Source organism: Brevundimonas sp. (assembly GCF_046299595.1).
In the GTDB taxonomy this organism is placed as follows: Bacteria; Pseudomonadota; Alphaproteobacteria; order Caulobacterales; family Caulobacteraceae; genus Brevundimonas.
Genome location: NZ_JBKBHQ010000001.1, coordinates 1,031,720 through 1,141,112 on the forward strand (window position 1 = coordinate 1,031,720; position 109,393 = coordinate 1,141,112).

Annotated in this window: 114 protein-coding genes (2 of these 114 cut by a window edge); 60 read left to right on the top strand and 54 right to left on the bottom strand. The window is 68.0% G+C overall.

Going from position 1 to position 109,393, the window contains the following annotated elements; genetic code table 11:
• From ACK4E3_RS05135 to ACK4E3_RS05145, 3 genes are all read right to left on the bottom strand, one after another.
• On the bottom strand, positions 1–572 hold the 5' portion of the coding sequence (locus ACK4E3_RS05135; protein ID WP_409697283.1) for a M48 family metallopeptidase. Its footprint begins 148 nt before the window's first position; 572 of the gene's 720 nt are visible here — the first part of the coding sequence; its start codon is at positions 570–572; its stop codon lies off the left edge, out of view.
• Complete coding sequence (locus ACK4E3_RS05140) at positions 538–1,833, bottom strand: polyhydroxyalkanoate depolymerase (RefSeq protein WP_409697286.1); 1,296 nt, start codon at positions 1,831–1,833, stop codon at positions 538–540. Before ACK4E3_RS05140 ends, ACK4E3_RS05135 begins: the two co-directional genes overlap by 35 nt.
• 134 nt (positions 1,834–1,967) lie before the next feature.
• Entirely contained in the window at positions 1,968–2,606 is a 639-nt protein-coding gene (locus ACK4E3_RS05145) for an SCO family protein (RefSeq protein WP_409697290.1), read from the bottom strand.
• A 75-nt stretch (positions 2,607–2,681) separates the two neighbouring features.
• Between ACK4E3_RS05145 and ACK4E3_RS05150 the strand changes: the two genes are divergently transcribed.
• Positions 2,682–4,124, top strand: a complete 1,443-nt coding sequence (locus ACK4E3_RS05150) for an ActS/PrrB/RegB family redox-sensitive histidine kinase (RefSeq protein ID WP_409697294.1) — start codon at positions 2,682–2,684, stop codon at positions 4,122–4,124.
• 87 nt (positions 4,125–4,211) lie between these two features.
• Positions 4,212–4,769, top strand: a complete 558-nt coding sequence (locus ACK4E3_RS05155; protein WP_409697297.1) for an ActR/PrrA/RegA family redox response regulator transcription factor — start codon at positions 4,212–4,214, stop codon at positions 4,767–4,769.
• Between the two features lie 9 nt (positions 4,770–4,778).
• Here ACK4E3_RS05155 and mmcB read toward each other — a convergent pair whose 3' ends face one another.
• The 4 genes from mmcB to thpR all read right to left on the bottom strand — a co-directional run bounded on the left by mmcB (position 4,779) and on the right by thpR (position 7,082).
• On the bottom strand, positions 4,779–5,288 hold the full coding sequence (mmcB, locus tag ACK4E3_RS05160; protein WP_409697300.1) for a DNA repair putative endonuclease MmcB: 510 nt from the start codon (positions 5,286–5,288) through the stop codon (positions 4,779–4,781).
• Positions 5,289–5,299: 11 nt separating this feature from the next.
• Positions 5,300–5,830 (bottom strand): lipocalin family protein, encoded by a 531-nt coding sequence (locus ACK4E3_RS05165; RefSeq protein WP_409697303.1) that lies wholly within the window; start codon positions 5,828–5,830, stop codon positions 5,300–5,302.
• A gap of 170 nt (positions 5,831–6,000) precedes the next feature.
• A complete protein-coding gene (locus tag ACK4E3_RS05170) occupies positions 6,001–6,534 on the bottom strand; it encodes a GNAT family N-acetyltransferase (protein WP_409697306.1) in 534 nt (177 codons plus the stop codon).
• Positions 6,531–7,082: an RNA 2',3'-cyclic phosphodiesterase gene (gene thpR, locus ACK4E3_RS05175; RefSeq protein ID WP_409697309.1), complete on the bottom strand. Its 552-nt coding sequence runs from the start codon at positions 7,080–7,082 to the stop codon at positions 6,531–6,533. Before thpR ends, ACK4E3_RS05170 begins: the two co-directional genes overlap by 4 nt.
• Before the next feature lie 183 nt (positions 7,083–7,265).
• Between thpR and ACK4E3_RS05180 the strand changes: the two genes are divergently transcribed.
• A complete protein-coding gene (locus tag ACK4E3_RS05180; protein WP_409697312.1) occupies positions 7,266–8,012 on the top strand; it encodes a Bax inhibitor-1/YccA family protein in 747 nt (248 codons plus the stop codon).
• A gap of 78 nt (positions 8,013–8,090) precedes the next feature.
• Here ACK4E3_RS05180 and ACK4E3_RS05185 read toward each other — a convergent pair whose 3' ends face one another.
• The 3 genes from ACK4E3_RS05185 to ACK4E3_RS05195 form a co-directional block, all read right to left on the bottom strand.
• Positions 8,091–8,432, bottom strand: a complete 342-nt coding sequence (locus tag ACK4E3_RS05185; RefSeq protein WP_409697315.1) for a DUF2794 domain-containing protein — start codon at positions 8,430–8,432, stop codon at positions 8,091–8,093.
• A gap of 477 nt (positions 8,433–8,909) precedes the next feature.
• Positions 8,910–10,289 (bottom strand): trypsin-like peptidase domain-containing protein, encoded by a 1,380-nt coding sequence (locus tag ACK4E3_RS05190; protein ID WP_409697318.1) that lies wholly within the window; start codon positions 10,287–10,289, stop codon positions 8,910–8,912.
• Positions 10,290–10,395: 106 nt separating this feature from the next.
• The gene (locus ACK4E3_RS05195; protein ID WP_409697321.1) at positions 10,396–11,595 is read right to left on the bottom strand and encodes an acyl-CoA dehydrogenase; all 1,200 of its coding nucleotides are present in this window, start codon (positions 11,593–11,595) and stop codon (positions 10,396–10,398) included.
• Between the two features lie 83 nt (positions 11,596–11,678).
• Between ACK4E3_RS05195 and ACK4E3_RS05200 the strand changes: the two genes are divergently transcribed.
• On the top strand, positions 11,679–11,939 hold the full coding sequence (locus ACK4E3_RS05200) for a DUF6356 family protein (RefSeq protein WP_409697324.1): 261 nt from the start codon (positions 11,679–11,681) through the stop codon (positions 11,937–11,939).
• Positions 11,940–11,960: 21 nt separating this feature from the next.
• Positions 11,961–12,809: a bifunctional DNA-formamidopyrimidine glycosylase/DNA-(apurinic or apyrimidinic site) lyase gene (gene mutM, locus ACK4E3_RS05205; RefSeq protein ID WP_409697327.1), complete on the top strand. Its 849-nt coding sequence runs from the start codon at positions 11,961–11,963 to the stop codon at positions 12,807–12,809.
• A 7-nt stretch (positions 12,810–12,816) separates the two neighbouring features.
• Here the strand turns inward: mutM and ACK4E3_RS05210 are convergent, their stop codons facing one another.
• The gene (locus tag ACK4E3_RS05210) at positions 12,817–14,892 is read right to left on the bottom strand and encodes an NAD(+) synthase (protein ID WP_409697330.1); all 2,076 of its coding nucleotides are present in this window, start codon (positions 14,890–14,892) and stop codon (positions 12,817–12,819) included.
• Between the two features lie 372 nt (positions 14,893–15,264).
• On the opposite strand from ACK4E3_RS05210, the gene ftsY reads away from it, so the two are divergent.
• The 3 genes from ftsY (at position 15,265) to ACK4E3_RS05225 (ending at position 17,661) form a co-directional block, all read left to right on the top strand.
• Positions 15,265–16,206, top strand: a complete 942-nt coding sequence (gene ftsY / locus ACK4E3_RS05215; protein WP_409697333.1) for a signal recognition particle-docking protein FtsY — start codon at positions 15,265–15,267, stop codon at positions 16,204–16,206.
• 42 nt (positions 16,207–16,248) lie between these two features.
• The gene (locus ACK4E3_RS05220) at positions 16,249–16,881 is read left to right on the top strand and encodes an inner membrane-spanning protein YciB (protein ID WP_409697336.1); all 633 of its coding nucleotides are present in this window, start codon (positions 16,249–16,251) and stop codon (positions 16,879–16,881) included.
• Positions 16,882–16,989: 108 nt separating this feature from the next.
• Positions 16,990–17,661, top strand: a complete 672-nt coding sequence (locus tag ACK4E3_RS05225; RefSeq protein WP_409697339.1) for a MarR family winged helix-turn-helix transcriptional regulator — start codon at positions 16,990–16,992, stop codon at positions 17,659–17,661.
• Positions 17,662–17,680: 19 nt separating this feature from the next.
• Here the strand turns inward: ACK4E3_RS05225 and ACK4E3_RS05230 are convergent, their stop codons facing one another.
• The gene (locus ACK4E3_RS05230; RefSeq protein ID WP_409697342.1) at positions 17,681–18,304 is read right to left on the bottom strand and encodes a TetR/AcrR family transcriptional regulator; all 624 of its coding nucleotides are present in this window, start codon (positions 18,302–18,304) and stop codon (positions 17,681–17,683) included.
• Between the two features lie 296 nt (positions 18,305–18,600).
• Between ACK4E3_RS05230 and ACK4E3_RS05235 the strand changes: the two genes are divergently transcribed.
• The 4 genes from ACK4E3_RS05235 (at position 18,601) to ACK4E3_RS05250 (ending at position 22,043) form a co-directional block, all read left to right on the top strand.
• Positions 18,601–19,146 carry a hypothetical protein gene (locus ACK4E3_RS05235; RefSeq protein WP_409697345.1) on the top strand — a complete coding sequence of 182 codons (546 nt, stop codon included), beginning with the start codon at positions 18,601–18,603 and terminating at the stop codon, positions 19,144–19,146.
• 110 nt (positions 19,147–19,256) lie between these two features.
• Complete coding sequence (locus ACK4E3_RS05240) at positions 19,257–20,024, top strand: BA14K family protein (RefSeq protein WP_409697348.1); 768 nt, start codon at positions 19,257–19,259, stop codon at positions 20,022–20,024.
• 123 nt (positions 20,025–20,147) lie between these two features.
• Positions 20,148–21,758: a response regulator gene (locus ACK4E3_RS05245; RefSeq protein WP_409697351.1), complete on the top strand. Its 1,611-nt coding sequence runs from the start codon at positions 20,148–20,150 to the stop codon at positions 21,756–21,758.
• Positions 21,759–21,842: 84 nt separating this feature from the next.
• Positions 21,843–22,043 carry a hypothetical protein gene (locus tag ACK4E3_RS05250; RefSeq protein WP_409697354.1) on the top strand — a complete coding sequence of 67 codons (201 nt, stop codon included), beginning with the start codon at positions 21,843–21,845 and terminating at the stop codon, positions 22,041–22,043.
• Here the strand turns inward: ACK4E3_RS05250 and hslV are convergent.
• The gene (gene hslV / locus ACK4E3_RS05255) at positions 22,040–22,609 is read right to left on the bottom strand and encodes an ATP-dependent protease subunit HslV (RefSeq protein ID WP_409697357.1); all 570 of its coding nucleotides are present in this window, start codon (positions 22,607–22,609) and stop codon (positions 22,040–22,042) included. The genes ACK4E3_RS05250 and hslV overlap by 4 nt on opposite strands.
• A 79-nt stretch (positions 22,610–22,688) precedes the next feature.
• Here hslV and ACK4E3_RS05260 point away from each other — a divergent pair, with 79 nt between their 5' ends.
• Complete coding sequence (locus ACK4E3_RS05260; protein WP_409697360.1) at positions 22,689–23,435, top strand: HesA/MoeB/ThiF family protein; 747 nt, start codon at positions 22,689–22,691, stop codon at positions 23,433–23,435.
• Positions 23,436–23,506: 71 nt separating this feature from the next.
• Here ACK4E3_RS05260 and ACK4E3_RS05265 read toward each other — a convergent pair whose 3' ends face one another.
• Positions 23,507–25,567 carry an alpha/beta hydrolase family protein gene (locus ACK4E3_RS05265; protein ID WP_409697363.1) on the bottom strand — a complete coding sequence of 687 codons (2,061 nt, stop codon included), beginning with the start codon at positions 25,565–25,567 and terminating at the stop codon, positions 23,507–23,509.
• A 259-nt stretch (positions 25,568–25,826) separates the two neighbouring features.
• Here ACK4E3_RS05265 and ACK4E3_RS05270 point away from each other — a divergent pair, with 259 nt between their 5' ends.
• Positions 25,827–26,549: a hypothetical protein gene (locus ACK4E3_RS05270; RefSeq protein WP_409697366.1), complete on the top strand. Its 723-nt coding sequence runs from the start codon at positions 25,827–25,829 to the stop codon at positions 26,547–26,549.
• 21 nt (positions 26,550–26,570) lie between these two features.
• On the opposite strand, the gene ACK4E3_RS05275 is transcribed toward ACK4E3_RS05270, so the two are convergent.
• On the bottom strand, positions 26,571–27,557 hold the full coding sequence (locus ACK4E3_RS05275) for a 2-hydroxyacid dehydrogenase (RefSeq protein ID WP_409697368.1): 987 nt from the start codon (positions 27,555–27,557) through the stop codon (positions 26,571–26,573).
• A 70-nt stretch (positions 27,558–27,627) separates the two neighbouring features.
• Here ACK4E3_RS05275 and ACK4E3_RS05280 point away from each other — a divergent pair, with 70 nt between their 5' ends.
• The 5 genes from ACK4E3_RS05280 to ACK4E3_RS05300 all read left to right on the top strand — a co-directional run bounded on the left by ACK4E3_RS05280 (position 27,628) and on the right by ACK4E3_RS05300 (position 31,838).
• Positions 27,628–28,191, top strand: coding sequence for an SH3 domain-containing protein (locus ACK4E3_RS05280; RefSeq protein WP_409697371.1), 564 nt, complete (start codon positions 27,628–27,630; stop codon positions 28,189–28,191).
• 108 nt (positions 28,192–28,299) lie between these two features.
• Positions 28,300–28,827, top strand: a complete 528-nt coding sequence (fabA, locus tag ACK4E3_RS05285) for a 3-hydroxyacyl-[acyl-carrier-protein] dehydratase FabA (RefSeq protein ID WP_409697374.1) — start codon at positions 28,300–28,302, stop codon at positions 28,825–28,827.
• A gap of 62 nt (positions 28,828–28,889) precedes the next feature.
• Entirely contained in the window at positions 28,890–30,107 is a 1,218-nt protein-coding gene (fabB, locus tag ACK4E3_RS05290) for a beta-ketoacyl-ACP synthase I (RefSeq protein WP_409697377.1), read from the top strand.
• A gap of 3 nt (positions 30,108–30,110) precedes the next feature.
• The gene (locus ACK4E3_RS05295; protein ID WP_409697380.1) at positions 30,111–30,953 is read left to right on the top strand and encodes an alpha/beta fold hydrolase; all 843 of its coding nucleotides are present in this window, start codon (positions 30,111–30,113) and stop codon (positions 30,951–30,953) included.
• Between the two features lie 87 nt (positions 30,954–31,040).
• Positions 31,041–31,838: an enoyl-ACP reductase gene (locus ACK4E3_RS05300; RefSeq protein WP_409701090.1), complete on the top strand. Its 798-nt coding sequence runs from the start codon at positions 31,041–31,043 to the stop codon at positions 31,836–31,838.
• A gap of 19 nt (positions 31,839–31,857) precedes the next feature.
• On the opposite strand, the gene ACK4E3_RS05305 is transcribed toward ACK4E3_RS05300, so the two are convergent.
• Complete coding sequence (locus ACK4E3_RS05305; RefSeq protein WP_409697383.1) at positions 31,858–32,394, bottom strand: S-type pyocin family protein; 537 nt, start codon at positions 32,392–32,394, stop codon at positions 31,858–31,860.
• A gap of 150 nt (positions 32,395–32,544) precedes the next feature.
• Between ACK4E3_RS05305 and coaBC the strand changes: the two genes are divergently transcribed.
• The 3 genes from coaBC (at position 32,545) to ACK4E3_RS05320 (ending at position 34,629) form a co-directional block, all read left to right on the top strand.
• Complete coding sequence (gene coaBC, locus ACK4E3_RS05310; RefSeq protein WP_409697386.1) at positions 32,545–33,744, top strand: bifunctional phosphopantothenoylcysteine decarboxylase/phosphopantothenate--cysteine ligase CoaBC; 1,200 nt, start codon at positions 32,545–32,547, stop codon at positions 33,742–33,744.
• A gap of 18 nt (positions 33,745–33,762) precedes the next feature.
• Positions 33,763–34,215: a dUTP diphosphatase gene (gene dut / locus ACK4E3_RS05315; RefSeq protein WP_409697389.1), complete on the top strand. Its 453-nt coding sequence runs from the start codon at positions 33,763–33,765 to the stop codon at positions 34,213–34,215.
• Positions 34,216–34,296: 81 nt separating this feature from the next.
• A complete protein-coding gene (locus ACK4E3_RS05320; protein WP_409697392.1) occupies positions 34,297–34,629 on the top strand; it encodes a hypothetical protein in 333 nt (110 codons plus the stop codon).
• A gap of 12 nt (positions 34,630–34,641) precedes the next feature.
• Here the strand turns inward: ACK4E3_RS05320 and ACK4E3_RS05325 are convergent, their stop codons facing one another.
• From ACK4E3_RS05325 to ACK4E3_RS05350, 6 genes are all read right to left on the bottom strand, one after another.
• Positions 34,642–35,403 (bottom strand): dienelactone hydrolase family protein, encoded by a 762-nt coding sequence (locus tag ACK4E3_RS05325; protein ID WP_409697395.1) that lies wholly within the window; start codon positions 35,401–35,403, stop codon positions 34,642–34,644.
• Complete coding sequence (purH, locus tag ACK4E3_RS05330) at positions 35,403–37,007, bottom strand: bifunctional phosphoribosylaminoimidazolecarboxamide formyltransferase/IMP cyclohydrolase (protein ID WP_409697398.1); 1,605 nt, start codon at positions 37,005–37,007, stop codon at positions 35,403–35,405. Before purH ends, ACK4E3_RS05325 begins: the two co-directional genes overlap by 1 nt.
• Positions 37,008–37,038: 31 nt before the next feature.
• Complete coding sequence (locus tag ACK4E3_RS05335; RefSeq protein WP_409697401.1) at positions 37,039–38,766, bottom strand: heparinase II/III family protein; 1,728 nt, start codon at positions 38,764–38,766, stop codon at positions 37,039–37,041.
• Positions 38,767–38,858: 92 nt separating this feature from the next.
• On the bottom strand, positions 38,859–39,521 hold the full coding sequence (gene rpe / locus ACK4E3_RS05340; protein WP_409697404.1) for a ribulose-phosphate 3-epimerase: 663 nt from the start codon (positions 39,519–39,521) through the stop codon (positions 38,859–38,861).
• Positions 39,522–39,602: 81 nt separating this feature from the next.
• The gene (locus ACK4E3_RS05345) at positions 39,603–40,886 is read right to left on the bottom strand and encodes an RsmB/NOP family class I SAM-dependent RNA methyltransferase (RefSeq protein WP_409697408.1); all 1,284 of its coding nucleotides are present in this window, start codon (positions 40,884–40,886) and stop codon (positions 39,603–39,605) included.
• Positions 40,887–40,918: 32 nt separating this feature from the next.
• Positions 40,919–42,919, bottom strand: a complete 2,001-nt coding sequence (locus ACK4E3_RS05350) for a potassium transporter Kup (protein ID WP_409697411.1) — start codon at positions 42,917–42,919, stop codon at positions 40,919–40,921.
• A gap of 146 nt (positions 42,920–43,065) precedes the next feature.
• On the opposite strand from ACK4E3_RS05350, the gene ACK4E3_RS05355 reads away from it, so the two are divergent.
• Both ACK4E3_RS05355 and ACK4E3_RS05360 read left to right on the top strand, forming a co-directional pair.
• Positions 43,066–43,497 (top strand): Rrf2 family transcriptional regulator, encoded by a 432-nt coding sequence (locus tag ACK4E3_RS05355; RefSeq protein WP_409697413.1) that lies wholly within the window; start codon positions 43,066–43,068, stop codon positions 43,495–43,497.
• Positions 43,497–44,297, top strand: coding sequence for an SDR family NAD(P)-dependent oxidoreductase (locus tag ACK4E3_RS05360; protein WP_409697416.1), 801 nt, complete (start codon positions 43,497–43,499; stop codon positions 44,295–44,297). The genes ACK4E3_RS05355 and ACK4E3_RS05360 overlap by 1 nt, the downstream gene beginning before the upstream one ends.
• Positions 44,298–44,320: 23 nt before the next feature.
• Here the strand turns inward: ACK4E3_RS05360 and ACK4E3_RS05365 are convergent, their stop codons facing one another.
• On the bottom strand, positions 44,321–45,025 hold the full coding sequence (locus tag ACK4E3_RS05365; protein WP_409697420.1) for a MarC family protein: 705 nt from the start codon (positions 45,023–45,025) through the stop codon (positions 44,321–44,323).
• 75 nt (positions 45,026–45,100) lie between these two features.
• Between ACK4E3_RS05365 and pyrF the strand changes: the two genes are divergently transcribed.
• The gene (gene pyrF, locus ACK4E3_RS05370) at positions 45,101–45,832 is read left to right on the top strand and encodes an orotidine-5'-phosphate decarboxylase (RefSeq protein WP_409697423.1); all 732 of its coding nucleotides are present in this window, start codon (positions 45,101–45,103) and stop codon (positions 45,830–45,832) included.
• An 8-nt stretch (positions 45,833–45,840) separates the two neighbouring features.
• On the opposite strand, the gene ACK4E3_RS05375 is transcribed toward pyrF, so the two are convergent.
• Together ACK4E3_RS05375 and ACK4E3_RS05380 are read right to left on the bottom strand one after the other, a co-directional pair.
• Positions 45,841–46,665 (bottom strand): hypothetical protein, encoded by an 825-nt coding sequence (locus tag ACK4E3_RS05375; protein ID WP_409697426.1) that lies wholly within the window; start codon positions 46,663–46,665, stop codon positions 45,841–45,843.
• 226 nt (positions 46,666–46,891) lie between these two features.
• Positions 46,892–47,125: a DUF1674 domain-containing protein gene (locus tag ACK4E3_RS05380; protein ID WP_409697429.1), complete on the bottom strand. Its 234-nt coding sequence runs from the start codon at positions 47,123–47,125 to the stop codon at positions 46,892–46,894.
• 203 nt (positions 47,126–47,328) lie between these two features.
• On the opposite strand from ACK4E3_RS05380, the gene htpX reads away from it, so the two are divergent.
• The 6 genes from htpX (at position 47,329) to ACK4E3_RS05410 (ending at position 52,131) form a co-directional block, all read left to right on the top strand.
• Positions 47,329–48,315 carry a zinc metalloprotease HtpX gene (gene htpX, locus ACK4E3_RS05385; protein WP_409701093.1) on the top strand — a complete coding sequence of 329 codons (987 nt, stop codon included), beginning with the start codon at positions 47,329–47,331 and terminating at the stop codon, positions 48,313–48,315.
• Positions 48,316–48,440: 125 nt separating this feature from the next.
• Positions 48,441–49,667: an argininosuccinate synthase gene (locus ACK4E3_RS05390; RefSeq protein ID WP_409697432.1), complete on the top strand. Its 1,227-nt coding sequence runs from the start codon at positions 48,441–48,443 to the stop codon at positions 49,665–49,667.
• A gap of 64 nt (positions 49,668–49,731) precedes the next feature.
• Positions 49,732–50,277 carry a hypothetical protein gene (locus ACK4E3_RS05395; protein WP_409697435.1) on the top strand — a complete coding sequence of 182 codons (546 nt, stop codon included), beginning with the start codon at positions 49,732–49,734 and terminating at the stop codon, positions 50,275–50,277.
• Between the two features lie 91 nt (positions 50,278–50,368).
• Positions 50,369–50,779 carry a hypothetical protein gene (locus tag ACK4E3_RS05400; protein WP_409697438.1) on the top strand — a complete coding sequence of 137 codons (411 nt, stop codon included), beginning with the start codon at positions 50,369–50,371 and terminating at the stop codon, positions 50,777–50,779.
• Positions 50,780–50,824: 45 nt separating this feature from the next.
• Complete coding sequence (locus tag ACK4E3_RS05405; protein ID WP_409701096.1) at positions 50,825–51,490, top strand: LysE family translocator; 666 nt, start codon at positions 50,825–50,827, stop codon at positions 51,488–51,490.
• Between the two features lie 71 nt (positions 51,491–51,561).
• Positions 51,562–52,131, top strand: a complete 570-nt coding sequence (locus ACK4E3_RS05410; protein ID WP_409697441.1) for a CC0125/CC1285 family lipoprotein — start codon at positions 51,562–51,564, stop codon at positions 52,129–52,131.
• A gap of 5 nt (positions 52,132–52,136) precedes the next feature.
• Here ACK4E3_RS05410 and ACK4E3_RS05415 read toward each other — a convergent pair whose 3' ends face one another.
• Complete coding sequence (locus ACK4E3_RS05415; protein ID WP_409697444.1) at positions 52,137–52,880, bottom strand: DUF6065 family protein; 744 nt, start codon at positions 52,878–52,880, stop codon at positions 52,137–52,139.
• Between the two features lie 57 nt (positions 52,881–52,937).
• On the opposite strand from ACK4E3_RS05415, the gene ACK4E3_RS05420 reads away from it, so the two are divergent.
• The 4 genes from ACK4E3_RS05420 to ACK4E3_RS05435 all read left to right on the top strand — a co-directional run bounded on the left by ACK4E3_RS05420 (position 52,938) and on the right by ACK4E3_RS05435 (position 55,410).
• On the top strand, positions 52,938–53,504 hold the full coding sequence (locus ACK4E3_RS05420; RefSeq protein WP_409697447.1) for a prolyl-tRNA synthetase associated domain-containing protein: 567 nt from the start codon (positions 52,938–52,940) through the stop codon (positions 53,502–53,504).
• A 95-nt stretch (positions 53,505–53,599) separates the two neighbouring features.
• The gene (gene trxA / locus ACK4E3_RS05425) at positions 53,600–54,499 is read left to right on the top strand and encodes a thioredoxin (protein ID WP_409697450.1); all 900 of its coding nucleotides are present in this window, start codon (positions 53,600–53,602) and stop codon (positions 54,497–54,499) included.
• 27 nt (positions 54,500–54,526) lie between these two features.
• A complete protein-coding gene (locus tag ACK4E3_RS05430) occupies positions 54,527–55,183 on the top strand; it encodes an LON peptidase substrate-binding domain-containing protein (RefSeq protein WP_409697453.1) in 657 nt (218 codons plus the stop codon).
• A 32-nt stretch (positions 55,184–55,215) separates the two neighbouring features.
• Positions 55,216–55,410, top strand: coding sequence for a Trm112 family protein (locus tag ACK4E3_RS05435; RefSeq protein ID WP_409697456.1), 195 nt, complete (start codon positions 55,216–55,218; stop codon positions 55,408–55,410).
• A 2-nt stretch (positions 55,411–55,412) separates the two neighbouring features.
• Here the strand turns inward: ACK4E3_RS05435 and lpdA are convergent, their stop codons facing one another.
• The 5 genes from lpdA to ACK4E3_RS05460 are packed head-to-tail and all read right to left on the bottom strand — an operon-like array spanning position 55,413 to position 61,431.
• Complete coding sequence (lpdA, locus tag ACK4E3_RS05440) at positions 55,413–56,852, bottom strand: dihydrolipoyl dehydrogenase (RefSeq protein WP_409697459.1); 1,440 nt, start codon at positions 56,850–56,852, stop codon at positions 55,413–55,415.
• Positions 56,853–56,875: 23 nt separating this feature from the next.
• Positions 56,876–57,370 carry a hypothetical protein gene (locus ACK4E3_RS05445; RefSeq protein ID WP_409697462.1) on the bottom strand — a complete coding sequence of 165 codons (495 nt, stop codon included), beginning with the start codon at positions 57,368–57,370 and terminating at the stop codon, positions 56,876–56,878.
• Between the two features lie 37 nt (positions 57,371–57,407).
• A complete protein-coding gene (locus tag ACK4E3_RS05450; protein ID WP_409697465.1) occupies positions 57,408–59,036 on the bottom strand; it encodes a 2-oxo acid dehydrogenase subunit E2 in 1,629 nt (542 codons plus the stop codon).
• A gap of 2 nt (positions 59,037–59,038) precedes the next feature.
• Positions 59,039–60,109, bottom strand: a complete 1,071-nt coding sequence (locus ACK4E3_RS05455) for an alpha-ketoacid dehydrogenase subunit beta (protein ID WP_409701099.1) — start codon at positions 60,107–60,109, stop codon at positions 59,039–59,041.
• 56 nt (positions 60,110–60,165) lie between these two features.
• Positions 60,166–61,431 carry a 3-methyl-2-oxobutanoate dehydrogenase (2-methylpropanoyl-transferring) subunit alpha gene (locus ACK4E3_RS05460; RefSeq protein WP_409697468.1) on the bottom strand — a complete coding sequence of 422 codons (1,266 nt, stop codon included), beginning with the start codon at positions 61,429–61,431 and terminating at the stop codon, positions 60,166–60,168.
• 259 nt (positions 61,432–61,690) lie between these two features.
• Here ACK4E3_RS05460 and ACK4E3_RS05465 point away from each other — a divergent pair, with 259 nt between their 5' ends.
• Together ACK4E3_RS05465 and ACK4E3_RS05470 are read left to right on the top strand one after the other, a co-directional pair.
• Positions 61,691–62,191: an Lrp/AsnC family transcriptional regulator gene (locus ACK4E3_RS05465; RefSeq protein WP_409697471.1), complete on the top strand. Its 501-nt coding sequence runs from the start codon at positions 61,691–61,693 to the stop codon at positions 62,189–62,191.
• Positions 62,192–62,214: 23 nt separating this feature from the next.
• Positions 62,215–63,162, top strand: coding sequence for a pirin family protein (locus ACK4E3_RS05470; protein ID WP_409697474.1), 948 nt, complete (start codon positions 62,215–62,217; stop codon positions 63,160–63,162).
• Between the two features lie 7 nt (positions 63,163–63,169).
• On the opposite strand, the gene ACK4E3_RS05475 is transcribed toward ACK4E3_RS05470, so the two are convergent.
• From ACK4E3_RS05475 to ACK4E3_RS05505, 7 genes are all read right to left on the bottom strand, one after another.
• The gene (locus tag ACK4E3_RS05475; RefSeq protein ID WP_409697477.1) at positions 63,170–63,544 is read right to left on the bottom strand and encodes a DUF6768 family protein; all 375 of its coding nucleotides are present in this window, start codon (positions 63,542–63,544) and stop codon (positions 63,170–63,172) included.
• Position 63,545: 1 nt separating this feature from the next.
• Positions 63,546–64,133 carry an RNA polymerase sigma factor gene (locus tag ACK4E3_RS05480; protein WP_409697480.1) on the bottom strand — a complete coding sequence of 196 codons (588 nt, stop codon included), beginning with the start codon at positions 64,131–64,133 and terminating at the stop codon, positions 63,546–63,548.
• A gap of 32 nt (positions 64,134–64,165) precedes the next feature.
• Positions 64,166–65,149 carry an alpha/beta fold hydrolase gene (locus ACK4E3_RS05485; RefSeq protein ID WP_409697483.1) on the bottom strand — a complete coding sequence of 328 codons (984 nt, stop codon included), beginning with the start codon at positions 65,147–65,149 and terminating at the stop codon, positions 64,166–64,168.
• A 27-nt stretch (positions 65,150–65,176) separates the two neighbouring features.
• A complete protein-coding gene (locus tag ACK4E3_RS05490) occupies positions 65,177–66,373 on the bottom strand; it encodes an AI-2E family transporter (protein ID WP_409697486.1) in 1,197 nt (398 codons plus the stop codon).
• A 515-nt stretch (positions 66,374–66,888) separates the two neighbouring features.
• Positions 66,889–67,431: a hypothetical protein gene (locus ACK4E3_RS05495; protein WP_409697489.1), complete on the bottom strand. Its 543-nt coding sequence runs from the start codon at positions 67,429–67,431 to the stop codon at positions 66,889–66,891.
• On the bottom strand, positions 67,428–68,183 hold the full coding sequence (locus tag ACK4E3_RS05500) for a hypothetical protein (protein ID WP_409697492.1): 756 nt from the start codon (positions 68,181–68,183) through the stop codon (positions 67,428–67,430). The genes ACK4E3_RS05495 and ACK4E3_RS05500 overlap by 4 nt, the downstream gene beginning before the upstream one ends.
• A 119-nt stretch (positions 68,184–68,302) precedes the next feature.
• A complete protein-coding gene (locus tag ACK4E3_RS05505; RefSeq protein WP_409697495.1) occupies positions 68,303–69,265 on the bottom strand; it encodes an IS1595 family transposase in 963 nt (320 codons plus the stop codon).
• Between the two features lie 123 nt (positions 69,266–69,388).
• On the opposite strand from ACK4E3_RS05505, the gene ACK4E3_RS05510 reads away from it, so the two are divergent.
• From ACK4E3_RS05510 to ACK4E3_RS05520, 3 genes are all read left to right on the top strand, one after another.
• A complete protein-coding gene (locus tag ACK4E3_RS05510; RefSeq protein WP_409697498.1) occupies positions 69,389–69,805 on the top strand; it encodes a hypothetical protein in 417 nt (138 codons plus the stop codon).
• Positions 69,806–69,807: 2 nt separating this feature from the next.
• Positions 69,808–70,005 (top strand): helix-turn-helix transcriptional regulator, encoded by a 198-nt coding sequence (locus tag ACK4E3_RS05515; RefSeq protein ID WP_409701102.1) that lies wholly within the window; start codon positions 69,808–69,810, stop codon positions 70,003–70,005.
• Between the two features lie 75 nt (positions 70,006–70,080).
• Positions 70,081–71,337, top strand: a complete 1,257-nt coding sequence (locus ACK4E3_RS05520) for a potassium/proton antiporter (RefSeq protein WP_409697500.1) — start codon at positions 70,081–70,083, stop codon at positions 71,335–71,337.
• Positions 71,338–71,343: 6 nt separating this feature from the next.
• On the opposite strand, the gene ACK4E3_RS05525 is transcribed toward ACK4E3_RS05520, so the two are convergent.
• The 4 genes from ACK4E3_RS05525 to zwf are packed head-to-tail and all read right to left on the bottom strand — an operon-like array spanning position 71,344 to position 76,230.
• Positions 71,344–72,249, bottom strand: a complete 906-nt coding sequence (locus ACK4E3_RS05525; protein WP_409697504.1) for a glucokinase — start codon at positions 72,247–72,249, stop codon at positions 71,344–71,346.
• Entirely contained in the window at positions 72,246–74,054 is a 1,809-nt protein-coding gene (gene edd / locus ACK4E3_RS05530) for a phosphogluconate dehydratase (RefSeq protein ID WP_409697507.1), read from the bottom strand. The genes ACK4E3_RS05525 and edd overlap by 4 nt, the downstream gene beginning before the upstream one ends.
• 9 nt (positions 74,055–74,063) lie before the next feature.
• Entirely contained in the window at positions 74,064–74,762 is a 699-nt protein-coding gene (locus ACK4E3_RS05535; protein WP_409697510.1) for a 6-phosphogluconolactonase, read from the bottom strand.
• On the bottom strand, positions 74,755–76,230 hold the full coding sequence (gene zwf, locus ACK4E3_RS05540) for a glucose-6-phosphate dehydrogenase (RefSeq protein ID WP_409701105.1): 1,476 nt from the start codon (positions 76,228–76,230) through the stop codon (positions 74,755–74,757). Before zwf ends, ACK4E3_RS05535 begins: the two co-directional genes overlap by 8 nt.
• A gap of 179 nt (positions 76,231–76,409) precedes the next feature.
• Here zwf and ACK4E3_RS05545 point away from each other — a divergent pair, with 179 nt between their 5' ends.
• Positions 76,410–76,844: an Hsp20 family protein gene (locus ACK4E3_RS05545; RefSeq protein ID WP_409697513.1), complete on the top strand. Its 435-nt coding sequence runs from the start codon at positions 76,410–76,412 to the stop codon at positions 76,842–76,844.
• Between the two features lie 115 nt (positions 76,845–76,959).
• Positions 76,960–77,214, top strand: coding sequence for a DUF1150 family protein (locus ACK4E3_RS05550; protein WP_409697516.1), 255 nt, complete (start codon positions 76,960–76,962; stop codon positions 77,212–77,214).
• A 45-nt stretch (positions 77,215–77,259) separates the two neighbouring features.
• On the opposite strand, the gene ACK4E3_RS05555 is transcribed toward ACK4E3_RS05550, so the two are convergent.
• From ACK4E3_RS05555 to ACK4E3_RS05565, 3 genes are read right to left on the bottom strand one after another with little or no spacing between them, the layout of a single operon-like run.
• Positions 77,260–77,856: a Smr/MutS family protein gene (locus ACK4E3_RS05555; protein ID WP_409697519.1), complete on the bottom strand. Its 597-nt coding sequence runs from the start codon at positions 77,854–77,856 to the stop codon at positions 77,260–77,262.
• 3 nt (positions 77,857–77,859) lie between these two features.
• Entirely contained in the window at positions 77,860–78,138 is a 279-nt protein-coding gene (locus tag ACK4E3_RS05560; RefSeq protein ID WP_409697521.1) for a helix-turn-helix domain-containing protein, read from the bottom strand.
• Between the two features lie 32 nt (positions 78,139–78,170).
• Positions 78,171–78,704, bottom strand: coding sequence for a DUF2975 domain-containing protein (locus tag ACK4E3_RS05565; RefSeq protein WP_409697524.1), 534 nt, complete (start codon positions 78,702–78,704; stop codon positions 78,171–78,173).
• Between the two features lie 720 nt (positions 78,705–79,424).
• Here ACK4E3_RS05565 and rdgB point away from each other — a divergent pair.
• The 8 genes from rdgB (at position 79,425) to ACK4E3_RS05605 (ending at position 87,242) form a co-directional block, all read left to right on the top strand.
• Positions 79,425–80,027, top strand: coding sequence for an RdgB/HAM1 family non-canonical purine NTP pyrophosphatase (gene rdgB, locus ACK4E3_RS05570; RefSeq protein ID WP_409697527.1), 603 nt, complete (start codon positions 79,425–79,427; stop codon positions 80,025–80,027).
• The gene (gene hemW / locus ACK4E3_RS05575) at positions 80,020–81,156 is read left to right on the top strand and encodes a radical SAM family heme chaperone HemW (RefSeq protein WP_409697530.1); all 1,137 of its coding nucleotides are present in this window, start codon (positions 80,020–80,022) and stop codon (positions 81,154–81,156) included. Before rdgB ends, hemW begins: the two co-directional genes overlap by 8 nt.
• 45 nt (positions 81,157–81,201) lie before the next feature.
• Positions 81,202–82,089, top strand: coding sequence for a 16S rRNA (cytidine(1402)-2'-O)-methyltransferase (gene rsmI, locus ACK4E3_RS05580; RefSeq protein ID WP_409697534.1), 888 nt, complete (start codon positions 81,202–81,204; stop codon positions 82,087–82,089).
• Positions 82,086–82,466 (top strand): YraN family protein, encoded by a 381-nt coding sequence (locus tag ACK4E3_RS05585; RefSeq protein WP_409697537.1) that lies wholly within the window; start codon positions 82,086–82,088, stop codon positions 82,464–82,466. Before rsmI ends, ACK4E3_RS05585 begins: the two co-directional genes overlap by 4 nt.
• Positions 82,466–83,278 (top strand): transglutaminase family protein, encoded by an 813-nt coding sequence (locus ACK4E3_RS05590; protein WP_409697540.1) that lies wholly within the window; start codon positions 82,466–82,468, stop codon positions 83,276–83,278. Before ACK4E3_RS05585 ends, ACK4E3_RS05590 begins: the two co-directional genes overlap by 1 nt.
• A 78-nt stretch (positions 83,279–83,356) precedes the next feature.
• Positions 83,357–84,304 (top strand): glutathione synthase, encoded by a 948-nt coding sequence (gene gshB / locus ACK4E3_RS05595; RefSeq protein WP_409697543.1) that lies wholly within the window; start codon positions 83,357–83,359, stop codon positions 84,302–84,304.
• A gap of 84 nt (positions 84,305–84,388) precedes the next feature.
• A complete protein-coding gene (locus tag ACK4E3_RS05600; protein ID WP_409701108.1) occupies positions 84,389–85,981 on the top strand; it encodes a YifB family Mg chelatase-like AAA ATPase in 1,593 nt (530 codons plus the stop codon).
• A 1-nt stretch (position 85,982) separates the two neighbouring features.
• Positions 85,983–87,242 (top strand): Y-family DNA polymerase, encoded by a 1,260-nt coding sequence (locus ACK4E3_RS05605; RefSeq protein WP_409697546.1) that lies wholly within the window; start codon positions 85,983–85,985, stop codon positions 87,240–87,242.
• Between the two features lie 31 nt (positions 87,243–87,273).
• On the opposite strand, the gene ACK4E3_RS05610 is transcribed toward ACK4E3_RS05605, so the two are convergent.
• Together ACK4E3_RS05610 and ACK4E3_RS05615 are read right to left on the bottom strand one after the other, a co-directional pair.
• Positions 87,274–87,834: an HNH endonuclease gene (locus ACK4E3_RS05610; protein ID WP_409697549.1), complete on the bottom strand. Its 561-nt coding sequence runs from the start codon at positions 87,832–87,834 to the stop codon at positions 87,274–87,276.
• A gap of 131 nt (positions 87,835–87,965) precedes the next feature.
• Positions 87,966–88,619 carry a trimeric intracellular cation channel family protein gene (locus ACK4E3_RS05615; RefSeq protein WP_409697552.1) on the bottom strand — a complete coding sequence of 218 codons (654 nt, stop codon included), beginning with the start codon at positions 88,617–88,619 and terminating at the stop codon, positions 87,966–87,968.
• A 79-nt stretch (positions 88,620–88,698) separates the two neighbouring features.
• Here ACK4E3_RS05615 and gluQRS point away from each other — a divergent pair, with 79 nt between their 5' ends.
• Positions 88,699–89,565, top strand: a complete 867-nt coding sequence (gene gluQRS / locus ACK4E3_RS05620; protein ID WP_409697555.1) for a tRNA glutamyl-Q(34) synthetase GluQRS — start codon at positions 88,699–88,701, stop codon at positions 89,563–89,565.
• Here gluQRS and ACK4E3_RS05625 read toward each other — a convergent pair.
• Positions 89,550–89,768, bottom strand: coding sequence for a hypothetical protein (locus ACK4E3_RS05625; RefSeq protein ID WP_409697558.1), 219 nt, complete (start codon positions 89,766–89,768; stop codon positions 89,550–89,552). The two genes, gluQRS and ACK4E3_RS05625, sit on opposite strands and share 16 nt — an antisense overlap.
• A gap of 145 nt (positions 89,769–89,913) precedes the next feature.
• Positions 89,914–92,388, bottom strand: a complete 2,475-nt coding sequence (locus ACK4E3_RS05630; RefSeq protein WP_409697561.1) for a S9 family peptidase — start codon at positions 92,386–92,388, stop codon at positions 89,914–89,916.
• A gap of 149 nt (positions 92,389–92,537) precedes the next feature.
• Between ACK4E3_RS05630 and ACK4E3_RS05635 the strand changes: the two genes are divergently transcribed.
• The 3 genes from ACK4E3_RS05635 to ACK4E3_RS05645 are packed head-to-tail and all read left to right on the top strand — an operon-like array spanning position 92,538 to position 95,300.
• Complete coding sequence (locus ACK4E3_RS05635; RefSeq protein ID WP_409697564.1) at positions 92,538–93,524, top strand: nucleoside hydrolase; 987 nt, start codon at positions 92,538–92,540, stop codon at positions 93,522–93,524.
• Positions 93,521–94,357: a ribokinase gene (locus ACK4E3_RS05640; protein WP_409697567.1), complete on the top strand. Its 837-nt coding sequence runs from the start codon at positions 93,521–93,523 to the stop codon at positions 94,355–94,357. Before ACK4E3_RS05635 ends, ACK4E3_RS05640 begins: the two co-directional genes overlap by 4 nt.
• A 13-nt stretch (positions 94,358–94,370) precedes the next feature.
• A complete protein-coding gene (locus ACK4E3_RS05645) occupies positions 94,371–95,300 on the top strand; it encodes an isopenicillin N synthase family dioxygenase (RefSeq protein ID WP_409697570.1) in 930 nt (309 codons plus the stop codon).
• Here the strand turns inward: ACK4E3_RS05645 and ACK4E3_RS05650 are convergent.
• The 3 genes from ACK4E3_RS05650 to ACK4E3_RS05660 form a co-directional block, all read right to left on the bottom strand.
• On the bottom strand, positions 95,293–95,829 hold the full coding sequence (locus ACK4E3_RS05650; protein WP_409697573.1) for a GNAT family N-acetyltransferase: 537 nt from the start codon (positions 95,827–95,829) through the stop codon (positions 95,293–95,295). The genes ACK4E3_RS05645 and ACK4E3_RS05650 overlap by 8 nt on opposite strands.
• A 73-nt stretch (positions 95,830–95,902) precedes the next feature.
• Positions 95,903–96,376, bottom strand: a complete 474-nt coding sequence (locus ACK4E3_RS05655) for a peptidase S1 (RefSeq protein WP_409697576.1) — start codon at positions 96,374–96,376, stop codon at positions 95,903–95,905.
• Positions 96,377–96,525: 149 nt separating this feature from the next.
• A complete protein-coding gene (locus tag ACK4E3_RS05660; RefSeq protein ID WP_409697579.1) occupies positions 96,526–96,999 on the bottom strand; it encodes a peptidase S1 in 474 nt (157 codons plus the stop codon).
• A 309-nt stretch (positions 97,000–97,308) separates the two neighbouring features.
• Between ACK4E3_RS05660 and ACK4E3_RS05665 the strand changes: the two genes are divergently transcribed.
• Positions 97,309–99,108, top strand: coding sequence for a long-chain-acyl-CoA synthetase (locus tag ACK4E3_RS05665; RefSeq protein ID WP_409697582.1), 1,800 nt, complete (start codon positions 97,309–97,311; stop codon positions 99,106–99,108).
• A gap of 313 nt (positions 99,109–99,421) precedes the next feature.
• Here ACK4E3_RS05665 and ACK4E3_RS05670 read toward each other — a convergent pair whose 3' ends face one another.
• Complete coding sequence (locus ACK4E3_RS05670; RefSeq protein ID WP_409697585.1) at positions 99,422–101,989, bottom strand: TonB-dependent receptor; 2,568 nt, start codon at positions 101,987–101,989, stop codon at positions 99,422–99,424.
• Between the two features lie 241 nt (positions 101,990–102,230).
• Positions 102,231–103,571: a Na+/H+ antiporter NhaA gene (gene nhaA, locus ACK4E3_RS05675; RefSeq protein WP_409697588.1), complete on the bottom strand. Its 1,341-nt coding sequence runs from the start codon at positions 103,569–103,571 to the stop codon at positions 102,231–102,233.
• A gap of 99 nt (positions 103,572–103,670) precedes the next feature.
• On the opposite strand from nhaA, the gene ACK4E3_RS05680 reads away from it, so the two are divergent.
• The 5 genes from ACK4E3_RS05680 to ACK4E3_RS05700 all read left to right on the top strand — a co-directional run.
• Positions 103,671–105,089, top strand: coding sequence for a protein adenylyltransferase SelO family protein (locus ACK4E3_RS05680; protein ID WP_409697591.1), 1,419 nt, complete (start codon positions 103,671–103,673; stop codon positions 105,087–105,089).
• Between the two features lie 69 nt (positions 105,090–105,158).
• Positions 105,159–105,638, top strand: a complete 480-nt coding sequence (locus ACK4E3_RS05685; RefSeq protein ID WP_409697594.1) for a MerR family transcriptional regulator — start codon at positions 105,159–105,161, stop codon at positions 105,636–105,638.
• A gap of 4 nt (positions 105,639–105,642) precedes the next feature.
• Entirely contained in the window at positions 105,643–107,427 is a 1,785-nt protein-coding gene (locus ACK4E3_RS05690; RefSeq protein ID WP_409697597.1) for an acyl-CoA dehydrogenase C-terminal domain-containing protein, read from the top strand.
• Between the two features lie 43 nt (positions 107,428–107,470).
• Positions 107,471–108,634 carry an acyl-CoA dehydrogenase family protein gene (locus ACK4E3_RS05695; RefSeq protein ID WP_409697600.1) on the top strand — a complete coding sequence of 388 codons (1,164 nt, stop codon included), beginning with the start codon at positions 107,471–107,473 and terminating at the stop codon, positions 108,632–108,634.
• A gap of 69 nt (positions 108,635–108,703) precedes the next feature.
• Positions 108,704–109,393: the 5' portion of a hypothetical protein gene (locus tag ACK4E3_RS05700; RefSeq protein WP_409697603.1), read on the top strand. It continues 114 nt past the right edge of the window; the window shows 690 of its 804 coding nt (coding positions 1–690); the start codon lies at positions 108,704–108,706; the stop codon falls past the right edge of the window.

A 109,393-nucleotide genomic window follows, 5' to 3' on the forward strand; every position in this document is an offset into this window, starting at 1 on the left:
GCGGCCACATAGTCAAGCACCTCGGGCGGGGCCATGATCAGGCGCCACGAATAGCGGATGGACGCGCGCTGCGGCGAGCATGAGCCCCAGCGCCCGCCCGCATCGCCCAGCGAGACTTTCGGCACCGGCTGGCCAAGACGTGCGGCATGGCGGGCCGTGCAGTCGCCGAGCCGCACCCGCGCTTTTGTTCTGAGAAAGGCCTCGATCCGGCGCGAGAAAGCCTCGCCCTCGCCGCCCGCAACGATCACGTCCGGTCCCGCAAGCCGCGCGGCCCGGCGTCCCGGCTCGCTCGTCAGGGTGACGGGGCGCCCCTCGAAGGGAATGACCGCGCCGGGCGCAAAGGCGATGGATGCGGCCTGCGCCTCGCCCAGATGTCTGCCGATCCATGCCGAGCGGCTGCGTGCAAAGGCCAGAGCCGCGCCAAGGTGCCGGGTATGGGGCGCGACCACAACCGCCTCGCGCCGACCCGCATCGATACGCACGCCATAGCGGCGCGCTCGCGGATTGACGCTCAGGCGATAGGCGATGCCCTCAAGCTCAAGCCGCTGCCCGTGGCGAAGGTCTTTCAGCATCGGTGCCGCTCTCGCCCGCCCCGTGGGCGCGGTTCATGAAATCGCGGGCCAGCGGATAGATTTCCTCCCGGAAGCGCCGCCCGTTGAAGACCCCGTAGTGCCCCACTTCCGCCTGGACGTGAAGCACGCGCATGGCCTCGGGGATGTTCGGGCACAGCCCGTGGGCGGCCTGGGTCTGGCCCACGCCCGAGATGTCGTCGTTCTCGCCCTCGACCGTCATCAGGGCGATGTCGGTGATGGCGGACAGGTCCACGCGCCGCCCGCGGTGCCACAGCTCGCCTTTGGCCAGCAGGTGCTTCTGGAACACGATGTCCACGGTCTGAAGATAGAACTCTTCGGTCAGGTCCAGCACCGAGAGATACTCGTCGTAAAAGGCCTCGTGACGCGCCGCGCTGTCGCCGTCGCCCGCCACCAGATCGTTGAAATAGGCCCAGTGCGCCTCGCGGTGGCGCGCCTCGTTCATGGACATGAAGCTGTAGAGCTGCACGAAGCCCGGATAGACGCGCCGCCCCACCCCGGCATAGGGCAGGGGGACGGTGTAGATCATGTTCGAGCGGAACCAGGCAAAGGGCTTCTGCTCGGCCAGCTCGTTGGTCAGCGTCGGCGACAGGCGCGCATCGATGGGCGAGCCCATGTAGGTCATGGACAGGGGCCGCTGCGGATGAGCGTCCTCGGCCATCAGGGCACAGGCTGCCAGAACGGGCGGTCCGGGCTGGCACACGGCGACCACGTGGGCGCGCTCGCCCAGGGCCTCGAGCATGGTGCGCACATGGTCGATATAGTCGTGAAAGCCGAAGCGCCCCTCCATCAGGGGCACGTTGCGCGCATTGACCCAGTCGGTGATGTAGACGTCAAAGTCCTGAAGCCACGCCTCGACCGTGCCGCGCAGCAAGGTGGCATAGTGCCCCGACAAAGGTGCCACGATCAGCACCTTGGGCGCATCCGCCGGGCGTCCGGCCTTTTTCAGCGCCGAGCCGTCCCGCCGAAAGCGGATCAGGTTGCACCAGGGCGACGACCACACGGTCTCGATACTGACGGGCACGTCGACACCGCTGATCTCGACCTGATCGAGACCCCACTCGGGCTTGCCATAGCGGCGCGTGACGCTTTCGAACACGTCGGACATGGCCACGATGTTGCGGGCCAGGGCCGTGTCGCTCCACGGATTCGCGGGCGATGACCACAGGGTTTTCAGCGAAAGCGCGCCGAAGCGCAGAGGCGTCGCGGCGTGATAGGCCGCTTCGTGAAGTGTGTAGAGCATGAACGCTTATGCATCCCCTTGAGGCGCGGCGCTTCTGACATGGCGCGTTCGGTGCGCGAAAGCTTGCCTGATGATGAGGAGGCTCGGCCCCTCACGCAAGAGCCTAGACTGAACCGCGTTCAGATATAATGAACTCAGCGTGATGCGGTTTCATGGCTGGCCATGGCGCGGCGGATCACGCCGGCCGCATCGCGCGGCGACAGGCCATGAGCCAGGGCGCTCTGGAAGCGGCCCTCGGGGTTCATCAGATAGACCGTCAGGGTGTGGTTCATCGTGTAGCCGCCGGGCGTCTCGGCGCGGCTGTAGACGGCGCGATAGGCCTGCGCCGCCGCCGCGATCTGCTCGTCCGAACCCGTCAGGCCGATCACATTGGGCGGAAAATCGGGGCTGGACAGATAGTCGGCCAGCGCCTGGGGCGTATCGCGCGCAGGATCGACGGTGATGAACAGGATCTGGATGTCGTCACCCGCCGCTCCCAGCTCGCGCCGCGTGGCATCGAGAAGCTGCAAGGTGCCGGGGCAGAAATCCGGGCAGTAGGTGAAGCCGAAGAACACCAGCGTCCAGCGACCCTCGAGAATGGACTGGTCCACGGCTGCGCCTGTCTGATCGATCAGGCTGAAAGGCCCTCCGATGGCCGCCTCGCCCGTGGAGGCGATCACGTCGCCGCTGCCGACCCGCTCGCGTCCGCCCATCGCGATCAGCGCCGTGACCAGCAGGGCAAGGGCGATACCTACGCAGGCGGCGGCAAAGATGACTGTGTTGCGGCTGGGCACCCGGGCGTCTCCTTCAGAGCGCGGCAATCAAGGCTCTTTCATCCGCGCGGAGGCTCTATAACCTGCCCGCCAGCCATGACCCAAGCGCACCATTCGTCACAGCCGCCTGCGGGCGACGCGCCTAAGAACGCCGGAGAGGGCGCCAGCCTGTTCCAGGCCGTGCTGCGCCCCAGCCTCGCGCCGTGGGACGACACATCGGCGCGTGCGCGCGGCGTGCCGCTCGACACCCTGATCCTGCTGCGCTGGCTGGCGGTGGCGGGCCAGAGCATCGCGGTGCTCTTGTGCGCCTTCGTGCTGCGCCTCGACATCGCCCTGGTGCCCTGTCTGGTGGCCATCATGGCCAGCGCTGCGCTCAACCTGTTTGCCCAGGCGCGCCTGAAGCGGCCGCACGCGCGCGCGTCCGAGCGCAGCACCGCCCTTCAGATCGGCTTCGACATCACCCAGCTTGGCGTGCTGCTGGGCCTGACCGGCGGGCTCGACAATCCCTTTGCCCTGCTGCTCATCGCGCCGGTGACGGTGGCGGCGGCCACACTGTCGGGGCGCAGTGCCTTCCTGCTGGGGGCGCTGGCCCTGCTGATCGGGCTGCTTCTGTTCTTCTTTTCCCTGCCGCTGCCGTGGGCGGCGGGGGTGCGCATCGAGATGCCCCCGCTCTATCGCTTCGGGATGCTGAGCGCGCTGTCAGTGGGCGTGATCTTTACCGGCGGCTATGCGTGGCGCGTGGCACTGGAGGCCGAGCGCACCGAGCGCGCCCTGGCCGCCATGCGCGCGGTGCTGGCACGCGAGCAGAAGCTGACGGCGCTGGGCGGGCTGGCGGCCTCGGCGGCGCACGAGCTGGGCACGCCGCTGGCCACCATGCAGGTGGTGGCGCGCGAGATGCTGAGAGAAGCGCGGCGCAACCCGCACGATTCCAGCGTGGCCGAGGACGCCGCCCTGCTGCTGCAACAGGCCGAGCGGTGCCGGGACATCCTGCGACGCCTCTCCAGCCGCCCCGAGGACGGCGACATGGTGCACGGGCGCATGAGCCTGGAGCAGATCCTGGAGGAGGTCACCCAGAGCCATCGCGGCCTCGATGTGGAGATCGTGACCCGCATCGAGGGCGAGGGCGAGGCCCCCGTGCTGATGCGCCAGCCCGAGATCATTCACAGCCTGTCCGCCCTGCTTGAGAACGCGGTCGGCTTTGCCAGGGAGCGGGTCGAGCTGATCGCGCGCTTCGACGAGCAGAGCCTGCGCCTCGATGTCCTCGACGACGGACCGGGCTTTGCGGTCGACATCCTGCCCCGGCTGGGCGAGCCCTATGTCTCGTCGCGGGCCAGAGGCGAGACGGGCTATGAGGGCATGGGGCTGGGCCTTTTCATCGCGCGAACCCTGCTGGAGCGCACGGGCGCGCGGCTGGACTTCCGCAATCGCGCGCGCGGCGGACTGGGCGACGGCGGCGGGGCCGAGGTTCGCGTCAGGTGGCGGCGCAGCGACATCGAGGCGCGCGAGGCGGACGTAGCTGACGACACCTTGCCGGGCTGAAACGCCCGCGAACCTGTCACCGCCCGCTTTAGCGTATATATATAACCCTCGAGACATCCCTGCCGCGAGCCTGCCCGAGAGCCCGAGATGCCCGATATCGAAGACCGTATCGCCGCCCTGCAAGACAAGAGCCTGCTGCTGCTCGACGACGATCAGGCCCTGCGCAACCGGCTGGGCCGGGCGCTGGAGTCGCGCGGCTTCGAGGTGCGCAGCGCCGCTTCGGTCGCCGAGGCCCTCAGCGCCCTGTCCAGCCAGCCTCCCGCCTTTGCGGTGCTCGACATGCGCCTCGAGGACGGCAACGGGCTGAAGGTGGTGGAGGCACTGCGCGCGCGCAGGCCCGAAGCGCGCACCATCATGCTGACCGGCTATGGGGCCATCGCCACCGCCGTGGCTGCCGTGAAGGCCGGAGCGGTCGATTACCTCTCCAAGCCCGCCGATGCCGACGACGTGGTCAAGGCGCTGCTGAGCGAGCCCGGCGACAGCCCCGAGCCGCCGGAAAATCCCATGTCGGCCGACCGTGTGCGCTGGGAGCACATCCAGCGGGTGTTCGAGCTGTGCAATCACAATGTCTCGGAGACCGCACGTCGCCTCGGCATGCACCGGCGCACCTTGCAGCGCATCCTGGCCAAGCGCGCGCCGCGATAGGCCTGCGGGCTATATCACCGGTCCCTCGCCGGGGGCGGGCTCTTCCAGCCCGCGGCTGCGCCAGTGCAGGCGCGCCGCCGCCAGCCGCCCGAAGCCGATGGTCAGCGCCTTGCGCCGCGCCGGGGCGAGCCTGTCACCGCCGAGTTCACGCAGAACCGCCCCGCCGAACTGGTCGGCCACGATCAGGCCGACATCGGGCGGCAATGCATCTTGGGGAAAGTCCACCGGCACGGCAAAGCCGAACATGTCGCACCAGGGACGATAGTCCTGCCACTTGGCATCAGAGCGATAGTCCTCGATGGACGACTTGACCTCGCAGATCACGAACCGCCCTGCCGCATCGAGCCCCATCAGGTCCGCGCGCCGCCCGCTGGGCAAGGCCACCTCGTGCAGCACCGAAAAGCCCAGATCACGCATCAGGCGCGCCGCACCGAGGCTGACGGCGCGCGTCAGCTCGGGGCGGGACGGGACAGGGGCCGCACCGGTCAGGGCGGTGAGCGTCAGATCGGTCTCGTCCAAGCGCGCCCTGCCTAGCCTCCGGTCACGACGGCGTTGGAGGTGTTGTAGCCGAGCGCCTGTACACGCGCGAGCATGGCCTGGCGCTGGCTGGCGCTGGGGCTGGCGTTGCGCGACCACAGCCAGAAATAATTACCGCCCGGCGTGGCCATGATCGCCCAGCTGTAGTCGCCGGCACGGTCCAGCACCCAGTATTCCTGGCTGCCCGCCACGGCGCGGATGCCGCGCGCGGTCATGCGCATCTTGGCATTGGTATTGCGGTCGGTGATGGTGGCGGTGGCCTGAACGCGGTCCGAGTTGCCGTTGGCGCGGGTGCAGGTGTTGGTCACGTCAAAGCCGCTGCTGGTGCGAGTGAAGTCGATGGCCAGGCGCTGGCAGGTCGGTTGCAAGCGGTTGGGCGTGCGCGCGATCTCGTACCAGCGGCCCGCGAAGCGCTCGGGATCGATGGGCTGGCGCGGCTGGGGCGCAGAGGCGTGGGCGAGCGTCGCCACGCTCATGGCGGCGATGGCACCGGCGATCAGCTTGCGGCGATGAGTGAGAGACATGGACATGATCCTATCGCTTTGACGCGCCGGATGCGATGGGCGTCCGGCACAGTGAAAAGGGCGGCGCGTCCTGACCCCCACCTGAACAGCGCGCCGGGAGGAAGGTTCCGCCTAGGCTTGCAGCTACGAGAACTCGCCATAGTGGACGCATGTCTTACGCCCCGAATGCGTCAGCGGTGCGCACGCCACGCCTCGCGGCTCTGGCCCCAGATGTTTACGGGCACATGGGCAAAGGGCGGGGGCATCCGGCCGGGGCCCTCAAGGCGCGAGCCGAGCCGCTCGGCCACCTTTTCGGATGGGCGGTTGTCCGGGTCGATGCAGTGGATCACCGCGTCCCAGCCCAGCACGTCGAAAGCGTAGTCCATGGCCGCGCGCGCGCCCTCGATCGCATAGCCCCTGCCCCAGGCATCGGGATGCAGGCCCCAGCCGATCTCGCAGCCCGGCCAGCCATGCGGCTGCCACGGCCCCAGCCGCCCCACCCACTGCCCGCTCGCCTTCTCGATCACCGAGAACATGGCCACCCCCGTCAGGGACCAGGCCCCGGCCATGCCCATCAGGCCGCGCCAGACTTCCGGCGGGCTCTGCACCCCGCCGACGAAGCGCGCCGCCGTCTCGTCGGCCATCATCTCGCACCAGCGCGGGAAGTCATCGAGGCTCGTGGGCCTGAGAACCAGCCGCTCGGTCTCGAGGATCGGTCCGTTCACAGCAGATACTCCCTCAGTAGCGTGTAGTGGCTGCCCGCGTGGGTGAGCTCGCTGGAGTAGAGGCCGAAGCGATCCACACGAAAACTGGGCGAATGCAGGCGGTTGTGGCCGGTGATCCAGGCGGCGAGGCGATCGTCGGGCGTGCCTTTCAGATAGGCCAGGGTGACATGGGGCACATAGCGCCGCGCCTCCATCCGCAGTCCTGCGCGCTGGCCTGCGGCCCTGGCACGCGATGCGAGAAGCACGAGAGGCTCGCTCGCCTCCAGCCCCGCCCAGACGGCCCGTGCCGACGACGACCGGGACTGGCCGCTGCCATCGTCGAAGGCACCCACTCCTGCCAGCTCCAGCGAAAAAGGGCTCTGATGGATGCGCGACAGCTCGGCGGCCAGATCCTCGGCGCGGTGCCGGTCCATCTCGCCATAGAAGGCCAGGGTGATGTGCAGGGCCTCCTCGGGCCGCCAGCGTGCGCCCACAAGGCCCGTCTGATGGCGCTTCAAACCCTCGCTGATGTCGGGGGGCAGGGCGAGGGCGGCGAACAGTCTGAGCATGGCGCACCATGAAAACAGCGAAGCGCCCCGCGCAACCCAAATCCCTTCCCGCCCATGACCATGGCACCGATTTAACGGACCGCAGTGTCCGGTTTTCCTTGCCTTGGCGCAGGGCGGACCCGATATTCAAGGCGAAGCGGACCATGCGTCCGCCCCATAATGCTTCAGGAGCCTCTACGCATCATGAGCGACTTCAACAACGGCTATTCCCGCCCGGTCGAGGCGAGCGCCGACACCTCCGTGGATGCGGGCCTGCGCGCCTTCATGCTGGGCGTCTACAACAAGCTGGCGCTGGGCCTGCTGCTGGCCGCCGCCCTCGCCTGGACCACGGGCAATGTGCCCGAGGTGAGCAGCCTGCTGTTCACGCGCACGGCCGAGGGCATTCTCACCTACACGACGCTGGGCATGATCGTGGCCTTCTCGCCGCTGGTGATGATCTTCGGCTCGATGTTCTTCATGCGCAACGCAGGGCCGGGCGCGGCGAACATCCTCTACTGGCTGGTGGTCATGACCATCGGTGCGGGCCTTGGCGTCATCTTCCTGATCTATACGGGCGCCTCGATCGTCTCGACCTTCCTGATCACGGCGGCGGCCTTTGGCGCGCTCAGCCTGTGGGGCTACACCACCAAGCGCAACATGACCGGCTGGGGCAGCTTCCTGATCATGGGCGTGATCGGCCTGCTGATCGCCATGGTGGTCAACATGTTCCTGCAAAGCCCGATGATGTATTTCGTCATCAATGCGGTGGGCGTGCTGCTTTTCTCTGGCCTGATCGCCTATGACACCCAGCGCCTGAAGCTGACCTACTACACCCTGGGCGGCAATCAGGCGGCCATGTCCTCGGCCACCAGCTGGGGCGCGCTGGCGCTGTTCATCAACTTCGTGAACCTTTTCCAGTTCCTGCTGTCGTTCCTCGGCAGCCGCGAATAGGTCTGCTCCCGTTCCGGCGAGCGATGACGGCCCCGTGCAGCGATGTGCGGGGCCGTTCTGCTGTCCGCTGCGCCCTGATCAGGGCACAAGCCTGAAGCGGCGGGTGTCGAACACCTTCAGCACCTGGGCCAGCTCGTGTCCGCGTTTCAGCACCACCCCGCCCTCGCCGCGCACCAGCCATGCGCCCTGGCGAGCGCTGAGACGGGGATGTTTCTCTATGCAGAAGGCCGGGGCGTCGCCCGTGCGGCGCATCACGGCAAAGACGGCGTGGTCAGCATCGCTGGCGATGGCATAGTCGCGCCACTCGCCCTGGGCGACCATGCGGCCATAGACGCCCAGAATCGCCGACAGCTCTGCGCGCGCGAAGAACACCGGCGCCCCACGCCGCGATACGGGAAGGGCGAGGATGTCGCTGCTCATGGCGCCCCGACATCAGGGTCGGGCGGGCGGGCAGGCCATGGCGGAGGATCGAAGCGAGCCTTCATCACCGGCTATGATGCGCAAAGAATCGCGCTGCGCACAACCGCGGCGCAAGGCCCGGCACAGCCTGTCGAAGCTGTTGCGCGCGAGTCACGAAATGGCCCCAAAGCCGCCCATCGCCCGCCCGCATCGCCCCTGATACCTGTGAGCGTCGGCTCTGTCGGTGATGCGGGTGGCCCCGGATCCTGAACAGCCCCCCCAGCCCCCCTGGGTCGCTTGCGATCCCGCCGGGCCGACATGACAACAGAAGCGCCCGTGCGACCACTCCCCCTCCCCCCTCCGGTCGTGCGGGCGTTTTTGCGTCCGGGCACAGGAATCCGGGCGGAGCGCGTCAGGGCAGTCGCCGGGATCAAGTCAGCCGCCGGTCGGGACGCGCGCAGAGCGGGGCGTCAGCCCAGATATCAGAGCGGCCAGATCTCAGAGCGGAAGCCGGATCGTCTCGCGCTGGCCTGCGCGCACCACGGTCAGCTCGCGCCCGGTGCCGCCCTGGCGCAGCAGGCGGGCCAGGGCGGCGGCATCCGCCACATCGTTGCGCCCGCTGCGCACGATGATGTCGCCCGCCACAAGACCGGCCTGGGCCGCATCCGAACCGCCCGCGACCGCCCCCACCAGAACCCCGGCGACGCCCGAGCTGGCGCGCTCTTCGCGGGTCTGGTCGCGCAGGCTGGCACCATAGGCCTGCAAGCGCCCCGCCCCAGCACTGATGTCCACATCCGTCGGCAGCTCGACGCTGACGGTGGTGGTGTATTCGCGCTCGCCGCGCAGATAGGTCAGGGGGAAGGTGGTGCCCGGATCGGCGATCCCGACGCTGGAGACCACCACGCCTGCGGCATTCACATTGCGCTCGCCAAAGCGGACGATGACGTCCGAGCGGCGCAGGCCCGCCCGGTCGGCCGGAGAGCCCGGCATGACGTCCTCGACTACCGCCCCGCGGCTGATGCCAAGGCCGAGGTCGCCTGCGCGCGAGGGCGAGAGCGAGGACACCACCGCGCCGGTCGTGCCCCGGATCACCTCGCCGTTGGAAAGCAGCTGATCGACCACGAAGCGCATGATCCGGGTCGGCACGGCAAAGGCCACGCCATCGTTGCCCCCGCCCGGAGAGCCCGACAGGATGGCGGTGTTGATGCCGATCAGGCGGCCGCGGCTGTCCAGCAGGGGACCGCCCGAGTTACCCGAGTTCACGGCCGCGTCGGTCTGGATGTAGTCCTGCACCCCGTCGCCGACGCCCGAGCGCCCCAGCCCCGAGATCACGCCCATGGTGAGCGTCTGGTCCAGCCCCAGCGGATAGCCCACGGCAAAGGCCAGATCGCCGGTGCGCAAGGTGTCGGAGTTGACGGTCTCGACCGCCATCAGGCCGCGCGCACTGATCTGGAGCAGGGCCACGTCCGTGGCCGCATCCGCGCCGATCAGGGTGGCATCGAAGCTGCGCCCGTCGGTCAGCTCGACGCGATAGACGCTGCCGGTGTCCACCACGTGCTGGTTGGTGACGATCAGGCCGCGCGCCGCATCGATGATGACACCCGAGCCGCCGCTGATCTCGCGCGGGCGGCTGGTTTCGGACGAGGGCCCTCGCGAGCCGCCGAGCGTCGTAATGCGCACCACCGCCGGCAGGGCGGCCTCCAGAGGCCCGGCAAAGGAATAGACGCCGCGGCTCTCATCGAAGGGGGCGGGAATGCTCATGCCCGCAGGCTGGGCCAGGACTGGCGACGCCAGCAGCAGCGCCGCCACGGACAGGGCACCGAGCGGCCCCGCGCCCATGGTCAGCGCAAACCTCGATGCTTTGCGATAGCGGCTCATGACAGTCTCCCCCGACGAGACAGGCCTCGCGCCTGTCACAGCTTCACCGTGGCGCATGGCGTGGATTTGTCCAGCCCCCCGATCGGGGGATAGAGATTTTCAGCGCCTAGAAAGCGGCCTCGCCCGTGATCGCACGGCCCAGGATCAGGGCATGGACATCGTGCGCGCCTTCATAGGTGTTGACCGTCTCAAGGTTCATGGCGTGGCGCATGACGTGCATCTCGCCGGTGATGCCTGCCCCGCCATGCATGTCGCGCGCCTCGCGGGCGATGGCCAGGGCCTTGCCGCAGTTGTTGCGCTTCATCATCGAGATGGCCTCGGGCACCCAGGCCCCGCGATCGAGCAGGCGGCCCAGCGCCAGCGCGCCTTCCAGGCCGAGGAAGATTTCGGTCTGCATGTCGGCCAGCTTCTTCTGCACCAGCTGGCGCGCCGACAGGGGACGGCCGAACAGGATGCGCTCGCCCACATAGTCGCGCGTGGCGTGGAAACAGAATTCGGCCGCGCCCATGGCGCCCCAGGCGATGCCGTAGCGGGCCTTGTTCAGGCACGAGAACGGGCCGCGCAGGCCCTTCACGCCCGGCAGCAGATTGGCCTCTGGCACGAACACGTCGTTCAGGCCGATGTCGCCGGTGATGGAGGCGCGCAGGCTGAGCTTGTCGCCGATCTTGCCGGTGGTGAAGCCCTCGAAGTCGCGCTCGACAATGAAGCCGCGAATGGCCGATTCGCCCGAGGGCTCGACCAGCCTTGCCCACACGATGGCCAGGTCGGCGATGGGGCTGTTGGTGATCCAGTACTTGCCGCCATTGAGGCGATAGCCCCCATCCACCCTGTCGGCGCGGGTCTTCATCGAGGCGGGATCAGAACCGCCGTCGGCCTCGGTCAGACCAAAACAGCCCACCAGCTCGCCCGCCGCCATCTTGGGCAGGAACTTCATCTTCTGCTCGTCCGAGCCGAAGGCGTAGATAGGATACATGGCCAGGGACGACTGCACGCTCATGGCCGAGCGGTAGCCGGAGTCCACCGCCTCGATCTCGCGGGCCAGCAGGCCATAGGCGACGTGGCTGGCCTCGGCCCCGCCGTAGCGCTCGGGCAGCATGGCACCCAGAAAGCCCATCTCGCCCATCTCGCTCATGATGGCCCGGTCAAAGCTCTCCTCGGCGAACGCCCTGACCACGCGCGGCAGCAGTGCCCCGCGCGCATAGTCGTGCCCCGCATCGCGGATCATGCGCTCGTCACTGGTCAGACGGTGATCGAGATCGAGCGGATCGTCCCAGCGGAAGGTCTGTTGATCGGTGGGAGCAGGCATGGTCGTGGCGGGCCTCGCGGCTGTGGGGTCGGATGTGGCACAGGCTCTAGGCCAAAACGCGCGATGACGGTAGGGTGTGCGACATGGTGCTGCGACGACTGTTTCTCGATCATCCGCGCGAGGTGGGCGAAAGCTACGGCCTGCACGCCAGGCACGCTGGTGCCTATGGGTTCCGGCTGATCGGTGCCGGGCTGGCGGCGCTGGTCCATGCCCTCATCCCCGGCCTGCACAAGCACACGGCCTCGCGGGCCATATGCCAGATGGCGCGCGAGCTGGACGGTCGCGCCACAAGCGCGCGCGAGAGCCGCATGCGCGATGCGGGCGCCTACGATCCCGGCCTGTGAGCATCGCCGTGATGGCTTCTCGTGCCTGAACTTCCCGAGGTCGAAACGGTCCGCAGAGGCCTTGAGCCCGTTCTGGCAGGCGTGCGGCTTGAAGCGGTCGTGCAGCATCGCCCTGACCTGCGCCTTGCCTTTCCCGAAGCATTCGCGCGGCGGCTGGAGGGTGCCGAGGTGCTGGCCCTGCAAAGACGGGCCAAATATCTGCTGATGCCGCTGTCGACCGGCGAGACCTGGGTGACACATCTGGGCATGACGGGCCGCTTCGTGCTTGCGGGCGAGGTGATGGGCCGGCACGTCACCCAGGTGGGCGCGGAGCGCCACCGCCATCTGAGCCTCAGGGCAGGGGCCACCGAGGTCGCTTACGTCGATCCACGCCGCTTCGGCTTCATGGGGCTGATCTCCAGCGAGGCCATCGAGACGCACCCATGGTTCAGCGGTCTTGGGCCGGAGCCGCTCGGCAACGGCTTTTCGGCGGATTATCTTCAGCGCGCGCTGCATGGACGGCGCCAGCCCGTCAAGCTCGCCCTGCTGGACCAGCGCATCGTGGCGGGTCTGGGCAACATCTATGTCTGCGAGGCCCTGCACCGCAGCCGCATCTCGCCACTGCGGGCCAGCGGTGCGCTGTCCGATGGCGAGGCCGCCACTGTGGTCGCCCATGTGCGCGACGTGCTCGACGAGGCGATCCGGGCGGGCGGCTCCACCTTGCGCGACTTTGCCAATGCCGAGGGCGGCCAGGGCTATTTCCAGCACGACTTCGCCGCCTATGGCCGCGAGGGCGAGCCCTGCCGCAGCAGTGGGTGCAGCGGCACCATCGCGCGCATGGTGCAGGGCGGGCGCTCGACCTTCTTCTGCCCCGACTGTCAGAGAGCCTGAACGGCGCTCAGTGCCGCGCCACCGCCTCGGGCAGGTTGCGATCCAGCTCCTTCAGCCATGTGCTCGCGCGGATGTCCGAAGGCGCGCGCCAGTCGCCGCGCGGCGAGAGCGAGCCGCCGCTGATCACCTTGGGGCCATTGGGCAGGGCCGAGCGCTTGAACTGGGCCGTGGCAAAGAAGCGGTGCAGGAAGCGCGTCAGCCAGTGGCGGATGGTGGCCAGGTCGTAGGCGGTGCGCCGCGCAGGCGGGATTGCCGATGGCCACAGCCCCGCGTCCGCATCGCGCCACGCCTGCCAGGCCAGAAACGCGACCTTGGACGGCGCAAGGCCGTAGCGGCTGATGTGAAACAGGAAGAAGTCGTTGAGCGCATAGGGGCCGATGGCACTTTCCGTGGACTGAATGGCACCGTCCGCACCCGCAGGCACCAGCTCGGGCGAAATCTCCGTGTCCAGAATGGCGTGCAGGATCGGGACCGCCTCGCTGCCTGCCAGTTCGCGCGCCGCGACCCAGCGGATCAGGTGCTGGATCAGCGTCTTGGCCACGCCGACATTGACGTTGTAGTGGCTCATGTGGTCGCCCACGCCATAGGTCGCCCAGCCCAGCGCCAGCTCGGACAGGTCGCCCGTGCCCACCACCAGTCCCTGATGATGATTGGCCAGCCGGAACAGGTAGTCGGTGCGCAGGCCCGCCTGCACGTTCTCGAAGGTGATGTCGTGGAGCGCCTCGCCTTTGGCATAAGGGTGGTCGATGTCGTCCAGAATCTGCGTGGCGGCGGGGCGGATGTCGATCTCGCCTGCCGTGACGCCCAGCGCGTTCATCAGGGCCAGGGCATTAGCGCGGGTTGCCTCCGAGGTGGCGAAGCCCGGCAGGGTGAAGGCGCGGATGTCGGAGCGCGGGCGGCCCATGGCATCGAAGGCCCGGCAGGCGACCAGCAGGGCATGGGTCGAATCGAGCCCGCCGGAGACTCCGATCACCACGCTGCGCGATCCGGTGGCCTCCAGCCTTCGTCTCAGGCCCTGAACCTGGATGCTGAAGGCCTCGAAGCAGTCGCGATCCAGTCTCGCCTCATCGTCCGGCACGAAGGGGAAGCGGTCGGGCACGCGCGCAAGGCTGGTGACGGGTCTGGGCTCGGGGGCGTCGAACACCACCACCGCATGGCCCTCGCCCAGCTCGGCGCGCGCGCAGTCATGGAAGGTGCCGTTGCGAAGCCGCTCCAGCCCCAGCCTGTCCACGTCCACGTCGGCCACGGTGAGGGCGGGCTGATCGCTGAAGCGCGCGCCGCACGCGATCTCGTGTCCCAGTTCGTGAATGAGCGACTGCCCGTCCCAGGCCAGGTCCGTGGTGCTCTCGCCGTGGCCTGCCGCACTGAACACATAGGCCGACAGCGTGCGTGCCGACTGGCTGGCACACAGCATGGCGCGCTCGTCCGCCTTGCCGATCAGCACATTGGAAGCCGACAGATTGCAGAGGATGCGTGCGCCCGCCAGCGCCAGCCGCGTCGAGGGCGGCACGGGTGCCCAGAAGTCCTCGCAGATCTCGACGCCGAAGGTGAACCCGGGCCGGTTTGCCGCCTCGAACACCAGAGCTGTGCCAAAGGCGACCTCATCGCCGCCCAGCACGATCACGCCCTCGCCCGCCGCCGCATCCGAACCGGCACCCGAGACGAACCAGCGCTTCTCATAATACTCTCGATAGTTCGGCAGATAGGTCTTGGGCACCACGCCCAGCACCGCTCCGCCCGCCATGACCACCGCACAGTTGTAAAGCCCCTCGCCCGCGCGAAGCGCCGCGCCCGCCACCACGACCGTGGACACCTTCGCGCTCGCCTGCGCCAGGGCGAGCACGGCATCCTCGACCGCTCTTATCATGGTGCCTTGCAGGTGCAGGTCGTCGATGGCGTAACCGCTGAGCGAAAGCTCGGGAAACACCAGCAGGTCCACGCCCTGCTCGTCGGCGGCTTTCAGAAGGGCGACGTGGGCGTCCAGATTGGCGGCCGGCTCGGCGGCGCGCACGGGCACGCTGGCGGCAGCCACGCGCACGAAGCCGTGCGTCTTGGCATCGAAAAAGCTGTGGGTCTGGGCCACGTCGGGGTCTCCTGATGTCGCCGCGCGGGCGGTTGCGGCGCCTGGCGTGCCTTCACTTAACGCGAGACGCGCCGGTTCGCCATGAGGGTGCGCTTGCCGCACCCGTCGCAAAGATGAGGGTGCGCTTGCCGCACCCGTCGCAAAAGATGAGGGTGCGCTTGCCGCACCGGTCGCAAAAGATGAGGGTGCGCTTGCCGCACCCGTCGCAAAAGATGAGGGTGCGCTTGCCGCACCCGTCGCAAAAGATGAGGGTGCGCTTGCCGCACCCGTCGCAAAACACCTGCGCTTGCCGCCCCGGTGGCCGGGGCAGGATCGCCCCGCCGTGTGCGGAACACGGTGACGGGAGGGACCGGGCGCGCTAAAGCCCCCTGCATGAACGATACTCCCAAGAAGGGCTGGCTGGCCCGCCTGAGCGAAGGGCTGTCGCGCTCGTCGCGCCAGATGACCGATCAGGTCGTCAGCACCTTTGCCCGCAAACCCCTCGACGCCGAGGCGCTGGAGCGTCTGGAGGAGGAGCTGATCGAGGCCGACCTCGGCCCCGCCGCCGCCGCGCGCATCACCGGCCGCTTTGCCGAGCACCGCTTCGGGCCCAGCCCCGAGGAGCGCGAAATCCGCGAGGCTCTGGCGCTGGCCATCGCCGCCGAGCTGGAGCCGCGACAGGACCGCTTCGATCCCCTCTCCGGCCCGCGCCCCTATGTGGTGCTGTTCGTCGGCGTCAACGGCTCGGGCAAGACCACGACGCTGGGCAAGATCGCCGCGCGCCTGACCGCTCAGGGGGCCAAGGTCATGGTGGTGGCCTGTGACACCTTCCGCGCCGCCGCGCGCGATCAGCTTCGCGTCTGGGCCGAGCGGGCGGGCGCCCTGTTCGAAAGCCGCCGCGACGGGGCCGACCCGGCGGGGCTGGCCTTCGACGCCTATGTCAAGGCGCGCGAGGAAGGCGTGGATGTGCTGCTGATCGACACCGCCGGGCGCCTGCAGAACAAGCAGGCCCTGATGGACGAGCTGCTCAAGATCGTGCGGGTGCTCAAGAAGCATGATGCGGACGCCCCGCACGAGACGCTGCTGGTGCTGGATGCCACAGTGGGGCGCAATGCGCTGGCGCAGGAGCAAATCTTTGGCCGCACGGCTTACGTATCTGGCATCGTGATGACCAAGCTGGACGGAACCGCGCGCGGCGGCGTTCTGGTGCCCGTGGCCCAGGCGTCGGATGCGCCGATCAAGCTGATCGGCGTGGGCGAAGGCATCGAAGACCTGCAGGATTTCGATGCCGTGGCCTTCTCGCGCTCACTCGTCGGGCTGGAACCACAAGACTGACCCGACCAGAACCCTGACCCGACAGACGCCCTGAAGGATGCCATGACCGAAACCCAGTCGCCCGTGCCCGCTCCGCCCCCCAACAGCTGGGTGCGCCCCCTGGTGGATTTCGGTGCCCTGATCGCCTTTGTGGGTGCCTTCATCTATGCGCGCGTGCAGGGCATGGAGAGCAACGATTCCATGGTGCTGGCCACCTGGGCGCTCACCATCGCCAGCGCCATCGCGCTCAGTGTCGGCTTCATCGTCGAGCGGCGTCTGGCCCCCCTGCCCCTGATCACCGGCAGCTTCGCCCTGGTCTTCGGTATCCTGACCATCGTCCTGCACGACGGCGACGTCATCAAGATCAAGATCACGGTGCTGAACGGTCTTCTGGCGCTGGTGCTGCTGGGCGGGGTCATGCTGGGCAAGAGCCCGGCCAAGATGCTGCTGGGCGATTCCATCCGCCTGCCCGATGCGGCGTGGCGGACCCTGACGATCCGCTATGGCCTCTATTTCGCCGCCTGCGCCATCGCCAACGAGATCGTCTGGCGCACGCAGAGCGATGATGTCTGGATCACCGTGTTCCGCCCGGCCCTGTGGGTGGCGGCGATCGCGTTCGGGCTCGCCCAGCTTCCCTTCATCATGAAGCACCTGATCCGCGACGAGCCGGAAACGCCGCAGGAGCGCACATCCTGACGCCGCACTGTCTTCTCGATGCGGAATATCTGTCGTCAAATCGAAATGCGCAGATGCTAGCTCTGGCCCACGGCGCCTCGCCGGTGCACGACAGGGGATCATCGGGTCATGGCCAAGGAACGCAAGGGCGCGAGATCGTCGCCCGGATCGTTGCCCGGATCGGGGCAGGCTGACGGCATCGAGGCGCTGGATGCCTCGCCCATCCACCTGCTGCACCGGGCCTTGCAGGTGGCGCTTGACCTCTATGCCGAGGAAACCGCGCGCGAGCCGGCACTGGAGCCGCAACTCACCCAGCGCCAGTACGCGGTTTTGGTCGCCGCAGGCTCTGCCGACGGGCTCAACCAGACCGACCTCGTGCGCCTGACCGGTATCGACCGCTCGACCCTGGCCGATCTGGTCGCACGCCTGATCAGCCGCGACCTGCTCGCGCGCGAGCGCTCCAACGTGGATGCGCGCGCCAATACAGTCCGCCTGACCGAAAGCGGTCGCGCTGCGCTCGAAAGCACGAAGGCACGCATCAGCACCGTGGACGAGCGCCTGCTGGCGCTGCTGCCCAAATCCCGGCGCGAGGGCTTCACGGCCACCTTGCTGGCCCTGGCGGCAGGCTCAGGCAAGGCCGACAAGGCCCGCGAGGAAAAGGCGCGGCGCAAGGCCGAGAAACAGGCACTCAAGGCTGCGCGCAAGGCAGGTGAGAAATCGGGCGAGAAATCCGGCGAGAAAACTGGGGGCAAGCCGGGCGGCAAGGCCCGCAAGGCCAAGGGCAAGAAGGTTCAGGCATAGGCCGAGGCCCCACGGCCGCTCAGGCGGCCGATCGCTCGGGTGCAGCCGCGAATGAAGCCAGGGCCTGGTCGAGCGCGGCCTCGATGCGCGGCAGGCTGGCCGCATCGATGGACAGCCCGGCCAGCGGCACCCGCAGGGCTGCATGGATGGCCAGGTGATGAATGGCACCGGTCAGCAGGGCATTGAGGGCAAGAACATCGCCGCCCGGCGGCGTCCTCAGGCGCGGCCTGCGCGCGCGCAGCCACTCCTGAACGGCCTCATTGGCGCGCGCCAGCCGCAGCGAGGCTGCGCCGGAGCCATCGGCCAGAGCCCAGCCGTGAAGCAGGGCGATCTCGGGCACCGCGATCAGGGCGCGGGCATAGGCAGGCAGGCTGGCGCGCATGAAGGCAGCGAAATCGGCACCGTCATCGAGGGCAGGTGCCGCGTCCAGCGCCGTGCCGAAGCGCGACAGGGCCTCGTCCATCAGGGCGTCGATTACCCCGTCAAGGCCGCCGAAATAGCGATAGACCAGCTTGCGGTCGCACCGCGCGCCCTCGGCCACGGCCTGAACGCTCAAGCCCTGCCAGCCCTGCGACATAAGGATGCCTTGCCCCGCCGCCAGCAGGGCCGCCTCGGTGGCGCTGCGATCTCTTTGCCGGGTCATGCCCTCTTCCGCGTCATGGTGTGTCTTCGCTCGATGTCCCGCCCGCGGGATTTGGCAGCGAGTGTTGGCCTGTTCGCGCCACGTGGCAAGGCATGGAGCGGGCCGAAGTCGCACCTGCGGGACACGCTGGCCGGGCGCTCAGGGCTATCCACCCGGAAATCTTCATTCCTGCGAGCAACGCCTCACGGGTCGCCAGCGTTGTGAAGGCGTGGCTGGCACGGTTGGCTCGCTTCAGGCTATACCGCTGCCGGTGTGATCCCGCTGTCAGCCGTTCATGCCGTCTTCGGAGGTGCCCCATGAGCCCACGCCCCCTTCTTACGCCCGCCCGCGGTCTGCGCCTCTCGGCCCTGGCCACTGTTGCCGCCCTCGCCGTGGCGGCCTGTGCGCCGGTGCAGGGTCCGGGTGTCTACGGTCCCGCAGGGGCGGTGGTGTTCAACACCTCCGATTTCGAGTGGTCGCGCCTGTCGGGCAACGGCGGTGTCGATGGCCAGGTCAGCTATCGCGAGGGGGGCCAGAGCTATGGCTGTGTCGGCGCGGTCGCCCTGACGCCTGACACCCCCTACACCCGCCAGCGCATGCAGGCGCTCTATGGCTCGAGCGAGCGCGCCGCCATTCCCGCCGCCGTGGTGCGCGCGCGCGCCGTTCAGGAAGCACGCGACGACTACAGCGCCTATGTGCGCGAGACGAACTGTGACGGGGCCGGGCGCTTCCGCTTCGCCAATCTGCCGGGCGGGAGCTGGTTCGTGATCACGCCGGTGCGTGCAGGCTCCGGCGAGCCGGTGGTGCTGATGCGCCGCGTGCAGACCCGCCCTGACCGCTCCACCCAGGTCATCCTCGACTGAGACCTGCGCGCGATTTCGCCTTGACGCCCTTCGCCTGTCGCGGGAGCCATTAACCATCCCGCGCGTTAGCCCGCCGGGTGGAAGGCATTCTGCGTGGAGGGTTTGAGGCGATGAGCGTTCGGATCACTGTTGGCACCATCATCGGCACGCTGGCGGCTGCCTCTGCGAGCCTGCTGGCCGCGACTGCTGCATCGCAGGCTTATGGGCAGGCTTATGGGCAGGCTTATGGGCAGGCTTATGGGCAGGCTTATGGAGTGCCCGGATACGGCGCGCCGGGCCATAGCAGCACGCCTTACGGTCACGGCGGCCATTACGCTCCGCCCCACGCAAGCCATGGCTACACCGGCTATGGCTACACCGGCTATGGCCACGGCCAGCGCCACGCCCGCACGCCTTCGTGGTGGGACCAGCGCGACCGCCCCGGCGACTATCGCTGCGATGCCTTCTGGAACGCCAACCGCACCGACTGTCACGAGCCGTGGCGCGACCAGAGGCACCTGACCTCGCGCAGCAGAGATTACGGCTATGGCCAGGCTTACGGCTGGCGCGGCCATGGCACCGGATACGCGGGCAGCCATTACCGCAGCACTCATCATGGCAGCGCCTACCACGGCGGTTACGGCTACAGCCCCGGCTATGGCTACAGCCCCGGCTATGGCTACAGCCCGCTTCACGGCGGACACACGTCGGTTTCCGGCGCGCAGGTTCACCACGGTGCCTATGGCCGCCCCGATCTGGTCTATGGCGGAGGTGGCGGCTGGGCAGCGCCCGGACGCGACCCCGGACGCGTGGCCTGGTGCCAGAGCCGCTATCGCTCCTACAATCCGCACACGGGATATTATCTGGCCTACAGCGGGCGCTACGTCTTCTGCGGCTAGATCGGCCTTCAAAATTCTGTCGTAAAATCTTGATGATGGCCTTCAGAGACGCTTAAGAGCCATCGCGGCAACCCTCTGCGCGCATCGGGCCGACGCCCGCCAGCTGTCGAGGGGGAATTCACCATGGCCGTTCTGGCCAGCTTCATGGAAGCCATAGAGCCCGTCGGGCCGTGCACCCTTGGCGAGCACGTGTTCCAGCGCTTCGAGCGCGAGCCTAATACTCTGGCACTGGCAGTGGTGGACAGTGAGGGCCGCCCGGTCGGCCTGGTCGAGCGCAACGGCTTCTTCCTGAAGATGGCCTCGCACTACGGACGCGCGCTCTATGCCCGCCGGCGCGTCGAGACCTTCATGGACAGCGCGCCGCTGGTCGCCGAGGCGGAAACAACAGCCGAGAGCTTTTTCCGCAAGGTCATGGCTGCCGAAGTCCAGAGCCTGCTGCACGGCTTCATCGTTACGCGCAACGGGCTCTATGCCGGAGTTGGAACCGCACTGGCCGTGCTTCAGGCTGGCTTCGCCCTGCACCGCCAGCGTGCGGAAGAGATGACGCGGCTGGCCGAGAACCTGGCCTGGGCCGAGACCGAGGCCAAGGCCGCGCTGCGCGCCAAGAACCAGTTCCTCGCCGTGATGAGCCACGAGATCCGCACGCCCCTCAACGGTGTGCTGGGCGTGGCCGAGCTGATCCGCACGCGCCTCAGCCAGGAGGAGCTGCGGCCCTATGTCGAGACCATTTCGCGCTCGGGCGAGAGTCTGCTGCGGCTGCTGACCGATGCGATCGATATGTCGCGGGCCGAAACCGGCGCGCTCGAGCTGAAGCAGGAGCCCGTGCGCGCAGGCGAGCTGGCCGAAGCGATCGAGGCCCTGTGGCGTCCGCGCGCCGAACAGGCGGGTCTTGATTTCCGTGTGATCATGGATGCGGGCAGGGAGACATGGGTGCTGGCCGATGCGGTCCGCCTCAAGCAGATCCTGAACAATCTGGTCGGCAATGCGCTGAAGTTCACCGCCAGCGGCCATGTCACGGTCCTCCTCAATGTGACGTGCGACGACGAACTTCACGCACGTCTGCGTGCCGAGGTCGAGGACAGCGGCCCAGGGGTAAGCGATGAGCACAAGACCCGCATCTTCGAGCCCTTCCAGACCGGGGCGGCCCACTCGGGCAGCGGTGCCGGAGCGGGACTGGGGCTGGCCATCTGTCGCGATCTGGCCCGCCAGATGGACGGAGACATCGGGGTCAGTGACCGGGACGGGGGCGGTGCGGTGTTCAGCTTTACCTGCGTCCTGTTCCAGGTGCCCGCTGCCACAGAGGCGGATGAGGTGACTCTTCAGGAAACCGAGCAGCCGCCCCTGCCCTCTCGTGTGCTGGTGGTCGATGACAATGCCACCAACCGCTTCGTGGCGACCAAGATGCTGGAGGCGCTGGGCATCAGCACCGCCGTGGCAGAGAACGGTCAGCAGGCTCTGGACGCCGCCGAGTGCGAGGTTTTCGATGCCATCCTCATGGACATCAAGATGCCCGTCATGGACGGACTCGCCGCCACGCACGCCCTGCGTGCCAGAGGCAATCCGGTGCCCATCATTGCCCTGACGGCCAATGCCGACCCCAGCGATGCCATGCAGTATCGCGGTGCAGGCATGGTCGCGGTTGTAGAAAAGCCAATCCGTCCCGAGCGGCTGATCGAGGCTCTGGTAATGGCTGCGAGTGATCGGAAACCCGTGGAGGGCGCGCGGGCGGCCTGATAACCGCGTTCGCCATCTTATGGCCCCACCGCCTCGTTTGTAAGGACATGGTTCCGCACACAGCGCCGGGGAGCGTACCTGTCCATGTCCCAGCACAACATCGTCGGTTCGGAAGCCTTCGAGAAGCGTCCTCACGTCTATATCCGCACCCTGCGCGCAGGCACCTTGCGCAAGCGCAAGGCGCGCATGGCCGTGGCCTTCATCGCCGGGATGGGCGTGGCGGTGGTTGCAGGCATAGTCGCCGCCGTGGCCGCCTTCGGACCCGGCCTTGCAGCAGGCGGCTAGTCGAGGCTCTCCACCGTCAGGTTGCCGTTGGTATAGACGCAGATGTCCGCCGCAATCGCCATGGCCTTGCGCGCCACGGCCTCGGCATCAAGCTCGGTGTGATCAAGCAGCGCCCGCGCCGCCGCCAGGGCGAAGTTGCCGCCCGAGCCCACCGCCGCGACCCCGTGCTCGGGCTCAAGCACATCGCCCACGCCCGTGACGGTGAAGATCGAACTGCGGTCCGCCACCAGAAGCATGGCCTCAAGACGCCGCAGATAGCGATCGGTGCGCCAGTCCTTGGCCAGATCGACACAGGCGCGCGCGAGCTGCTCGGGATACTGCTCCAGCTTGGCCTCCAGCCGCTCGATCAGGGTGAAGGCATCGGCCGTGGCTCCGGCAAAACCCGCCAGCACCCGCCCGTCGGCCAGCCGACGCACCTTGCGCGCCGCGCCCTTGACCACCGTCGGCCCCAGCGAGACCTGCCCGTCGCCGGCAATCACCGTGCGCGTGCCGCGACGCACCGCGATGATGGTGGTCCCGTGCCAGCCGGGAAAACTTGCGTCGTGATGAGAGATGGGGTTGTTCATCGGCCCAAGGTGGCGCTGCGAGCCGGAGAGCGCAAGCGTGCGTCTGCCAAGGTGGCACATCCCGTCGAAAGGCCGCGCCGTGTTCAGTGACGATGAGGTCGCCCGCTATGCCCGCCATCTGGTGCTGAAAGAGGTCGGCGGGCCAGGCCAGCAGGCCCTGAAGCGCGCCACCGTCGCCCTGGTCGGCATGGGCGGCATCGGTGCCCCCGCCGCGCTCTATCTGGCGGCAGCGGGCGTGGGGTGCCTGATCCTGATTGACCCCGACACCGTGGATCTCAGCAATCTGCAACGCCAGGTCATCTACGACACCTCTGATGCCGGATCGCCCAAGGTCGAGCGCGCCGCCGCGCGCCTGTCGGCCCTCAACCCGCATGTCCGCATTGCCCGGCGCGCCTCGCGTCTCGACGAAGGAAATGTGGAGGCCCTGCTGGAAGGGGCGGACCTGGTCATCGACGGCACCGATGATTTCGCCACCCGCCTGATCGTGTCGGACGCCTGTGTGCGCAGCGCCCGCACCCTCGTCAGCGCGGCGCTTGGCCCCTGGCAGGGCCAGATCGGCGTGTTCACCGGCCAGCCCTGCTATCGCTGTCTGATGCCCGAAGTGCCCCCCGATGCCGAAACCTGCGAGCGCGCAGGCGTGATCGGTGCCCTGGCGGGAATGATGGGGGCGCTGGCGGCGCTGGAAGCCATCAAGCTGATCACCGGAGCGGGCGAGCCCCTGCGCGCGCGCCTGCTGATCCATGATGCGCTGTCCGGCACAAGCCGCACCGTGGTCGTGAGCGCCGATCCGCACTGCCGCGCCTGCGCGCAGGGCCGCCTGGACTAAGCATCATGCCTGGAGCATCACGCCTGAGGCATCAGACCTGAGGCATCACGCCGAGGGTCGGCGGCCCGGCTTCAGGCGAACGCCTCGCGGAACAGGGCAATGTATCGCTCGACAAGGTCGTGCTCGATGTGAGCAGGCCAGTCGCCGTGGCCGTGATCTTCGATCTCGACCAGCTCGACCCGTTTTCCGGCGTCGCGCATGGCGCGCTCCATCCGTCGCGACTGATCCACCGGAACGACCTTGTCCTCCACACCGTGAACCAGCAGGACAGGGCACTGGATTTCCCTGACCCTTCGCCGCGGCGACGCCTGTTCGATCATGGCCCGGTCGGTGCGCGGGTCGCCGATGCGCTCAACCCAGAAACGATAGATCAGCTGATCGGTCGTGTCGTCATCACGGCGCTCGGAAGCGAGCAGGTCGATCAGGTCACTGTCGCCGCAGATCGAGATGGCGGCCTTGTACAGATCGGGTCTTCGCACCGCGCCCATCAGGGCCGCATAGCCGCCATAGCTCGCGCCCATGATCCCGACGCGCTCGCGATCGAGCCCATAGGTTTCGATGGCATGGGCGAGCGTGTCTTCCACATCCTCCTGCATGCGCGTGCCCCAGCGCCTCCAGCCCGCCTCGTTGAAGGCGCGGCCATAGCCGGAAGATCCACGGAAATTGGGCTGGATGACCCACCAGCCCTGCGCGGCCAGCACCTGCGCCTGGGTGTTCCATCCGAAATAGTCCCGCGCATCCGGCCCGCCGTGCACAAGGGCGATGATGGGGCCGGGCGCGCCCGATGCCGGTCGCGTCAGGAACGCCTCGATGCTGGCGCCGTCACGCGTGGGAGCACGAATGCTCTCCTGTGGAGCGAGCCTGTTGCCTTCCAGCAAAGTGCGCGACCCGATGTACTCGAAATGGCGCTGCTCGGCGTCATAGATGTACCAGGAACCGGGTTCTCTTGGCCCCTCGACCGAGACGATGAACCGGGTCTGTTCGGGATTGGCCTGGCGCATGTAGACGTTGCATTCGTTGCCGAAGAACGCGTTCATGGCGCGGTGATGTGGAGCGATGGCGGGTGATACGAAGTCGTACTCCAGCCGCGGGTTGAAATAGGCCACGCCCATCAGCCGCTTGCGCTCATCCAGCAGGTAGTGCTGAGCCTCCATGTCCTCCCGGCTCATGATCGGCGGACCGAACTGGATCGTTTCCAGGTCAAGCTCGCGCGCGCTCATGAAGTCTTCATTCTCACGGCGCGCCAGCACCAGCGCCACCCCCGGACGCACCATGACGCCCGTCCAGATGAAGTCATGGGCCTGCCTGACGCGGTGCTGCCATGCCCTTTGCCAGCGCCCGCGCGGACCCGAGCGGACAAAGGTGCGGATCAGGGAGCCGGCCATGTTCTGGTCCTGCCGCACCACCGCCTGTCCGTTCAGGGTCATCCAGTCCAGCGTGACCATCTGGCCGCGCTCGATCTCTTCGGACTGACCGGTGTAGACGTTCACCCTGTGCAGGTTCAGGGCATAGCCGAGATCACGCACCGCCATCAGGATGTGGTCGGGATCGTCGGGCAGGGTGTCGACAACCCGGCCCAGATTGATCTGCGAGATGCGCGGACGGCGCTCGCCGCCCTGCAACAGGGCCACGGCGGACCCGTCATTGGCATCGATGGAGACGATGCGCACGGCTGTCGTCTGGATGGTTTCCTGACTGCCGTTGCTGCGGCGCACGACGACATCGGCCGGGATCAGGAGCGTGAGCAGCACCCGGTCCTCGTTGGCCCAGCGCACGCCGCGCACCTCGAAATTGCCGATCGCGTGGCGCAGGCGCGGCTGATCCAGATCGATGCTCGATCCCACATCCAGAACGATGTCGCGTGCGGGAGACGTGCCGATGTTTCTGACAACGGCCAGCCTGTTGCCCGAGGGGGACATGGCCACACCGAACATGGGCGAGCCAAAATAGTAATCGCGGACAGGGTGCGGGGTGATCTCGTCGATGGCCGACCCGGCAAGGGCCTCGGGCACGTTCAGGGTGAGAGCACCAAGGCCCAGCGTTGCCGCCAGAATGGCACGGCGCGTGGGCGCAGGGTCGACTTCATGCACGGACGCGCCGCGGCGCTGGCCAGCGGCCTTCAGATAAATCACGGAAATCCCCCCAAACTTGCAATACCGAACGCGCCGGGAGCCCCTCTGACCTCGTGCGGACGAAGCCTCGCCCGGATGCGCCGCGATCACCCACTCCCAACCTTGAAAAGGCTAGCTCAACCCTGACGGGTCGTAAAGGTGCGGCTTTTGAAAAGCTTCAGCCCTGCGCCATGGCATCTTCAGGACGCGAGCCGTGCATCATGGGACCTGTCCGACACCACCTCCGCAATCGGCAGGGAACAGGCAGAGGAAGACACCCATGAAAAGTCCCGCGACAACCGACTGTGCGAACACGCCTGCCATCTTCTCGATGCGCCGCTCGCTGTGCGCGGCGCTCATGCTCATGGCTTCACTCGGTGCGTGCGAGGCTCAGGGCAACGAGGGCGCATCAGGGACCGAAAGCAACGCGACTGGCGCATCCGGCACCGTCGATGAAGCGTCGGCAGGCACTCAGGTCGAAAGCGCTCAGGCCGGCGTCGGCGGGGGCATGGTCGAGGTGGGGGAAGTCTCCCTGCCCGAGCGCGCGCGCTCAGTGTTCCGCACGACCATGCGCGAGCGATGCGGCGCCTATGGCGCGCGCTATTATCAGGGGGATGAAGCCGAGATGTTCGCACGGGTCACGGCGCTAGATTTTAATGGCGACAGCCGCGCGGACTACATCATCATGGCCGGAGAGCTGTGTCTGATGGCGGGTGAGACGCCCGGCCCTATCGGCAATGCCGGACCTGAGAACAAGTTTCTTGTCTCGACGTCCGATGGCAGCTGGACACTGGTCGATGGTTTTGCCGGGTGGATCGCTCCCGAACACATCCAGCGACGTGGCGAGCGGCATGTGCTCGTGTTGCCGGGACCGGCTGGAATGCGCGACTGCGGCCCTTACGAGCGCACCGAGTGGTCCTGGTCTGGAAATGAGGTTGTCGCCGTGAACTACAACAGCGCCGGCCAGCAGGTGGACTCGGAAGGCTGCCCCGTCCGGCGCTGAGGCCGTGGTCTCGCGCTGGCCCTAGAGCATGGCGGCCACGACCCGGTCGGGCGGGCGGTGGCCGTTGTGCAGGGTCTGGATGTTCAGGATCACCCGCTCGCCCATGGCATGGCGCGTCTCGACGGTGGCAGAGCCCAGATGGGGCATCAGCACCACGTTGCGCTGGCCGATCAGGCCCGGATGGACCCTGGGCTCATGCTCGAACACATCGAGGCCGACGCCGCCCAGCGCGCCCGCCTGCATCACCTCGGCCAGCGCGGCCTCGTCGATGATCTCGCCGCGCGCGGTATTGATCAGATAGGCGTGCGGCGCCATGCGCTCCAGCCGCTCGCGCGACATCAGGTGATGGGTGGCGGGCGTGTGCGGGCAGTTCAGCGACACCACGTCCATGCGCGGCAGCATCTGGTCGATGTCGTCCCAGTAGGTCGCCGACAGCTCGTCCTCGATCAGCGGGCTGACGGGCTTGCGGTTGTGATAGTGCACCTGCATGCCGAACGCGCGCGCGCGCCGCGCCAGGGCCTGACCGATGCGGCCCATGCCGATGATGCCCAGCCGCTTGCCCCACAGGCCGCGCCCGCACATCCATGTGGGGGTCCAGCCCTCGAAGCGGCCCTCGGCCATGACCTCGGCCCCCTCCAGCAGACGGCGCGAGACGGCCAGCAGCAGGGCCATGGCCATGTCGGCGGTGTCCTCGGTCAGCACGCCGGGCGTGTTGGTGACGATGATGTTGCGCGCGCTCGCGGCCGCCAGGTCGATGTGATCGACCCCGGCCCCGAAATTGGCGATCAGCCGCAGCCCCTCGCCCGCCTGTGCGATCACCCCGGCAGACAGGTCGTCGGTAATGGTCGGCACCAGCACATCGGCCTGCTGCATGGCGCGCACCAGCGCCTCGCGGCTCATGGGTGCGTCGTCGAGATTCAGCTCGGTGTCGAAAAGCTCGCGCAGGCGCGTCTCGATCGCGTCCGGCAGGCGCCTGGTTAACACCACCTTTAGCTTGCGCGAGGACATTGGGCCTGCCGGTCGAAGTGAAGCGGATGCGGGATTCGTCGTGAAGGGCGATGAGCTGTTTAGCAGGGCCATGGCCCGGGTCAAAAGGATGCGCGCCTCGCGGGCGCTGGCGCTCGCCTGCGCGGGCCTGATGCTGGCCGCCTCCAACACCACCCCGGACGGGCGCCCCACGCCCACGGGACTCGAGGTGCCGCGCTGGCTGTCGATCAAGTCCGAGCCCGTGCGGGCGCGCTCAGGCCCCGGGCGCGAATATCAGGCGCTGTGGGACTATCGCGCCGCCTCCCTGCCCGTTCAGGTGGTGGCCGAGACGGTGGAGTGGCGCAAGGTCTGCGACCCCGAGGGCAATCTCGTCTGGCTGCACCGCAGCACCGTCTCGTCCCAGCGCACCGTGTTCAATCGCCAGGCCGCACCGGTCAGCGTTCACGCGCGGCGCAGCGAATCATCACCCGTGCGTGCGCGCATGGCCCCGCGGGCCACCTTGTCGCTTGATCGCTGCGAGGACGGCTGGTGCCGCGTGAGAGCCCGGCGCCTGCGCGGCTGGGTGCGCGAGAGCGCCCTGTTCGGCACGGCCAGTGCGCCGCTTTGCGATGCCCTCGCCCCCGCAGGGGCCGCGCGCGGGGCCGCGCGTCGCTGACAGGCGCCTCGTCCAGAGCACGGTTGAGGCGCGCGCGCCTTTCCTATAACCCGGACCCTTCTTCCGGCTCCGCTGACGTGTGGGGCGGTCCCCTGCGGTGTCGAAATCATGTCCGTCTACCCCTCCTCCTTTGATCTTGAAGGTCTGCTGGCCTCGGGCCGCGGCGAGCTGTTCGGGCCGGGCAATGCCCAGCTTCCCGCGCCGCCCATGCTGATGTTCGACCGCATCATCACCATCAACGCCGATGGCGGCGACCATGGCCGCGGCTATGTCGAGGCGGAACTCGATATTCACCCCGACCTGTGGTTCTTCCGCTGCCACTTCATCAACGATCCGGTCATGCCCGGCTGCCTGGGCCTCGATGCCATGTGGCAATTGGTGGGCTTCTTTCTCGGCTGGACCGGTGCGCCGGGCCGGGGGCGGGCGCTGGGCGTGGGCGAGGTGCGCTTCACCGGGCAGGTCACGCCCGATGTGAAGAAGGTCGTCTACAAGGTGCATCTGAAGCGCGTCATCAACCGCCGCCTCGTCATGGGCATCGCCGACGGGGTGCTGGAGGCGGACGGCGTGCCTATCTACAGCGCCACGGACATGCGCGTGGGCCTGTTCGGCGGTGCAGCGGCGCAAGAGCAGAGCTGACACGCCCTTTCACCGAGGCCTGCGGGCCGGACGAGCAAAGCGTAAGGACGAGAGGTTTGAACATGCGGCGGGTCGTGGTCACGGGCATCGGGATTGTCTCGTCCATCGGCAATGGGGCCGAAGAGGTTGTCCGCTCGCTGCGGGAGGCGCGCTCGGGCACGGTGGCCGCACCTGAGTACGCCGAGCTGGGCTTTCGCTGTCAGGTCCATGCCCCGCCGAAGATCGGCGACTGGACCGAGCTGGTCGACCGCCGCGCCAGCCGCTTTCTGGCCCCCGGCACGGCCTGGGCGCACATCGCTTTCGAACAGGCTGCGCGCGATGCAGGCCTGGAGGACAGCGAAATCAGCCATGAGCGCACCGGCCTGATCGTCGGCGAGGGCGGGCCGTCCACCCGCACCATCGTGGAGGCCGCAGCCATCACCCGCGAAAAAGGCCCCAAGCGCATCGGGCCGTTCGCGGTGCCCAAGGCCATGGCGTCAGGCCCTTCGGCCACCCTGGCCACCTGGTTCAGGATCAGGGGCATCAACTATTCGATCAGCTCGGCGTGCGCGACCTCGGCCCACTGCATCGGCGCGGCGGCCGAACAGATCGCTTTCGGCAGGCAGGACGTGATGTTCGCGGGCGGCTGCGAGGATCTGGAATGGTCCATGTCCAACCTGTTCGACGCCATGGGCGCCATGTCCTCGAACTTCAACGACCGCCCCGCCGTGGCCAGCCGCGCCTATGACAAGGACCGCGACGGCTTCGTCATCGCGGGAGGTGCGGGCATCCTGGTGCTGGAGGAATACGAGCGGGCCAAGGCACGGGGTGCCAACATCCTCGCCGAGCTTGTGGGCTATGGTGCCAACTCCGACGGCCATGACATGGTCGCGCCTTCGGGCGAGGGGGCCGAGCGGTGCATGAAGCTGGCGCTGGACATGGCTGGCGGGCGGCGCATCGACTATCTCAACCCCCATGGCACCTCCACGCCCGTGGGCGATGCGCGCGAGACCGACGCCATCCGCCGCGTGTTCGGGGCGGACAAGGCCCCGATGATCAGCTCGACCAAGTCCCTGACCGGCCACTCGCTCGGCGCGGCAGGGGCACAGGAGGCCATCTACAGCCTGCTGATGATGCGCGAGGGCTTTGCCTGCGAAAGCGCCAACATCGAGACCCTAGACCCCGACTTCGCCGACCTGCCGATCCTGCGCGCGCGCCACGACGGCGAGATCGAGACGGCCATGTCCAACTCGTTCGGCTTTGGCGGCACCAACGGCTGTCTGATCTTCTCGAAGGTCTGAGCCATGACCGAGCGGATCGTCGCAGACGGTGCGCTGGAGCTGTGCGCAGAGACCTTTGGCGATTCCACCCACCCGAGCCTGCTGCTGATCATGGGAGCCCAGGCCTCCATGCTGTGGTGGCCGCGCCCCTTCTGCGAGGCTCTGGCCGCGCGCGGGTTTCACGTCATCCGCTACGACCACCGCGACGTGGGCCGCTCGACCACCTACGGGCAGGGTCAGGCGACTTACACCATTCACGACCTGATCGGCGACGTGTTCAGGGTGCTCGACGGCCTGAAGATCGACAGGGCGCATCTGGTAGGCTTTTCTATGGGCGGCTATCTGGCCCAGGGCGCGGCCATTGCCGAGCCCCAGCGCGTGGCCAGCCTGACCATCTGGGGCGCAGGGCCTCTGGATGCGGGCGACGATCTGCCCGGCATGGACCCTGCCCTGCTGGATTTCCTCATGTCCGCCTTTCCGCACGACTGGTCCGACGAGGCGGCCGTGATCGACTTTCACGTCGAGGTCCAGCGGCGCATGGCCGGGCCGCGCCACGGCTTTGACGAGGACGCCCAGCGGGCCCTCGCCGAGGCAGAGTTCAGGCGCGCCCGCGACCGTGCCAGCGCGCTGAACCATGCGGCCTACGACACCACCCATCCGGGCGGCGCGCGCGCCATAGCCGCGCCGACCCTGATCGTTCACGGCGCGGCCGATCCGGTCACGCCTGTCGCCCACGCCCATGCCCTGGCCGATCAGATCGACGGCGCGCGCCTGCTGGTGCTGGATGGCGTGGGCCACGAGCTGCATCCCGCCACATGGCCCGAGGTGATCAAGGCGGTCGTGGAAAACGCCCGGCGCGCAGCCTGAGGCTTCCGGTCGCGGGCGTGGCCTGCTAACCCTCCTGCCTGTTTCGATCCGAGGAGAGCGCACATGGCCGCCGAAAGCGTCTGGGATATGCCCAAGGGCGATCTGATGAAGGGCAAGAAGGGCCTGATTCTGGGCGTCGCCAACGCCAACTCCATCGCCTGGGGCATTGCGGTGCAGCTGGCCGCCCAGGGCGCGGAACTGGCCTTCACCTATCTGGGCGAGGGTCTGGAGCGGCGCGTGCGCCCGCTGGCCGAAAGCGTGGGGGCTAAGCTGATCGTTCCGGCGGACGTCACCGACGATGCCAGCATGGACGCCGCCTTCGCCGAGATCGAAAAGACCTTCGGCACGCTGGACTTCGTGGTCCACTCGGTCGCCTTCGCCAACAAGGACGAGCTTAAGGGCTCCTTCGTCGAGAACACCAGCCGCGACAGCTTCCTGCTGGCCATGAACATCTCGGCCTTCAGCTTCGTGGACGTGGCCCGGCGTGCCGCGCGCCTGATGCCCGATGGCGGCTCCATGATCACCATGACCTATCTGGGCTCGGAACGCGCCATTCCGAACTACAACACCATGGGTGTGGCCAAGGCTGCGCTGGAGGCAGCGACCCGCTACATCGCCCGCGACCTCGGGCCCAAGGGCATCCGCGTCAATGCGATCTCGGCAGGGGCCATGCGCACCTTGTCACTGGCGGGCATCTCGGGCGGGCGGGGCATGCTGGCCCAGGGCCGCGCCATGTCCGCCATGAAGGAGGACACCCGCATGGAAGGGGTGGCCGGCTGTGCCCTGTGGCTGCTGTCGGACCTCGGCCACTCGACCACCGGCGAGGTGATCCACGTCGACGCGGGCTTCCACATGATGGGCGTGGGCACCGACGAGGAGGCCTGAGCCCCCTCGCCCTGCACGATCAGCCCTCGCCGCCGCGACGGCTGCCGCCTTGCGGATTGTCGCGCTGGCGCTGCCAGTAGCCCGGCCCGTCGTCGGGCTTGAACATGGTGCGCGGCACCCCGTCGGCATTGGCGACCAGGAAGGTGTTGGTGCCCGCGTGGTAATAGAGCGTGTCGCCATTGGCGCGGCGCAGGGTCTCGGTGCCGGCGGGCGGGCGGGCGATGAATCGATGGGCCGCAGCCACATAGTCATCCGCACTCGACACGCCAAAAGCCTGGCCGTTGCGCTCGAACAGGCGCTGGATGTTCTCCTCGGCCGAATAGCGCCGGTTCGAGGTCCAGCGCGCCCGCGTCGCCGCAGGCATCTCTGCCGGAGCCGCGACCAGCTCCGCGCTCGTTACCTCGGCCACCGCGCTCGAACGATCGGCCGCAGCCTCGGCCCGCTCGCGCGTGTCGACCGCTGATGGCCCGTTGTCGCAACCGGCCAGCAGGCCCACCACCATCACAGACACCCCCAGCAGCGACGCCGTCGCCGCGATCTTCAACACCCTCATCATGCTCAACCTCCCCATGTGAAGCGGGGCGACGCTAGCGCAGGCTGCACGTTCGCGCAATGTTCCATTTTCCACACCCTCGACGCCGCCCCTTCAAGCCGCTAAGCCCCTGCGCAGAGGCGGGCACCGCTGCCCGGGACCGGAACCAAGAGCGTGAACGCATCCTTTCGCATACTGCTGATCATCGGCGGGGGCATAGCGGCCTACAAGTCGCTGGAGCTGGTGCGCCTGATCTCCAGGGCCGGGGGCGAGACCCGCACCGTGCTGACGCGCGCAGGCGCCGAGTTCGTCACGCCCATGAGCCTTGCGGCCCTCAGCGGCAACCGCGTGCATGAAAGCCTGTTCTCAGCCGATGACGAGGTGAGCATGGGCCACATCGAGCTGTCGCGCTGGGCCGATCTGGTCGTGGTCGCGCCCGCCACGGCGGGACTGATCGCCAAGATGGCCTCAGGTCTGGCCGACGATCTGGCCTCCACGGCCCTGCTGGCCACGGACAAGCCGGTGCTGCTGGCCCCGGCCATGAACGTGCGGATGTGGGAGCATCCGGCGGTGCAGCGCAATGTGGCCTGGCTGCGCGATCAGGGTGTGCATCTGGTCGGCCCTGACGTGGGCGAGATGGCCTGCGGCGAGACCGGGCCGGGACGCATGAGCGAGCCCGAGGCGATCCTTGCGGCCATCCATGCCCTGATTGCGCCGGGCCAGCAGCCGCTTGCGGGTCGCAGGGCGCTGGTCACGGCAGGCCCGACCTTCGAGGCGCTGGACCCGGTGCGGGGCCTGACCAACCGCTCCAGCGGACGCCAGGGCTATGCCATCGCCGAGGCCCTGCGCGATCTGGGTGCCGAGGTGACGCTGGTGTCCGGGCCTGTCAGCCTCGAAGCGCCCGCGCGTGTTGATCGCGTGATGGTCGAGAGCGCCGAGCAGATGCTGCAAGCGTGCCGCTCTGCCCTGCCCGTCGATGTGGCCGTGCTCACCGCCGCCGTCTCGGACTGGCGTGCCGCAGAGCCTGCCGCGCACAAGATCAAGAAGGGCGAGAGCGCGCCACAGCTGGCTCTGGCCCAGACGCCCGACATACTGGCCAGCCTAGCGGCACCGGGGTCGCAGCGCCCGGCACTGGTCATAGGCTTTGCCGCCGAAACCGAGGCTGTGCTCGACAACGCCCGCATCAAGCTGGCGCGCAAGGGCTGCGACTGGATCTTGGCCAACGATGTCTCGGGCGGAAAGGTGTTCGGCGCCGAGGACACCCATGTCTCTCTCGTGGGGCCAGAATCGTGCGAGGACTGGGGCGCATCCAGCAAGGTCGAGGTCGCCCGGCGCCTTGCCCGCCGCATCCGTGATCATCTCAACGGGGGCTGAGCGCCCCGAAGGCCCGACATGAGCGCCACCGTCCGCCTTGTGCCCCTGCCCCACTTCGAGGGCCTAAGCCTGCCGGCCTACCAGAGCGATCAGGCCGCAGGGCTCGACCTGTGCGCCGCCGTGCCCGAAGGTGCCCCCGTGACCCTGCTGCCCGGTCAGCGCGCCCTCATCCCCACCGGCCTGAGAATGGCTTTGCCCGAAGGCTTCGAGGCCCAGGTGCGCCCGCGCTCAGGTCTGGCGCTCAAGGCCGGTGTCACCTGCCTCAACAGCCCCGGCACCATCGATGCCGACTATCGCGGCGAGGTCGGGGTGATCCTGATCAATCACGGCCAGGAACCCTTCACCGTCACGCGCGGAGAGCGGATCGCACAGATGGTGATCGCCCGCTTCGAGCGCGCCAGTCTGGTCATCGCCGAGCGCCTCGACGAGACGGCACGCGGCAGCGGCGGCTTCGGCTCCACGGGCCGCTGATCCGGCCTTCACCCCGGACAAGACAAGCGCGGGCGCGTCTGTTAACCCTGTGCGCGGGGAAACATTGAGAGGGGAGTTCTCATGATCGACCAGATCGTCGCCTTCTTCGAAGGCGTGCTCGAGCTTGCGCGCGGCGGCTTTGATACCGTCAACCAGATCATGGGGCTGGTGATCGCCCTGATCGCAGCCATACTGATGAAAAGCTGGAACCGCCTCGTGGCCGTCGCGGCGGGTGCCACCCTGGTGCATCTCCTGATCCAGACGCTGATGCCGCTGATCAATGGCGGCAGCCTCAGCCTGCCCGACGTGCTGTCGCTGGCCTTCTGGCAGACCTTTGTGGCCCTGCTGCTGGGCTATCTGGTGGTGATCGCGATATTCTTTGCCATCAAGCGCTACGTGCTGCGCGCCAACTGACGACGGCGGGCTTCACAGCCCGCCAAGAAAGCGGCGGAAATGGCCGATGGCCTCGGCCATCAACACCGGGTCGTGACGCATGGGCAAGGTGGCCTCGGGCTCGTCGAAGGCGTGAGTGGCCGCGAGGGCCACCTGCTCCACCTCGACACCGCATCCGGTGATCCTGTCGAACACCGCGCGGGTGTGGCGCGGCGTGGTGAGGTGGTCGTGCTCCGGCAGGAGGGCCATCACCTTCGGACAGCGGCTCCAGCGCCGACCGGCGTGCGCGCCCGGCCCCAGATAGGCGTAGGCGAGAAAGACGCCGCGCACCCTGTCCAGCAGGGTCTCGTCGGCCTCGCGCAGTCCGACGTTGGACGGGCGCGACAGCTCGGCAGACATCAGCTCCATGATCGACCAGCCGCCGTGGCTCCAGCCCGCCAGGGCGATCTGGTCCGAACGGACATCCGCGCGCGCGCTGATGCCGTGCAGGGCCGCCAGCACATCGCCCGCGCGCTCGCTGCCTCTCAGGAACACCCCCGTGCACACGAAGCTCAGCGCAAAGCTGCGCGACCAGCCACGAGGCGCATAGGAATCAATGACGAACGCGCGCCAGCCCTGTTCGACCGCAGCGCGGGCATAGGCATCGAGGTGCGCGCGCAGGCCCCCGCAGCCATGGAACAGCAGCACCGCCGGGCGCGGCTCCCCATTATCTGGCACGTCATCTGGCCCGTCATCCGGCCCGTATTCGGCGACATGGGGCGACAGACGCTCCCAGCGCTGATCGAGGCTTTCCATCAGTGACGGAACACGCGCTGGCCGGTGAACGCCATGACCAGCCCGCGCTCGTCGGCCGCCGCGATCACTTCCTCGTCGCGGATCGAGCCGCCGGGCTGGATGATCGCCGTGGCCCCGGCCGAAGCCGCCTCGATCAGCCCGTCAGCAAAGGGAAAGAAGGCTTCGGATGCGCAGGCCGAGCCCACCGTCAGCGGCTCGGGCAGGCCCGCTGCCTCGGCCGCCTCACGCGCGCGGATGGCCGCGATGCGCGCCGAATCGCGCCGGTTCATCTGGCCTGCGCCGATGCCGACGCTCTGGCCGTCCTTCGCATAGACGATGGCATTGGACTTGACGTGCTTGGCGATGGTGTAGGCGAACATCATGTCGCGCACCTGATCATCGGTGGGCTCGCGCCGGGTGACGATGCGCAGGTCATCGGGCGACAGGCGGGTCAGGTCGCGCGACTGGACCAGAAATCCGCCCGAGACCGAGCGGAACACCTCGGCCTTGCCGGCCGGGTCTGGCATGGCCTCGATCAGCAGCAGGCGCAGGTTGGGCTTGGCCGCGAAAATGGCGCGCGCCTCGTCGTCGGCGCCGGGGGCGATGACCACCTCGGTGAAGATGTCCGTGATCTGGCGGGCCTCGCGCGCGCCGATGGGCCGGTTCAGGGCGACCACGCCGCCGAAGGCCGACACGCTGTCGCATTGCAGGGCGCGGGCATAGGCCTCCTCAATGGTCTGGGCCATGGCTACGCCGCAGGGATTGGCGTGCTTGATGATCGCACAGGCGGGCGCGCCGAACTCGGCCACCAGCTCCAGCGCCGCATCGGCATCGGCGATGTTGTTGTAGCCCAGCGCCTTGCCCTGCACCTGCACCGCCGTGGCGATGCCGGGGCGCGCGGGCTCCATGCGATAGAAGGCGGCACTCTGGTGCGGGTTCTCGCCATAGCGCAGGGCAACGCCCGAGTGGCCCGCGATCACCTTGCGCTCGGGCGTCGCCACGCCTGCCTCCTCGGCAAACCACCCGGCCACGGCGGCGTCATAGGATGCGGTCCGGGCAAAAGCACGCGCAGCCAGGCGGCGGCGCAGGGCCAGATCCGTGCTGCCGCTGTCCTCGAGTGCCGCCAGCACCTCGGCCATGGAGGCGTGATCGACGCACACGCAGACAAAGCCATGGTTCTTGGCTGCCGAGCGGATCATGGCCGGGCCGCCGATGTCGATGTTCTCGATCACCGTGTCCGCGCCCGCGCCCGAGGCCACGGTGGCCTCGAAGGGGTAGAGGTCGATGTAGACCAGATCGATCGGGAGGATGTCGTGGGCCTGCATGGCCGACAGGTGGCTCTCGGCATTGCGCACCGCCAGAAGACCACCGTGCACCGCCGGATGCAGGGTCTTGACCCGCCCGTCCATCATCTCGGGATAGCCCGTCAGATCGGCCACGTCGCGCACATCAATGCCCAGCGCCGCGATGGCCGCGCGCGTGCCGCCGGTCGAGACCAGCTCGACGCCCAGAGCCGCGAGACGGCGCGCGGTCGTCTCGAGGGCGGACTTGTCGGACAGGGAAATCAGCGCCCGGCGAACGGGATGCTGGTCGGGCGGCGGGGCAAAATCGGGAGCGGCTGGCATGGCCCGGCTCTAGCAGCATCCGCCCGCCCGGTCAGCCCGATTCGGAAGCGCCTGCGGGACTGAGCTTCCAGCGGATGCGCGTCTCGCCATCGGCCCGTGCGGTGCCGCGCACCACGATCTGAAGGGCGCGGCGCGTCAGGCCCGAGACCACATGAACCGAGGGCTCGATGGCAATGTCCGGCCCGTCCGAGCGGAACCACCAGCCCCGCCCGCTGTGACCGCGCAGAAGGATGCTCTGGCGGTCGCGCGCGACCGAGGCCTGCACGCCGGGCTCAAGGTGAAAGCGCAGCGCATAGGGATAGGCCAGCGGGCCGCCATCGCGCCGGGCACCCTCGCGCGGGCGCAGGCGGTCCTCGGCGCGCAGTTCGTCCAGCTTCTGATCGAGATAGAGCCGCCTCTGGTGCAACAGTCCGAACCCGGCCACCCAGCCGTCGTGGCTGGCTTCCAGCAGGACCGCACCCTCGCTCTCGCGCCGCTCCACCTCGACGCTCACGGCCGGTCCGTCGAGGCGCGGGCCAAGAATGCCCGCCAGCCGGCCTGTCAGCGGCCCGCCGGGCGAGCGCTCGCCCAGCGTCAGCGTCGAGCCGCCCGCACTCAGGCGCAGGGCCTGACGCTCGGGCGCGGCGGGCGTCCAGCCGGAGTTGGTGATGAGCCGGTCGCGGCCGCACAGCACCTCTATGGCGAGCGGCTGGGCGCAGGCGCCCTCCGACCAGACGCCGCGCGCAGGCGCTCCGGTATCGACCATGACCTGCACCAACGGCGCGTCCAGCCGCTCGAAGCGGCCATCGGCCAGGCTGGCGGCAAAGGCCTGCGGGGCCTCGTCATGGGCGCGGGCCGCCTCGACATGGGCCGCATCCAGCCGCGCTCCGCCCTGAAAGGCCGCCAGGCATCCATCGGCCAGCGTCAGGGTCCGCAGCGCCAGGGTCAGCCGGTCCATGGCGGCGCTGAGGGACGCGGGCAGGGGCACGTCCCGCTGGAGCAGGGCGTCTTCGAGAGTGAGAAGATCAAGCAGAAGCTCAAGGCCCGCCTCGGGGCTGCGGCTTCTGTGCACCCCATCGGGCAGGACGCTGTCGTCAAGGGCCGGACCGAGCTTTCTGAGGCCGCGCGCGATCAGGCGCTCACCGGCGCGCCCGCCCAGAGCGCAGCCTGCCACCACCGCCGCCGTGATCGCCACAGCGCGCGTGGCGCGATGGGTCGGCGGCCTGAGAAGCTGGCGGGCCTGGGCCGACAGGGTGCGGGCAAGACGCTCGCGGTCATCCTCGCTGGCCACGGCCGCCATGCGCCGCGCCGAACAGGCCAGGTTGAACACGCGCCGCGCCAGCACCTCTGGCCCCCACGCGAACGGCGTCCAGCGCCCGAACACCGCTTCCCAGCCCAGCGTCAGGCGCAGGGCCTCGCGCGCACCGCGCTCCCCCGAAGCCATGACCGAAGCCAGCCAGTCGAAGCGATGCAGGCTGACGGCGAAGCTGCGCGTGGGGCTCGGCCGGTTCCACGGATCGTTGGGCGGCTGGATGTCGAGCACCGAGCCCGCAAGCTGGAAGCGTCCCGCGAGGATGGAGCGCCCCATCGCATCGTTCACCGGGCGAAAGTCGCGCGGCGCGGCCACGAAGCCCGACACCTTGCTGCGCAGCGTCAGCCCATAGCCGGGCAGGCCATAGGCCTCGATCAGCGCCTGTCGCCGGATCAGGCGTGCCAGGGCGAGGCTCCACAGGCGGGCCTTCTCGCCGCGGCCAAGGGTGGCCCGCGCGATTCGGGTCACCTGCGCGCCGGGCGGCTCGTGCGCGGGCGGCGCGCTGCCGGGCGAGGGGTTCAGGGGAGGCAGACTCGAGGCGGAATGCGGCACGGGCTCGCCTAGCTCCGGGACTTGAGGGCCGCGATATTGGCCGCATACTGCTCGCGCCCGCCCCGGAACACCGCCGTGCCCGCCACCAGGGCGGTGGCACCCGCGCTGGCGCAGGCAGAGGCATTGGCGGCCGTCACCCCGCCGTCCACCTGCAAGATGGCGGGCGATCCGGCGTGGTCGAGAATGGCGCGGGTGTCCTCGATCTTGCGCAGGGTCTGGTCGATGAAGCTCTGGCCGCCAAAGCCCGGATTGACCGACATCAGCAGCACCAGATCGACACTGTCCACCAGCCACTCCAGCGCCGACAGGGGCGTGCCGGGATTGAGCACCAGCCCGGCCTTTGCGCCAAGCTCGCGGATGCGCGCCAGGGTGCGATGCACATGGGGCCCGGACTCGGGATGTACCGACAGCACTTCGGCACCGGCCTGGCGATAGGCCTCAAGCCACGGATCGACAGGGGCGACCATCAGGTGCACATCGAACGGCAGGGATGTGTGCGGGCGCAGGGCCTTCACCACGTCGGGACCGATGGTCAGATTGGGCACGAAATGCCCGTCCATGACATCGATATGGACCCAGTCCGCGCCCGCCGCCTCCAGCGCCGCGACCTCCTCGCCCAGGCGGGCAAAATCGCTGGCAAGGATCGACGGACAGATCAGGGGCGCGCTCATGGCCTCGTGTTACGGCGCATTGGCCGGGCTCGCAAGCGCGCGCGCTGCCCCGCGGGCTCTCGGGCGCGACTTGTACAGGCCTCAGCCCGGATCGCGCACCAGCAGGGCCGCGAAGAAGCCGTCCATGCCGCCCTCAATCTGGCTGGGCAGGATGCGCAGCCAGCCCTCGGTGCACAGCGCCGCCTCGGGTGCGCCGACGGCGGCAGGCTCGGCCCGCTCCAGCCTGAAGGCGGGGTTGCGGCGCAGGAAGGCCAGCACCTGGGTCTCGCCCTCCTCGCGCTCAAGCGAGCAGACGCAATAGACCAGCCGCCCGCCGGGCCTGACGCGCGCGGCCGCCACATCCAGCAGGCGGTGCTGCACATCGGCCAGCTTGGCGATGTCGCCGGGGCGCGTGGCCCACAGCACTTCGGGGTTGCGCCGATAGGTGCCCGTGGCCGAGCACGGCGCATCGAGCAGCACGGCATCGAAGCGGCGCTCATCGCTCCAGTCCTCGGCGGGCACGGCAATCACCTCGGCCTGAAGGCGCGTGCGGGCCAGATTTTCGCGCAGGCGGCGCAGGCGCGCCTCCGAGCGGTCCAGCGCCACGACCCGCCCGCCCGCTGCGGCAAGCTGCAGCGTCTTGCCGCCCGGTGCCGCGCACAGGTCCAGCACGTCCTCGCCTGCCTGAACCGCCAGCAGGCGCGCAGGAATGGCGGCGGCGGCGTCCTGCACCCACCACAGCCCCTCGCCAAAGCCCGGCCAGTCGGTGATCTCGCCCGACAGACCCGCCCTGACACTGCCGCCGGGCAGCAAGGTGCCTTCCAGCGCACTCACCGATGCATCGTCCGGCGGCTCTCTAAAGCTGAGATCGGTGGGCGGCTCGTCCTGCCCTGCGCGGGCCAGGGCCTCGACCTGACCGGGATAGGCCTGCTCCCAGCGCGCGCGCAGCCAGTCGGGCAGATTCAGCCCTGGATCGCCCGGCTTGATGCCCTCGCGGTCGATGCGCCTCAGCACCGCATTGACCAGCCCCTTGAAGGGGCGCGTGTCGTTGGCACGCTCGCACTGGCGCACGGCGGTGGACACCACGGCGAACACGGGCACATCCATGGCCATCATCTGGGCGACGGCGATGCGCAGGATGTCCATCACCGCCTCGTTGGGGCGGCGATCGAGGCGGGCATCGAGCAGGGCATCGATCTCGCCGCGCCGTCTCAGCACGATCATGGCCAGGGCGCGCGCAAAGCCCCGGTCACGCGGTGCCAGCGCCTGCATTTGCGGGCCGGACATGGCTTCATCGAGCCCTGAGCGGCGCGCCTCGGCAGCGCGCACCAGGGCGATGGCCGCCTGACGTGCAGCAATGCCGTTGGCCGCATCTGCGCTCGCCACGGATGATGCAGCCGGGGGGCGCTCGCGCCCTCTCACACCGTCACCTGCGCGCCCAGCTCGACCACGCGGCCCGGCGGGATGTGGAAGAAGTCGGTCGGATTGGCCGCATTGCGCATCAGGAAGATGAACAGGCGGTCCTGCCACAGGGGCATGCCCTGCTGGGCCGTGGGCACCACCGAGCGCCGCCCGAGGAAGAAGCTGGTGGCCATGATGTCGAACTTCAGCCCCTTCTTGCGGCAGATGCCCAGCGCCTTGGGCACATTGGGAATCTCCATGAAGCCGAACGACAGGATCACCTTCTGGAAGTCGTCGTTGATCGGCTCGATCCGCACCCGATCGGCCTCGCCCACGCGCGGCGCATCGGCGGTGCGCACGGTCAGTATGACGTTCTTCTCGTGCAGCACCTTGTTGTGCTTGAGGTTGTGCATCAGGGCCACGGGCGCGACCTCGGGGTCGGAGGTCAGGAAGATGGCCGTGCCCGGCGCGCGGTGCGGCGGTCGCGCCTGAAGCATCTCGACCAGATCGCTCAACGACACGGAATCGCGGCGGGTCTTGGCATTGAGGATCTGCACGCCGCGCGTCCAGGTCCACATGATCAGCACGATGGACGCTCCCATCAGCAGCGGGGCCCAGCCGCCCTGGGGCACCTTCAGCAGGTTCGAGCCGAAGAAGGCCAGGTCCACGATCAGGAACGGCGTCATGGCCAGCACCGTCCACGGCCACGACAGCCTGAAGCGATGACGGATGATGTAGAGCGCCAGCAGCGCGTCAACCAGCATGGCTCCGGTCACCGCCACGCCATAGGCACCGGCCAGCTGGCTCGATGTCGGAAAGATGGCCAGCAGCAGCAGCACACCCGTCAGCATCAGCATATTGACACTGGGCACATAGATCTGGCCGGCCTGGGTCTCGGAGGTGCGCAGGATGTTGATGCGCGGCAGCAGGCCCAGTTGCACAGCCTGCTGGGTGATCGAGAAGGCGCCCGTGATCACGGCCTGGCTGGCGATGATGGTGGCCAGGGTCGCCATGACCAGAATGGGCCAGTAGATAACCTCGGGCACCATGCCCCAGAAGGGGTTGAGGCGCGCATCGGGATTGTCGAGCACTAGCGCGCCCTGGCCCAGATAGTTCAGCATCAGGCACGGCAGCACGAACACCAGCCAGCCTGCACGGATCGGCGCCTTTCCGAAGTGGCCCATATCCGTATAGAGCGCCTCGGCACCCGTGACGGCCAGAAAGACAGCCCCTAGAATCACAAACCCCAGAAAGCCGTTTTCGATCAGGAAGATGGCTGCATAGTGCGGCGACAGGGCGCGCAGGATCGAGATGTCTGCGGCGATGTTCATCACCCCCAGCCCCGCCAGCAGCAGGAACCAGACGGTGGTGATCGGCCCGAAGGCTCTGGCCACGCTGGCCGTGCCGCGCGACTGCACCATGAACAGGGCGATCAGAATGCCCGCCGTGATCGGCAGCACATAGGGGGACAGCGCATGGCCGATGTTGGGTGCCGAGCGCAGGCCCTCCACGGCCGAGAGCACCGACACCGCAGGCGTCAGCACCCCGTCGCCATAGAACAGCGCCGCGCCGATCACACCCAGAAAGAACACCACCGTCGAGCGCCGCCCGATGGCCTGCTGCGTCAGGGCCATGAGCGACAGCGTGCCGCCCTCGCCCTTGTTGTCGAAGCGCATCAGGAAGAAGACGTACTTGACCGTCACCACCAGAATGAGCGCCCAGAACACCAGCGACACGGTGCCCAGCACGGCCAGCTCGGCCGTGCCCCCGCTTCGCGACTGGCCCAGGGCCTCGCGCATGGCATAGAGCGGACTGGTGCCGATATCGCCGAACACCACGCCGATGGCGCCAACCATCAGGGCCGTGAAGGCGCTGCGACTCTTGGGACCGGAACCATGGGCACCGTGCTGGCCCTCGCCCTCGGAGGAGGGAGTCACAGCAGAGCCATCATGTCCTGAACCTGGATTGTGCGGCGGGGCGGGGGGAGCGCCATCACCGCCGGGGCGGTCCCCAGCCATCATGATCCTCCGGACGCCGCAGAAAGCGCGGCACCGTCAAAGCGGCGTGGCCCTTACGCCCTTTCCGCCACCCTTTCAATCGTGGCGCTCATTGAGCGGTTGCATTTTGCGAAAAATCCGCGACACCTTGGGCAAAGGTTACAAAAATGTCAGACAGCCAGCGATTCCCTGTTGCCGCCCACGCGCTTGCCTATCTGGCGCATCGCAACGCCTATTCCCGAAACGAGGCTGTCCCGAGCGCGGCGCTGGCGGCCTCGGTGCCGACCAATCCGGTCGTGGTGAGGCGCGTGACCGCCATGCTGGCGCGCGCGGGCATGATCGGCACGCGCCCCGGTGCCCACGGCGGAGCCTGGCTTCTGGAGCCCGCCGAGGGCATCACGCTCGATCGCGTGCTCAAGGCCGTGAACGGCTCGGCCCATCTGGGTTGCCCGCCTCTGGGGGCCAAGGGCTGTCCGGTGGGCGAGCGCATCCCGCGTCAGCTCACCCAGGTGCTCAAGGCCGTGGACGAGGCTGCCGTGAAACGCCTGTCGGCCGTGACCGTGGCGGACCTGCTGGTCGAGCAGCCGATCCCCGCCTGATGCGCACGGCCCTGATCACCGGCGCATCCGCCGGGCTGGGTGCCGCCTTTGCACGCCAGATGGCCGCGCGCGGCTGGGCTCTGGCGCTGACGGCGCGCCGGGCCGATCGCCTCGACCAGCTGCGCGCCGAGATCGAGGCAGGCTATGGCGTGCCCGTTTCGACCTTTCCCCTTGATCTGTCCGCCCCCGGCGCAGCGCAAGACCTGTTCGATCAGGTCGGCGCGGCGGGCCTGCGTCCGGCGGCGCTCATCAACAACGCGGGTTTCTCGCGCACCGAGGGCTTTGCCCGAACACCCTGGCCCCGGCACGAGGCCATGGTGCGCCTCATGCTGGAGGCACCGCTGGCCCTCAGCCACCTGTGCCTGCCGGCCATGAAGGCCGAGGGCTTCGGGCGCATCCTCAATGTCTGTTCGCTGGCCGGCTTCATGCCCGCAACGGGCGGCGACACGCTCTATGGGCCGATCAAGAGCTTTCTCATCAAGGCCAGCATGGGCCTGCACATGGAGGTGCGCGAGCACGGCATCCATGTCAGCGCGCTGTGCCCCGGCTATGTCCTGACCGAGTTCCACGACGCCAACGGCTCACGCGAGCAGGTCTCTGCGGCCTATCCCGCCTTCATGTGGATGAGCGCCGAGGACGTGGTGCGTCAGGGGCTGGAGGCGCTGGAGGCCAATCGCCCGGTCCAGATTCCGGGGCGCATCAACAGCGCCATAGCAGGGATCGTGCGCGCCCTGCCCGACAGCTGGGGCCTGGCCCTCGCCGCGCGCCACGCCCGCAGGCTGGGCCGCGCCCAAAGCTGAGTGCGCTTAGCCCCTTCTGGCGATCACCCCCCGTGGCCACCGGCGGGATAGGGCGTGGTGACACCGGCGGCAAACATCCCCGGCAGGGCCTCGGACAGGCCCATCAGGATGAACTGGATGGCGAGCGCGCACAGGATCAGGCCCAGCACGCGCACGATGATGGCCATGCCCACATCGCCCAGAACCTTGGTGATCGGACCGGTCAGCCAGAAGCAGAACATGGTCAGAAGACCCACGCCCGCGATGGCCGCCAGGCCCGCCGCCGTGCCCGCCGGGCCGATGCGTGCCGCCTCGCCCGCCTGGATGATCACCGCCGAGATCGCACCGGGACCGATCAGCAGAGGCATGGCAAAGGGCACGACCAGCCGCTGGAACCTTCGCCGCGCATAGCCGCGCACGTCGCCCGTGTCGGTCGTGGGATCCACATCGGCGAACATCTTGAGGAAGTCCTCGCGCGCCATGTCGAGGCCCAGCAGCAGCAGAAGGATGCCGCCCGCGATGCGGAACGCCGCCAGCGAGATGCCGAAGAACTCCAGCAGCGCCAGGCCGGTAAAGAAGAAGAAGGCGAGGAAGGCGACGATGAACAGGGCGATATAGACGCTGACGCCGCGCCGCTGGGCCGCCGTCGCACCGATGGTGGCCGCCGCAAAGATCGGGATGTTGCCGATGGGATCGACCAGGGCGAACAGCGCCACGAACAGGTTGACCCCAAGCTCAAGCGCGTTCATCACCAGCTCCCAGCCGCAAAAAGTCCTTCACTCGTGCGCCTAGGCCGGAACCGGGCCCTGCGCAAGGAGCAAGTCATGTCCGCTGAAAACCCCGCCGTGCCGTCGTGTGATCCGCGCCTCATCGTGGCCCTCGACCATGCAGGCGTGGACGAGGCGCGCGCGCTCGTGCAGCTGCTGGGCGATCGGGTCTCGTTCTACAAGGTGGGTCTCACCCTGCTGGCGGCGGGCGGCGTGTCGTTCGCGCGCGAGCTGGGCCTTTTGGGCAAGCAGGTCTTTCAGGACTGGAAGCTGCACGACATCGGTGCCCAGGTCGAAGGCGCGGCCATGGCCATTGCATCAGGCGGCTGTGATCTGCTCACGGTTCACGCCGAGCCGCAGGTCATGCGCGCGGCGGTGCGCGGCCGCGATCAGGGCGGCCCTGGCACGCGCATCCTTGCGGTGACGGTGCTGACCTCGCTGTCGCACGACGATCTGCGCGAGATCGGCTATGGCGAGAGCCCCGAGTCTCTTGTCGAGCGCCGCGTGGCCCAGGCCATCGACTGCGGCGTGGACGGGGTGGTGGCAAGCCCTCTGGAGGCCGCCAGGGTGCGCCAGGTCGCTCTGGACAGAGGCCGCGCGGACTTTCTCGTCGTGACGCCGGGCGTGCGCCCCGAAGGCTCCGATGCCGACGATCAGCGCCGCATCGCCACGCCCCAGTCCGCGCTGGGCTCTGGTGCGACACATCTGGTGGTGGGCCGCCCGATCACGGCCGCGCGCGATCCTCGCGCCGCCGCCGCCGCCGTCATCGAGGACATGAGCGCCGCCTGATCGCCCGCTCAGCGGTCGACCAGATAGACATCCTCGCAGTAGCAGTCCCGGCCATAGCCATGGCGGTAGCTCTGGCGGTATCTCACGCCATGTCCGCTGTAGGACGGCGGGCGATCGTCATTGTAGCCATAGACGTCGCGATAGCCGGGGCCGGGGCGCGGCGAGGCGTGGCCGCGCTGGATGTGGCTGCGCTGGCCATAGCGGCTGTAGCCCTGATAGCCATAGGGCTGATAGCCGTAGCCGGTGGTCCGGGCATGATGATAGGGCACCGCCCCGTGGTAGCCGCCAACGTGATAGCCCCCCACGTGATAGCCCCCCACGTGATAGCCGCCCACTGGCACCGAATAGCCCGTCGCATTGTGGCCGGTGGCCGAATAGGCCCGCACGCGCGTCTCGTCCACGCGCACACTGGCATAGCCATAGGCATTGGGATGACCATAGGCCGGGTGGCCCGGATGGATCGGAGGGGCGGGAGGCGGCGGTGCGCTGTACTCGGGGCTCCAGCTTCTCTGGCGGGCCTGATAGGGCTGGCCATAGCTCGCGTGCCCATAGCCCGAATACCCGTAGCCATGGCCGGGCTGGCCATAGTGACCCTGACCATAGCCCGGTTGCCCGTAGCCGGAATGCCCGTAGCCGGGCTGGCCGTAGTGACTCTGGCCATAGTGACTCTGGCCATAGTGACTCTGGCCATAGGTGATGCTGCCGCTGAGGCCCTGATGATAGCGCGGCTGGGCCTCGCTGACGCTGGCCGCCATCATGAGCACGGCCAGAACGCCCACGCCTGTGATGATCCGCTGCGCTTTCAGCCGCGAACGCGCCTCAGGCGGTCCCATCGCGCCCCTCGGCTGGCTTAGGATCGGCTCCCATGCGCTGACGCCGCGCGTCATGCCTGTGTGAAACGCCCTGCCGGCGTATGTCCCGCCCAGTCTGCCGTGTCCTGCCCTTTGCATGACCCTGCCCTCGCCCGTGCCTGCGTGCCTCTTGCACCCGTGAACGAGGCGTTAACGCGCCAGCATGGCCCGCGGTTCGCTTTCCCCTTTCAGGCGAGGGGAGCCACGATCAGAAATCGACGGCGAGACCCTTCTTTTCCCAGTCGCCATAGCGGGTCGGCTCGGGGCCGCGACGCCCGCCCTGCTCGGGGGCCAAGGTGGCGGCCTGCGCCTTCGCCTGCCGCTGCATCGCTTCTTCGAGCGCACGGCGCGCAGGCGCGCTCAGCACCTTGTCCTGGGCCGCATCGGGCAGGTCGGGATTGAGGCGGGGGGCATCGGACGGGGCGCTTTGGGTCTCGCTCATCGGCTCACCTCGGGTCGGCAGGGCCGGGCGCGCGGGGCGCCCCGGTTGCGGGCCGGAAAATCTTGAGTCCGGCCCTCAGACACCCCAGATAGGGGCAACGGAGCTCGTGCGCCAGCGCGCAGGGGCGCCCCTGTTCTTTGTGCTCGTGCCCGCTGCTTGTCAGCAACCCCAGTTCTCGCGTCTGTTCGGATGTCAGCCCCATGATGAACCACCTTCGCACCTTCATCCTGCTCGCGGCCCTGACCGCGCTTTTTGTCGGCGTCGGCTATCTGCTGGGCGGGGCGACCGGCATGATCGTGGCCCTGGCCTTTGCGCTGGTGATGAACGTCGTCAGCTACTGGAACGCCGACAAGATCGTGCTGCGCCTCTACAAGGCCGAGCTGGTGGATGAGCGCCACCCCGATCCGGTGGTGCGCGCCTATGTCGCCGACACGCTTCAGATGGCGCGCGATGCCGGCCTGCCCGCCCCGCGCGTGGCCATCATTCCCAACGATCAGCCCAATGCCTTTGCCACGGGTCGCAATCCCCAGAACGCCGCGGTCGCCGCCACCACGGGCCTGCTGCGGATGCTGGACCGGCGCGAGGTGCGCGGCGTCATGGCCCACGAGCTGGCCCATGTGAAGAACCGCGACACCCTGACCATGACCGTCACGGCCACCGTGGCCGGGGCCATATCGGCACTGGCGAACTTTGCCCTGATCTTTGGCGGCGGGCGCGAGCGGCCCGGCGGCATCATCGGTGTGCTGGCCATTGCCCTGCTGGCCCCCATGGCCGCAGCCCTGGTGCAGATGGCCATTTCCCGCGCCCGCGAATACGAGGCCGACCGCATCGGTGCCGAGATCGCCCGCGATCCCGAAGCCCTCGCCTCTGCCCTGCAAAAGATTGAGGCATACGCCAAGCGCGCCGTGAACCTGCCCGCCGAGCGCAACCCGGCCACCGCGCACATGTTCATCATCAATCCGCTCAACGGCAAGGGCGCGGACAACCTGTTCTCGACCCATCCGGCGACGGGCAACCGCGTCAAGGCCCTGATGGAGATGGCACGCAAGCTGGGCGGCGCGCGCCCGCTCAGCGGCGACTACCGCTCCGCGCAATATGGTCACGACGCGGGCGCCTATGCGCCTTCCGCCACCGCCGTGCCCGCCAGCGAGAACACGAGCCCGACACGACCGCGCGGTCCCTGGGGCTGACGCCGCAAAAAGGCCGCTTGCATCTCGCCGCCCATGGTTCTTTAAGCGCGCCCTAGTCAGGCGGCGTCTCGCACGCCGCCGCCCCTGCCACCTGCGGGTCCGCCCGCACAGACAAGGCCGCTGCCATGACCACCGCCCCGCGCAAGGTCGTCCTCGCCTATTCCGGCGGGCTGGACACCTCCATCATCCTCAAGTGGCTGCAGAGCGAATATGGTGCGGAGGTCATCACCTTCACCGCCGATCTGGGCCAGGGCGAGGAGCTGGAGCCCGCGCGCGAGAAGGCGCTCAAGCTCGGCATCAAGCCCGAGAACATCTTCATCGACGATCTGCGCGAGGAGTTCGTGCGCGATTACGTGTTCCCCATGTTCCGCGCCAATGCGGTCTATGAGGGGCTGTACCTGCTGGGCACCTCCATCGCCCGCCCGCTGATCGCCAAGCGCCAGATCGAGATCGCCCGCCAGCTCGGCGCGGACGCCGTCTGTCATGGGGCCACGGGCAAGGGCAACGATCAGGTGCGCTTCGAGCTGGGCTACTATGCGCTGGAGCCCGACATCCGCGTCATCGCCCCCTGGCGCGAGTGGGAATACAAGTCCCGCGAAGCCCTGCTGGCCTTTGCCGAAAGCCACCAAATCCCGATCTCGAAGGACAAGCGCGGCGAGGCCCCCTTCTCGGTCGATGCCAACCTTCTGCACTCGTCATCCGAGGGCAAGGTGCTGGAAGACCCCGCCGTGGAGGCGCCCGAGTTCGTCCACCAGCGCACCATCTCGCCGGAAGACGCGCCCGACCAGCCCACCATCATCACCATCGCCTTCGAGAAGGGCGATCCGGTCGCCATCGACGGCGAGGCCATGAGCCCGGCCACCTTGCTCACGCGGCTCAACCAGCTGGGCCACGACAACGGCATCGGCCGGCTCGATCTGGTCGAGAACCGCTTTGTCGGCATGAAGTCGCGCGGCGTCTACGAGACGCCCGGCGGCACCATCCTGCTGGCCGCGCACCGGGGCATGGAGTCCATCACCCTGGACCGCGGCGCCATGCACCTGAAGGACGAGCTGATGCCGAAATACGCATCGCTCATCTACAACGGCTTCTGGTTCAGCCCCGAGCGCGAGATGCTCCAGGCCGCCATCGACCACAGCCAGCAGAAGGTCTCGGGCAGCGTGCGCGTCAAGCTCTACAAGGGCAATGTCACGGTCATCGGCCGCGAGAGCCCGCACAGCCTCTACGATCAGGAGCTGGTCACCTTCGAGGAGGGCGCGGTCGCCTACGATCACCGCGACGCCGAGGGCTTCATCAAGCTGAACGCCCTGCGCCTGCGCGTGCTGGCCAAGCGCGAGAACCGCGAGGGCTGAGCGCCGTATGGCATCCGCTCGCTTCAGGGGTATGATCGCCCCTGAAGCCTGAGGAGTTCCGGCCATGCTGATCCGCATTCTCGTCGCCAGCGTTCTCGTCTTTTCCCTCACGCTCGCAGCCCATGGCGCCCAGCCCTCGGGCTCAATCATGGATGAGGCCTATCGAGAGGCGCGGGTCGAGCATTACGAGGAACAGATCAGGCAGATGCGCGGCGAGATTGATGTCGCCATCGACGCGGGCGGCGGTCCCGTCGTGATCATGGCGGCTGTCGACGAGATTCTGGCCCGCTACCAGCCGGAGTTCGAAAGCTTCGCTGCCCTCTACGACGCGGTGATGGAAGTCTGGATCGCCGAGGAAGAGGACGCCGAGGTTCTCGCCTATCTCATCGCCGCGAGAGCAGAGATCATTCCTGCCATTCTGGCCGTTCCGGGCCAGGTCAGGGCTGAGATCGAGGCTGAAGTGGCACCGCCGGTTCGGTCCAAGGGCCATGCGTCCCCGGTTGCGATGGAGCCCCTGAACCCGGCCTCCTTTCTGGAGCGACTCGATCGGCTGGCCCACAACAACGCAATCGGGCGGCTCGATCTGACCGGGAACCACGAGCGCGGCTGAGGCCGGGCGCTGTCGCAGTCCATCGGGCCAGTTGCCATGCCCGCCGGGATGGTCCACGCTTGAGCCGCATCATCGGAGTTTCAGAAAAACCATGCGTATCCTTCCCGCTCTCGCCGCCGCCTGCCTTCTGGCGGCACCCCTCGCCCTGCCCGCCAGCGCACACGCCACCGTCGCCACCCAGAGCGCGGACCCTCAGGCCGAGGCGCGCATTCAGGCTGCCGCCGACCGCTTCAGCACCCTGATTGCCGATCTGGACACCCAGGCCGCAGTGATCCGCGAGGACGAGAGCCTGACCCCCGAGCAGCGCGAGAGCCGCATCCTTGCACTGATCGCGCCCCATCAGGCCGAGATCGACACCTTCATCGCCGCTCTGGTCCAGTACACCATCGACACCGCCGAGCCGGACGAGCGCGAAGAGATCGAGGCCAGCGCCGACATGGTGAGCATGATCCTGCAATCGACCATCATCCGCGCCCTGGTCGAGGGGCCTGACGCGCAGTAACCTTCCGGCCCTTTGGCCGCCCTGTCGCTCACCTCCCCGCGCGCCATGATCCTGCCGGTCGATCCCAAGCTCTACGCCGCCTTTCTGGGCGTGATGGCGGTCATGGCTGTGACGCCGGGACCGGCCAATCTGTTTGCCGTGGCCACGGGGGCCTCGCGGGGCAAGAGCGCGGCCCTGCTGGGCGTGCTGGGCATGAATGTGGCCACCCTCGTGTGGTTCGCGGCTGCGGCGCTGGGGCTCGGCGCCATGATCACGGCCTTTCCCGAGGCTTTCGCGGTCATTGCCGTGCTGGGCGGGCTCTATGTGGCGTGGCTGGGCGTGAGAACGATCCGCGCGGCGCTGGCACCCCGGCCGGGCGTCCCGCCTTCGGGCCATGACGAGCAGATGAGCGCGCGCATCTCGCGGCGGCGCAGCGCGCTCATCGACGGTTTCATGGTCCAGATCGCCAACCCGAAGGCCGTGCTGTTCTTCACCGCCGTGCTGCCGCCTTTCCTCGATGCAGCAAGACCCGTGGTCGCCCAGCTTTCCCTGTTCGCCGCCGCGACCATCGGCATGGATGTGATCGCCATGAGTGCCTATGGCCTGGGCGGCGCGGCCCTGTCGGCGCGCATGACCCGCCCGGCCTTTCGCAAGGGTTTCGACCTGATGGTGGGGGCTCTGCTGCTCGCCGCATCGGCCCTGATCCTGCTGCGCGGTCAGGGCGTGATCTAGCGGAACGCAACCGCAAGGTCGGGCATTTCACCTGCCTAGGCTGCACAACCCTTTTCGCGGGAGAAACCGCCATGCGTCGCCTGAACACCAGCTTGTCCACCCCCCTGCGTCTGTCGCTTATCGCCGCAGCCACGCTCGCTCTTGGCGCCTGCGCCACCGCCACGCCCTATCAGGCGGCAGGCACGGGCTCGGCGGGCGGGGGCTATTCCGAGGTGCGGCTGGAGCAGAACCGCTATCGCGTCGTGTTCGCGGGCAACTCGCTCACCTCGCGCGACATGGTCGAGATGAGCCTGCTCTATCGCGCTGCCGAGCTGACCACCCAGAACGGCTATGACTGGTTCACCACCGTGGGCCGCGCCACCGATCGCGACACCCGCTATGTGGGCACGCCCGATCCGTTCTTTTCCAGCCGCTACGGCCCCTACTGGTCGCCCTACTGGCGTTTCCACCGCCGCAACGCCTGGTCGCGCTGGGATCCCTTCTGGGGGCCGAGCTTCGATGTGCGCGAGGTCAACCGCTACGAGGCGTCGACCGAGATCGTCATGGGTCGAGGGCCGGTGCCCCGCCAAGACCCCAACGCCTTCGATGCGCGCGAGGTCATCAGCAATATCGGCCCGCGCCTGGCGCGCCCGGCGGGCTGAGGGCCTCAGACCCCCATGCGCATGGCCTTGAGCCGGCGCTTGTTGACGTGTTCGGCAGGCGCCGGCCCCATTTCCTCGGGCAGCTCGCCCTTGAAGTAGTAACGCTGCCAGCTCTCGCGCACCGCGTCGGGATCGCCCAGGCTGAGGCGCTTGTTGAAGTCGGTGCGCTGGCGGTTCCACGCGTCGAACTGGCCCTGCATGACCGGGTTCGAGCTGAGCTGCTTCATCACAGGCTGCACCTGATCGAGCTTACGGTGCTCGATCAGGGTGATGAAGCAGTAGGGTTCGCCCCGCTCGAAGCGGATGCGGCCCTTGCGCGTGAATATCCAGTTCATGGTGAAGGGAAACGGCAGCCAGTCCGTCTCGATCAGGCCCACCAACGGCTGAATGCCGTCCTTGACGTGGTTGGGCGGCCCTGAGGCCAGCATCCCCCAGCCCGGCGGCGTGCGGAACAGGTACTGGGGATGCATGGTCAGCACCCCGCCCGAAAAGTGCGACGACACCAGATGCGCGAAGTCGGGATAGGGCTGGTCGGGCGTGATGTGGATGTCGGCCTGATGCGGCCCGCCGTTCCACTCGGCCGTGAAGCCGACCGGGCACAGGATTTCCCAACCCGTGGTATTGGCCATGTTCAGCGGCAGGCAGCGATAGGGATGCCGGTTCGAAAAGCGGTCCATCCAGGCGCGCTGCTGGCGCCCCGGCACCATGTCCGGCGGGCGCGGGCTCATGGGGTAGCACTCGAGTTCCATCAATGATCGGTCCCGGTTAGTGTCTCTCGACACCTAACCGATTTTGACGCCCCTGCAATGGCACCTGACGATCCAGCCGCATCCGGCGCATCAGCCCCCGATCCTGCCCGGCATACGCCCCAGACCCTGATCGAGGCGATGCACGAACTGGGCCTCGCTCCCGTCACCCACTGGCACGCCCCGGTGTTCCGCGTCGAGGAGGGTCACGCCATCAAGGCGGCCATGGCCGGGGTGCACACCAAGAACCTGTTTCTCAAGGACAGGAAGGGGCGGCTCTGGCTGGTCTCTGCGGCGCAGGATACCGCCATCGACCTGAAGCGCCTGCCCGGCGTGATCGGATCGGAGCGCCTGTCGTTCGGGCCGGAGGCCCTGATGATCGAGACGCTGGGCGTGCGCCCCGGCGCCGTCACCGCGCTGGGCCTGATCAACGATGTGCACCGGCGGGTGACCTTTGTGCTCGATGCGCGCCTGCACGAAGCCGGGATCGTCAACTTTCACCCGCTGACCAACGAAGCGACCACGGGCCTTTCGCGCGAGGCCTTCGCCCGGTTTCTGGATCATGTGGGCGCACGGGGCGTGGTGGTCGACTTCGAGCGCCTCGAAGTGGTCGGTCGATTGAACTGAGGGCCTGATGCCACCATCTTGCGCCTGTGGGCGTTGAGCTATCGGGACGCCCCTCTTCTATCGTGTCACGAACAGCGAGCTTTCGCGGAGCCTTCATGTCCTTTGCCGACCCGACCTCGAGCCTGCCCGACGATCTGATCCTCGACGGCACCGACGCCAGCTTCATGAAGGATGTGGTCGAGGCCTCGCGCAGCCAGCCCGTCCTGGTCGATTTCTGGGCCTCGTGGTGCGGGCCGTGCCGCCAGCTGACCCCTGCGCTGGAGAAGGCGGTGCGCGCGGCCAAGGGCAAGGTGAAGCTGGTCAAGATCGACGTGGACGCCAACCCCGCCTACGCCCAGCAGCTGCGCGTGCAGTCCATCCCCACCGTCTATGCCTTCAGGAACGGCCAGCCGGTCGACGGTTTTCAGGGTGCCATTCCCGACAGCCAGCTCAAGGCCTTCATCGAGCGCCTGACCGGCGAGGCCACGGGTCCGTCCGATGTGGACCAGCTATTGTCGCTGGGCGCGGAGTCCATGCAGCTCGGCGATCTGGGCGGCGCGGCCCAGGCCTATGCCCAGGCCATGCAGCTGGAGCCCGACAACCCGCGCGCCATCGCGGGTATGGCGCGGGTTTATCTGGCTGACGGCGATACCGAACAGGCGCGCCAGACCATCGCCATCGCCCCGCCCGACTCCAAAGACCCCGAGGTGCTGAGCGTGCGCGCCGCCCTCGCCCTGGGCGCTGCCGAAGCGCCTTCGGACACGGCGGCGCTGGAAGCGCGCGTCAGCGCCAGCCCCGACGATCATCAGGCCCGCTTCGATCTGGCCGAGGCTCTGGCCGCCGGCGGCCAGCTTGAGGGCGCCGTCGATCACCTGCTGGAGATCGTGCGTCGTGACCGCGAGTGGAACGATCAGGCCGCGCGCAAGAAGCTGCTGGTCGTGTTCGATGCGGCGGGTGCCAACTCCGAGATCGCCCGCTCGGGGCGGCGTCGCCTGTCGTCAATCCTGTTTGCCTGACGCGCGAAGGAGCGAGCCGAGCCGATCATGGGACACAGCTACATCAAGGCTTCCGATCTGCCCTCGATCCTGCCGCTGTTCCCGCTGAACGGCGCGCTACTGCTGCCGCGCGGCCAGCTTCCGCTCAATATCTTCGAGCCGCGCTATCTCAACATGATCGACGATGTGATGGCGGGCGAGCGGCTGGTGGGCATGATCCAGACGCGCGGCGAGAACCTGCTGTTGCCCGAACTGGCGCGTGTGGGCTGTGCGGGGCGCATCACCGCCTATGCCGAGACGTCCGATGGCCGCTATGTCGTGACCCTGACCGGCATCTGCCGCTTTCGCCTCGGCCCCGAGCTGCCTGCGGGCTCGCCCTATCGACAGGCGCGGGTGGACTGGCAGCCCTACGAGTCCGATCTCAAGGCCGAGAGCACCATCACCGGCTTTTCGCGCGAAGCCTTTCTAGCCTCCCTGCGCCGCTATCTGCACGGGCGTGCGCTCGATCTGGACTGGGAGACCGCCGAGGCGGCCCCGCCCGAGGCCCTGGTCAACTCGCTCGCCATGGCCCTGCCCTTCGATCCGGCCGAGAAGCAGGCCCTGCTGGAAGCTGACACCCTGGAGGCGCGCTGCCGCTGCCTGACCGCCATCTTGCAGATCGATGCGGTCGACCCCGGCGACGAAGGCCCGCCCCCCGTCCAGTAGCGCCAGCCCTGCGCCCATGCCATAGCAGCCTGATGAGCGAGAGATTCAATACGCCCCCCCGCATGGACCCGCGCCTGCTTGAGGTGCTGGTCTGCCCCGTCACCCATGCGCCGCTGAAGTGGGATGCCAAGGCCGGCGAGCTGGTCTCGACCGCGGCCCGCCTCGCCTTTCCGGTGCGCGATGGCGTGCCGATACTGATCGTCGACGGGGCACGCCCGCTGGACTGAACTCAGATGTGAATGGCGTGACCCAGCGCGCGCAGGCTCGCCTCATGGAAGGCCTCGCCCAGCGTCGGGTGGACGTGGATGACCCCGGCCACATCCTCCAGCACCGCGCCCATCTCCAGCATCTGGGCAAAGCTGTTCGACAGCTCCGAGACGTGCTGGCCCACGGCCTGGATGCCGAGAATGCGGTGGTCGGCCTTGGATGCGATCACCCGCACGAAGCCTCCGTCCTCGCCCGCCTCGATGGCCAGCGCCCGCCCGATGGCGGCGAAGGGGAACACCGAGGTGATCACGTCGTCACGGCCCTTCACATCGTCGGGACCAAGCCCGGCCGAGACGATCTCGGGCTCGGTGAAGCACACGGCGGCGATGGTCACGGGATCAAAACGCCTTTCCCCGGCGCTACCGCCCGCTGCCTGAGCGCGACCTGCGATGATCTCGGCCACCATCTCGCCCTGGGCCGAGCCCTTGTGCGCCAGCATGGGCTCGCCGGTCAGGTCGCCGACCGCCCAGACGTTCTTCATCGAGGTGGCGCAGCGGTCGTCGATCTTCACGAACGGACCGTCCATGGCGATGCCCATGGTCTCAAGGCCCCAGCCCTTAGTGCGCGGGCGACGGCCCACGGTCACGAGCACCTTGTCGGCCTTGAGTCTGAGCGCCTTGCCGTCCTTGTCGGTGACATTCAGGGCGCCCTTTTCAAACGATCCGGCCCTGGCGCCCAGCAGCAGCTCAACGCCGTGCTTCTGCATCCACTTCGCCACCGGATCGGTCAGGGCCCTGTCATAGAGCGGCAGGATGCGCTCGGCCATTTCCACAACCGTGACCTCGGCGCCCAGCTTGCGATAGGCGATGCCCAGCTCAAGCCCGATGTAGCCGCCGCCGACCACCACCAGCCTGCCCGGCACCTTGTCCAGCGACAGGGCCTCGGTGGACGAGATCACGTCGCCGCCGAACGGCAGGAACGGCAGCTCGACCGGCTCGGATCCGGTGGCCAGTATGACGTGCTCGGCGCTGATGGTGATGTCGCCGTCGGTGGTCTTCACCGTGCAGGTCTTGGCATCCGAGAAGGTCGCCCAGCCATGGATCACCTTCACCTTGGCTTTCTTCAGCAGGGCCGCGACGCCGCCGTTCAGCTTTTTGACGATGCCGTCCTTCCACGCCACCGTGGCCTTCAGGTCGATGGCGGGCCTTGCCGCCGTGATGCCCAGCGTGCCACCGTCCGCCGCCCTCGCCACGGTCTCGAACTTCGAGGCCGCATGGATGATCGCCTTGGACGGAATGCAGCCGACGTTCAGACACGTTCCGCCCAGCGCCGCCTGACCCTCTGCGTTGCCGCCATCGACCAGCACGGTGTCGAGGCCCAGCTGGCCACAGCGGATCGCCGCGACATAGCCGCCCGTCCCTGCGCCGATGATGAGAACCTTGGGGGTGATGGTCTGGGTCATGGTCTAGCCGTTGCGGGAGGAAATCAGGGCTGAATCTCTGCGACCAGCTCAAGGATTATGCGGAACAGCGGATCGCTCTGGTGAGCGCCTTCGACCGTGGCCGAGACGCCCTCTCTCAGGGTTGCGGCATCCTGGGGGATCATGGCGATGGCCAGGGCGCCGACCTCGGGGGTCCAGCCCACGCTGCAAAAGCCGAGCTGGTTCCAGGAAAAGCGGTAGGTGCCGCGCACCACCTCCTCGCCCTTGATGATCCAGGCGGGCTCCAGCGTCGCAAAGCCGAACGCCTCACAGGCACGCTCGCCGGGATCACCGGGCAGGTTCATGCTGGCGCGGTTACGCGCTGCGGCAATGCACTCGGCAGGGTCGGTCCGCTCCACCGCCGTGACGCGGCCCACGAAAACAGCGCCCGCGTTCTCGGTATCGTTCGACGCATTGGTCGTCGTCGACACACAGGCCATGGCCGGCGCGGCGAGTGCAAGTCCGGCGGCAGCAAGGCCAAGGATACGCATTTTCACCATGACGTCCTCCAGGTTGAAACGCAGATGCAGTCTTGACTCACCCCATCCACAGCGTTGCGGGATGCTCCAGCAGGCCCTTGATGCGCTGCACGAACACCGCCGCGTCATGCCCGTCGACGATGCGGTGATCGAAGCTGGACGACAGGTTCATCATCTTGCGCACGACCATCTGGCCATCGCGCACCACGACCCGCTCCTGAATCTTGTTGGGGCCGACGATGGCCACTTCGGGGTGGTTGATGATGGGGGTGTGTACCACCCCGCCCAGCGTGCCCAGCGAGGTGATGGTGATGGTCGAGCCGGTCAGCTCCTCGCGCTTGGCCGTGCCGGATTTGGCCGCTTCGGCCAGCCGCGCGATCTCGGCGGCGGTGTCATAGGGGTCGCGCGCCTCGGCATGGCGGACCACCGGCACCATCAGCCCGCTGGGCGTCTGGGCGGCGATGCCCAGATGCACCGCTGCGTGCTGGGTCAGTATGCCCGCCTCGTCGTCATAGTGGGCATTGATCTGGGGCTGGTCGCGCAGGGCCACCACGATGGCGCGGGCGATGAAGGGCAGCACGTTCAGCTTGGCCCTGCCGGTCTTCTTCGCCTCGGCGTTCAGATGGGCGCGCAGCTCCTCCAGCGCCGTGACGTCGATTTCCTCGACATAGGTGATGTGCGGAATGCGCCGTACGCTCTCGGCCATTTTCTCCGCGATCTTGCGGCGCAGGCCGATGATGCGCACCTCGCTGGTGCCCTGCGCCTGCTGATAGCCGGACGGCGAGGATGCGGGTGCCGAAATCCCCTGACCGCGCGTGGCCAGATAGGCGTCGAGATCGCCGTGGTCGATGCGCCCCGCCGGTCCCGATCCGGGCACGAATTGCAGGGCAATGCCCATGTCATGGGCGCGCGCGCGCACCGCAGGAGAGGCGAGCGGACGCACGCCGGGCGTCTGGGGCTGGCGCGCCCTCTCTTGAACCTCTTGGGCCGGGCGCGAAGCTGACGGCGCGGGGGGCGACGCCTTTGCAGGCGAAGGCGTCTCCCGACCAGTCTCAGCCTTGGCGGCAGGCGCAGCGCCATCGCCCGCAAAGCTGACCAGAGGCCCACCCACGGCCAGCGCCTGTCCGGGCGTACCGTGCAGCACCGCGATGGTGCCATCGAAGGGGCTGGTGATCTCGACGGTGGCCTTGTCGGTCATGACCTCGGCGAGGATCTGATCCTCATGCACCTGATCGCCGATCTTGACGTGCCAGGCGACCAGCTCGGCCTCGGCCGTGCCCTCGCCCACGTCAGGCAGCTTGAACACCTTGCCGATGCCCGCGTGCACCCCTGCGGGCGCGGGCGCAGGCTCAGACTCACGCGCAGACTTGGCTGCAGTCTCGGGGGCCGCAGTCTCGGGGGCCTCAGGCTCGGGGGCTTGCGCCTCGGCAGAGGCATTGCCCGCGCCCTCGACCTCGAACTCGGCCAGGGGCCCGCGCACCGCGATCATCTGGCCGGGCTCACCATGCAGGCGGGTCACGCGCCCGCTCACCGGCGAGGTGATCTCGACGGTGGCCTTGTCGGTCATGACATCGGCGATCAGCTGATCTTCGCTGACCTCGTCGCCCGCCTTGACGTGCCAGCCCACCAGCTCGGCCTCGGCGGTGCCTTCGCCCACGTCGGGCAGCTTGAACACATAGCGACCCATTCTCAGCGGCCTCCCGTCATGACACTCTTGAGCGCCTCGGCCACGCGCGCCGGGCCGGGGAAGTATTCCCACTCGAAGGCGTGCGGATAGGGCGTGTCCCATCCGGTCACGCGCATGATGGGCGCCTCCAGATGATAGAAGCAGCGCTCCTGCACCAGGGCGCTCAGCTCGGCGCCATAGCCGCTGGTCCTGGGGGCCTCGTGCACGATCACGCAGCGACCGGTCTTCTTCACGCTCTGCTCGATGGCCTCGATGTCCAGCGGCACGAGGCTGCGCAGGTCGATGACCTCGGCGTCGACGCCCGCGTGCTCGGCCCCGGCCAGCGCCACCCAGACCATGGTGCCATAGGCGAGGATGGTCACGTCCGCGCCCTCGCGCATGATGCGCGCCTTGCCCAGCGGCTCGACGTAGTGGCCGGTCGGCACCTGGGCCAGTTCCTGCGCCTTCCAGGGCGACACCGGCTTTTCGTGCCAGCCGTCGAAGGGGCCGTTGTAGAGGCGCTTGGGCTCGAACACGATGACCGGATCGTCGTCCTCGATGGCGGCGGTCAGCAGGCCCTTGGCATCATAGGGGTTGGAGGGGATGACCACCTTCAGCCCGGCGATGTGGGTGAACAGGCTCTCGGGGCTCTGGCTGTGGGTCTGGCCGCCGAAGATGCCCCCGCCATAGGGGCTGCGGATGGTGATGGGGGCGGTGAACATGCCCGCCGAGCGATAGCGCAGCTTGGCCGCTTCCGAGACGATCTGGTCGTAGGCCGGATAGATGTAGTCGGCGAACTGGATCTCGACCACCGGACGCAGGCCATAGGTGCCCATGCCGATGGCGGTGGCGACGATGCCGCACTCCGAGATCGGCGCATCGAAGCTGCGCGTCAGCCCGTGCTTTTCCTGCAGCTTGTCGGTGACGCGGAACACGCCGCCGAAATAGCCCGCGTCCTGACCATAGCTGAGCACATCGGGATCGCGGGCCATGGCCACGTCGAGCGCCGAGTTGAGCGCCTGGATCATGTTCATGGGCTGCACGACCCCGTCTGCGGGGGCCTCGGAGGGGGGCGCATGGCCCGCATCGACCATGTCCGGCTCGATGCCGTCGTTCTGGTCGGCCCTGGTGAAGGTCTCGTTGTCCATGCTCACACCCCCACCTCGCGGCGCTGTTCGATCAGGCGCCAGTCCGGTTCCTTGAACACGTCCTCGAACATGGTCTTAACGCTGGGGCGCGACTGGCCCAGCGTGCCGGTGGCGTCGGCGATGCGGCCTGCTTCGCGCACCTCCTGCTCGGCGGCCTTGACGGCCGCCTCATGCGCCTCGTCGCTCCAGACGCCCAGCGCGATCAGATGGGCCTTGAGCCGCGCGACCGGATCGCCCAGCGGCCAGTGGTCGTATTCGTCGCCGGGGCGATAGCGGCTGGGATCGTCCGAGGTCGAGTGCTGGGCCGCGCGATAGGTGAACAGCTCGATCACCGTGGCCCCGAGGTTGGCCCTGGCGCGCTCATAGGCCCACTCGGTCGCGGCCCAGACGGCGAGGAAGTCGTTGCCGTCCACCCGCAGGCACGGCAGGCCATAGCCGATGGCCTTGGAGGCAAAGGTGGTCTCCAGACCGCCCGCAATGCCCTGGAAGGAGCTGATGGCCCACTGGTTGTTGACGATGTTCAGGATCACCGGCGCGCGATAGACGGCGGCAAAGGTCAGGGCGTTGTGGAAGTCGCCTTCCGCCGTGGCCCCGTCACCGATCCAGCTGATCGCCACCTTGTCGTCGCCGCGATAGGCGCTGGCCATGGCCCAGCCGACCGCCTGGGGCACCTGGGTGCCGAGATTGCCCGAGATGGTGAAAAAGCCGTAGTCCTTCGAGGAATACATGATGGGCAGCTGGCGGCCCTTCACCGGATCGTCCGTGTTCGAATAGATCTGGTTCATCATGTCGACCAGCGGATAGCCGCGCGCGATCAGCAGGCCCTGCTGGCGATAGGTCGGAAAGCCCATGTCCTGAGGCGACAGCAGCATCCCTTGCGCGACCGCGATGGCCTCCTCGCCCGTGCACTTCATGTAGAAGCTGGTCTTGCCCTGGCGGTGGGCGCGATGCATCCGGTCGTCGAAGGCGCGCGTCAACAGCATGGCCTTCATGGCCCGCACCAGGGTCTCGGGCGCGACCTTCGGTGCCCACGGCCCCACGGCCTCGCCCGCATCGTTCAGCACGCGGATCAGGCGAAAGGCGTGCTCGCGCGTGTCGGCGGGCGCGCAGTCCACCGGCGGGCGCTGCACCGCCCCGGCCTCGTCGAGCACGATGTGCGAGAAGTCGGGCGCATCGCCGGGACGCGCGGGCGGCTCGGGCACCCTCAGCGAGAGGCTCGGCGCGTTGCGGCCCTTTTGCGGACCGTCTCGGGACGTGGTCTTGCTCATGTCCGTTCCTGTGTGGCGCAAACGTCGGTGACAAGGCCGGAAGCCGCAGCGCCGGCGCGGGCTCACCTCGCGGACCCTTCAGGGCCTCCTATCAGGTGCGCGCAGGGCGGTCACGGTCCAGCCCGGCGTCTGCGGGGGCGGTGTCGTTCCTCATGATGCTCATACCATGCGAGCCCCTGATGGTCTTGCCAAAGTTAAGCCCCTTATGGCAAGGTTATCAGCATGATTGTTTCACGAAACTGCCAATTCGGGGCACGATTTGACCGATCCTCTCGATCCCGTTGACGCCCGCATCCTGGACATCCTCCAGTACGATGCCGGGCTCTCGGTGGCCGAGGTCGCCGAGCAGGTCGGGCTGTCGGCCTCGCCATGCTGGCGCCGCATCAAGAGACTGGAGGATGGCGGGCTGATACGCAAGCGCGTCACCCTGCTCGATCCCGGGAAACTGGGCCTGAACTTCGAGGTCTATGCCATCGTCAAGCTGACCCTGCCCTCGCGCGAGAACCTTGAGGCGTTCGAAAGCGCGGTCGGCGCATGGCCCGAGGTGATGCAGTGTGCCACCATCACCGGGCGCGAGGACTATGTGCTGCGCATCGTCACCTCGGACATGCACGCCTTCGACCGCTTCCTGCGCGAGAAGCTGCTGTCGCTGGGGCTTGTGTCGGACTGCGAGAGTCATATCGTGACGCGGGGGGTCAAGAACGTCACCGCCCTTCCGCTGGAGCGCATCACCCCCCATCTGGTCCGGGAGTCGGGCTGAGGATCGAACCGAGGAGCACACCCATGATCGAAATGGTGATCGACGCCCGCAAGAAGGATCTGGGAGGTTTCGAGGTCGGCCGCGTCCTGCCGTTCGCGCGCCGGCGCATGGTCGGGCCGTTCATCTTTCTCGACCAGATGGGGCCCGCCGAGTTCGCCCCCGGCGCCGATGCGGTCAATGTGCGCCCGCACCCGCACATCGGGCTTTCCACCCTGACCTATCTGTTCGAGGGTGAAATCCTGCACCGCGACAGCCTCGGCTACACCCAGCCCATCCGCCCCGGCGAGGTGAACTGGATGACGGCCGGGCGCGGGATCGTGCACTCCGAGCGCACCGACCCGGTCCGCATCCGCACGGGCGGCAAACTGCACGGCATGCAGGCCTGGATCGCCCTGCCCGACGACAAGGAAGAGGTCGAGCCCTCCTTTGCCCACCATCACGGCAGCGACGACCTGCCGGCCTATGAACAGGGCGGGCTGTTCGCGCGTCTGGTCGCGGGCGAGGCCTATGGCGCAAAAGCCGCGGTCGAGACCGCCTCGCCGCTGTTCTATGTGCACTGGGAAATGGCCGAGGGCGTGCGCACCGCGCCGCCGCCCGGCCGCGGCGCAGGCGGCATGAGCGAGCGGGCGCTCTATGTGGCGCGCGGCGAGGTCGAGATCGGCGATCACACCTTCTCCGAAGGCCAGATGGTGGTGCTGGAGCCCCACGCCGAGCCGACCGTGAAGGCCCTGCGGCCCTCCAGCGTCATGGTGCTGGGCGGCGAGCCGGTGGGCGAGCGCATCATCTGGTGGAACTTCGTCTCCTCCAGCCAGGCCCGCATGGATCAGGCCAAGGCGGACTGGGCCGCCGGGCGCATGAAGCTGCCCCACGAGGACGATCTGGAGTTCATTCCCCTGCCCGACGAGCCCTCGGTAAAGTCTGCGCCAGAGCCCGCCCCCCAGCCGAAGCCCGAGCCGACGCACCCGGTCTGAATGTGCCCTAGCGGCGGCTCACCAGCAGGGCTTCGAGACGGCGGATCTCATTGCGAAGCTGGTTGATGTGGATCACGGGCCACAGCGACAGCTTGATGATCAGCGACATCAGCACCAGCACGCCCGCGCTCAGCCCCCAGCGCAGCGCGCCCAGCACCTCGACCTCGCCAAAGAAGCGCCAGGCGCAATAGGCACCGGCCACGAACAGCAGCGTCTGGGCCACCATCATCAGCATGCTGACCGCCCCGGTCCGACCCCTGAACAGGGCCAGCGTCTGATCGATATAGCCGGGCTCCTCGCCCAGGCGCGCCAGCAGCGCGCGCTCCTCGGCATCGAGGGCCGTGCGGATGGCTTCATCCTCGTCGGATCGGTCATGAGTCATGTCAGTCTCCTTGCAGGGCAAGCCTCAGCCTCGCTCTGGCGTGCAACAGGCGGGTCTTGACGGTCCCCGCCGGGGTATCGAGCGCGACGGCGATCTCGGCCACGCTCATGTCCTCGAAATAATGAAGGGTGATGGCCGCGCGCTGGTCGGGCGGCAGGGCGCGGATCGCGCGATGTAGGGCATCGGTCTCGGCGGCCCGCTCGGGGCTGTCGGCGCTGGCGCACGCCTTGTCGCTGCCGCCCTCGTCGGCCCGCAGCGCGCTGTGCAGGGCGCGCTGGCGCACCTTGGCCCCCACCATGGCCGCGCACTGGCGGGTCACCATGCGATAGGCGAAGGCAGGAAAGGCATGGGCATCGCGCAGGGCGGGCAGGGCTTCGATGATGCGCGCCCATGAGCCCGAGACAGCCTCGCGCGCCTCGTCCGCATCCCCCAGCAGGCGCCAGGCGTGGGCACCCAGCTTGGGAGTCCATGTGCGCACCAGAAGCGAGAGGGCGGCCCGCTCGCCCCTGCGGGCATCATCGACCAGGCGGGCGGCCTGCACGCGCCTCAGCCAGATCTGCCTGTCTTGTCTCGGATCGTCGCCCAGCATGATCCCTAGGTGCGCCGATGTACCGATCCGGTTCAATTTTCGCGTTCGATTGCCGCGATGAAATCATGCAGCAGGGCGCTGACCTCGGCCGCTCGCTCCTGCTGGATCCAGTGTCCGGCGCCCTCGATGACGTGGCGCGCGCGCAGGTCCGCGAGGCTCTCGCCAAGGCGCGCCTCGTCCGCACCGGCATAGTGGCGCACCGGATCGTGACTGCCGGTGATGAACTGGGCGGGCGGCGCGGGCCGCACATCCTGCCACGGCGCGGTGGTGCGCCAGTTGTCGTCCATGGCGCGATACCAGTTGAGCGGGGCCTCGAACCCGCCCTTGGTGAAGGCGCGCACATAAAGATCGAAGTGCGCCTCGCTCATCCACGCAGGCAGGCGCGCCGCGTCGCTGATCGAGCCCGTCATGTCCACGCCCGGCGCCAGAAAGCCCGTGTGGCGCTCGCTCCCGGGCGTGGCCCCGTCATAGGCGTAAAACATCTTGCGCAGCGCCGTGGCCGGATCGGCCTCCAGGGCCACATGGGCACCCCCGTCCTGAAAGCGCGAGATGTAGAGATCACCCCGCCCGAGGCGCTGGGCCATGGCCTGCATGGCGCGCGTGGGCGGACCATGGCTGCGGCGCGGCTGGAAGGGCACGCTGAGGCCCGTGACCGAGCGGGTCATGTCGGCGCGCAGCAGGGCACAGTGCCAGGCCACCGCCGCGCCCCAGTCGTGCCCGACGATGTGGGCGCTGCTTTCGCCCTCGCCGCGGATCAGGGCCCAGATGTCGCCGACCAGAGCGTGAATGCCATAGGCCTCGACCCCTTCGGGCCGGCCCGATTCTCCATAGCCGCGCATGTCCGGTGCCAGAACCCGCAGGCCCGCCGCCGCCAGCGCCTCGATCTGGGCGCTCCAGCTGATCGCCAGTTCGGGAAAGCCGTGGATCAGCACCACCAGGGGCGCACCGGGCGCGCCCGCCTCCAGAACGCTCAGGCGCACGCCCTCGCCATCGCGCTCGGTTCTGGTGATGATCATGTGCTCTCCCCGGCCCCTGGCAAGGGATCAGGCGCCTTTCGGGCTGCCGTCCTCGCCGAACACGTCCTCTTCCAGATACACGCCCTTGAGGATGACGAACACGCAAACCGCCATGGGCGCGGCCAGCACCACCCCCAGAGGGCCGAACAGCGCCGCCGAGATGATGATGGCGAACAGGGCGATCACGGGCGGCAGGGCCACCATGCGCTTCTGCATCAGGGGGATGAGAATGTTCCCCTCGGCCTGCTGGATGACGACATAGAGCACGATCGTCCACAGCATCATCTCCGGCCCGATGGTGGCGGCCAGCAGTATGGCGGGAATGAAGGCGAGGATCGGCCCCACCAGGGTCACGAACTCCAGCGCCCCGGCGATGATGCCCAGAGCCAGCGGCGAGGGCAGTCCGATGGCCCATGCTCCCAGCCCCGTCACCACGCCGATGATCACCATGGTGATGAGCTGGGCCAGAATCCAGCGCTTCAGCCCCGTGCCCGCCAGCTCTATGGCCCGTCCGGTCTTTTCGGCGGCGCGCTTGTTGATGCGCTCGACCAGGGCCACGGCGCCCGAGCGATAGGACTGCGGATTGAGCGCAAGGAACAGGCCCGCGAACACCACGAGACCCAGCTGGCTCAGCACCGTGACCACCAGGGCCGCGAAGGCTCCGACATTGGCGAAGATGTCGACCGGCAGGCGCGGTGCCGAGCCGCCGGCAGCGGTTTCCGGCGTCGGCACGGCAAGGTCCGCCTCGCTGCCCTCGCCCTCACCGGCATCAGGCGTCAGCCCCATCTGTTCGATCATGGCATCGAGCCGCTCGACGACCTCGGCCCCGAAGGGCAGACGGGTCAGCTGCTCCCGAAGCGCCGCCCAGGCACCGGGCAGCTGCTCGGTCAGGGCGCTGAGCTGGCTTTCGATCTCGCGTCCGAACGCCCATGCGCCCACGCTGATCAGGACCAGCAGGCTGACCAGCGCGGCCAGCACCGCCAGCCTCTGGGGCAGCTTCAGATAGCGCTCGAACGGCTCGGCGATGGTGCGCAGCAGCACCGCCAGCAGAATCGCTCCGAACAGCAGCAGCAGGATGTGGTTCAGCTTCCACACCAGCAGGCCCGCCACCACCAGCATCGCCGCCAGCCAGACCTGCTGGCGGCGGGCGCGCGTCTCGCTGCTGCCCGGCGGCGACGGGGGCGTGGGTGCGGCGTCTTTCAGCTTGCGGAACAGTGAGGCCATGGGCCGCTAACGCCCTGAATGACCATGCGTTGCCCCGGCAGGGCCACGGCAGGGGCAATGTCAGGCATTTTGTGCAAAATGTCGTGTTTACAGGCGTATGTATATTTGACAAACCCTGCCTTTGTGGGAAGCTGCCCCTCTATCGGAGGGAGGGTCGGAATGCTGAACCCCACACAGGACGCGTGTAAGCGGGCTGCAGATTTGCAGCGAGGCTCATTCAGCGAGGGCTATGAAAGCGGAACTGTGGCGGACGAGCGGGCCGTGGCGGTCGCCACCGTCCATGCTCGCCAAGACATCGTTCTGATCTATTCGATGCTCACGTCGTGCCACGAGCAGAGCGTCATAATCTCCCGGGGAGTCTGGGCGCTGGTAGCTATCGGCCTTCTGATTCTTTGGCGTCTGGCTTAGGCGCACCCGCCACCTTCCGCACCTTTTCCTCAAAGGCGGCTTCGTCCTCGTCGCACTCTAGCTCGCGGGCTAGGTCGCGGAACTTGTTGGGCTGTGGCTTCGGGGCGTCATTCACCAGGGTTCCTCCACAAATCCCCCTGCGCCGCTTCTGTGGGCACTAGGCAGTCAGATAGCCCGCGCACCTTCATTCCAAGCCGCTCCGCCAATCTTCCTTGGTTGCCGTCATCCGTGAAGAACGTTGAGGCGCCCTCTGTATGAGCGATAGCGACAATCTGCCTGTCGTATTTAACCTTGGCCTTTGTGCCGACCATAAGGTCGTTCTCGGCTGCTCCGACTGTGGAATGACCAGCCATGATGGCTACCTCAATCGCGGCCTTCTCATCAAAGGGTACGATCCGAAATGCCTTCGACGCGCGCATAATCTTGACGTAGCTTTGACCTGCGACGACGCCCGTGCGGACCATTATTTCGCTCAAGGCGGGGGTGCCCACGATGACCTTCGCGGAGGCTTTTTCTAGCTCCGCAATGAGGCCCTGAACTCTCTCCTTAGCGAAACTGATTTGCTCGCCGTTCTCGTCAAGCGGCGTCAATACAGTTCCAGCAGGGGCGAAAAAGTAGAGCAAGAACGTGGAGTCGACGCCAACGATCAATGCGGCTCTCCTTCGTCGCGGCGATCCGCCATGAGATCACCCCAAGGGTCGCGGATAGCACTCAGCCCGGAGGGGATCTCACGGAGGCGTTCGATGACCTCAGAAAGGCTAGATCCGTCTACCGGCTCATGGGTCTGGATAGTGAATTTCTTCATCACCCACGCCCCAGATTCCTCGCGCTGCCAAACCGCGACCCCATCAAGTTTGCGCTCCTCACCCCAATAAGGGGCCAGCTGCTTGGCCAGCGCTTTGGATGCGGTGCAGGCATACACAACATCGCCAGTATCGACGTGAACTGGAACGTTCGAGTCGGCAAACGACTTGCCGCCCAAACCTTGCAAGGTTCCAACAATCGATCCGGGCTGCTCGACTGCCGCTATCTCTATCGGTTTTGGCGCTCGCACACCGGGGAACTTAAGTATTTGAGCGCCGGTGCGGTCGTCACCCCAAGAGGCAAAGGTGTTATCCAACACCAGTTTCTTATTGATCGACCGATATGCGTTTAGCGCCTCCGCTGGAGCAGTGCCGTCTAGGATGCTGGAGGTGCGTTGCAGGACTTTCGGAAACGCACTGTGCTCCACCTCATGGATTAGCTGAACGCAGCCGTCTTCGAGCGCCACGAAATGGACGTGCGCTTTTTCTCCTAACATGGTGGCCAGCTCGGCCATGTATTCCGCCAGTCGGCCCATCGGAAGGCTGTCAGGCTGGAAGCCGTCGATCTTAAATCTCAGCCGAATGGAGTCATGTGGCATGGGCCGTCCTCCCTCCTGAGCGTGATACGACGGGACTTCCTAAATTTTAGGCGCCAGCGACTCGCCCGTAAAGCGATCATTTCCACCGCGCACCACGCCACTTCCCCAAGCGCGGCGATTTAGGCCCTGACACCAGTCGTTTCGTAGGTGAGGCGCTTGCCGACGATACCCCTAAGCGCGCGTTCGGCCCGTTCCACGTCCTCACAGCCTAGAGCCGAGCGGTTGGAATAGCGGAAATCAAACTCGGCCATGTAGCGGTGCAGATGCTTCTTGGAGCAGTGCTGATAGACGCCGCGCATACCGCGCTTGAAGATGCTGTAGTAGCCCTCGACGGTGTTGGTGTGGATGGTCGGCGCGCCGGGGCGCACATACTCGTCCTTGCCGTGCTTGACGCTTTCATGCCCCGCGAAGGCGCGACCGGGCTGCTTGTAGTGGTGGGCCTCGTCGGTCATCAGCACGGCCTCACGCGCGATGTTGGCCTCAAGGATCGGGACGATGGTTTCGACCTTGAAGTTGTCCACCACGAAGGAGCGGGCGCGGCCAGTTTCGCGGTCGATAAGGGACAGGACGCGGTTCTTCTTGTGAGCGTCCTTGCGGCCCGGCCTCGCACCCGGCTCACGACCGATGAAGGTTTCGTCCGCCTCGACCATGCCGCCGCCTTGGCCGAAGGGCGCCAGATCGCCCGAACGCATGGCCTCGCGGATGCGATGGGCCAGGAACCACGCGGTCTTGTAGGTGACCTCCAGAGTGCGCTCCAGCTGCTTGGCGCTGATGCCCTTCTTGGACGAGCACATCAGGTAGATGGCCTGAAGCCACTTGTGCAGGGGAAGGTGGCTTTCCTCAAAGATGGTGCCGACGCGCACGGTGAACTGCTTGCGGCAAGAGGCGCACTTTTTCAGGCCGTGGCGCTCCACGCCTTCCGGGTTCTTCTTGCTGGCCTTCGAGCGAACGCCCTTCAGGTCATAGACCTTACCGACCACGCCACAGTGAGGGCAGGACGGCTCGCCTCCCCAGATGATGCCCTCAACGAACGCGAAGGCGGCGGCTTCATCATGGAAGTAGGGCTTGGACAGAACGGACACGGCGCAATCTCCTTATGCGCCTAGGATATCAGGCCCTGTGGGTTTGTCAAATACATATATGCCTGTTTACATGACATCATGCATATGTCATATGAACCTTACATTTGGTCAGGAGAACTCGACATGCCCCACACCTCGCACGCCAGCGCCCACGGCGCGGACACCCACGCCGCGCACCGGCGCTACATCCTTCGCACCTTTGCCTTCATGGGCGGCTATGTGGCCCTGATGATGCTGGTGATCACCGGCGCCGTCGAGATCACGGGCACGCCGTTCGCCTGGGCCTTTGCCCTGGCCGTGGCCGCGCCGGTCGCGGGCCAGATCTGGGCCACCTTGATGCTGATGCGCGATTCGGACGAGTTCGTGCGCGCCGTGACGGCCAAGCGCTTCATCCTGGCGGCGGGCGGTGCCATCGCCCTGTTCTCGGCCTGGGGTTTTCTCGAAACCTTTGCCTCGGTCCAGCACGCACCGGGCTGGCTGGTCTATCCCCTGTTCTGGGCGCTCTATGCCGCAGCCACGCCTCTGGTGCGCAGTTCGTGATGATGAAGAACCGTCTCAGGGTGCTGCGGGCCGAACACGCCATGACCCAGGCTGATCTGGCCGATCGCATCGGTGTCTCGCGTCAGGCGGTCAATGCGCTGGAAGTGGGCAAGCACGCGCCCTCCCTCGATCTGGCCTATCGCATTGCCGCCGCCTTCAAGGTGCGCGTCGACGAGGTGTTCGAGAACCCCTACGCCTGACGCATACCCCCGCCACATGAGCGGCAGGTCCAGACGCCGCTTGCCATAAGCCATGGCTTTAACGCACATGAGGCCATGGCTGCCTTCCCCACATCCGATCTGGCGATTCTGGCCCTGGCCATGCTGCTGGTGGCCACGGTCATGGCGGGCACCCTGTCGAGCCGCTTTGGCCTGCCCGCCCTGCTCGGCTTTCTGGCGCTGGGCATGTTCGCAGGCTCGGAAGGTCCGATCGGCATCGAGTTCGCGAACTATGGCGCAGCCCAGTTCATCGGCGTCATCTGTCTGATCTTCATCCTGTTTTCGGGCGGCATAGATACCAAGTGGTCGCTGGTCCGGCCCATGGTCTGGCCTGCCCTGCTGCTGGCGACGGTGGGCGTGGCCGTCAGTGCGGGCGTGGTGGCGCTCGCCTCCATGCTGCTGCTGGGCTTCAGCCCCCTTCAGGGCTTCCTGCTGGGTGCCGTCGTCGCCTCGACCGATGCGGCCGCCGTCTTCGCCGTGCTGCGCGGCAGCGGTCACGGCATCCGCTCGGACCTGACCGCCCTGATCGAGCTGGAGTCCGGCTCGAACGATCCCATGGCGATCTTTCTGGTCGGGGCGGCGCTGATGCTGATCATCACGCCCACCCTCAGCCCGGCGGCGCTGATGCCTGCATTTGTCTGGCAGATGGCAGCGGGCGCGCTGGTCGGCTTCGTGATCGGCTGGGCCCTGCCCGAGCTGCTGCGCCGCTCAGAGTTGCGCTTTGGCGGCCTTGCGCTGGTGGTGTCGATCGCAGCGGCGCTGCTGGCCTATGGGCTGGCGGCCAATCTGGGCGGCAACGGCTTTCTGGCGGCCTATGTGGCGGGGCTGGTGGCCGGGAACCGCCGCCATCCGCAGAAGAAGAACATCAGCCAGTTTCAGGACGGCGTGGCGTGGCTGGCGCAGGTTGTCATGTTCCTGGCGCTGGGCCTGCTGGTCTTTCCGGCCGAGCTGGTCGCCGTGGCCGGGCCGGGGCTGGCGGTCACCGTGATCCTGATGTTCCTGGCGCGCCCGCTGAGCGTGTTCATCTCTCTGGCACCGTTTCGCCAGTTCGACTGGCGCGCCAAGGCGTTCGTGTCCTGGGCGGGGCTGCGCGGGGCGGTGCCGATCGTGCTGGCGACCTTTCCGATCGTGGCCGGCGTTCCGGGCGCGCGGACCATCTTCAACATCGTGTTCTTCGTCGTGCTGATCTCGAGCATCATCCAGGGGCCGAGCCTGCGCTACGTGGCGCGCAAGCTGGGCGTGGCCACCCGCGAGATCAGGGACGGGCCTGAGGATCAGCCCGACGGCGATGTCCGGCTGGAAGGGCACTCCTGACGCCGCCTAGCCGCCCTCTCGTCGCGACAGAATGGCCGCGCCGCGCAGCGCCGCATCATCCGCCGTGACCAGCCACAGCGGCACCTCGCGCACATAGTCGCCAAGGCTTTGCCGATCCTCGAAGCCGCGCCGGATCGCACCGATGGCCTCCAGCCTCACGATCCGGGGCAGGACACCACCGCACAGCCACACGCCGCCGCGCGCGCCCGTCACGAGCGCAAGGTCGCCGCAGGTGCGCCCCAGGCTCTCGCACCATTCGCTCAGACTGCGCGTGCTCTCGCCCTCTCCCGCCAGGGCGGAGTCGATCAGCGCGCGCGCGCCGAGCCTCCGGCCCGTGCGCACCCGGTGCCACAGGCCGAGGCCATCGCCCGAAAAGACATCCTCGATGGTGGACGCGCGGCCCAGCACATCGACAAGCCCCCTCAGGGTGTCGGCACCCAGCGCCGCATGGGCGTGGCCGGGCTCCAGGGCGATGATGGCCTGCGCCGTCACCAGAGCACCGCCAAAGCCGGTGCCGATCCCCAGTGCCAGACGCGGACCCTGGGCCGCCTGCGGCCCGCCAAGGTGGCACAGGTCATCCGCCGACAGGGCATCGAGCCCGGCCGCCTGGGCCACCAGATCGTTGACGAGGCGCGCCCGCCCAAAGCCTGCCACCTCAAGGTCCGCCTCGCGCCATACCCAGTCGCGGTTGGTCATGCTGACCTCACCCTCGCGCACCGGACCGGCCACGGCGATGACCGCATCGAGCGCGCGCGCCTGCTGTCCGTGGTCCGAGAGCCAGCGCAAAAGGACGTCTTCGGGCGAGGCGAAATCGTCGGCGCGATAGCGGGCTGCGTGACGCAAGCCACCCGCCTCATCGGCCAGGGCGAGGCGCACATGGGTGCCGCCCACATCGCCGACCAGCGCCGTCATGGGGCGAACAGCACGCTCGCGCCCTTTTCGGCTGCGCTGACGGTGCTGCGCATGGAGGCGAAAAGCTCGCGCCCGAGGCCGGGGCTGAAACGCGGCGCGCGGACAGGCTCGCGGCTCATGAGGTCGGGCACTTCCAGTTCCAGCACCCCGGCCTCGGCATCGAGGCGGGCGATGTCGCCATCGCGAATCCGTGCCAGAGGGCCTCCGTCCAGCGCCTCGGGCGAGAGGTGGATGGCGGCGGCGGTCCGCCCCGATGCGCCCGACATGCGCCCGTCGGTGACGAGGGCCACCTTGAAGCCGCGCTCCTGCAAGACAGCCATGGGCGGCGACAGGCTGTGCAACTCGGGCATGCCGTTGGCCTTCGGCCCCTGGAAGCGCACCACGATGACCACATCCATGTCGAGCCGGCCTTCGCGAAATGCGTTCAGGAAGCTCTCCTGATCGTCGAACACCCGCACCGGTGCGCGCACGCTGCGGTGCTCTGGCCGGACCGCCGAGGTCTTGATGACGGCCCGGCCCAGATTGCCCTCGACCAGCCGCAGGCCCCCCGTGGCCGAGAAGGCATGATCGACACCGCTGACGATCTCGGGGGCCAGAGAGCGCGCCGTGCCCTCGCGCCATTGCAGTTCGCCGCCCTGCAGCCAGGGCTCGCGGGTGTAGGCCGACAGATCGCCGTCGGCCACCGTGGTCACATCCCGGTGCAGCAGGCCCGCCTGCAACAGCTCGCGCGTGATGAAGGGCAGGCCGCCGGCGGCAGCAAAGGCGTTCACGTCCGCCTCGCCGTTGGGATAGACCCGCGCCATCAGGGGGGTGACGCGCGAGAGCGCATCCATGTCCGACCAGTCGACGATCAGGCCGATGGCGCGCGCCATGGCGATCAGGTGCAGCGTGTGGTTGGTCGAGCCGCCCGTGGCCAGCAGGCCGACGATGCCATTGACCAGCGCGCGCGCGCTCATGACCTCGCCCATGGCCGCCGTGCCCTCGCGCGCCAGTGCCACGGCCCGCCGCGCCGCTGCCCGCGTCAGGGCTTCGCGCAGGGGCGTGCCCGGATTGACGAAGGCGGTGCCCGGCAGATGCAGCCCCATCAGCTCCATGAGCATCTGGTTCGAGTTGGCCGTGCCATAGAAGGTGCAGGTGCCGGGGCTGTGATAGCTGGCGATCTCGCTCTCCAGCAGCTCATCGCGGCTGACCTTGCCCTCGGCATAGAGGGCGCGCACCTTCGCCTTCTGGGCGTTGGGAATGCCCGAGGGCATCGGGCCTGCGGGAGCGAAGATCACCGGCAGGTGTCCGAACGCGGCCGCCCCCATGAACAGGCCCGGCACGATCTTGTCGCACACGCCAAGGCACAGGGCGCCATCGAAGGCATCGTGCGACAGGGCGATGGCCGTGGACATGGCGATCACGTCGCGGCTGAACAGCGACAGCTCCATGCCGGCGCGGCCTTGGGTGACGCCATCGCACATGGCCGCGACGCCCCCCGCCACCTGGGCCGTCGCCCCTTCGCGCCGGGCCTCGTCCCGGATCAGGGTCGGATAGGTCTCCAGCGGCTGATGGGCCGAGAGCATGTCGTTATAGGCGGTAATGATGCCGATATTGGGCGCATCGGTGGCGCGCGCGCGCAGGCGGTCGCCCACCTCGACACCGGCAAAGGCGTGGGCCCAGTTGGCACAGCTGAGCCGGGCGCGGCCCGGCCCCTCGCGGCGCGCGGCGGCCATGTTCTCCTCGTAGGCGCGGCGGGAATCGCGGCTGCGCGCCTCGATGCGTGCAGTGACCTCGGCGAGGGTGTCGTTCAGCGAAGCGGCCATGGCAGGCTCTTACTCCTCGTCCAGATGAAGGCAGATCAGCGGCGCACCCGTGCGCTTCAGCCCCGCCCTCAGTGCCGCCAGCGGGCGCGAGGCGGGCTTGCCCGCAAGCTCGGCCTCCAGCACCCGTCGCTTGGTGCGGCCGCGCGTGATCAGCACCACGCGGCCCGCGCGCATCATCCAGCCCATGTTCAGCGACAGGCGCGCCACATCAGGCATGGGCGTGGCCACCTCTACCCCGGCACAGCCGGGCGGGGCCTCGGCGTCGATCAGGGCGGGAAGGTCCGGGTGGCCGGGAAACATCGACAGGATGTGGCCATCCTCGCCCATGCCTATCAGGGCCACATCGAGCCGCCCGCCAAGGGCCGACAGGCGCGCATCGGCCCGCGCGGCTGCGTCCTCCAGCGTGCCTTCCGACCACAGGCCGATGAGATCGCTGCCCGCCAACGCGCCATCGATCAGGGTTGCGCGCACCATGGCCTCATTGCTGCGCGCGTCCGATGGCGGCACGAAGCGCTCGTCGGTCAGGGTGATCACGGCGCGGTCCCCGCCCAGGCCCTCGCGCGCAAGGGCCTGGAACACGGGCTTCGGCGTCGAGCCACCGCACACCGCCAGGTGCGTAGGGCCGCCTCCCGCCAAGCCATCGCGAATCCGGTTGCAGGCGGCCCGCACCCAGTCGCTCTCGCTGTCCAGCAGCGTAATGTCAGTCATGCCACTCACGGCCGTCGCGCTCCATCAGGGCAAAGGCCTGGGGCGGACCGGAAGTTCCCGCGGCATAGGGCACGGGCTCCAGCCCCGCCTCGGCCCAGGCGCGCGCCACCGCATCGATCCAGCCCCAGGCCGCCTCGGCCTCGTCGGCGCGCACGAACAAGGTGGAATCGCCGTTGATGGCATCGAGCAGCAGTCGCTCGTAGGCGATACGGCGGCGGCCTCCGGCCTCGGCCAGCAGGGTGCGGGTCAGGGACAGCTCGACGCGGCTGAGGCGCATGCGGCGCTCCAGGCTGGGCGCCTTGTTCATCATGGTGAGCGAGATGTCCTCATCGGGCTGCAGGGCGATCACCAGACGATTGGCCGCCATGTCGCCGCGACCGCGTGCCTCGAAGATCGAGTGGGGCACGGGTCGGAACTGGATCACGATCTCGGTGCGCTTGCCGCCCAGCCGCTTGCCGGTGCGAAGATAGAAGGGCACGCCCGCCCAGCGCCAGTTGTCGACATGGGCCTTGAGCGCCACGAAGGTCTCGGTGCCGCTGGCCTGACCGCGCTCGCTCTCGTAGCTGGGGGCCCGTTCGTCGCCGACCAGGCCCTCGACATACTGCCCGCGCACGCTGCACGCGCGCGCCTCGACCGCCTGCAAGCCACGCAGGCAGCGCAGCACCTTGACCTTCTCGTTTCGCACCGCGTCCGGTTCGAGACTGGAGGGCGGCTCCATGGCCACGAGGCACAGCAGCTGGAGCATATGGTTCTGCACCATGTCGCGCAGGGCGCCATACTCGTCATAGTAGGGCCAGCGCTCGCCCACGCCCTGGGTCTCGGCCACGGTGATCTGCACATGGTCGATGCTTACGCTGTTCCACAGCGGCTCGAAGATCGCATTGGCGAAGCGCAGGGCGATCAGGTTCTGCACCGTCTCCTTGCCCAGATAGTGATCGATGCGAAACACCGCCGCCTCGCCGAACACCCGCGTCACGCGCGCGTCGATCTGGCGGAAGGTGTCGAGATCGCGGCCCACCGGCTTTTCGATCACCAGGCGCGCGCCCTCGCCGTTCAGCCCCGCCGCGCCGATGGCCTCGGTGATGGGGGCGAACAGCGAAGGCGATGTGGCCAGAAAGTGCAACGGCCGCGCGCCCTCGCCCAGACGCTCGCCCAGCAGGGCCAGCGCCTCAGGATCGGTGGCGTCGCACGCCAGATAATCCAGACGCGCGGCAAAGCGGGCGAAGGCGTCCCGATCGAAGCTGTCGCCGTGGCGCTGCTCGATCGCTTCGCGCACGCGCCCGGCAAAGGCCTCGCGGCTCTCGCTGGAGCGGGCCAGCGCAATGACCCCGAAGCCCTCGGGCAGCAGGCCGTCCCGGCACAGGTGATAGAGCGCGGGCAGCAGCATGCGCATGGACAGATCGCCGCCGCCGCCAAACAGCACCGCATGGGTGGCGGCCGGAGAGTGCACGTCATCATTTCGGGTCATCGCCCTCACCATGCCCGTCGCCCGCGCACCGTCAAGCGCGCGCAGGGGCACTGAAAGACAGTGTGAAGACGCAGCCGTGCCCTTGATCCGCAGGCCCGGCCATCCCAGATCAGGCTCGTGCGGCGCAGCCATGACGGTGCGCTGCACATCTCCGGTCGCTTTTTCCAAGGGCCCGCACCATGACCAATCGCCCCGTGCTGTTCGACAGCCCCTTTCTGCTCGGGTTCGAGCAGACCCGCGCTCTGATCGACCGCGCCGCCAAGGCCGCAGCCGAGAGCTATCCGCCCTACAATGTCGAGAGCCTGACCGGTGCCGACGGCGGGCCTGGGCGCGTGCGCATCACGCTCGCCGTCGCCGGGTTCTCGCCGGACGATCTGTCCGTGACCATCGAGGGCCGCCAGCTCGTCATCAGCGGCAGGCGCGAGGGCGGCAGCGAGGGCGCGGGTGCCTATCTGCATCGGGGCATAGCCGCGCGCGGCTTCGTGCGCACCTTCGTGCTGGCCGATGGGCTAGAGGTCGATCAGGCCCGACTGGAGCATGGCCTGCTGCACGTCGATCTCAGCCAGCCCGAGCCCGTCTCGCGCCAGCGCTCCATTCCGATCACCACGGGCTGATCGGTAAAATAGCCTTTGCAAACATTGATCTGGCGCAAAAGAGGCCTCGCCGCAGCGGCGCGGGGCGAAACTCTATGGCCTGCGCACACGTTCCTTCTCGTGAGGAGATGACATCATGACGGCCACCATCAGCCGCGAAGACCTGGCCGAGCTCGGCGCGCCCGAGCTGGTCTATGTGCGAGAGATCAAGGCGAGCGAGCTACTGGGCAGCCACGAGATCCGCAACACGCGCGGGATCGACCTCGATCCCGAACAGACACTCTATGCCGTGCACAGCGCCGATGGCGAGTGTCTGGCGGTCATGCTCGACCGCGACACCGCCTTTGCCACGGCCATCGCCCACGAGCTGGCTCCGGTTTCGGTACACTGAACAGGCGCACCGGGCAGGCGTATCGGGCAGGCGCACGATGCGCCGCTACTTTTTCCGCTTCAAAGTGACATAGGTGGCACCCTCACCGCCATGGCGGCGATGGGCAGGGCCATGGCCCGCCACGATGGGGCGCAGGCGCTCTGACGAAAGCCACTCGGGCAGGGAGGCGCGGATGATGCCGCCTCCCGCGCGCCCATGGCCAGTAATGATCAGCACCGTGCGATGCCCGCGCGCATAGCTGCTGCTGAGAAACGCCACCACCGCATCCTCGGCCTGAAAGCGTCCATAGCCATGCAGGTCGATGCGCGCCTCGATGGGATCGCGCTCGCGTTGCACGCGGCGGGCGCGGTTGGGCTCGATCACCTGCGACGGCGGCTCGCGGGCTGGCGCGCTGTTTGCCAAAGTTTTGGCCGTGGTTTTGGCCGAAGTCCTGGCGGGCGTCCCTGACAGGCCCATGCCCGGCGCTGGCGGTGCGCTCCCGGCCCGGGCCTTGGACGGTGCACGCTCGGCAGGAGGTTCGGGTGCAGGCTCGCTCTCGCTGCTCGACAGCAGCGCCTGCTTGAGGCGGCGCGCTTCCAGAGGCGTCACGCTGCGCGCGATCTTCTGCCACAGCCGCCGGTCCTCCGGGCTCAGTCGGCGCATGGCTCAGGCCTCCGCCTCGCGCGTGTCTGCCGGTGCGCCGGCATCGTCGGATGGGTCTGCCATCGCCTCCGGCAACGGGCCGGGCACATGGGTCAGCAGATCGCCCGGCTGGCACTGCAGCTCGCGGCACAGGGCCTCCAGGGTGGAAAAGCGGATGGCGCGCGCCTTGCCGGTCTTGAGGATCGACAGATTGGCCAGGGTGACGCCCACGCGGTCGGCCAGCTCGGTCAGCGACATCCGCCGCTCCAGCAGTATCTGATCCAGGTGCACCCGAATGGCCATGATACGCACGCTCCCTCACTCACGCCCGACGCTCAGATGGTCAGGTCGGCTTCCTGGCGCAGACGCGCGCCCTCGCGAAACACCTCGGCCAGGACGAACACCACCAGCACCGAAAAGACCGGCGTCAGCAGCTCGGTCACGCTCTGGCTCTCGATAACGCCGGGCGCAAGGCGCAACACCAGGGCGCGCACCACCCAGACCCCGACGGTGATCAGAACCATCACCGCGCCGATCTCGCGCAGGCGCCGCACGTTCTCGCTCTGGAACGGATCGCCCAGCGTCAGGGTGCGGAAGATCAGGCGCAGCCGGTGCAGGATCGTGGCGAAACCGCCGAAATAGGCCGCGCTGGCCCCGAGGCCCAGCAGCACCAGCGCCCGCGTAACCGCCACCTCGCGCAAGCCCCCCGCATCGTCGACCTGCACCGTCAGATTGTCGAGGGGCACGAACATGGCCGCCACAAAGCCCACCGCCAGCACCAGCGTCAGCAGGCCCAGCACGATAAAGGCCACATCCAGCGCCACCTTCAGCAAGGTGGAGACAGATCCCGGTCCCAGTGCGCGCATCATGCCTCGTCGTTTCCTGCGGGGCGCATGAAAATGAGCCGCCCCGTCCGCTGCAGGGCGGACATGCGATTGTCACCTGAAACAGATTGATAAAGAAATGGGGCCGGATGCACACGTTTGTCATGAGCGGGGCTCACGTCGGCGGCACTGCGCAAGAGGGGCTCCGGCCCGGACCCCCGGCGCTCATGCTCGCCCTGGCGGCAGGATGGGGCGCAAGATGCGCTCATCTGCCAGCCGCTCAGAACGACTGCACGAGAATGGCGATCACCGCCATCGGCATACCCGCCAGCAGGAAGGTATTGAGAAAGGTGTGACCCACCTTCTCGACCACCATCGTCATCTTCATCGCTTTCATGTCCGTATCCTTTCGTGATCCGTGAGCGCCCTTGAGCGTCTCTTTGCTGAGGCGCCGTGTTAAATCGCTGTAATCCTTGGCGATCAGGAGCAGCGCGCCTGCCGCTTCCCAAGGTCATTAATACGCCCGGGGCCCTTGCCGGCCAACTAAATTTATCGATAAACGATATTAAACTTTGGCAATGGATTACAGCCCTGAAAGGCCGGAGCCCAAAGCCTTCCCCGCCAAGGTCGCGGAGCGCGCGCCAGGGCCACGCGCACCCTGGTCCGCACCCCGAAAGCAAAAAAGATGCGTGCCTACGTCCACATTTGCGCCACAATTCCGTAATGCAGCACGACACGCAGCAACCTTCTCACCCAAGGACACCCATGCCTCTCAGGCTCGAACCCGGCACCCGCCTCGTCGCCGCGACCCACAATCCGGGCAAGGCGCGCGAAATCTCGGCCCTGCTGGACGGCCGCTTTCAGGTCGTGCCCGCGTCCGAACTGGGCCTTGGCGCGCCCGACGAGACCGAGAACAGCTTTGCGGGCAATGCGCTGCTCAAGGCCCGCCACGCCGCCCGCGCCACGGGCCTTCCCGCCCTTGCCGATGACTCGGGGCTTTCGGTCAGGGCGCTCGATGGCGCGCCGGGCATCTTCTCGGCCCGCTGGGCGGGGCCGGATCGCGACTTCGCCCTCGCCATGGCCCGCGTCGAGCAGCGGCTGGACGAGATTCACGCGGCGGACCTGTCGGCCTGGTTCACCTCATGCCTGTGCGTTGCCTGGCCAGACGACACGGCCCTGGTGGTCGAGGGGCGCGTGGATGGCGAGCTTGTCTTTCCCGGTCGTGGCGAGCGCGGCTTTGGCTACGACCCCATCTTCCGCCCCGAGGGCGAGACCCTGACGTTCGGGGAGATGGAGCCTGAGCGAAAGGATGCCATGAGCCATCGCGCCCGCGCCTTTGCCCGGCTGAAAGAGGCGCTGTTTGACTGAGGCGATTGCCCTTTACGTCCACTGGCCCTACTGCGCGCGCATCTGCCCCTACTGCGACTTCAATGTGGTGCGCGCACGTGGGCGCGAGGGCGAGGCCGAGGTGCTGTTCGAGGCCATCATCGCCGACCTCGCCGCACAGGCCGCCCTGGTCGGGCCGGGCCCGCTGGCCAGCATCTTTCTGGGCGGGGGCACGCCCTCACTGATGAGCCCGGCCCATGTCGAGCGCCTGATCGATGCGGCCACAAGCCATTTCAGCGCCACGCCCGATCTGGAGATCAGCCTGGAGGCCAATCCCACCGACGCCGAGACGGCCCGGTTCCGCGCCCTGCAAGGCGCAGGCGTCAACCGCCTGTCGCTGGGCCTGCAAAGCCTCGATGATGAGGCGCTCGTGCAGCTCGGCCGCAACCACAGCGCCGGCGAGGGACTGAGGGCTGCCGAAGTGGCACTGGAGGTGTTTGACCGCGTCTCGGCCGACCTGATCTATGCGCGCCCCCACCAGAGCCTTGAGCAGTGGAGCCGCGAGCTTGAGCGCACCGTGGCGCTCGGTTTCGAGCACCTGTCGCCCTATCAGCTCACCATCGAACCCGGCACCGCCTACGGGCGCATGGCCTCGCGCGGCCAGCTCATCCCGCCCGGCGAGGACATGGCGGCGCAGTTCTTCGAGCTGACCCAGAGCCTGCTCTCAGCCCGCGGCTTCGAGGCCTACGAGGTCTCCAATCACGCGCGCGGCGCGGGCGCGCGGGCGCGGCACAACATGCACGTATGGCGCGGCGGTGCCTATATGGGCATCGGCCCCGGTGCCCATGGCCGGCTCGCGCTGGAGGGCCGCACCGCTACCCTCACCCACCGGGCGATAAGGGATTATGTGGAGGCGGCGCGCGAGGGCCCGGCCTTTGCGCAGGTCACGGCCCTGTCCGACGCCGATGCGGCCGAGGAGCGCGTGCTGCTGGCCATGCGCACGCTCGAGGGCGCGCAGCTTGCCGATCTGGAGACGCTGTGCGGATCGCCGGTGCCATCGCTGGCACCGCTTGTGGACGAGGGCTTTCTGCGCATCGAGGACGGGCGCGTGATCGCCACGGGCAAAGCCCGCCCGGTGCTCGATGCGGTCATGGCGGCGCTTCTGGCATGATCATCCGCCCTTGAGTGGCGGCGCGCGCGCTGGCAGCGTGCACCCATGAGCCGAACCCCGGACCCCGACGCCCTGCGTTTCCCCCCGCCCCGCCCGGTCAGCGCCGGGCTCTATATCGTGGCGACGCCGATCGGGAACCTGCGCGACATCACCTTGCGGGCGCTGGACGTGCTGTCGGTCGCCGACATCGTGCTGGCCGAGGACACGCGCGTGACGGGCAGGCTGCTCAGCGCCTTCGGGCTGAAGGCCGGGGTGTGGCGCTGCGACGATCATGTGGGTGCCGCAAAGGCCGAAGAGGTGATCGCGCGCATCGAGGCCGGGGCCATCGTCGCTCTGGTGTCCGATGCGGGAACGCCGCTGATCTCCGATCCGGGTTATGTTCTGGTGCGGGCGGTGGCAGCGGCGGGCCTGCCTGTCCATCCGGTCCCCGGAGCCTCCAGCCTGACGGCGGCCCTCAGCGCGGCGGGCCTGCCCAGCGACCGCGTGCTGTTCACCGGCTTCCTGCCGACCAAGAGCGCCGCGCGCATCCGGGCGCTGGAGGCCCTGAGCACGACGCCTGCCAGTCTCGTCTTCTTCGAAAGCGGGCCACGCCTGCGCGCCAGCCTGTCGGACATGGCCCGCACACTCGGTCCGCGCGAGGCGTGCGTGGCGCGCGAGATCACCAAGCTGCACGAGACCTTCGAGCGCGGCACCCTCGATGATCTGGCCGTGCGCGACAGCCTCGATGCGCCTAAGGGCGAGATCGTGGTGATGGTCGCACCCCCTGCGCGCGGCGAGGGCGAGGTGCCGCCCGAGGGCGAGATCGACGCCGCCCTCAGCGAGGCATTGCAGGACAACGGCCCCTCCCGGGCCGCTGCCGAGGTTGCCGCGCGCCTCGGCCTCGAGCGGCGTGCGCTGTACCGGCGGGCTCTGGCGCTCAAGGCGGGCACATGAGCGGGCGCGCAGGCGCATCGCGCGGGCATCGCGCCGAGTGGTGGGCAGCGGCATGGCTCGTGCTGAAGGGCTATCAGATCCTCGGCTTTCGCCTGCGCCCGCGCGCTCGCGGCACATGGGGCGAGATCGACATTCTGGCGCGTCGCGGCGGCGTGCTGGCCATCGTGGAGGTCAAGCAGCGGCGCACTCTGGACGAGGCGCTCGCCTCTCTCGGGCCTGCCCAGCGCCAGCGGCTGATGAGCGCGGCGGCGGCCCTGGTGCGCAACCGTCCGGCGCTTGCGCGGTTGAACCTGCGACTGGACATGATCGTCATGGCGCCGGGCAAGCTGCCGCGGCACCTGCGCAACCTGATCGCCGACGAGGGCCTAGCCATCTGATGACTCCCGAGGATGCCCGCGCCACGCTCGACGAGGCCGCCAGCGTCGGCGGTGCGGACTTTCCCCTGCTCGATGCGGCCATCGCCTGTGCCATCGACGACTGGCCCTGGCGCGAGAGCGCACCTGTGCGCGCGCTGGTGGACAACGGCATCGCCCAGCTGCGCAGCCGCCTTGGCGAACTGGCACCCGACGAGGCCCTGGCCGAGACCCTCGCGCTGGACCTGCGCCTGACCGGCGAGATCCTGCGCCTCGACGATCCGGGCCAGACCGACATCATCGAGGTATGCGAGCGCAGGCGAGGACAGCCGGTGATGCTGGCCACGCTCTATGTGCTGATCGGACGCGGGGCGGGCCTAGAGGTCAGCGGTATCGACTTTCCCGGCCATTTTCTGGTGCGGGTGCGCACCCCCGAGGGCATCACCGTCATCGACCCCTTCATCGAAGGACGCGAGGTCGGGGCGTCCGAGCTGACGCGCCGGGCCCTGCGCGCCGGGCTCCTGCCCCATGTCGCCGACCGGCTGGATCGCCTGACCGCCAGTGTCTCGCCTCTGGCCATGCTGGTGCGGATGCAGAACCTGATCTTTGCCCAGGCCATGAACCACCGCGATCACGAGCGCGCCGAGCGGGCCGCCCTGCGCGTGGCGCGCCTGACCCCTTCAGACTATCGGCCATGGCTTGACGTGGCGGCCGCGCGCGAGCAGCAGGGCGCGCTGAGCGGTGCGCTTCAGGCGCTGGACGAGGCCCATCAGCGTGGGGGTCGCGCCGTGCCCCATGGGCCGCGCAGCGATCAGGTGCGCCTGCGCCTGAACTGAACCTGCTTGCGCGCCACCTTGCGCTGGCCGCCCCGCGCACCCGATATAGGCCCCGCACCCCTTTTCAGGATCAGGCCCTTGCCCCTCAAAGTCGCCATTCAGATGGACCCGATCGAGCACATCGCCATCGCGTCCGACACCACCTTCATGCTGGCGCTGGAGGCGCAGGCGCGTAGTCACGAGCTGTTCGTGTACGAAGTCGGATCGCTGGCGCTGGAGGACGGCACCCTCACGGCCTCGGTCCGCGCGGTGCGTCTGCGCGACGAGCCGGGCCGCCATGTCGAGGCCGAGCCTGCGCGGCGCGTCGATCTTGGCGGGATGGACGTGGTGCTGATGCGCCAGGATCCGCCCTTCGACATGGCCTATATCACCGCCACCTATCTGCTCGAGACCATCCATCCGCGCACCCTGGTGGTCAACGATCCGGCCCATGTGCGCTCAAGCCCCGAAAAGCTGTTCGCCACGCGCTTTGGCCAGTTTCACCCGCCCACCCTCATCAGCGCCGATCCCGAGGCCCTGGCCGATTTTCACCGGCGCCACGGCGACGTGATCCTCAAGCCCCTGCACGGGGCGGCGGGCTCGGGCGTCATCCGCCTCAAGGCCGATGATGCCAACCTCGGCGCCCTGATCGAGATTCACGCCCAGGTCTCGCGCGAGCCGTTGGTCATGCAGGCCTTCATCCCGGCGGTGGTGAAGGGCGACAAGCGCATCATCCTCGTGGACGGCGAGCCCGTGGGGGCCATCAACCGCGTGCCGGCCGACGGTCAGGTGCGCTCCAACCTGCGCGTGGGCGGGCGTGCCGAGGCCGTCGAGCTGACCGACAGCGACCGCGCCATCTGTGCCGCCATCGGCCCGGAGCTGTCGCGCCTTGGCCTGCTGTTCGTCGGCATCGACGTGATCGGCGAGCACCTGACCGAGATCAACGTCACCTCGCCCACCGGCGCGCGCCAGCTCAAGGCCTTTGGCGGGGGCGATGCCGCCGCGCGGCTGTGGGACGTGATCGAGGCGCGACGCGCGGCGCGCTGACCGCACGCGCTTGCCAAGCCCGCCAGTTCGTGTTTTGTTCCTTTTTGCGCGGGCCCCGATGATGGGGCGCGCCGGGGAGGAATGATGGTCGCGCGCGTGATCACACTGGCGTTCGAAGGGGTCGAGACCCGGCGCGTGGACGTCGAGGTCCAGCTTCTCTCCAGCCAGCAGCCCCACTTCGCCATCGTCGGCCTGCCCGACAAGGCCGTGGCCGAGAGCCGCGAGCGCGTGCGCGGCGCCTTTGCAGGCATCGGCCTGGCCTTTCCGCCCCAGCGCATCATCGCCAATCTGGCACCTGGCGATCTGCCCAAGGAAGGCAGCCACTTCGACCTGCCCATCGCGCTCGCCCTGCTCGCGGCCATGGACATCGTGCCGCGCGATGCCCTGATGGAGTGGGCGGCGGTGGGCGAGCTGGGCCTCGATGGCCAGATCAACGCCGTGGGCGGCGCCCTGCCCGCCGCCGTGGCCGCCGCGGCCATGGGCCTCGGACTCATCTGCCCGGAGCCGAACGGACCGGAAGCGGCGTGGGCCGGTCAGAGCCCGGTGCTGGCGCCGCGCTCGCTCATCGGCCTCATCAATCACTTCAAGAGCAGCCAGCGCCTGTCCACGCCTGCGCCCGGCGCGGTGCGCACCGGCGCGCGCACCACCGACCTGCGTGACGTGCGTGGTCAGGAGAGCGCCAAGCGCGCGGTCGAGGTGGCGGCGGCGGGCGGCCACAACCTGCTGCTGATCGGCCCGCCCGGCTCGGGCAAGTCCATGCTGGCCGAGCGCCTGCCGGGCCTGCTGCCGCCCCTGACGCCGCCCGAGCTGCTGGAAACCAGCATGATCTGGTCGGTGGCCGGGCTGATCGAGCGCGGGGCTCTCACCGACGAGCGGCCCTTTCGCACGCCCCATCACTCGGCCAGCATGGCCGCCCTGACCGGCGGCGGGCTCCGCGCCAGGCCCGGCGAGGCGTCTCTGGCGCACAACGGCGTGCTGTTCCTCGACGAACTGCCCGAATATTCGCCCCAGGCGCTCGATTCGCTGCGCCAGCCGCTGGAGACCGGCGAGATCGTGGTCGCGCGCGCCAATGCCCATGTGCGCTATCCCTCCCGCTTTCAGCTCATTGCCGCCATGAACCCGTGTCGCTGCGGCTATGGCGGGCTGGGCAAGGGGGCCTGCGGCAAGGCGCCGAGGTGCCAGCGCGACTATCAGAACCGCATCTCGGGGCCGCTGTTCGACCGGATGGACCTGATCGTCGATACGCCGCCTGTCACCGCAGCGGACCTGGCCCTGCCGCCCGCGCCCGAAGGCAGCGAGCAGGTCGCCGCGCGTGTCGCCCACGCCCGTGCCGTGCAGGCCGAGCGCGGCGCGGCCATGGGGCTGGCGGCCCACCAGTGCCTCAACGCGCGCCTCAGCGGGGCGGCCCTTGATGCCATCGCCGCACCCGACGAGCGGGGCCGCGCCCTGCTGATCTCTGCGACCGAGGCCGGCCAGCTCAGCGCCCGCGGCTGGGCACGCACCTTGCGCCTGTCGCGCACCATTGCCGATCTTGAGGGCTCCGAGACCATCTTGCGCCGCCACATCGCCGAGGCGCTCAGCTGGCGGCGCGTGGGGCCGGGCGAGGGCAGCCATCCGCACGGCGGGGAAGGCACGAACACCTCGCGCGGCACAGCCCTCGGCGTGCCGAACTTCTGACGTGCCCAGGCCCCTTTCGGAAGACGGGCGCGGTGCGGCCCTCAACTGGCTGTTCCTCGACCTCAACAGCTATTTCGCCACCGTGGAGCAGCAGCTTGATGCGCGCCTGCGCGGCAGACCCGTCATCGTGCGTCCCGCCCCCAGCGAGCACACCTGTGCCATCGCCGCCAGCTATCAGGCCAAGGCGTTCGGTATCCGCACCGGCACCCCGGTCCACGAGGCGCGAAAGCTGTGCCCGGATCTGGTCGTGGTCGAGGCGCGCCCCGATGTCTATGTGAAGATGCACCATCGCATCGTGGCGGAAGTCGAGCGGCACGCGCCCGTCGAGACGGTCGCATCGGTCGACGAGATGGCGTGCCGCCTGATGGGGCCGCAGCGCGAGGTGGCCGAGGCCATGGCTCTGGCGCGGCGTATCAAGGCGGGCCTCGCCAGCCGCGTGGGCGAGGTGCTGACCTGCTCGATCGGTCTGGCACCCAGCTATCTGCTCGCCAAGCTCGCCTCGGACATGCAGAAGCCCGACGGTCTGGTGCTGCTGCGCCTCGATGAACTGCCAGCGCCCCTGCTCCACCTGCCCGTCGATGCGATCTGCGGCGTCGGCCCGCGCATGCGCCAGCGCCTCACGCAGGCGGGCATCACCACCATGCAGGCCCTGTGGGACATCCCCCCCGCACGTGCGCGCCAGATCTGGCGGAGCATCGAGGGCGAGCGCATCTGGTACGGCCTTCACGGCATCGATACCGAAAGACCCGCCAGCGAGCGCCATTCCATCGGCCACGGACACGTCCTGCCCGCCACCAAGCGCGATCCCGGACAGGCACGCTGGATCGCGCGGCATCTGACCGGCCTGTGCGCCCTGCGGCTTCGCACCATGGGCCATGTATGCAGCGGCCTGACCCTGCATTTCGACACCGAGACGCGCCGGTCCATCGCCATGAGCGAGACCTTTGCCCACAGCGCCGACACCTTCACCCTGCTGCGCGCGCTCGAGCGCCTGTGGCGGCGGGGATATCGTCATATGCACGGCCAGCGGCTCTCTTATGTGGGCATTGACCTGTTCGGCCTTCTGGATGGCGCGGCGCACAAGCCGGACCTGTTCGGCTGGCGCCCCGGCGATGACGCGGACGCGCGCGGGCTTCGCCTGTCGCAGACCCTCGACCGGCTGGAGCATCGCTATGGCAAGGGCATCGTCACCATCGGCCCGCCCGCAGACGTCTCACCGGATGTCGGGCGCAAGATCGCCTTCAACCGCATTCCCGACTGAGACGCGCGCACACGGCCAGGCGCCCACGCCATCAGGGCTCCAGCTCGATGTCCCAGTAGAGATAGTCGAGCCAGCTCTCGTGCAGGAAGTGCGGGGGAAAGCGCCGCCCGATTTCCTGCAACTCATAGGCCGAGGGGCGGTAGGGCTCACGCAGCAGTGGCATCTGGGCCTCGCGCGGAAAGCGCCCGCCCTTCTTCAGGTTGCACGGCGAGCAGGCGGCGACGATGTTCTCCCACGTCGTGCGGCCGCCACGCGATCGGGGGCGCACATGGTCGAAGGTCAGATCGCGGCCCGCCCCGCAGTACTGACAGGCGAACTGGTCGCGCAGGAAGACATTGAAACGGGTGAAGGCAGGCGCGCGGTTCTGGTCGATATAGGCCTTCAGCGCCACCACGCTGGGCAGGCGAAAGGCGATCGAGGGCGAGCGCACCAGCTTGTCATAGGTGGAGACCACCTCGACGCGCTCCTGGAACACGGCCTTGACCGCATCCTCCCACGACCAGATCGACAGCGGATAATAGGACAGGGGCCGATAGTCGGCATTGAGCACGAGAACGGGCCAGCCCGCAGGCGGATGTCTCACGACCTGCATCGCCGACGCCCCCCCTGTGCGGGAGCTTTCACCACGAACCCGTATCGACCAGGGCGACTGAAGACGCACCTCCCAACTTCAGAGCCGTGAGCAGAGCTTAACCCCGATTCTGTGACGCGGCCATGAAATCCTCAGCGCAGGGGCTGGGCGGGAAAGGCGGGCAGGCTCCAGCCCCATCTCAGCGCCCCGGCCCGCAGACCGAAGCCCGCCAGCACCGCCACGCTGGCCGATATCCAGACCCCTGCCCCCAGCTGGGACAGCAGCACGTATAGCGTGGCCGCAAAGATCGCCGCCGACACCACGATCTCGCGGCGCAGCAGCACCGAGGGCTGGCCTGCCAGCAGGTCGCGCACCACCCCGCCAAAGCTGGCGGTCAGTGTGCCCATGACGATGCAGATCAGGGGTGCGGCTCCCCACGCCTCGGCCTTGGCGGCACCCATCACGCCATAGGCACCGAGGCCCACCGCATCCAGCCACAAGAGCGCCCGGAACCGCCAGGGTCGCGCACCGATCAGCCAGATGCTCACCGAGGCCATGATGCAGATGGCCACATAGTGCCAGTTCTGCACCCAGAACACCGGCGCGCCCAGCAGCAGGTCGCGCAGCGTGCCCCCGCCCACTCCGGTGACGGCGGCAAAGAAGGTCATGGTCACCAGGTCGTGCCGGTCGCGTGCCGCTGCCAGTGCGCCGGTGGCCGCGAACACCGCCACACCCGCATAGTCCAGCGCCGCCAGGGGCGCGATGGCGGCGACGGGCAGGTCCGGGGCGGTCAGGCCGGCGATCATGACCCACACTTGGCGCAAAACCGCCCGTCACGCCAGCATGGCTTGCCAGTGCCGCGGGGCGCGCACATCTTGGCGGGCGATGTCGTTTGCCACGCGCTTTGCCCCCTCGCCCACGGGACTTCTGCACAAGGGCCACGCCTTCTCGGCGCTCACGGCGTGGCAGGCGGCCCGTCAGGCGGGCGGGCGCTTCGTGCTGCGCATGGAGGACGGCGACTTCACCCGTTGCCGACCCGAGTACGAGGCGGCGATCCTTGATGACCTGCGCTGGCTTGGCCTGTCGTGGGAAGAGCCCGTTCTGCGCCAGTCGGAGCGGCGCGAGGTCTATGACGGGGCTCTGGAGCGCCTGCGGGACATGGGTGTGCTCTACCGCTGCTTTCGCACCCGCGCCGAGGTGCTGGCCCTGGCGGGCGGTGCCCCGCACGAGAGCGACCCGCGCGATACGCGCCGCCCCGGCCCCCATCCGCCCGATGAGGAAGCGGCCCTGCTGGCCGAGGGCCGACCCTTTGCCTGGCGGCTTTCGCTGGAGCGGGCCAGCGCGCACCTCGGCGGGTTCTCGCACCTGTCATGGACCGAGGACGGTCACGGCCCCCGGCCATGCGACCCGGCCGCTCTGAAGGCGCTGGGCGACATGGTCGTGGGGCGCAAGGACATCGGTGTCGGCTATGTGATCGCCTCGGTCATCGACGATGCCGCCCAGGGCATCACCCACGTCATTCGCGGCGAGGATCTGCGCGAGATCACGCTCATCCAGCGGGTGTTGCAGGCGCTGCTGGACCTGCCCGCGCCGGTCTATTCGCATCACAGGCTGATCCTGGCCCCTGACGGGCGCAGGCTGGCCAAGCGCGATCGCGACGAGACGCTTGCCGCCATGCGCGCCCGCGGCATCAGCGCGGCGGCCCTTCGCAAAGAACTGGGCGAAGAACTGGGCGTTCAGGCGCCGGACTGAGGCTGGGTCGGGCGGGGAGGCCCTCCCACCGCCAGATGCAACCGGCCCACCGCCTTGGCCAGCGGATAAGGCGTCCAGCGCGGCACCAGCGCATAGGGGTGACCACGCGGCAGCTTGTAGCCCATGGCGGCACGCTTGGCCTCCCAGCGCGCGCGGCGCGCACTCATGGGATTGGGAAACTCCGAAAAGTGGTCGTTGCGCATCCTGCCCGTCCCCGACTTGAGCAGGCGCAAAATAGCACAACAGGGTTATCCACAGAACGGGAGTCTTGCCAAAGTATGAAAATTCACATTTCCAATACGTTACAACCCTAAGGCGCGGGCCGACTCATGTTGCGGCGCAGCACGATCACGGCGCGTTCTTCAGGTGACGGTCCAGCCACTCGACCATTTCCCACAGGGTATGCATGACGCTCTCGCGGGCACGGTAGCCGTGGGATTCGTGGGGCAGAACCACATAGCGCACCGTGGCACCGTGGCCCTTCAGCGCGGCATAGAAGCGCTCGCTCTGGATCGGGAAGGTGCCCGAGTTGTTGTCCACCTCGCCGTGGATCAGCAGGATCGGCTCGTTGATCCGGTTGGCATAGGTGAAGGGCGACATTCGCGTGTAGGTCTCGGTCGCTTCCCAGTAGGTGCGCTGCTCGACCTGGAAGCCGAAGGGAGTCAGGGTGCGGTTGTAGGCGCCCGAGCGCGCGATGCCGGTACGGAACAGGTCACTGTGCGCCAGCAGATTGGCCGTCATGAAGGCGCCATAGCTGTGCCCGCCGATGGCGATGCGGCCCCGCTCGGCCACGCCCATCTCCACCACCGCGTCGATGGCGGCGGCGGCGCTGGCGACCAGCTGCTCGACATAGGTGTCGTTGGGCTCGGCCCCGCCCTCGCCGATGATCGGCATGGAGGAGTTGTCGAGGATCGCATAGCCCTGGGTCAGCAGGAACAGGTGGCTCGATCCGCCCGGCCGGATGAAGCGGTTGTCGCGGTCCACCACCTGTCCGGCGACGGAGGCGTCGGTGAACTCGGTCGGATAGGCCCACATCAGCAGCGGCAGCGGCCCGTCCCGTGCCGGATCATAGCCTGCGGGCAGATAGAGCGTGCCGCTCAGCGCCACACCGTCGGCACGGGTATAGGTGATCAACTGCTGGGTCACGCCCGCGAACTGGGGGGCCGGATCCTCAAAGCGGGTGATGGGCTCGCGATCACCCGTGTTGCGATAGATCACGAACAGGTTGGGCACCTCGGTGCGGCTCTGGCGGCTGGTGATCAGGCGGCGCGCCTCGTCATCGAGCAGGGCCACCACGCTCTCGAAGTGGGGGGCCTGTGCCTGCCACAGGCGCTCGCTCTGCCCCGATGCCAGATCGAGGCGGTCGAGGAACGGGAACTCGCCCTCGCGGCTGGCGCCCGGCCCGCTCATGTAGATGCCGCCGCCATCGGGGGTCATGTGCATGACGGCGCGCCCGCGTGCATTGGTGCGATAAACCGGGCTGCCCGGATTGTTGTAGCGGTCCTGATAGTTGCGGCTGAGCAGCACGCGGCCCGTGCCGGGGCGCGAGGGATCGACCAGATGGCGCGTCTCGTTGCGCGTCAGCCACCAGCGCGACGTCACGATGGCGACGCTGTCGCTGCCCCAGTCGATGTCGGAATAGCGCTCGCCAAGGTCGATCAGGGTGCGCGCCGTGCCGGAGAAGGGCGCATCGAGCATCAGCACCCGGTCGCGCACCTCGGCGCTGTTGCGCGGATCGCCGCCATCCTGGGCCTCGACCCAGACCAGGGTGGCATCGGCATCCGAGCGCCATTGCACCGCGCGCGGGCCGGTGGCCACGGCATCAAAGCGCGAGGGGATGGTATCGCGCAGCGGCAGGCGCGCGACCTCGTGCACCGTGCGGCCCTGGCGGTCGATCACGCGCACCGTGGCCGGAAACAGCGAGGCGGGCACGATGTAGCTGTAGGGCCGCTCGATGGCGGTCGTCAGGATGTAGCGGCCATCGGGCGACAGGCTGACGCCGCTGTAGAGCGCAGGCGCGCCGATCTCGCCGATGCGGCCATCGAGGGCGAGGGTGGCGATCTGGCTGGTGAAATAGTGCTCGAACAGGGCCTCGTCATGGGCATTGGCCAGCAGGTCCTGATAGGTCCGCACGGGCGCGGCGGTGCCTGCGTTCTCCTGCACGATGGGGCCTGAGGGCGCACGCGGGGCGGCGGGCTCGGGGCCGCGGCCCGAAGGGACCAGGCGCACGATCAGGCCGGAGCTGTCCGGCAGCCATGAAAATCCGGTGCCCCAGACCGCGCTGATCGCGCGGGGGGACAGGGGGCGGGCCTCTGCGCGCGCCACGTCCAGCGTCCACAGGCGCAGGCCCGTCTCGTCGGGCACCAGAAACGCCATGTGGCGGCCATCGGGCGACCAGCTGGTCCAGGCGAAGCGCGTGCCCTCGGGCAGGGCGACGGCGCGCTCAAGGCCGCTGCCCAGATCGCGCAGGGTGATCGAGGTCATCCACGCCGGCGAGGACGGGCCATTGGTGCGCGGATTGATGCGCGATCCGGCCAGGCGCAGTTCGGGCTCGGCCAGCTCTGCAATCGTCGGCAGGTTGGAGCGCCCCATCAGGGCCAGCACGCGCCGGTCGGGGCTGAGGCTGGACGCGGGCAGCGGCTCGGCATCGAGGATCTGGGCGATGGGCGAAGGTGGCAGGCGATAGGGCTCGGCCGTCGCCTCCTGCGCGCGCGCACTGCCCGCCGTGACCATCAGCCCGATGCTCAGCACCGCGCCAAGCACACCGCAGAGGCCCATGACCCGCAGCCGCGACAGTCCCGCACCCTCGAACCAAATGCGCATCAGCTTCGCTCCCCCGTAAATCTGTAACACCTGCGCCTACACGTTTAGGGACGCCGCGAAGCCGAGGCAAGCGGCCACCCCGCACAGCCTGCCCTTCACAGCGCGCTCTTGCGAAGGCGCGCGCCGCCCGGCAATGACGGGGGGTGAGCATGACATCCGAACCGACACCGACCGAACAGACAGCGGAACCGGGCGCGGCCCATCCCCTCATCATCGACTGCGATCCGGGCGTGGACGACACCCTCGCCCTGATGCTGGCCCTGCGTGCGCGTCGGCATATCCGGCTGGAAGCCATCACCACGGTGGGCGGCAATGTCGCCGCCGACCTGACCGCCCGCAACGCCCTGATCGCCTGCCAGCTTGTCGGGCGCAGCGACGTGCCCGTCTATCGGGGCGCTGACCGGCCCCTGCGCCGCGAGGCGGTCGCCGCCAGCCATTTTCACGGCCCCGAAGGTCTGGGCGACCTTACCGTCCCGCCGCTCGATGCCAGCGTCGCCGCAGGTGACAGCGCCGATGCGATCATCGCCCACAGCCTGCGCCATCCGAGAGGTGCCATCAGCCTGTGCGCGCTCGGCCCGCTGACCAATGTGGCACTGGCCCTGCAAAAGGCGCCTGAACTGGCTGCGCACTGGCGCGAGGTGGCGATCATGGGCGGGGCGCGATCCGAAGGCGGCAACATCACGCCCTCTGCCGAATACAACATCTATGCCGACCCCGACGCCGCCGTGATCGTGATGGCTTCTGGCGCGAAGGTGCGCTGCTTTGGCCTCGACGTGACCCATCAGGCGCTGGCGCTGGAGGGGCGGATCGCGCGCATCGAGGCGCTGGGCACGGCCCTGTCCGATACCGCCGCGCGGCTGCTGCGCTTCTCGCGCCGGGTCGAGAAGGAGCAGGCGGGCAGTGACGACGCGCCGCTCCACGATCCCTGCCCCGTAGCGTGGTTCATACGCCCCGACCTGTTCCGCTTTCGCCCGGCGCACATCCGCGTGGAGGCGCACTCGGAGCTTACACGCGGGCACACCAGCGTGGACCTGCGCGTGGGCGATGACGCGCCGCACCTGTGGGCCGTCGGCGTCGATGCCGAGGGCCTGTTCGAGCTGATCGGCGAGGCGCTGTCGGAAGGAGGCCTGGCATGATCACCGTGGTCGGATCCATCAACCTCGATCTGGTGGCGAGCGTCGCGCACCTGCCCCGGCCCGGCGAGACGGTCACGGGCGGCACTCTGGCGCGCCATCCCGGCGGCAAGGGGGCCAATCAGGCCCTCAGCGCGCGCAGGCTGGGAGCCTCGGTGCGCCTGATCGGGGCGGTCGGGCGCGATGCCATGGCGGACGAGGCGCTGGCCCTGCTGCGCGAAGACGCGGTGGACCTGTCCGATCTGGCTGTTCTGGACGGCCAGCCCACCGGCGTGGCCCTGATCGGGGTGGAGGGCTCGGGCGAGAACCTCATCATGGTGGCCGCAGGTGCCAATGGCGCGCTCACGCCGGACCACCTGCCCGCGCGCATCGAGGGCGACCTGCTGCTCCAGCTCGAAATACCGCCTTTGACCGCCCTGGCCGCCGCCGGGCGCTGCGAGGGCCGCGTCATCGTCAATCTGGCGCCCGCCATGGACGTGCCCCCTGACCTGATCGCACGCGCCGATGTGCTGATCGTCAACGAGGCCGAGGCGCGCTTCTATGGCAGCCGCCTCGATGACAGCCCCGCCCTGATCGCGCGAACCCTGGGCGCGGCGGGCGCCGAGCTGTGGCAGGGCGGAAAGTGCCTTGCGCGCGCTGCGCCGCCGCAGGTCGCGGTGGTCGATGCGGTGGGCGCAGGCGATGCCTTCGTCGGCGCCCTGGCCGTGGCCCTGCTTGAGGGCATGGATCATGAGCGCGCCTTGCGCTTTGCCTGCACGGCCGGTGCCCTGGCCACCACGCGCCCCGGTGCCCAGCCCTCCTTGCCCCGGCGCGATGATCTCGCCTCCTTTCTCTGATAGGCTCCCGCCCATGTCCAAGTCCGTCCCCGAGCTTTCCCTGCGCGACTTCACCCACGGCGATCAGGCCAGCCGCGCGCGCTTTTCCGATGCCCTGTTTGGCGGGCTTCAGGACTATGGCTTCTTCACCCTGACCGATCACAACGTCGACGCACGCCTGCTGGACCGCGCCTACGGGCTGGCCGCCGAGGTCTTCGCCCTGCCCGATGAGGTCAAGCGCGCTCATGCAGGGGGCCTGCGCGGCTACACCCCCTTCGGCACCGAGCACGCCAGGGATCATGCCCAGCCCGACCTCAAGGAGTTCTGGCAGATCGGCCGCGATGCGCCCGCGGGCCACGAGAACGACCCCGACTTTCCGCCCAATGTCTGGCCAGACAGCCTGCCTGCATTCCGCGAAGTGTTCTCGGCCCTGTTCGACAGCCTCGATCAGACCGGACGCATCATCCTTCGTGCGCTGGCACCCAAGCTCGATCTGGACGAGGACTGGTTCGAGCCGCGCGTGAAGAACGGCGTCTCGATCCTGCGCGTGCTGCACTATCCGCCCTTGAGCCCCGACGTGCCAGAAGGGGCCGTTCGCGCCGCCGCCCACGAGGACATCAACTTCATCACCATTCTGGTCGCGGCCAAGGGTGCGGGGCTGGAGCTGCTGGACCGCGACGGCTCGTGGCTGCCGGTCGAGACCGAGCCGCGCAACCTGATCGTGGACTCAGGCGATATGCTGGCGCGCCTGACCAACGGGGTGATCCCGGCCACGACGCACCGGGTGGTGAACCCGTCCGGCCCCAATCTCAGCCGCTATTCCATGCCCTTCTTCATGCATCCCTCCAACGATGTCTCGCTGGAGTGCCTGCCGTCCTGCGTGGGCGAGGGCGCGAAACATCCGCCGATCACGGCGGGGGCGTTCCTGCACCAGCGCCTGCGCGAGATCGGCCTGATCAAATAGGCGGGCTCGCAGCCCCGGCGGTGCGCTCGAACAGCTGCACCTGCGCGCCCTTGTAGCTGGCCTCGCCGAACGGCACGAAACCGGCACGCACGGCCAGATGCAGCGAGGGTGCATTGGTCGGCTCGATCAGACACACGAGGCGCGAAAAGCGATCATCGCCGGCCTGCCAGCGCCCATCGGCCTCGGCGCACAGCCCCTCGACCAGCTCGCGCCCCAGGCCGCGCCCGCGCGAGCCCGCGTTCAGCGCCCAGCCCACCTCCGGCGCACCGTCGAAACGCTCGCCCAGCCCGCGCTGGTTGAAGGCGAACCCGGCCTCGCCGCCATAGCGCTCACCCTCCATCACCGCGCCGAAGCCAAAGCCGTGTATGCCGTGATGGCCGGTGTGCCGGTAAAGGCGCGCCCAGACGTCTTCTGGTGTCAGCGCCCGCCCGCCGATGAAGCGCACCACGTCCGGCTCCTGCCACAGGGCCAGACACGCGGGCACATCGCTCACGCCATAGGGGCGAAGGTGCAGGCGAAGCGTCTTCATGGATGCGCTCAAAGAAAAACCCGGGTGAGCACTGTGCCCACCCGGGTTCGACTGTCCAGTGCGCTCTGACGGATCAGAAGCTGTACAGCTCCGAGATGCGCAGGGTCGCCGAGGCGTTGCCGCTGCTGCCGTAGGTGCCGACCCAGATCTCGTAGCGGCCCGACATGGGCGAGCCGAAGCGGATCGACGGGTTCGTGCCCTGGCCGCTGTCGTCATCGCAGTACCAGCGACCGTCAGGGGCGTTGATCACCAGGGTCGTGTCGGTGCCCGAGTTGACCGAGATGATCAGGGGCAGGCTGCTGCCGGCCGTGAAGTTCAGGCGGTAGTCCGGCGCGCTCGAGATATAGCCGCGGCAGTGACCGCCGATGTTGGCGGCGTTGTAGCTGCCGCCCGACACCACGCTGACATTGAACGGGTCGTTGCCGAAACCGGCGGCCAGGTTGGCAGTGCCGAAGTGCGGGTTGGCGTTGATGTTCGGCTGGGCAGCGGCGGGCACAGCCACCAGCGCGAGGGCAACGGCCGCGGAAGCAAGAATGGAAGCCTTCATGGCGTAGTCTCCTGAGACCTGCATCGGCGGACGCAGGCGAGGTTGTAGAATGAATGAAACGCGTACTGTGTGGCGCGGCGCCTGCGCTCGTGTCGGCCAGGTCGCCTCGCCTGTGTCCTGAAGTGCGAAGTCCGCAAAGTCGTGCTGGATCAGCGCCCCTGCGAGCTCAGCTCGGTCACGAACAGGGTCGACTGGTGATATGCGCCCTCCCGGTAGGAGCCGACCCAGATGGCGTATTCGCCCGACACCGGCCGCGTGATGTGAACCCGCGGGTTGAGGTTGCCGCCGCTGTCGTCATCGCAGAAGAACTCGTCGTCGGGATCGGCGATCACCAGCGTCGTGTCTCCCTCCGCCTCCACATAGAAGATCAGCGGCAGGACCGATCCGGCCTGATAGTTGACCACATAGTCCGGCTCGTCCGCGATCCAGCCGACGCAGCCATCCAGATAATCACGAGAGTTGATGGTGCCGCCCGACACCACGCCGGCGCGGTGCGGATCGGGCATGAAGCCTGCGCTGAGATTCACGGTGCCATAGGTGCCACTGGTCTGGGCCAGGGCCAGACCGGCAGGCGCGGTGCCCGCCAGGGCCACGGCGACAGCCATTGCGACTGCGGTTTTCATGTCAGGTTCTCCCCCACCTCGCTGAAAGCAGCGAACACGGTTATGACACATCCGGCTACATGAACGCCAGATGAAGCATGCGCGTCATACCCCCTGTTCGGGTGGAAAATTGCAGCCTTCCGTTGCGTCACGCAGGCACGAAGGCCACAGGGGAACCCCAAGCGGCGCGCGCGATTCCCCTGACGGTTGACCCTGCCTCACGCCTTGTTCATCACATGAAGGGATGATCGTTGCGATCGGGAGCGCCTCGGCGCGACCTTTGGCTGCAACGCCAGACGACAACTCCAGACGATTCGGGCAGGTGCGAGGATGGGACTGTTGGCGGGACTGAAACGCGAGCTGACCTTCATTGGCCGGCTGCGGCGCCTGCTGAAGCGCATCAAGCCCATCGATCTGGACAGTGACGTTCTGGTCTGTGACGACATCGAGCAGGCCGTCGATCAGTGGCCCGATGCCTGCGCCATCGAGGATGAGCTGCGCGCCGTCACCTATCGCGAGTTCGATGCCCTCTCCAACCGCTATGCCCACTGGGCGCGCGGGCGCGGGGTGAAGCGCGGCGACACCGTGGCCCTGATGATGATGAACCGCATCGAGTATCTGGCCGCCTGGGTGGGCGTGTCCAAGATCGGCGCGGCCACGGCGCTCATCAACACCAATCTGACCGGCCAGCCGCTGGCGCACTGTCTCGACATTGCGGGCGCGCGTCTGGTTATTGCCGATAGCGACTGCTGGCCGGCCATCGAGGATGCCCGCCTGCTGCTGGAAAAACCGGTCTCGCTGTGGGTGCACGGGCTCAAGCCCGAGGACGAGACCAGCGAGCGTCGCGGTCTCGATGCCGCCGTCAAGGGTGCCAGCGCCGTGCGCCCCGACCGCGCCATCCGCCAGGGCCTGACCAACCGCGATACGGCGCTCTACATCTATACCTCGGGCACCACCGGCCTGCCCAAGGCGGCGCGCATCCCCCATTCGCGCGCGCGCACCTATATGCGCGCCTTTGCCGGTTTCACCGCAGGCAAGAGCCCCGACCGGCTCTATTGCGTGCTGCCGCTCTATCACGCCACGGGCGGGCTGTGCGGCGTGGGCTCGGCCCTGCTGAACGGCGGCACGGTCATCCTGAGAAAGCGCTTCTCGGCCAACGGCTTCTGGCCCGATGTGGCGGCAAGCCGCGCCACCACCTTTGTCTATATCGGCGAGCTGTGCCGCTATCTGCTCAACACGCCCGAAAGCGAGTTCGACCGCGCCCACGGCCTGCGTCTCGCCTTTGGCAACGGCCTGCGCGGCGAGGTGTGGACGCCCTTCCAGAGCCGGTTCGTCATCCCCGAGATCATCGAGTTCTACGGCTCGACCGAGGGCAATGTCTCGCTGTTCAACTTCGACGGCAAGGCGGGGGCCGTGGGCCGCATCCCGCCCTATCTGCGCAGCGTGCTGAACGTGCGCCTGATCCGTTATGACGTGGACGCCGATGACATCGTGCGCGGGTCGGACGGCCTGGTGCAGGAGGCGGGCATCGGCGAGGTCGGAGAGGCTGTCGGCGAGATCAAGGCGACGGTGCGCAACGACTATTCGGGCTATGCCGACCGCAAGGCGTCCGAAAAGAAGGTGCTGCGTGACGTGTTCCGCAAGGGCGATGCCTGGTTCCGCACCGGCGACCTGATGCGCCGCGACAGCAAGGGCTATTTCTACTTCATCGACCGCATCGGCGACACCTACCGCTGGAAGGGCGAGAACGTCTCGACCACCGAGGTCGAGCAGCGTCTGGCCGAGGCACCCAATGTGGGCGAGGTCATCGCCTATGGCGTGGCCGTGCCGGGCCATGACGGCAAGGCGGGCATGGTGGTCATCTCCATCGACGGGCGCTTCTCGATCAAGCGGTTCGCCGAATATGTGAATGCCGAGCTGCCCCACTATGCCCGGCCCGTGTTCGTGCGTCTGAAAAAGACCCTCGAGACCACCGGCACCTTCAAGTATCGCAAGGTAGATCTGGTCAGCGACGGCTTCGATCCCCACGCCACCGACGATGCCCTTTATGTGCGAAAGCCCGACGGCTCTTACGCGCGCATCAATGACGCCGTCCATGTCGATGTGATCTCTGGCGCGCTGAGGCTCTGAGCCTTCGCCCGATTGCGCTGTGGCTCCGGCGCTGCCCGCGAGCCTGTCCCGCGCTCATTTGTCCCCCGCCCTCATCCGGGACGCATACCGCAGCAGGCTGCGCCCGGACTTGCACGCCTCTGTCCATGCACGACTCTATCCATGCACGCCCCCTGTCTACGCGCGCGCCTGTACATGGGCCTTCGTGCCCTGAGACTTCGTGGCCCCCGCGGCGCGCTGAACCCCGCAGCAGACCACCGGCCCCCAAAAGAAAACCGGCCAGAGTTGCCTCTGGCCGGTCCCGTCTGGCTCCGCGAAGGGGCCGGACTGTCTCTTAGTAGCGGACCCGCAGGGTCACGCCCCAGGTGCGCGGCTGACCCAGGTAGGCGTTGTAGGTCTGGGTGTCCGTCGCCGGGTTGTAGGGGATGCTGGCAAAGGCGGTGCCTTGCAGCGGGGCGTTGAACACGACCTGATAGTACTCGACGTCGGTCAGGTTCTGGCCCCACAGGTCCAGCGCCCAGCGGCCGTCATCAGAGCCGATGGTCAGGCGGCCGTTCACCAGCGTCATGGCCTCCTGCATCTTTGCGGGCAGCAGGTCCGAACCGGTGTTGTACTCCGAGGTGTACTTGGCCGCGAGGCTGAAGCCACCGCGCAGGCCCATGCCGAGCGAGCGGTCATAGTTCAGGGCACCCGACACCGACCACTCGGGGGCGAAAGACATGCGACCGCCCGGCAGCAGCGACAGCGGGCCGAAGCGCGCCGGGTTCTGCAGGTCGGCAGCGGTGAAGTTGCCGTAGGTGGTGTCGGTGTAGCTGACACCGCCCTGGAAGGTCAGGCCCTGCACCGGGGTGAACCAGATGGTCTCGATGTCCACACCGCGGCTTTCCACCTCGGGGATCGACTCCACCACGAAGGCGGTGCCGAGGAAGGTGTTGAGCTGGAAGTCCGAGAAGGTCTGCCAGAAGGCCGTGGCGTTGAACAGCAGGGTGCCGTTCATCAGCGTGCTCTTGAAGCCCAGTTCCCAGCTGTCCGCGGTCTCGGCCGGGAAGAACAGCGAGGCCTCGGGTGTCACGCCGGTCTGCACGCGGTCCAGGTTGTAGCCCGCGCCCTTGTAGCCGCGCGCGTACGATCCGTAGATCATCAGCTCGGGGCTCAGGCGATAGCTGAGCTTGAATGTGCCGCTGAAGGCGTCTTCCGAGAAGCTCTCGGTCAGATTGCGGTTGGTGAAGAACGGGTTGGCCCAGGGCAGGCAGATGGCACCCAGCGCCGCCGCCGGCGTGCGAAGCGCCGGGTTCGGGTTCGCCTGGTTGGCCAGGGCGCCCGCACAGGCGGCGCCATTGCCGTTGACGTTGCGCTGCTGGACGTCCAGCTCCTTCTCGTCGCGGGTCCAGCGCAGGCCGAGCGTGGCCTCGAGCTGGTCGGTGATGCGGAAGCTGTTGTTGGTGAAGATGGCGAAGGTGGTCGATTCCTGCTGATAGCGGTCACGAACGCCCTGGCCGGTGATGAAGATCGGTGCCGCCGGATTGGGAGGCGCCAGCCCCGCCGGGCACGCCGGGTTGTAGCCCGCCGGATCGGTGAAGCACCGCAGACGGCCGGGGTTCGGCCCGCCGAACATGGCCGGCACCGTGGCGGTAAGCAGGAACGACAGATAGGGGTTGTAGTCCGCACCGAAGTTGTAGCTGTCGCGGCGGTCGATGTCCTCGCGGGCATAGAACACACCCACCAGCCAGTCGAGGCGGTCGGTGGCCCCGGCCAGGCGGAACTCCTGGCTGAACTGGTCGATGGCGAAGCCGAAGTTGCCGTCGTTGGGACGGTAGAGGATGTCGGCACCGGTGTAGTCGATGTCCATCGCATTGACGGACTCCCACGAACGCAGGCCCGTCACAGATGTGATGGTGGCGTTCCAGCCGTCGATGTCGAAGTTGGCCTCGAGCGACACGCCCTGGTCGGTGACCTGCTGGTTGGTGTCGCGGTTGGCGTAGGAGGTGCGGTTGAAGGGCACGAAGTCATAGCCCGGCGCGGGGCCGAAGCCGCTGCCGGTCACGGGCGGGGCCTGACCGGTGCCGACCGACAGGGCGTTGATGAAGCCGAAGGTCGGCCCGACGCGGATCTGGGCGGCACCGCAGCAGAACTCGTCGCGGCGGGTATAGTCGGCGATCAGGCGGAAGCTGGCCGTGTCGCTGGGCAGGAACAGCAGCTGACCGCGCAGGGTGAAGAAGTCCTGCGTCTGGTCTTCGGTCAGGGTGCGCGGACCATCGCCCGTGTCCACATTGTAGAAGCCGCCGCGCTCGCGACGCCCGAAATAGAGGCGACCGGCGAGGTTCTCGGCCAGCGGGCCGGTGACCGAGGCGTTGAAGCCCCACAGGTCATAGTTGCCGCCGGTCAGCTCGGCATTGGCACCGAAGCTGAACGAGGGAGCCTCGGAGATGATGTTGATCACGCCCGACGAGGTGTTCTTGCCGAACAGGGTGCCTTGCGGGCCCTTCAGGATCTCGATGCGCGACAGCTCGCCCAGGTCGCCGAAGCCGACGCCGTTGCGGGGGCGATAGATGCCGTCGATCACGACGCCGACCGAGCTTTCCAGACCGGGGTTGTCACCCACGGTGCCCACGCCGCGGATACGGGCGGTGGTGATGGTCTCGTTGCTGGTCGAGGTGACGGTCAGGCCCGGCGTCAGGATCTGCATGTCCTTGATGTCGCGCACGCCCGCACCCTCGAGCAGTTCCTGCGAGAGCGTGGTCACCACGATCGGCACGTCCTGCAGGTTCTGCTCGCGCTTCTGGGCGGTAATGACGATTTCGTCGACGGTCGTCGGACCGTCCTGCGCCTGGGCCGCCCCGGCGGCGAAGGCAGCAATCACGACCGCCGAAGCGGTGTACTGGAGACGTCTGGAAAGGCGCATGGCTTACCCCGGCTTGAAGCCGAACCGGGTTCATTCCCGGCTCGGGCGTTTCCTGTTGATCCCTCGACCCGCATCAGCCCGGGCACGAATCGCCCAAGGGACAGCACGGATTCTGTCGCTCAAGGGGTAAATCATGCCCCCGGCGCGGGCAAGGGATGCGCCGCATTTCCGACACGGACTTGGCAGTTGTGTGTCGCAAAGGTAACAAGAAATATTGACGTTGCGTCAGTATTCGCGCCCGTCAGGCAGGTTGGGGCGCAGGTTCACCGCCCTCACCCCCGGACGCAGGCCCGCTGTCAGCGGGCTCAGGTTCTGGCAGAGGGGCCTCAGGTTCTGAAATCGCGGGCAAAACGGCGTCGCCGGGCGCTGACGGCGTTTCAGCCAGAGCGGCGCGGCGCGCAGCGATGGTGCGGCGGCCTGATGCGCGCGCGAGCACCCAGGCTCCCAGCAGGGCCGAGGCCAGCGAGCCGGTGAGCACACCCAGCTTCACGTCCACCTGGGCCGGGGAATCCAGCGCACCGGGAAAGGCCAGGGCGCCGATGAACAGGCTCATGGTGAAGCCCACACCGCACAGCAGCGAGACGCCATAGATTTCGGACCAGCTGGCCCCGGTCGGTTTCTTGCCTATGCGAAGTAGAGTGGTCACGAACACTGCGAGCATCACGCCCGCCTGCTTGCCGAAGAACAGCCCCAGCGCGATACCGATGGCCACGGGCGAAAGCAGGCGATCAAGCGACAGGCCCGCGAAGGAGAAACCCGCCTTGGCAAAGGCGAACAGGGGCAGCACGCCGAAGGCCACCCACGGATGCAGCACGGCGATGGCCGATTTCAGCGGGCTCTTGTGGCCGGGCTCGCGCGGGCGGATCGGCACGATGGCGGCAAAGGCGACGGCGGCCAGAGAGGTGCTCAGCTCGGCCTGAACGGTGAAATACCACACCCACGCAAAGCCGAGCGTCCACAGGGGCGGGCCGAGCCTGAAGCCCCGTGCCAGCATGGCGATCAGCACGAGACCTGCCAGGGCCATGAGAAGCTGAGAGATCACCACCCCGGTGCTGAACACCGCCCCGATGATCAGTATGGCGCCCAGATCATCGACGATGGCCAGGGTCAGAAGGAAAATGCGCAGCGAGGCGGGCAGGCCCCGCGCCACCACCGCGAAGATGGCCAGGGCAAAGGCGATGTCGGTGGCCACGGGGATCGACCAGCCCTCCACCGGCCCGCCCATCATTTCCGCAACCTTCAGATAGACAAAGGCGGGCGCGATCATGCCGGCGGCCGCCGCGATCACGGGCGTGGCCAGCTTGCGCGGATCGGACAGCTCGCCCTTGAGGATCTCGTGCTTGATCTCGAGCCCGACGATCAGGAAGAACAGGGCCATCAGCCCTTCCTTGATCCAGTCCGAGATCGTCAGGCTGACGGTGAAGTCGCCGATGCTGACGGGCAGATAGGATTTCAGCATGGCGAAATAGTCCGCCGACCAGGGCGAGTTGGCCACCACCAGTGCCGCCAGGGCCGCCAGCCCCAGCACGGAGCCGGACGTGGTTTCGGTCTTGAGAAATGCGAGCGTGAGCTTGCGCGCCATGCCACCCCCCGATGGACTTCGCCGTGCGTGTCAGATCATCCCCGGCACGGCGCTACAGCATTGCCAAAGCGCGCGCCAGTGCACACCTTGCGCGGTGTGATGACAGAGTTAACGCCCTATCGGCCCGCGCCCCGCTTCTTTCAACTCGGAGGCGAATATGCCGATCAGGTCGAGCCTGCGCGCTTCGGCAATCTGGTGCTGCGACATCGCCATGACCGCGCCGCCACCGAGATTGGCCTGGAGCACCTGTCCGACGAGGCCTTCGTGCGCCACTTTGGCCGCTTTGAGCCCCTGGAGGGCCAGCCCGCCCCAGTGGCCATGCGCTATCACGGCCACCAGTTCCGGCACTACAACCCCGATCTTGGCGACGGACGCGGCTTTCTTCTGGCCCAGATGCTGGACGGGCGCGGGCGGCTTATGGATCTGGGCACCAAGGGCTCGGGCACCACGCCCTGGTCGCGCTCGGGGGACGGGCGCCTGACGCTGAAGGGCGGCGTGCGCGAGGTGCTGGCGGCGGCCATGCTGGAGACCCTCGGCGTCAAGACCTCGCGCGCCCTGTCCCTGATCGAGACCGACGAGGAGCTGGAGCGTCACGACGAGCCCTCGCCCACCCGCGCCGCCGTGCTCGTGCGCCTGTCGCACAGCCACATCCGCTTCGGCACCTTTCAGCGCGCCGCCTATTTCAGGCGCACAGACCAGATCGAGGCGCTCACCGCCCATGTCGTGCGCCATTATCATCCGCACCTTGCCGAGGACGACCCCGTGGGCCTGCTGGGTGCGGTGGTCGAGGCCTCGGCGCGTCTGAGCGCCCAGTGGGTCGCGGCGGGCTTCGTGCACGGCGTGCTCAACACCGACAATCTGAATGTGACCGGCGAGAGCTTCGACTATGGCCCGTGGCGCTTCCTGCCCCACTACGAGCCGGGTTTCACGGCAGCCTATTTCGACCAGACCGGCCTCTATGCCTTTGCCCGCCAGCCCGAGGCCGTGTTCTGGGCGCTCACCCAGCTGGGCGGGGCGCTGCGCCTCGTGGCCGATGCCGAGCCGCTGACCGAGGCACTGAACCGCTTTGGCGGGCTCTACATCGAGGCCCTGCGCGTCGCCATCGCCCGGCGCTTCGGCGTGCGCGCCTCGGGCGGACCGCAGGATCAGGCCCTGGTGGACAGCGCCCTGCGCCTTCTGCGCGAGGGCGGGCCGGCATTGCGCTTCGAGCCCCTGTTCTTCGACTGGTTCGCGGGCGTTTCGTCAACGAGAAGGGCCCTGTCCTCGCCGCGTGCGCCGCTCTATGCGGGCGAGGCCTTCGAGGCATTGCGCACCGCCCTGTTCGCCCTTGAGCCCGAGCGTCCCGAACGGCTGGAGCACGCGGTGTTCAACCGGCCCGAGCCCGAGGAGATGCTGATCGACGAGGTGGAGGCCCTGTGGGACGCCATCGCCGCGCGCGACGACTGGAGCGCATTTCATGCCAAGCTGGCGGCGCTGGAGGACGCACGCAAGGCCTATGGCTTTGCCGTGCCGGACTGATGCGATTTGCGGCGGCGAGGCGCGCAAAAAAGCTTCCCCTTACGCGCACGTCAAGTTATCACTGGGGCCATGAGCGCCCACGACGATCTGCCCACCTATTCGATCCGCCAGCTGTGCCGCGAGTTCGGGGCCACGGCGCGGGCCCTGCGCTTCTATGAGGACAAGGGCCTGCTCAACCCGGCACGCAAGGGCCAGACCCGCGTCTACACCAGCCGCGACCGCGCGCGGCTCAAGCTGATCCTGCGGGGCCGCCGCATCGGCTTCACCCTGAGCGAGATCCAGGAGATGCTGGATCTCTATGATCGCAAGGACCACAATGTGCACCAGATGGCGGTCGCCCTGCCCCGTCATCGTGCCCAGGTCGAGGCGCTGAAGCGCCAGCGCGAAGACCTCGACGAGGCCATCAAGATGGCCGAGGCCGCCTGCGAGGCGATGGAAAAGCGCCTTTCCGAACACCGCCCGGACCTTCTGCCCGGCGCGGACGATTATGAAACCGTCCTGCGTGCCCGCCTGCTGGACGACCACGACACCCACAAAGCGAGAGCCTGATCCCATGGCCTACAAAGCCCCCGTGCGCGACTTCCGCTTCATCCTCGACGAAGTGCTGAACATCGACGCCCTGACCAACCAGCCGCCCTTCACCGAGATGTCCTCGGACCTGGTGGGCCAGATCCTGGAGGAAGGCGCGAAGTTCTCCGAGGAGGTCATCGCCCCGATCAACCGCGCGGGCGATCTGGAAGGGTGCAAGTGGAACAACGGCGTCGTGACCGGACCCACGGGCTGGAAGGAAGCCTATCAGCAGATGGTCGAGGCGGGCTGGCCCTCGCTGCACGCCCATCCCGAATACGGCGGACAGGGGATGCCTGCGGTCGTGGCCATGGCCTTTGGCCAGATGACCGCCGCCGCCAGCCCGGCCTTCTCGATGTATCCGGGCCTGACCGCCGGTGCCTATGCTGGCCTGCACGCCAATGCCTCCGACGAGCTGAAGGACCGCTATCTGCCCAAGCTGGCCACGGGCGAGTGGGGCGGCACCATGAACCTGACCGAGCCCCAGTGCGGCACCGATCTGGGCCTGATCCGCACCAAGGCCGTGCCCAACGAGGATGGCTCCTATTCCATCACTGGCCAGAAGATCTGGATCAGCTCGGGCGAGCATGACTTCACCGACAACATCATCCATCTGGTGCTGGCCCGCATCGAGGGCGCGCCAGAGGGCATCAAGGGCATCAGCCTGTTCGTGGTGCCCAAGGTGTTCGTCAACGACGACGGCAGCCTCGGCGAGCGCAACGAGGGCGTCCAGTGCGCAGGGCTCGAGCACAAGATGGGCATTCACGGCAATGCCACCTGCGTCATGGCCTACGAGAACGCCAAGGGCTGGCTGGTCGGCGAGGAGAACCGCGGCATGGCGGCCATGTTCGTCATGATGAACGAAGCGCGCCTCGGCACCGGCCTGCAAGGGCTCGCCATTGCCACCAACGCCTATCAGGCCGCCGTCACCTTCGCCAACGAGCGCCTGCAGGGCCGCTCGCTGACGGGTCCGAAGAACGCCGACGGCCCCGCCGATCCGATCATCGTGCACCCGGACGTGCGCCGGATGCTGCTGGAATCGAAAGCCTATGTGGAGGGCGGGCAGGCCTTCATCCTGTGGACCGCGCTTCAGGCCGACCTGCAGAAGTCCGACGACGAGGCCACCGCCCAGAAGGCCAAGGATTACATGGCGCTGATCACCCCGGTGGTGAAGGCGTTCCTGACCGACCGGGGCTTCCATGTCACGTCTCTGGCCATGCAGGTGCACGGCGGCTCGGGCTATACCGAGCATTTCACCGCCAGCCAGTCGCTGCGCGATGCGCGCATCACCATGATCTATGAGGGTGCCAACGGCATTCAGGCGCTGGATCTGGTGGGCCGCAAGCTGCCGGCCAATGGCGGGCGCGCGATCATGACCTTCTTTGCCGAACTGGACGCCTTCGTCTCCGAGAACGGCGGCGAGGGCCCGCTCAAGCCCTTCGTGGACGGCGTGGCCAGCTCCAAGGCCGCCCTGCAGGAGGCGACCATGTGGCTGATGCAGAACGGCATGCAGAACCCCGACAACGCAGGTGCCGCCTCCAGCGACTATCTGCACGTCTTCGGCCTCGCCTCGCTGGCCTATATGTGGGCCCTGATGGCCAAGGCCGCCCAGGCGAAGATCGACGAGGGCAGCAGCGATCCGTTCTATGCCAACAAGATCGCCACGGGCCGCTACTACGTCGAGCGCATCCTGCCCGACGTCGACGCCCACCTCAGGAAGCTCAAGACCGGTGCCGAGGTGCTGATGGCCCTTCCCGCCGAGGCGTTCTGACAGCCCGGCACCACGCTGCCCCCCCATAGCGACGAGACCTGACATGAACGCCCTCAGCCTGCCTCACCCCGATTTCATGGCCGAGGAGGACATCTCGATGTTCTCCGATTCCGTCGCCCGCTGGATCGACGAGCACGCCGGGCCCGAAAAGGTCGCCCGGTGGATCGCCGCATCATCGGTGCCGCGCGAGCTGTGGAACGAGGCGGGCCGCGCGGGCCTGCTGTGCCTGTCCATGCCCGAGGAATGGGGCGGCATGGGCGGCGACTACCGCCACGAGGTCGTGCTGATGGACCAGCTCGGCTGGAAGGGCGCGGACCATTTCGGCATCTCACTGCACAACGCCATCGTCTCGCCCTATGTGCTGCACTACGGCTCGGACGAGCAGAAGGCGCGCTGGCTGCCGAAGCTGGCCTCGGGCGAGCTGGTCGGTGCCATCGCCATGACCGAGCCGGGCGCGGGCTCGGACTTGCAGGGGGTGCGCACCACCGCCGTGCGCCAGGGCGACCACTATGTGCTGAACGGCTCCAAGACCTTCATCACCAATGGCCAGCAGGCCAACTTCATCATCGTGGTCGCCAAGACCGATCCGGCCGAAGGCGCCAAGGGCATCAGCCTGATCTGCGTCGAGACCGACGGGCTGGAGGGCTTCGAGCGCGGGCGTAACCTGCACAAGATCGGCATGGAGGCCAATGACACCTCCGAGCTGTTCTTCAACGACGTGCGCGTGCCGGTCGAGAACCTGATCGGCGAGAGCGAGGGCCGGGGCTTCTATCACCTGATGGAGCAGCTTCCCCAGGAGCGCCTGAACATCGCCGTGCAGGGCTGCGCCGCCGCCGAGCGCGGCCTGCGCGAGACCCTTGCCTACGTCAAGGAGCGCAAGGCGTTCGGCAGGCGCGTCATCGACTTCCAGAACACCCAGTTCAAGCTGGCCGAGGTCAAGACCAAGCTGACGGTGGCGCGCGTGTTCGTGAACCACTGCATCGGCCTGCACCTGAAAGGCCAGCTCGATGCGGCCACCGCCTCCATGGCCAAATACTGGGTCACCGACATCCAGAACGAGACCATCGACGAGATGCTCCAGCTGTTCGGTGGCTATGGCTACATGACCGAATATCCCATCGCCCAGCTCTACAAGGACGCCCGCGTCCAGCGCATCTATGGCGGCACCAACGAGATCATGAAGCTCTTGATCGCGCGCACGCTTTAGAGCCACTGTCGGCATGAGCGACAGCCGGGGCGTGTGGCCATCAGGGCGGCAGGATGCGGGGGAAATACCATGAGGGGCTTGCTTGCGGGTGCCACCGGGCTGGTGCTTGTGCTCGGCGCAGCGGATGTGTCTGCGCAGGACACCGCCTATGTGCCTACCCTGTCCACCACGGCGCAGAGGGTGTGCACAAGCGACACGCGCCAGAGCGTGCTGCTTGATGCCCGCACCGGCGCGCCTCTCGGCCAGCCCGCGACCACGCGCGAAACCGTTCGCTTTCACGCCGCAGCGGCCGGGGACGGCGGCTATCTGTTCATCCTGCGATTTGACTCCGACGAAGGCGACATCGAGCTGGATGCCCGGATCGCCGCTGACGGATCGGTCATGGCTGCCGAGGTCGCGGGCTCGGCCGTCGCGGGCCTGATCGCTGCCGAGCTGACCGATGCGGAGCAGCTGGCCCTGTTCATGGCCCGGGACATTCCCGAACTGGCCCTTCTGGGACGCCGCTACGGCACGGGCGACAGCTACTATTCCGCGGCCATGAACCAGACCCTGCTGGAAGGGGTCATAGGCCGACTCGACATACCCTTTCCCCTGCACGGCGTGATCGACATCACCTATCGCGGCGCAGGGATGGCCCAGGGTCGGGCCAGCAGGGAATTTTCGGGAACCATCACGGTCGAGGGCCGCGACACCTTCACCAACAGCGGCGTCGAGATCCGCTATCTCGGCCAGTTCGACATCTCGCATGATGCCGAGACC

Coding starts and splice junctions, on each gene's coding strand:
- ACK4E3_RS05660 (WP_409697579.1), bottom strand. CDS start 96,999: ATGAAAACCGCAGTCGCAATGGCTGTCGCCGTGGCCCTGGCGGGCACC.
- ACK4E3_RS05220 (WP_409697336.1), top strand. CDS start 16,249: ATGACCGAAACCCAGTCGCCCGTGCCCGCTCCGCCCCCCAACAGCTGG.
- ACK4E3_RS05480 (WP_409697480.1), bottom strand. CDS start 64,133: ATGCTGGGCGACGATCCGAGACAAGACAGGCAGATCTGGCTGAGGCGC.
- hslV (WP_409697357.1), bottom strand. CDS start 22,609: ATGAACAACCCCATCTCTCATCACGACGCAAGTTTTCCCGGCTGGCAC.
- ACK4E3_RS05235 (WP_409697345.1), top strand. CDS start 18,601: ATGAGCCCACGCCCCCTTCTTACGCCCGCCCGCGGTCTGCGCCTCTCG.
- dut (WP_409697389.1), top strand. CDS start 33,763: ATGAGCGCCACCGTCCGCCTTGTGCCCCTGCCCCACTTCGAGGGCCTA.
- fabB (WP_409697377.1), top strand. CDS start 28,890: ATGCGGCGGGTCGTGGTCACGGGCATCGGGATTGTCTCGTCCATCGGC.
- ACK4E3_RS05190 (WP_409697318.1), bottom strand. CDS start 10,289: ATGAGCCGCTATCGCAAAGCATCGAGGTTTGCGCTGACCATGGGCGCG.
- ACK4E3_RS05690 (WP_409697597.1), top strand. CDS start 105,643: ATGGCCTACAAAGCCCCCGTGCGCGACTTCCGCTTCATCCTCGACGAA.
- ACK4E3_RS05390 (WP_409697432.1), top strand. CDS start 48,441: ATGACCACCGCCCCGCGCAAGGTCGTCCTCGCCTATTCCGGCGGGCTG.
- ACK4E3_RS05320 (WP_409697392.1), top strand. CDS start 34,297: ATGATCGACCAGATCGTCGCCTTCTTCGAAGGCGTGCTCGAGCTTGCG.
- ACK4E3_RS05520 (WP_409697500.1), top strand. CDS start 70,081: ATGGCTGCCTTCCCCACATCCGATCTGGCGATTCTGGCCCTGGCCATG.
- ACK4E3_RS05555 (WP_409697519.1), bottom strand. CDS start 77,856: ATGCGCCGACTGAGCCCGGAGGACCGGCGGCTGTGGCAGAAGATCGCG.
- ACK4E3_RS05460 (WP_409697468.1), bottom strand. CDS start 61,431: ATGAGCAAGACCACGTCCCGAGACGGTCCGCAAAAGGGCCGCAACGCG.
- ACK4E3_RS05565 (WP_409697524.1), bottom strand. CDS start 78,704: ATGATGCGCGCACTGGGACCGGGATCTGTCTCCACCTTGCTGAAGGTG.
- ACK4E3_RS05560 (WP_409697521.1), bottom strand. CDS start 78,138: ATGGCCATTCGGGTGCACCTGGATCAGATACTGCTGGAGCGGCGGATG.
- ACK4E3_RS05470 (WP_409697474.1), top strand. CDS start 62,215: ATGATCGAAATGGTGATCGACGCCCGCAAGAAGGATCTGGGAGGTTTC.
- ACK4E3_RS05240 (WP_409697348.1), top strand. CDS start 19,257: ATGAGCGTTCGGATCACTGTTGGCACCATCATCGGCACGCTGGCGGCT.
- ACK4E3_RS05695 (WP_409697600.1), top strand. CDS start 107,471: ATGAACGCCCTCAGCCTGCCTCACCCCGATTTCATGGCCGAGGAGGAC.
- thpR (WP_409697309.1), bottom strand. CDS start 7,082: ATGCTCAGACTGTTCGCCGCCCTCGCCCTGCCCCCCGACATCAGCGAG.
- ACK4E3_RS05615 (WP_409697552.1), bottom strand. CDS start 88,619: ATGATCGCCGGCCTGACCGCCCCGGACCTGCCCGTCGCCGCCATCGCG.
- ACK4E3_RS05645 (WP_409697570.1), top strand. CDS start 94,371: ATGTCCAAGTCCGTCCCCGAGCTTTCCCTGCGCGACTTCACCCACGGC.
- ACK4E3_RS05685 (WP_409697594.1), top strand. CDS start 105,159: ATGAGCGCCCACGACGATCTGCCCACCTATTCGATCCGCCAGCTGTGC.
- ACK4E3_RS05455 (WP_409701099.1), bottom strand. CDS start 60,109: ATGGTCGATGCGGGCCATGCGCCCCCCTCCGAGGCCCCCGCAGACGGG.
- ACK4E3_RS05610 (WP_409697549.1), bottom strand. CDS start 87,834: ATGCAGGTCGTGAGACATCCGCCTGCGGGCTGGCCCGTTCTCGTGCTC.
- fabA (WP_409697374.1), top strand. CDS start 28,300: ATGTCCGTCTACCCCTCCTCCTTTGATCTTGAAGGTCTGCTGGCCTCG.
- ACK4E3_RS05355 (WP_409697413.1), top strand. CDS start 43,066: ATGTCAGACAGCCAGCGATTCCCTGTTGCCGCCCACGCGCTTGCCTAT.
- edd (WP_409697507.1), bottom strand. CDS start 74,054: ATGGCCGCTTCGCTGAACGACACCCTCGCCGAGGTCACTGCACGCATC.
- ACK4E3_RS05360 (WP_409697416.1), top strand. CDS start 43,497: ATGCGCACGGCCCTGATCACCGGCGCATCCGCCGGGCTGGGTGCCGCC.
- ACK4E3_RS05535 (WP_409697510.1), bottom strand. CDS start 74,762: ATGACTGACATTACGCTGCTGGACAGCGAGAGCGACTGGGTGCGGGCC.
- ACK4E3_RS05585 (WP_409697537.1), top strand. CDS start 82,086: ATGAGCGGGCGCGCAGGCGCATCGCGCGGGCATCGCGCCGAGTGGTGG.
- purH (WP_409697398.1), bottom strand. CDS start 37,007: ATGCCAGCCGCTCCCGATTTTGCCCCGCCGCCCGACCAGCATCCCGTT.
- ACK4E3_RS05420 (WP_409697447.1), top strand. CDS start 52,938: ATGGCACCTGACGATCCAGCCGCATCCGGCGCATCAGCCCCCGATCCT.
- ACK4E3_RS05400 (WP_409697438.1), top strand. CDS start 50,369: ATGCGTATCCTTCCCGCTCTCGCCGCCGCCTGCCTTCTGGCGGCACCC.
- ACK4E3_RS05325 (WP_409697395.1), bottom strand. CDS start 35,403: ATGGAAAGCCTCGATCAGCGCTGGGAGCGTCTGTCGCCCCATGTCGCC.
- rpe (WP_409697404.1), bottom strand. CDS start 39,521: ATGAGCGCGCCCCTGATCTGTCCGTCGATCCTTGCCAGCGATTTTGCC.
- ACK4E3_RS05195 (WP_409697321.1), bottom strand. CDS start 11,595: ATGCCTGCTCCCACCGATCAACAGACCTTCCGCTGGGACGATCCGCTC.
- ACK4E3_RS05150 (WP_409697294.1), top strand. CDS start 2,682: ATGACCCAAGCGCACCATTCGTCACAGCCGCCTGCGGGCGACGCGCCT.
- trxA (WP_409697450.1), top strand. CDS start 53,600: ATGTCCTTTGCCGACCCGACCTCGAGCCTGCCCGACGATCTGATCCTC.
- ACK4E3_RS05395 (WP_409697435.1), top strand. CDS start 49,732: ATGCTGATCCGCATTCTCGTCGCCAGCGTTCTCGTCTTTTCCCTCACG.
- ACK4E3_RS05300 (WP_409701090.1), top strand. CDS start 31,041: ATGCCCAAGGGCGATCTGATGAAGGGCAAGAAGGGCCTGATTCTGGGC.
- gluQRS (WP_409697555.1), top strand. CDS start 88,699: ATGTCGTTTGCCACGCGCTTTGCCCCCTCGCCCACGGGACTTCTGCAC.
- ACK4E3_RS05200 (WP_409697324.1), top strand. CDS start 11,679: ATGGTGCTGCGACGACTGTTTCTCGATCATCCGCGCGAGGTGGGCGAA.
- ACK4E3_RS05600 (WP_409701108.1), top strand. CDS start 84,389: ATGGTCGCGCGCGTGATCACACTGGCGTTCGAAGGGGTCGAGACCCGG.
- ACK4E3_RS05270 (WP_409697366.1), top strand. CDS start 25,827: ATGAAAAGTCCCGCGACAACCGACTGTGCGAACACGCCTGCCATCTTC.
- ACK4E3_RS05525 (WP_409697504.1), bottom strand. CDS start 72,249: ATGACGGCGCTGGTCGGCGATGTGGGCGGCACCCATGTGCGCCTCGCC.
- ACK4E3_RS05550 (WP_409697516.1), top strand. CDS start 76,960: ATGACGGCCACCATCAGCCGCGAAGACCTGGCCGAGCTCGGCGCGCCC.
- ACK4E3_RS05635 (WP_409697564.1), top strand. CDS start 92,538: ATGACATCCGAACCGACACCGACCGAACAGACAGCGGAACCGGGCGCG.
- ACK4E3_RS05415 (WP_409697444.1), bottom strand. CDS start 52,880: ATGGAACTCGAGTGCTACCCCATGAGCCCGCGCCCGCCGGACATGGTG.
- ACK4E3_RS05500 (WP_409697492.1), bottom strand. CDS start 68,183: ATGCCACATGACTCCATTCGGCTGAGATTTAAGATCGACGGCTTCCAG.
- rdgB (WP_409697527.1), top strand. CDS start 79,425: ATGCCTCTCAGGCTCGAACCCGGCACCCGCCTCGTCGCCGCGACCCAC.
- lpdA (WP_409697459.1), bottom strand. CDS start 56,852: ATGACCCAGACCATCACCCCCAAGGTTCTCATCATCGGCGCAGGGACG.
- zwf (WP_409701105.1), bottom strand. CDS start 76,230: ATGACCCGAAATGATGACGTGCACTCTCCGGCCGCCACCCATGCGGTG.
- ACK4E3_RS05185 (WP_409697315.1), bottom strand. CDS start 8,432: ATGAGCAGCGACATCCTCGCCCTTCCCGTATCGCGGCGTGGGGCGCCG.
- ftsY (WP_409697333.1), top strand. CDS start 15,265: ATGAACGATACTCCCAAGAAGGGCTGGCTGGCCCGCCTGAGCGAAGGG.
- ACK4E3_RS05275 (WP_409697368.1), bottom strand. CDS start 27,557: ATGTCCTCGCGCAAGCTAAAGGTGGTGTTAACCAGGCGCCTGCCGGAC.
- ACK4E3_RS05680 (WP_409697591.1), top strand. CDS start 103,671: ATGACAGAGTTAACGCCCTATCGGCCCGCGCCCCGCTTCTTTCAACTC.
- ACK4E3_RS05445 (WP_409697462.1), bottom strand. CDS start 57,370: ATGGTGAAAATGCGTATCCTTGGCCTTGCTGCCGCCGGACTTGCACTC.
- ACK4E3_RS05590 (WP_409697540.1), top strand. CDS start 82,466: ATGACTCCCGAGGATGCCCGCGCCACGCTCGACGAGGCCGCCAGCGTC.
- ACK4E3_RS05655 (WP_409697576.1), bottom strand. CDS start 96,376: ATGAAGGCTTCCATTCTTGCTTCCGCGGCCGTTGCCCTCGCGCTGGTG.
- ACK4E3_RS05630 (WP_409697561.1), bottom strand. CDS start 92,388: ATGCGCATTTGGTTCGAGGGTGCGGGACTGTCGCGGCTGCGGGTCATG.
- nhaA (WP_409697588.1), bottom strand. CDS start 103,571: ATGGCGCGCAAGCTCACGCTCGCATTTCTCAAGACCGAAACCACGTCC.
- ACK4E3_RS05375 (WP_409697426.1), bottom strand. CDS start 46,665: ATGGGACCGCCTGAGGCGCGTTCGCGGCTGAAAGCGCAGCGGATCATC.
- ACK4E3_RS05485 (WP_409697483.1), bottom strand. CDS start 65,149: ATGATCATCACCAGAACCGAGCGCGATGGCGAGGGCGTGCGCCTGAGC.
- ACK4E3_RS05515 (WP_409701102.1), top strand. CDS start 69,808: ATGAAGAACCGTCTCAGGGTGCTGCGGGCCGAACACGCCATGACCCAG.
- ACK4E3_RS05350 (WP_409697411.1), bottom strand. CDS start 42,919: ATGGCTGGGGACCGCCCCGGCGGTGATGGCGCTCCCCCCGCCCCGCCG.
- ACK4E3_RS05670 (WP_409697585.1), bottom strand. CDS start 101,989: ATGCGCCTTTCCAGACGTCTCCAGTACACCGCTTCGGCGGTCGTGATT.
- ACK4E3_RS05165 (WP_409697303.1), bottom strand. CDS start 5,830: ATGTCTCTCACTCATCGCCGCAAGCTGATCGCCGGTGCCATCGCCGCC.
- ACK4E3_RS05450 (WP_409697465.1), bottom strand. CDS start 59,036: ATGGGTCGCTATGTGTTCAAGCTGCCCGACGTGGGCGAAGGCACCGCC.
- ACK4E3_RS05230 (WP_409697342.1), bottom strand. CDS start 18,304: ATGACCCGGCAAAGAGATCGCAGCGCCACCGAGGCGGCCCTGCTGGCG.
- ACK4E3_RS05625 (WP_409697558.1), bottom strand. CDS start 89,768: ATGCGCAACGACCACTTTTCGGAGTTTCCCAATCCCATGAGTGCGCGC.
- ACK4E3_RS05405 (WP_409701096.1), top strand. CDS start 50,825: ATGATCCTGCCGGTCGATCCCAAGCTCTACGCCGCCTTTCTGGGCGTG.
- ACK4E3_RS05545 (WP_409697513.1), top strand. CDS start 76,410: ATGACCAATCGCCCCGTGCTGTTCGACAGCCCCTTTCTGCTCGGGTTC.
- pyrF (WP_409697423.1), top strand. CDS start 45,101: ATGTCCGCTGAAAACCCCGCCGTGCCGTCGTGTGATCCGCGCCTCATC.
- ACK4E3_RS05180 (WP_409697312.1), top strand. CDS start 7,266: ATGAGCGACTTCAACAACGGCTATTCCCGCCCGGTCGAGGCGAGCGCC.
- ACK4E3_RS05225 (WP_409697339.1), top strand. CDS start 16,990: ATGGCCAAGGAACGCAAGGGCGCGAGATCGTCGCCCGGATCGTTGCCC.
- ACK4E3_RS05410 (WP_409697441.1), top strand. CDS start 51,562: ATGCGTCGCCTGAACACCAGCTTGTCCACCCCCCTGCGTCTGTCGCTT.
- ACK4E3_RS05365 (WP_409697420.1), bottom strand. CDS start 45,025: ATGAACGCGCTTGAGCTTGGGGTCAACCTGTTCGTGGCGCTGTTCGCC.
- ACK4E3_RS05435 (WP_409697456.1), top strand. CDS start 55,216: ATGAGCGAGAGATTCAATACGCCCCCCCGCATGGACCCGCGCCTGCTT.
- ACK4E3_RS05650 (WP_409697573.1), bottom strand. CDS start 95,829: ATGAAGACGCTTCGCCTGCACCTTCGCCCCTATGGCGTGAGCGATGTG.
- ACK4E3_RS05245 (WP_409697351.1), top strand. CDS start 20,148: ATGGCCGTTCTGGCCAGCTTCATGGAAGCCATAGAGCCCGTCGGGCCG.
- ACK4E3_RS05665 (WP_409697582.1), top strand. CDS start 97,309: ATGGGACTGTTGGCGGGACTGAAACGCGAGCTGACCTTCATTGGCCGG.
- ACK4E3_RS05250 (WP_409697354.1), top strand. CDS start 21,843: ATGTCCCAGCACAACATCGTCGGTTCGGAAGCCTTCGAGAAGCGTCCT.
- ACK4E3_RS05380 (WP_409697429.1), bottom strand. CDS start 47,125: ATGAGCGAGACCCAAAGCGCCCCGTCCGATGCCCCCCGCCTCAATCCC.
- rsmI (WP_409697534.1), top strand. CDS start 81,202: ATGAGCCGAACCCCGGACCCCGACGCCCTGCGTTTCCCCCCGCCCCGC.
- ACK4E3_RS05490 (WP_409697486.1), bottom strand. CDS start 66,373: ATGGCCTCACTGTTCCGCAAGCTGAAAGACGCCGCACCCACGCCCCCG.
- ACK4E3_RS05640 (WP_409697567.1), top strand. CDS start 93,521: ATGATCACCGTGGTCGGATCCATCAACCTCGATCTGGTGGCGAGCGTC.
- ACK4E3_RS05155 (WP_409697297.1), top strand. CDS start 4,212: ATGCCCGATATCGAAGACCGTATCGCCGCCCTGCAAGACAAGAGCCTG.
- ACK4E3_RS05510 (WP_409697498.1), top strand. CDS start 69,389: ATGCCCCACACCTCGCACGCCAGCGCCCACGGCGCGGACACCCACGCC.
- ACK4E3_RS05305 (WP_409697383.1), bottom strand. CDS start 32,394: ATGATGAGGGTGTTGAAGATCGCGGCGACGGCGTCGCTGCTGGGGGTG.
- ACK4E3_RS05295 (WP_409697380.1), top strand. CDS start 30,111: ATGACCGAGCGGATCGTCGCAGACGGTGCGCTGGAGCTGTGCGCAGAG.
- ACK4E3_RS05140 (WP_409697286.1), bottom strand. CDS start 1,833: ATGCTCTACACACTTCACGAAGCGGCCTATCACGCCGCGACGCCTCTG.
- ACK4E3_RS05475 (WP_409697477.1), bottom strand. CDS start 63,544: ATGACTCATGACCGATCCGACGAGGATGAAGCCATCCGCACGGCCCTC.
- htpX (WP_409701093.1), top strand. CDS start 47,329: ATGAACCACCTTCGCACCTTCATCCTGCTCGCGGCCCTGACCGCGCTT.
- ACK4E3_RS05280 (WP_409697371.1), top strand. CDS start 27,628: ATGGCCCGGGTCAAAAGGATGCGCGCCTCGCGGGCGCTGGCGCTCGCC.
- ACK4E3_RS05430 (WP_409697453.1), top strand. CDS start 54,527: ATGGGACACAGCTACATCAAGGCTTCCGATCTGCCCTCGATCCTGCCG.